The 115,343-nt window shown below is 65.9% G+C and carries 92 protein-coding genes, 2 tRNA genes, 1 other RNA gene and 1 riboswitch (2 of these 96 only partly in view); of the genes, 48 read left to right on the forward strand and 47 right to left on the reverse strand.

All coding sequences use genetic code 11. The features are described 5' to 3' along the window. Positions 1–493, forward strand: partial view of an ATP-binding protein gene (locus QPK31_RS19485; protein WP_290424545.1) — the final stretch only. 1,973 nt of this gene lie to the left of the window's left edge; 493 of the gene's 2,466 nt are visible here — the last part of the coding sequence; its start codon lies off the left edge, out of view; it ends in the stop codon at positions 491–493. Between the two features lie 198 nt (positions 494–691). Here the strand turns inward: QPK31_RS19485 and QPK31_RS19490 are convergent, their stop codons facing one another. Both QPK31_RS19490 and QPK31_RS19495 read right to left on the reverse strand, forming a co-directional pair. Further along, complete coding sequence (locus QPK31_RS19490) at positions 692–1,645, reverse strand: MBL fold metallo-hydrolase (protein WP_290424546.1); 954 nt, start codon at positions 1,643–1,645, stop codon at positions 692–694. 109 nt (positions 1,646–1,754) lie between these two features. Further along, positions 1,755–2,789, reverse strand: a complete 1,035-nt coding sequence (locus QPK31_RS19495) for an alpha/beta hydrolase (RefSeq protein WP_290424547.1) — start codon at positions 2,787–2,789, stop codon at positions 1,755–1,757. A 232-nt stretch (positions 2,790–3,021) separates the two neighbouring features. Between QPK31_RS19495 and QPK31_RS19500 the strand changes: the two genes are divergently transcribed. Both QPK31_RS19500 and QPK31_RS19505 read left to right on the forward strand, forming a co-directional pair. Next, positions 3,022–4,149 carry an HPP family protein gene (locus QPK31_RS19500; protein WP_290424548.1) on the forward strand — a complete coding sequence of 376 codons (1,128 nt, stop codon included), beginning with the start codon at positions 3,022–3,024 and terminating at the stop codon, positions 4,147–4,149. 97 nt (positions 4,150–4,246) lie between these two features. After that, positions 4,247–5,407, forward strand: a complete 1,161-nt coding sequence (locus QPK31_RS19505; RefSeq protein ID WP_290424549.1) for a HAMP domain-containing sensor histidine kinase — start codon at positions 4,247–4,249, stop codon at positions 5,405–5,407. A 139-nt stretch (positions 5,408–5,546) separates the two neighbouring features. Here QPK31_RS19505 and QPK31_RS19510 read toward each other — a convergent pair whose 3' ends face one another. Beyond that, positions 5,547–6,239, reverse strand: coding sequence for a UPF0149 family protein (locus QPK31_RS19510; protein WP_290424550.1), 693 nt, complete (start codon positions 6,237–6,239; stop codon positions 5,547–5,549). Positions 6,240–6,328: 89 nt separating this feature from the next. On the opposite strand from QPK31_RS19510, the gene QPK31_RS19515 reads away from it, so the two are divergent. Continuing rightward, on the forward strand, positions 6,329–7,339 hold the full coding sequence (locus QPK31_RS19515) for a serine/threonine protein kinase (RefSeq protein WP_290424551.1): 1,011 nt from the start codon (positions 6,329–6,331) through the stop codon (positions 7,337–7,339). 141 nt (positions 7,340–7,480) lie between these two features. Next, positions 7,481–9,829, forward strand: coding sequence for a hypothetical protein (locus QPK31_RS19520; protein WP_290424552.1), 2,349 nt, complete (start codon positions 7,481–7,483; stop codon positions 9,827–9,829). A gap of 242 nt (positions 9,830–10,071) precedes the next feature. Here the strand turns inward: QPK31_RS19520 and QPK31_RS19525 are convergent, their stop codons facing one another. Further along, positions 10,072–10,485 carry a hypothetical protein gene (locus QPK31_RS19525; protein WP_290424553.1) on the reverse strand — a complete coding sequence of 138 codons (414 nt, stop codon included), beginning with the start codon at positions 10,483–10,485 and terminating at the stop codon, positions 10,072–10,074. 116 nt (positions 10,486–10,601) lie between these two features. Continuing rightward, positions 10,602–11,663: a DUF475 domain-containing protein gene (locus tag QPK31_RS19530; protein WP_290424554.1), complete on the reverse strand. Its 1,062-nt coding sequence runs from the start codon at positions 11,661–11,663 to the stop codon at positions 10,602–10,604. Positions 11,664–11,822: 159 nt separating this feature from the next. Between QPK31_RS19530 and QPK31_RS19535 the strand changes: the two genes are divergently transcribed. The 3 genes from QPK31_RS19535 to QPK31_RS19545 all read left to right on the forward strand — a co-directional run bounded on the left by QPK31_RS19535 (position 11,823) and on the right by QPK31_RS19545 (position 16,885). After that, positions 11,823–12,242, forward strand: a complete 420-nt coding sequence (locus tag QPK31_RS19535) for a divergent PAP2 family protein (protein ID WP_290424555.1) — start codon at positions 11,823–11,825, stop codon at positions 12,240–12,242. Positions 12,243–12,469: 227 nt separating this feature from the next. Next, complete coding sequence (locus QPK31_RS19540; RefSeq protein ID WP_290424556.1) at positions 12,470–13,624, forward strand: efflux RND transporter periplasmic adaptor subunit; 1,155 nt, start codon at positions 12,470–12,472, stop codon at positions 13,622–13,624. Between the two features lie 3 nt (positions 13,625–13,627). Then, positions 13,628–16,885: an efflux RND transporter permease subunit gene (locus tag QPK31_RS19545; protein ID WP_290424557.1), complete on the forward strand. Its 3,258-nt coding sequence runs from the start codon at positions 13,628–13,630 to the stop codon at positions 16,883–16,885. Between the two features lie 138 nt (positions 16,886–17,023). Here QPK31_RS19545 and QPK31_RS19550 read toward each other — a convergent pair whose 3' ends face one another. The 6 genes from QPK31_RS19550 to QPK31_RS19575 all read right to left on the reverse strand — a co-directional run bounded on the left by QPK31_RS19550 (position 17,024) and on the right by QPK31_RS19575 (position 22,603). Continuing rightward, positions 17,024–17,512 carry a hypothetical protein gene (locus QPK31_RS19550; protein ID WP_290424558.1) on the reverse strand — a complete coding sequence of 163 codons (489 nt, stop codon included), beginning with the start codon at positions 17,510–17,512 and terminating at the stop codon, positions 17,024–17,026. 97 nt (positions 17,513–17,609) lie between these two features. Continuing rightward, positions 17,610–18,083 carry a hypothetical protein gene (locus tag QPK31_RS19555; protein WP_290424559.1) on the reverse strand — a complete coding sequence of 158 codons (474 nt, stop codon included), beginning with the start codon at positions 18,081–18,083 and terminating at the stop codon, positions 17,610–17,612. Between the two features lie 557 nt (positions 18,084–18,640). Further along, positions 18,641–19,066 (reverse strand): hypothetical protein, encoded by a 426-nt coding sequence (locus QPK31_RS19560; protein ID WP_290424560.1) that lies wholly within the window; start codon positions 19,064–19,066, stop codon positions 18,641–18,643. A 257-nt stretch (positions 19,067–19,323) separates the two neighbouring features. Continuing rightward, the gene (locus QPK31_RS19565; protein WP_290424561.1) at positions 19,324–20,316 is read right to left on the reverse strand and encodes an NAD(P)H-hydrate dehydratase; all 993 of its coding nucleotides are present in this window, start codon (positions 20,314–20,316) and stop codon (positions 19,324–19,326) included. A gap of 10 nt (positions 20,317–20,326) precedes the next feature. After that, entirely contained in the window at positions 20,327–21,091 is a 765-nt protein-coding gene (locus QPK31_RS19570; protein ID WP_290424562.1) for a histidine phosphatase family protein, read from the reverse strand. A 111-nt stretch (positions 21,092–21,202) separates the two neighbouring features. After that, positions 21,203–22,603: an L-cystine transporter gene (locus QPK31_RS19575; RefSeq protein ID WP_290424563.1), complete on the reverse strand. Its 1,401-nt coding sequence runs from the start codon at positions 22,601–22,603 to the stop codon at positions 21,203–21,205. 255 nt (positions 22,604–22,858) lie between these two features. On the opposite strand from QPK31_RS19575, the gene QPK31_RS19580 reads away from it, so the two are divergent. From QPK31_RS19580 to pbpC, 4 genes are all read left to right on the forward strand, one after another. Further along, the gene (locus QPK31_RS19580) at positions 22,859–24,553 is read left to right on the forward strand and encodes a methyl-accepting chemotaxis protein (RefSeq protein WP_290424564.1); all 1,695 of its coding nucleotides are present in this window, start codon (positions 22,859–22,861) and stop codon (positions 24,551–24,553) included. Between the two features lie 315 nt (positions 24,554–24,868). Further along, on the forward strand, positions 24,869–25,945 hold the full coding sequence (locus tag QPK31_RS19585; protein ID WP_290424565.1) for a DUF3466 family protein: 1,077 nt from the start codon (positions 24,869–24,871) through the stop codon (positions 25,943–25,945). Positions 25,946–26,049: 104 nt separating this feature from the next. Then, positions 26,050–31,947, forward strand: coding sequence for an alpha-2-macroglobulin (locus tag QPK31_RS19590; RefSeq protein ID WP_290424566.1), 5,898 nt, complete (start codon positions 26,050–26,052; stop codon positions 31,945–31,947). Further along, positions 31,947–34,058, forward strand: coding sequence for a penicillin-binding protein 1C (gene pbpC / locus QPK31_RS19595; protein ID WP_290424567.1), 2,112 nt, complete (start codon positions 31,947–31,949; stop codon positions 34,056–34,058). The genes QPK31_RS19590 and pbpC overlap by 1 nt, the downstream gene beginning before the upstream one ends. A 46-nt stretch (positions 34,059–34,104) precedes the next feature. Here pbpC and QPK31_RS19600 read toward each other — a convergent pair whose 3' ends face one another. Beyond that, positions 34,105–34,464 (reverse strand): hypothetical protein, encoded by a 360-nt coding sequence (locus QPK31_RS19600; RefSeq protein ID WP_290424568.1) that lies wholly within the window; start codon positions 34,462–34,464, stop codon positions 34,105–34,107. A 418-nt stretch (positions 34,465–34,882) separates the two neighbouring features. On the opposite strand from QPK31_RS19600, the gene QPK31_RS19605 reads away from it, so the two are divergent. Genes QPK31_RS19605 through QPK31_RS19620 form a run of 4 tightly spaced genes read left to right on the forward strand, consistent with a single transcriptional unit; the run spans position 34,883 to position 41,439 of the window. Then, the gene (locus QPK31_RS19605; protein WP_290424569.1) at positions 34,883–37,747 is read left to right on the forward strand and encodes a type VI secretion system Vgr family protein; all 2,865 of its coding nucleotides are present in this window, start codon (positions 34,883–34,885) and stop codon (positions 37,745–37,747) included. Between the two features lies 1 nt (position 37,748). Beyond that, entirely contained in the window at positions 37,749–38,561 is an 813-nt protein-coding gene (locus QPK31_RS19610) for a DUF4123 domain-containing protein (RefSeq protein ID WP_290424570.1), read from the forward strand. A gap of 2 nt (positions 38,562–38,563) precedes the next feature. Then, positions 38,564–39,316: a DUF3304 domain-containing protein gene (locus QPK31_RS19615; protein ID WP_290424571.1), complete on the forward strand. Its 753-nt coding sequence runs from the start codon at positions 38,564–38,566 to the stop codon at positions 39,314–39,316. Next, positions 39,313–41,439 carry a phospholipase effector Tle1 domain-containing protein gene (locus QPK31_RS19620; RefSeq protein WP_290424572.1) on the forward strand — a complete coding sequence of 709 codons (2,127 nt, stop codon included), beginning with the start codon at positions 39,313–39,315 and terminating at the stop codon, positions 41,437–41,439. The genes QPK31_RS19615 and QPK31_RS19620 overlap by 4 nt, the downstream gene beginning before the upstream one ends. A gap of 71 nt (positions 41,440–41,510) precedes the next feature. On the opposite strand, the gene QPK31_RS19625 is transcribed toward QPK31_RS19620, so the two are convergent. From QPK31_RS19625 to QPK31_RS19665, 9 genes are all read right to left on the reverse strand, one after another. After that, positions 41,511–41,586: transfer RNA gene (locus tag QPK31_RS19625), tRNA-Lys, on the reverse strand. 71 nt (positions 41,587–41,657) lie between these two features. Next, positions 41,658–42,413 (reverse strand): tol-pal system protein YbgF, encoded by a 756-nt coding sequence (gene ybgF, locus QPK31_RS19630; RefSeq protein ID WP_290424573.1) that lies wholly within the window; start codon positions 42,411–42,413, stop codon positions 41,658–41,660. Positions 42,414–42,528: 115 nt separating this feature from the next. Further along, complete coding sequence (gene pal / locus QPK31_RS19635) at positions 42,529–43,053, reverse strand: peptidoglycan-associated lipoprotein Pal (RefSeq protein ID WP_290424574.1); 525 nt, start codon at positions 43,051–43,053, stop codon at positions 42,529–42,531. Between the two features lie 37 nt (positions 43,054–43,090). Then, the gene (gene tolB / locus QPK31_RS19640; protein ID WP_290424575.1) at positions 43,091–44,356 is read right to left on the reverse strand and encodes a Tol-Pal system beta propeller repeat protein TolB; all 1,266 of its coding nucleotides are present in this window, start codon (positions 44,354–44,356) and stop codon (positions 43,091–43,093) included. A gap of 37 nt (positions 44,357–44,393) precedes the next feature. Continuing rightward, positions 44,394–45,407 carry a cell envelope integrity protein TolA gene (gene tolA / locus QPK31_RS19645; RefSeq protein WP_290424576.1) on the reverse strand — a complete coding sequence of 338 codons (1,014 nt, stop codon included), beginning with the start codon at positions 45,405–45,407 and terminating at the stop codon, positions 44,394–44,396. A 12-nt stretch (positions 45,408–45,419) separates the two neighbouring features. Further along, a complete protein-coding gene (locus QPK31_RS19650; protein ID WP_290424577.1) occupies positions 45,420–45,854 on the reverse strand; it encodes a biopolymer transporter ExbD in 435 nt (144 codons plus the stop codon). A gap of 18 nt (positions 45,855–45,872) precedes the next feature. Continuing rightward, the gene (tolQ, locus tag QPK31_RS19655; protein ID WP_229439366.1) at positions 45,873–46,556 is read right to left on the reverse strand and encodes a protein TolQ; all 684 of its coding nucleotides are present in this window, start codon (positions 46,554–46,556) and stop codon (positions 45,873–45,875) included. A gap of 25 nt (positions 46,557–46,581) precedes the next feature. After that, positions 46,582–46,986, reverse strand: coding sequence for a tol-pal system-associated acyl-CoA thioesterase (gene ybgC, locus QPK31_RS19660; RefSeq protein WP_290424578.1), 405 nt, complete (start codon positions 46,984–46,986; stop codon positions 46,582–46,584). 250 nt (positions 46,987–47,236) lie between these two features. Continuing rightward, positions 47,237–47,983, reverse strand: coding sequence for an SDR family oxidoreductase (locus tag QPK31_RS19665; RefSeq protein WP_290424579.1), 747 nt, complete (start codon positions 47,981–47,983; stop codon positions 47,237–47,239). A gap of 138 nt (positions 47,984–48,121) precedes the next feature. Beyond that, positions 48,122–48,225: riboswitch (ZMP/ZTP riboswitch) on the forward strand. A 104-nt stretch (positions 48,226–48,329) separates the two neighbouring features. Between QPK31_RS19665 and glyA the strand changes: the two genes are divergently transcribed. The 9 genes from glyA (at position 48,330) to QPK31_RS19710 (ending at position 55,193) form a co-directional block, all read left to right on the forward strand. Next, positions 48,330–49,577 (forward strand): serine hydroxymethyltransferase, encoded by a 1,248-nt coding sequence (glyA, locus tag QPK31_RS19670; protein ID WP_290424580.1) that lies wholly within the window; start codon positions 48,330–48,332, stop codon positions 49,575–49,577. Between the two features lie 79 nt (positions 49,578–49,656). Continuing rightward, positions 49,657–50,115 (forward strand): transcriptional regulator NrdR, encoded by a 459-nt coding sequence (nrdR, locus tag QPK31_RS19675; protein WP_229439362.1) that lies wholly within the window; start codon positions 49,657–49,659, stop codon positions 50,113–50,115. A gap of 139 nt (positions 50,116–50,254) precedes the next feature. Next, positions 50,255–50,806, forward strand: coding sequence for a type IV pilus modification protein PilV (pilV, locus tag QPK31_RS19680; protein ID WP_290424581.1), 552 nt, complete (start codon positions 50,255–50,257; stop codon positions 50,804–50,806). After that, positions 50,803–51,744 (forward strand): PilW family protein, encoded by a 942-nt coding sequence (locus QPK31_RS19685; protein WP_290424582.1) that lies wholly within the window; start codon positions 50,803–50,805, stop codon positions 51,742–51,744. The genes pilV and QPK31_RS19685 overlap by 4 nt, the downstream gene beginning before the upstream one ends. Before the next feature lie 7 nt (positions 51,745–51,751). Next, a complete protein-coding gene (locus QPK31_RS19690) occupies positions 51,752–52,387 on the forward strand; it encodes a PilX N-terminal domain-containing pilus assembly protein (protein ID WP_290424583.1) in 636 nt (211 codons plus the stop codon). 30 nt (positions 52,388–52,417) lie between these two features. Continuing rightward, positions 52,418–52,858 carry a type IV pilin protein gene (locus tag QPK31_RS19695; RefSeq protein ID WP_290424584.1) on the forward strand — a complete coding sequence of 147 codons (441 nt, stop codon included), beginning with the start codon at positions 52,418–52,420 and terminating at the stop codon, positions 52,856–52,858. Beyond that, positions 52,855–53,412: a GspH/FimT family pseudopilin gene (locus QPK31_RS19700; protein WP_290424585.1), complete on the forward strand. Its 558-nt coding sequence runs from the start codon at positions 52,855–52,857 to the stop codon at positions 53,410–53,412. The genes QPK31_RS19695 and QPK31_RS19700 overlap by 4 nt, the downstream gene beginning before the upstream one ends. Before the next feature lie 19 nt (positions 53,413–53,431). After that, a complete protein-coding gene (gene ribD, locus QPK31_RS19705; protein ID WP_290424586.1) occupies positions 53,432–54,550 on the forward strand; it encodes a bifunctional diaminohydroxyphosphoribosylaminopyrimidine deaminase/5-amino-6-(5-phosphoribosylamino)uracil reductase RibD in 1,119 nt (372 codons plus the stop codon). A gap of 13 nt (positions 54,551–54,563) precedes the next feature. Beyond that, positions 54,564–55,193, forward strand: a complete 630-nt coding sequence (locus QPK31_RS19710) for a riboflavin synthase (RefSeq protein ID WP_290424587.1) — start codon at positions 54,564–54,566, stop codon at positions 55,191–55,193. Between the two features lie 21 nt (positions 55,194–55,214). Here QPK31_RS19710 and QPK31_RS19715 read toward each other — a convergent pair whose 3' ends face one another. Beyond that, the gene (locus QPK31_RS19715) at positions 55,215–56,414 is read right to left on the reverse strand and encodes a nuclease-related domain-containing protein (RefSeq protein ID WP_290424588.1); all 1,200 of its coding nucleotides are present in this window, start codon (positions 56,412–56,414) and stop codon (positions 55,215–55,217) included. Positions 56,415–56,728: 314 nt separating this feature from the next. Here QPK31_RS19715 and QPK31_RS19720 point away from each other — a divergent pair, with 314 nt between their 5' ends. After that, on the forward strand, positions 56,729–58,672 hold the full coding sequence (locus QPK31_RS19720) for a S9 family peptidase (RefSeq protein WP_290424589.1): 1,944 nt from the start codon (positions 56,729–56,731) through the stop codon (positions 58,670–58,672). A 274-nt stretch (positions 58,673–58,946) separates the two neighbouring features. Here QPK31_RS19720 and QPK31_RS19725 read toward each other — a convergent pair whose 3' ends face one another. Both QPK31_RS19725 and QPK31_RS19730 read right to left on the reverse strand, forming a co-directional pair. Beyond that, complete coding sequence (locus QPK31_RS19725; protein WP_290424590.1) at positions 58,947–61,883, reverse strand: pitrilysin family protein; 2,937 nt, start codon at positions 61,881–61,883, stop codon at positions 58,947–58,949. 64 nt (positions 61,884–61,947) lie between these two features. Next, positions 61,948–64,665 (reverse strand): EAL domain-containing protein, encoded by a 2,718-nt coding sequence (locus QPK31_RS19730; protein WP_290424591.1) that lies wholly within the window; start codon positions 64,663–64,665, stop codon positions 61,948–61,950. Between the two features lie 379 nt (positions 64,666–65,044). Between QPK31_RS19730 and ribBA the strand changes: the two genes are divergently transcribed. Genes ribBA through nusB form a run of 3 tightly spaced genes read left to right on the forward strand, consistent with a single transcriptional unit; the run spans position 65,045 to position 67,175 of the window. Continuing rightward, positions 65,045–66,157, forward strand: a complete 1,113-nt coding sequence (gene ribBA / locus QPK31_RS19735) for a bifunctional 3,4-dihydroxy-2-butanone-4-phosphate synthase/GTP cyclohydrolase II (protein WP_290424592.1) — start codon at positions 65,045–65,047, stop codon at positions 66,155–66,157. Between the two features lie 51 nt (positions 66,158–66,208). Beyond that, positions 66,209–66,691: a 6,7-dimethyl-8-ribityllumazine synthase gene (ribH, locus tag QPK31_RS19740; protein ID WP_290424593.1), complete on the forward strand. Its 483-nt coding sequence runs from the start codon at positions 66,209–66,211 to the stop codon at positions 66,689–66,691. 13 nt (positions 66,692–66,704) lie between these two features. Continuing rightward, entirely contained in the window at positions 66,705–67,175 is a 471-nt protein-coding gene (nusB, locus tag QPK31_RS19745) for a transcription antitermination factor NusB (RefSeq protein WP_290424594.1), read from the forward strand. A gap of 337 nt (positions 67,176–67,512) precedes the next feature. Here nusB and QPK31_RS19750 read toward each other — a convergent pair whose 3' ends face one another. Next, a complete protein-coding gene (locus QPK31_RS19750) occupies positions 67,513–68,334 on the reverse strand; it encodes a transglycosylase SLT domain-containing protein (RefSeq protein WP_290424595.1) in 822 nt (273 codons plus the stop codon). A gap of 590 nt (positions 68,335–68,924) precedes the next feature. Here QPK31_RS19750 and ubiD point away from each other — a divergent pair. The 7 genes from ubiD (at position 68,925) to QPK31_RS19785 (ending at position 76,418) form a co-directional block, all read left to right on the forward strand. Next, positions 68,925–70,409 carry a 4-hydroxy-3-polyprenylbenzoate decarboxylase gene (ubiD, locus tag QPK31_RS19755; RefSeq protein WP_290424596.1) on the forward strand — a complete coding sequence of 495 codons (1,485 nt, stop codon included), beginning with the start codon at positions 68,925–68,927 and terminating at the stop codon, positions 70,407–70,409. Between the two features lie 324 nt (positions 70,410–70,733). Then, positions 70,734–70,832: signal recognition particle sRNA small type (gene ffs / locus QPK31_RS19760), an RNA gene on the forward strand. A 191-nt stretch (positions 70,833–71,023) separates the two neighbouring features. Continuing rightward, positions 71,024–73,246: a DNA polymerase III subunit gamma/tau gene (locus QPK31_RS19765; RefSeq protein WP_290424597.1), complete on the forward strand. Its 2,223-nt coding sequence runs from the start codon at positions 71,024–71,026 to the stop codon at positions 73,244–73,246. A 45-nt stretch (positions 73,247–73,291) separates the two neighbouring features. Beyond that, the gene (locus tag QPK31_RS19770; protein WP_229439345.1) at positions 73,292–73,621 is read left to right on the forward strand and encodes a YbaB/EbfC family nucleoid-associated protein; all 330 of its coding nucleotides are present in this window, start codon (positions 73,292–73,294) and stop codon (positions 73,619–73,621) included. Between the two features lie 19 nt (positions 73,622–73,640). After that, on the forward strand, positions 73,641–74,231 hold the full coding sequence (gene recR, locus QPK31_RS19775) for a recombination mediator RecR (RefSeq protein ID WP_290424598.1): 591 nt from the start codon (positions 73,641–73,643) through the stop codon (positions 74,229–74,231). A gap of 107 nt (positions 74,232–74,338) precedes the next feature. Beyond that, the gene (locus tag QPK31_RS19780; RefSeq protein ID WP_290424599.1) at positions 74,339–75,475 is read left to right on the forward strand and encodes a glycosyltransferase family 1 protein; all 1,137 of its coding nucleotides are present in this window, start codon (positions 74,339–74,341) and stop codon (positions 75,473–75,475) included. Beyond that, positions 75,462–76,418 carry a polysaccharide deacetylase family protein gene (locus QPK31_RS19785; protein WP_290424600.1) on the forward strand — a complete coding sequence of 319 codons (957 nt, stop codon included), beginning with the start codon at positions 75,462–75,464 and terminating at the stop codon, positions 76,416–76,418. The genes QPK31_RS19780 and QPK31_RS19785 overlap by 14 nt, the downstream gene beginning before the upstream one ends. On the opposite strand, the gene QPK31_RS19790 is transcribed toward QPK31_RS19785, so the two are convergent. Then, on the reverse strand, positions 76,355–76,630 hold the full coding sequence (locus tag QPK31_RS19790; protein ID WP_290424601.1) for a hypothetical protein: 276 nt from the start codon (positions 76,628–76,630) through the stop codon (positions 76,355–76,357). The two genes, QPK31_RS19785 and QPK31_RS19790, sit on opposite strands and share 64 nt — an antisense overlap. 197 nt (positions 76,631–76,827) lie before the next feature. Here QPK31_RS19790 and QPK31_RS19795 point away from each other — a divergent pair, with 197 nt between their 5' ends. Continuing rightward, the gene (locus QPK31_RS19795) at positions 76,828–79,239 is read left to right on the forward strand and encodes a penicillin acylase family protein (protein ID WP_290424602.1); all 2,412 of its coding nucleotides are present in this window, start codon (positions 76,828–76,830) and stop codon (positions 79,237–79,239) included. Between the two features lie 54 nt (positions 79,240–79,293). On the opposite strand, the gene QPK31_RS19800 is transcribed toward QPK31_RS19795, so the two are convergent. The 5 genes from QPK31_RS19800 to QPK31_RS19820 all read right to left on the reverse strand — a co-directional run bounded on the left by QPK31_RS19800 (position 79,294) and on the right by QPK31_RS19820 (position 87,850). Further along, positions 79,294–80,094: a hypothetical protein gene (locus tag QPK31_RS19800; RefSeq protein WP_290424603.1), complete on the reverse strand. Its 801-nt coding sequence runs from the start codon at positions 80,092–80,094 to the stop codon at positions 79,294–79,296. A 48-nt stretch (positions 80,095–80,142) separates the two neighbouring features. Further along, positions 80,143–82,326 carry a bifunctional diguanylate cyclase/phosphodiesterase gene (locus tag QPK31_RS19805; protein WP_290424604.1) on the reverse strand — a complete coding sequence of 728 codons (2,184 nt, stop codon included), beginning with the start codon at positions 82,324–82,326 and terminating at the stop codon, positions 80,143–80,145. Position 82,327: 1 nt separating this feature from the next. Beyond that, a complete protein-coding gene (locus QPK31_RS19810; protein WP_290424605.1) occupies positions 82,328–85,156 on the reverse strand; it encodes a response regulator in 2,829 nt (942 codons plus the stop codon). Positions 85,157–85,586: 430 nt separating this feature from the next. Then, complete coding sequence (locus QPK31_RS19815; protein WP_229439574.1) at positions 85,587–85,784, reverse strand: YbdD/YjiX family protein; 198 nt, start codon at positions 85,782–85,784, stop codon at positions 85,587–85,589. Beyond that, positions 85,784–87,850, reverse strand: a complete 2,067-nt coding sequence (locus QPK31_RS19820) for a carbon starvation CstA family protein (RefSeq protein ID WP_290424606.1) — start codon at positions 87,848–87,850, stop codon at positions 85,784–85,786. The genes QPK31_RS19815 and QPK31_RS19820 overlap by 1 nt, the downstream gene beginning before the upstream one ends. A gap of 309 nt (positions 87,851–88,159) precedes the next feature. Between QPK31_RS19820 and QPK31_RS19825 the strand changes: the two genes are divergently transcribed. The 3 genes from QPK31_RS19825 (at position 88,160) to QPK31_RS19835 (ending at position 91,545) form a co-directional block, all read left to right on the forward strand. Beyond that, positions 88,160–89,332 (forward strand): HDOD domain-containing protein, encoded by a 1,173-nt coding sequence (locus QPK31_RS19825; protein ID WP_290424607.1) that lies wholly within the window; start codon positions 88,160–88,162, stop codon positions 89,330–89,332. Beyond that, the gene (locus QPK31_RS19830) at positions 89,325–91,382 is read left to right on the forward strand and encodes a bifunctional diguanylate cyclase/phosphodiesterase (protein WP_290424608.1); all 2,058 of its coding nucleotides are present in this window, start codon (positions 89,325–89,327) and stop codon (positions 91,380–91,382) included. Before QPK31_RS19825 ends, QPK31_RS19830 begins: the two co-directional genes overlap by 8 nt. A gap of 73 nt (positions 91,383–91,455) precedes the next feature. Next, positions 91,456–91,545, forward strand: a tRNA-Ser gene (locus QPK31_RS19835). A gap of 85 nt (positions 91,546–91,630) precedes the next feature. On the opposite strand, the gene QPK31_RS19840 is transcribed toward QPK31_RS19835, so the two are convergent. From QPK31_RS19840 to QPK31_RS19850, 3 genes are all read right to left on the reverse strand, one after another. Continuing rightward, positions 91,631–92,122 (reverse strand): hypothetical protein, encoded by a 492-nt coding sequence (locus QPK31_RS19840; protein ID WP_290424609.1) that lies wholly within the window; start codon positions 92,120–92,122, stop codon positions 91,631–91,633. A gap of 84 nt (positions 92,123–92,206) precedes the next feature. After that, complete coding sequence (locus QPK31_RS19845; protein WP_290424610.1) at positions 92,207–92,758, reverse strand: hypothetical protein; 552 nt, start codon at positions 92,756–92,758, stop codon at positions 92,207–92,209. Between the two features lie 67 nt (positions 92,759–92,825). Beyond that, positions 92,826–93,668, reverse strand: a complete 843-nt coding sequence (locus tag QPK31_RS19850) for a hypothetical protein (protein ID WP_290424611.1) — start codon at positions 93,666–93,668, stop codon at positions 92,826–92,828. Between the two features lie 218 nt (positions 93,669–93,886). Here QPK31_RS19850 and QPK31_RS19855 point away from each other — a divergent pair, with 218 nt between their 5' ends. The 3 genes from QPK31_RS19855 (at position 93,887) to QPK31_RS19865 (ending at position 97,374) form a co-directional block, all read left to right on the forward strand. Beyond that, the gene (locus QPK31_RS19855; RefSeq protein WP_308634039.1) at positions 93,887–95,623 is read left to right on the forward strand and encodes a sensor domain-containing diguanylate cyclase; all 1,737 of its coding nucleotides are present in this window, start codon (positions 93,887–93,889) and stop codon (positions 95,621–95,623) included. Positions 95,624–95,747: 124 nt separating this feature from the next. Beyond that, positions 95,748–96,839, forward strand: a complete 1,092-nt coding sequence (locus tag QPK31_RS19860) for a porin (RefSeq protein WP_290424612.1) — start codon at positions 95,748–95,750, stop codon at positions 96,837–96,839. A gap of 97 nt (positions 96,840–96,936) precedes the next feature. Beyond that, positions 96,937–97,374 (forward strand): hypothetical protein, encoded by a 438-nt coding sequence (locus tag QPK31_RS19865; protein WP_290424613.1) that lies wholly within the window; start codon positions 96,937–96,939, stop codon positions 97,372–97,374. Here QPK31_RS19865 and QPK31_RS19870 read toward each other — a convergent pair. After that, entirely contained in the window at positions 97,333–98,370 is a 1,038-nt protein-coding gene (locus QPK31_RS19870; RefSeq protein ID WP_290424614.1) for an SDR family oxidoreductase, read from the reverse strand. The genes QPK31_RS19865 and QPK31_RS19870 overlap by 42 nt on opposite strands. Positions 98,371–98,797: 427 nt before the next feature. Continuing rightward, on the reverse strand, positions 98,798–99,010 hold the full coding sequence (locus tag QPK31_RS19875; RefSeq protein ID WP_290424615.1) for a hypothetical protein: 213 nt from the start codon (positions 99,008–99,010) through the stop codon (positions 98,798–98,800). Between the two features lie 142 nt (positions 99,011–99,152). On the opposite strand from QPK31_RS19875, the gene QPK31_RS19880 reads away from it, so the two are divergent. The 4 genes from QPK31_RS19880 (at position 99,153) to QPK31_RS19895 (ending at position 101,887) form a co-directional block, all read left to right on the forward strand. After that, positions 99,153–99,902 carry a phosphatase PAP2 family protein gene (locus QPK31_RS19880; protein ID WP_290424616.1) on the forward strand — a complete coding sequence of 250 codons (750 nt, stop codon included), beginning with the start codon at positions 99,153–99,155 and terminating at the stop codon, positions 99,900–99,902. Beyond that, entirely contained in the window at positions 99,902–100,837 is a 936-nt protein-coding gene (locus QPK31_RS19885; RefSeq protein WP_290424617.1) for a metallophosphoesterase, read from the forward strand. Before QPK31_RS19880 ends, QPK31_RS19885 begins: the two co-directional genes overlap by 1 nt. An 81-nt stretch (positions 100,838–100,918) precedes the next feature. Continuing rightward, positions 100,919–101,407, forward strand: a complete 489-nt coding sequence (locus QPK31_RS19890; protein ID WP_290424618.1) for a hypothetical protein — start codon at positions 100,919–100,921, stop codon at positions 101,405–101,407. 123 nt (positions 101,408–101,530) lie between these two features. Continuing rightward, the gene (locus QPK31_RS19895; RefSeq protein ID WP_290424619.1) at positions 101,531–101,887 is read left to right on the forward strand and encodes a translation initiation factor Sui1; all 357 of its coding nucleotides are present in this window, start codon (positions 101,531–101,533) and stop codon (positions 101,885–101,887) included. 6 nt (positions 101,888–101,893) lie between these two features. On the opposite strand, the gene cls is transcribed toward QPK31_RS19895, so the two are convergent. The 8 genes from cls to QPK31_RS19935 form a co-directional block, all read right to left on the reverse strand. Beyond that, on the reverse strand, positions 101,894–103,282 hold the full coding sequence (gene cls / locus QPK31_RS19900; RefSeq protein ID WP_290424620.1) for a cardiolipin synthase: 1,389 nt from the start codon (positions 103,280–103,282) through the stop codon (positions 101,894–101,896). Next, positions 103,279–105,414, reverse strand: coding sequence for a site-specific recombinase (locus tag QPK31_RS19905; RefSeq protein ID WP_290424621.1), 2,136 nt, complete (start codon positions 105,412–105,414; stop codon positions 103,279–103,281). Before QPK31_RS19905 ends, cls begins: the two co-directional genes overlap by 4 nt. A 165-nt stretch (positions 105,415–105,579) precedes the next feature. Then, the gene (locus tag QPK31_RS19910) at positions 105,580–106,041 is read right to left on the reverse strand and encodes a hypothetical protein (protein WP_290424622.1); all 462 of its coding nucleotides are present in this window, start codon (positions 106,039–106,041) and stop codon (positions 105,580–105,582) included. 192 nt (positions 106,042–106,233) lie between these two features. Then, entirely contained in the window at positions 106,234–109,095 is a 2,862-nt protein-coding gene (locus tag QPK31_RS19915; protein WP_290424623.1) for a TonB-dependent receptor, read from the reverse strand. A gap of 318 nt (positions 109,096–109,413) precedes the next feature. After that, on the reverse strand, positions 109,414–110,082 hold the full coding sequence (locus tag QPK31_RS19920; protein ID WP_290424624.1) for an OmpA family protein: 669 nt from the start codon (positions 110,080–110,082) through the stop codon (positions 109,414–109,416). A gap of 160 nt (positions 110,083–110,242) precedes the next feature. Continuing rightward, positions 110,243–110,389 (reverse strand): lmo0937 family membrane protein, encoded by a 147-nt coding sequence (locus QPK31_RS19925; RefSeq protein ID WP_136223041.1) that lies wholly within the window; start codon positions 110,387–110,389, stop codon positions 110,243–110,245. An 89-nt stretch (positions 110,390–110,478) separates the two neighbouring features. Further along, on the reverse strand, positions 110,479–110,721 hold the full coding sequence (locus tag QPK31_RS19930) for a hypothetical protein (protein WP_290424625.1): 243 nt from the start codon (positions 110,719–110,721) through the stop codon (positions 110,479–110,481). Positions 110,722–110,908: 187 nt separating this feature from the next. Then, positions 110,909–111,673 carry a glycine zipper 2TM domain-containing protein gene (locus QPK31_RS19935; protein ID WP_290424626.1) on the reverse strand — a complete coding sequence of 255 codons (765 nt, stop codon included), beginning with the start codon at positions 111,671–111,673 and terminating at the stop codon, positions 110,909–110,911. 234 nt (positions 111,674–111,907) lie between these two features. On the opposite strand from QPK31_RS19935, the gene QPK31_RS19940 reads away from it, so the two are divergent. Next, positions 111,908–112,639, forward strand: coding sequence for a Crp/Fnr family transcriptional regulator (locus QPK31_RS19940; protein ID WP_290424627.1), 732 nt, complete (start codon positions 111,908–111,910; stop codon positions 112,637–112,639). Positions 112,640–112,909: 270 nt separating this feature from the next. On the opposite strand, the gene QPK31_RS19945 is transcribed toward QPK31_RS19940, so the two are convergent. The 3 genes from QPK31_RS19945 to QPK31_RS19955 all read right to left on the reverse strand — a co-directional run. Beyond that, positions 112,910–113,131 (reverse strand): glycine zipper 2TM domain-containing protein, encoded by a 222-nt coding sequence (locus QPK31_RS19945; RefSeq protein ID WP_290424628.1) that lies wholly within the window; start codon positions 113,129–113,131, stop codon positions 112,910–112,912. Between the two features lie 22 nt (positions 113,132–113,153). Next, positions 113,154–113,474 carry a BON domain-containing protein gene (locus QPK31_RS19950; RefSeq protein WP_290424629.1) on the reverse strand — a complete coding sequence of 107 codons (321 nt, stop codon included), beginning with the start codon at positions 113,472–113,474 and terminating at the stop codon, positions 113,154–113,156. A 132-nt stretch (positions 113,475–113,606) separates the two neighbouring features. Continuing rightward, on the reverse strand, positions 113,607–115,343 hold the 3' portion of the coding sequence (locus QPK31_RS19955; protein ID WP_290424630.1) for an AsmA family protein. Its footprint extends 327 nt past the window's final position; 1,737 of the gene's 2,064 nt are visible here — the last part of the coding sequence; its start codon lies off the right edge, out of view; its stop codon occupies positions 113,607–113,609.

Below are 115,343 nucleotides of genomic sequence, written 5' to 3' on the forward strand. Positions count from 1 at the left end.
GACGGTCGGCTGCGCCAGTCCGGGGCCGGGGCGGGGCAGTACCTTTACGGTGAGGCTGCCGCTGGTCGCGCCGGCGGCGCCGGTCGAACCGCTTGCTGCTGACAAGGCTGTATCGGGCGGGCGCCTGAAAGTGATGGTGGTGGACGACAACGTCGACGCCGCCGAAACGCTGTCGATGCTGCTCGACGCGGCCGGGCACGAGGTGGAAGTCGAGCACGATTCGCGGCGCGCCCTGGAGCGCGCCCGCACCGCGCCGCCCGACGTCTTCCTGCTCGACATCGGCCTGCCCGAGATCGACGGCAACGAACTGGCGCGGCGCCTGCATGCCCAGCCCGAAACGGCTGGCAGCGTGCTGATTGCGGTGTCGGGTTACGGGCAGGAGCAGGACAAGCGCGCCGCGCGCGAGGCGGGCTTCCGGCACCACCTGGTCAAGCCGGTGGATTTCGACCAGCTGGCGGAGTTGCTGGCCGGCGTGCATGGCGCGCTGGCTTAATCACCGTTTGCGGCCCTGGTCCGGCTAACAAGCACCGCGTGGGCACGCAAATGATGCCCCCAGCATCATTTGCCCCACCCTACGTATGTATGGGCCAACAACTTCTGATACCGTAGGGTGGGCGCCCCGTGCCCACGCGTCGGTCGATAGCGGCTAACTAGCCACGCACGCGCCGCTATCGGTCAACGCATCGACACATCAACGCATCTGCGTGTAATTCACCGGCACAAACCGATACCCCTTGCCCTCGGTACGCACATGCCCCAGCCCCGGGAACTGCAAATGCGCGCCGCCGATCAGCGAACCCTCCCTGGCCGCCATGTCGAACAGCTTCTTGCGCGCCGCCGAGGCCGCCTTCTGGTCGCCATCGAAGCCGATCGTCACCGCCGGGTTCTCGAACTGCACCGCCGCCACGTGGATCAGGTCGCCGATCAGCATCATCTTTTGCCCGCCGCTCTCGACGACGAAGGTGGTGTGCCCCGGCGTGTGCCCATGCCCGCCCAGCGAACGGAAACCCTGCGACACCTCGACATCGCCCTCGAAGGTCTTGAATTTGCCCGCCTTGATATAGGGATCGAGCGCCGCCATCGCATTCTTGAACGTGTCCTTGCCGTCGGCCGGCGCCTTGTCCATGTTGGCCTGGCTCAGCCAGTGGTCCGCCTCAAGCTTCGATGCGCGCACGATGGCGTTCGGGAAGGCCGGTTTTGCCGAGCTCGTCAAGCCGCCCAGGTGGTCGCTGTGGAAGTGGGTCAGGTAGACCTCGTCGACCTGTTCCGGCGTGTAGCCGGCCGCCTTCATGTTGGCCAGCAGTTTGCCCAGCGTCGGCCCGAACAGCACGCCGGCGCCGGTGTCGACCAGGATCAGCTTCTTGCCGGTGTTGACCAGGAAGGCGTTGTCCGAGGTTTCGAGCGGGGCTTTCAGGAAGGACTTCGCCAGCGTGGCTTGGGTCTTCTCGGCCTTGTCGCTCAGCAGCTTGTCGACCGGCAGGTCGACGGTGCCGTCGGACAGCGGCGTGATCTCGAACTGGCCCAGCATGACGCGGAAATAGCCGGGGGCAGGGGTCTTCGCCATCGGGGCGGCGGCGAAGGAAGGGGCGGCGATGCAGGCGGCAGCGCAGGCAGCGGCCAGCGCGCGCAGGACGGTCTTGTTCATGGGTTCTCCGGAGTGAGGCGGTTTGCGCAAAAAAACAACATTGCGCATCGTACATCAAGCACTGGAGAACCGCTGGGCGACCCCACGGTCGCCCAAAGACGTGCAGCGCTTACTTCTTCGCCGCGAACGCCTTCTTCAGCTCGTCGGCCGCGAACTGTTCCGCTTCCTTGGCCTTCGGCACCACGGCGCCCATGCCGAAGAATTCGTGGGTCACGCCGCTGTATTCCTTGTAGCTGACGGCCACGCCATCCTTCTTCAGCTTGTCCGCATAGGCTTTACCCTCGGACAGCAGCGGGTCGATCTCGGCCGCGACGATCGTCGCCGGCGGCAGGCCTTTCAGCGAAGTGGCCTTCATCGGCAGCGCGTACGGGTTCTTCGGATCGCCGCCGTAGTGCTTGAAGAACCATTCCATCATCGGCTTGTTGAGCGGCTTGGCGTTCGCGTTCTGCTTGTACGAAGGCGTGTTCATGTCGTCGTTGACGACCGGGTAGACCAGCAATTGGTGCACCGGCATCTGGACTTTCTTGTCGCGCGCCATCATCGAGACCACGGTCGCCAGGTTGCCGCCGGCGCTTTCGCCGCCGACCGCCACCCGCATCGGGTCGCCGTTGATTTCCTTGGCGTGGGCCAGCACCCATTGGTAGGCGGCGAAGGCATCGTTCGGGGCAGCCGGGAACTTGTGTTCAGGCGCGCGGCGGTAGTCCACCGAGACCATGATCGCGTTCGCCATCTTGGCCAGCGCGCGCGGGGTGGCGTCGTAGACCTTGGTGTCGGCGATCACGAAGCCGCCGCCGTGATAGTACACCATCACCGGGAACGGGCCCTTGCCTTCCGGCGTGTACACATGGATCGGGAAGCTGGCGTCGCCGCTGCCGATCGTCATGTCCTTGACCGTCACGCCGGCTTCCGGTGCGGTCGATTTCTTCATGTCGGCCAGGACCTTCTTGACGCCGTCGGCGGGCGTCGGCTGCTTGCGCGCTTCTTCCGGGGTGAGGGTCTCGATCGGCTTCGGTTTCAGCGAGGCTTGTGCGTCGAGCACCTTCTGCATCGCCGCTTCGGCCTTCGGCGGCTGGGATTGGGCAAAGGCGGAGGTGGCGACCAGGGCTGCGCCGGCCAGCAGTGTCAATGGAAGTGCTTTTTTCATCTTCGATACTCCCTTTTTTTCGTCAAATTTGGAATCACGCAGCGCGGCGCGCCGCTCGTGCTACCTGCGTCCAGCATCGCCCTGCACGTTTGACCTGTCAGTGCGCTAACACGCTTTGACGGATTTGAGCATGAGACCGCTGGCCGGCGCACCGGCCAAGCTGCCGGCGCCCGGCGCGGGCGCCGTCCCTGTGGTGTAATAGCGGTCTTTGCCTGTTCCAACTCGTTCCGCCATGCAAGCAAGTTTCAAGCAATGGCTGCACGGCTTCCTGCCGCAGCCGCTTGCCGCCAGCCGCACCGAACGCCTGCGCGCCACCGTCGGCGCCTGCGTCGGCCTGTTCGTCACCGCACTCCTGAGCCACATGCTGGCGCCTGGCCTGGCTGCGTGGCTGATCGCGCCCATGGGCGCCTCGGCCGTGCTGCTGTTCTGCGTGCCGGCCAGTCCGCTGGCCCAGCCGTGGCCGGTGGTCGGCGGGAACACCCTGTCGGCCCTGGTCGGCGTCGCTTGCTGGCACCTGGTACCCGATCCGCTGCTGGCCGCGCCGCTGGCCGGCTGCCTGGCGATCGCCGCCATGTTCGCGCTGCGCTGCCTGCATCCGCCCGGCGGCGCCGTGGCCCTGACCGCGGTGCTGGGCGGCGCGGCGGTGCATACGGCCAGCTGGCACTTTGCCCTGCTGCCGGTGGCGCTGAACTCGGCCGTGATCGTCGGCGCCGCGCTCCTCTACAACAACCTCACGGGCCGGCGCTACCCGCATGCACCGCACGCGGCCGACCGCAACCTGCACGCCACCGGCGACCCGGCCCCGGCCGCGCGCCTCGGCATCACCGAGGACGACCTGGAAGCGGCCATGCTGCGCTACGGCGAAGTGCTCGACGTCAGCCGCGACGACCTGCTGGCCATCGTCGACGATGCCCGCCAGCTGGCGCTGCGCCGCCACTTCCGCGAACGCCGCTGCGCCGAGCTGATGTCGCGCCACGTCATTGCTGTCGGCCCGCGCGACACCCTGGAGCATGCGCGCGAACTGCTGCTGCGCCACCGCCTGCAAGGAGTGCCGGTGCTGGACGAAGGCAAGCGCCTGCTCGGCTTCCTGTCGCAGGAAGACCTGCTGCGCCAGAGCGGATGGGGCGCGCGCCTTCGGGCGCTGGTGCCGGGCGCCGCGCCGCGCGTGGCCGACGCCATGCACCGCATCGTTGCCGTGCTCGACGCCGATGAACCGCTGGCCCGGCTGGTGCCGCTGCTGGGCGACGAAGGCCACCACCAGGTGGCGATCACCGGGGAAGGCGGCGCCGTGGTCGGCCTGGTCGGCCGTTCCGACCTGCTGGCGGCGTTGTGCGAACGGCAGCTGGAAACGGCGGCCTGAGGAGTCATCAGCGCGCGCCGTTCTTACTGCTGAGCGCCGCCCGGGCGCTATCCGGCGTACCATGCAGGCTGGATAAGCAGCGGACCAGGGAGGACGCGTGACCAACGCCAGCGACCAGAAACACGATGTCGCCGATCTGTCGGCCACTTCGCAGCGCATGCTCGCCCTGCGCGAGGAGGTGTTCGCCGACTGGGAACGCGCCGTGCGCGCGCAGATCGAGGAAGCGGCCCAGCTGCGCCACCCGGTGCTGATCGACACACTGCCTGTCTTCTACGACAACATCGCCGAAAGCCTGACGCCGGGCTATGGCCGCCAGAATGGGGCGGACGGCACCACGGTGGCGGCCGAGCACGGCGGCGAGCGCGCCCGCATCACCAGCTACGACCATGTCGCCCTGATCGACGAATACCAGATCCTGCGCCGCTGCATCCTGGAAGCGCTGGCGCGCGACGGCATCTCGCTCAGCCACGCCGAGGTGCTGGTGGTCGACAGCTCGATCGACGCCGGCATCAAGCAAGCCGTGAACGCTTTCACCCTTGTGCACCAGGGCCTGCGCGAACGCTTCACGGCCGCGCTGACCCACGATTTGCGCGGGCCGCTGCACGCCACCTCGATGGCGCTCGAAATCATCCTCATGACGGACGACCCGGCGCGCATCCGCACCGTGGCCGCCAAGGCGCTGTCGAGCGTGCAGCGCATGGGCGGCATGGTCAGCGAATTGCTCGACTCGATGGCCTTCCATGGCGGCCAGAAGGTGCCGCTGGAATTGAGCGCATTCGACATCTGCGAGCTGGTGCGCGAAGTCCAGCTCGACGCGGTGGCGCACCACGGCCTGCCGGTGCACATGACGCCGCATTCGGTGCAGGGCTGGTGGGACCGCAAGGCGCTCTGGCGCGCGATCGAGAACATGCTGTCGAACGCGGCCAAGTACGGCACGCCCGGCACGCCGATCACCATCAAGATCGACGAGGTGCACGAGCGCCTGCTGCTCACCGTCCATAACCACGGCGAGCCGATCCCGCTAGAGGAGCAGGAAAGCATTTTCCAGATGTACCGCCGCGCGGAAGCGGCGCGCCAGGGCGTGAAAGCCGGCTGGGGCATCGGCCTGCCCTACGTGCGCGCGGTGGCCGAGAGCCATGGCGGCAGCGTTGGCGTCGACAGCGCGGTCGAGCGCGGTACCACCTTCGTCATCGACATCCCGGTCGATTGCCGGCCGTTCGGCGAGGCGCCGACGCTGGCCGCGCCGCCGGGGCAATAAAAATTGGGGCCAGGCCCCGGTTGATTGTTGCAGCGATGCGCGTGCCGCAGGAGTAGGATGGACGGGTCCCCCGTCCACGCGTCCAGCAGGCGAAAAAAAACCGGAGACGCGCCCCGGTTCGTATGCAAGCAACACCAGTTTACGCCTGCTCGGCCCCGCAGCACTTCTTGAACTTCTTGCCGCTGCCGCAAGGGCAGTCGTCGTTGCGGCCGGTTTTCGGTCCTTCGTTGCGGATGGTCTCCACGGCCGGTTTGCGCAGCGGCAGCCAGTAGCGGTAGATGGCCGGCAGGTTCGCTTCGATCTCCAGCGCCAGGTGATGGGCCTTGACCGGGTCTTCGACCAGCGGCAGTTCTTCTTCCTCGATCTCGTCGGCGCCGAGCAGGTACAGCGGACGCATCAGATCGGCGACTTCCGATTCCCAGACCGGGTCCCAGGAACCCGGACGCAGTTCCATGCCTTCCCAGAAGCCCCAGCACCAGGCTTCGGCGTCGATCAGGGTCTGGCCGTTGTGCTCGTGCTCGCAGTACAGCGGCTCGAATTCCTTGGGCGCGACCTCGAAGGTGATCAGCACTTCGTTCATGAAGCGCATGATCAGGTTGATGATGCGCTCTTCCTCGCGCGGGTTCTTCCATTTCGGCGCCTGCTTGCCGTCCTGGCCCCAGACGCGCGGCAGCCACTCGGCCGGCATGATGGTTTCCGGGCCGATCGCAATCGCGGTCAGGTAACCGTGGAGGGTGTCCATCGTCATCGCGTCTTCCGGGCTGCGCTCGGAGAGGAGGAACTGGTCGAGTTCGTCGAATTCTTTTTCGGTGAGGGGCTGTTCGAGTTGCATGGGGTGCCTTGTTGCGGTGAAGCCGCCAGTTTAACGCGTGGCGGGCGCCCAGCACACGAAAATCTGCGCGCCGCCTTACAATGGTGGCTATGGATAATCTGTCTAGTTTGCCGGACGCATCAGGTTCGCACCCGTTTTCCCGGCTCGGCCCCGAGCGCGTGCTCGACGCCCTGGAAAGCCTCGGCCTGTACGGCGACGGCCGTCTGCTGGCCCTGAACAGCTACGAAAACCGTGTTTATCAAGTGGGCCGGGAGGAGGGGCCGCCAGTGGTGGTCAAGTTCTACCGCCCCGAGCGCTGGAGCGATGAGGCCATCCTCGAAGAGCACGCCTTTGTGGCCCAACTGGACGCGCAGGAAGTGCCGGTGGTGCCGGCCATGACGATCAACGGCCGCACCCTGCACACTTTTGATCACTTCCGCTTCGCCGTCTTCCCGCGCCGCGGCGGACGGGCGCCGGAGCTGGGCGACCCGGCCACGCTGGAGTGGATCGGGCGCTTCATCGGCCGCATCCATGCCGTGGGCGGCGCCCAATCCTATGCGCTGCGACCGGCACTCGACCAGCACACCTTCGGCCGCGAACCCTTCGACTGGCTGATGCGCCACGATTTCCTGCCGCCCGAACTGCGCGCGACCTATGCGAGCGTGGTCGAGCAGGCCTTGCAGGGCGTGGCGCGCTGCTACGAGCGGGCAGGGGAGCTTCCCCTGCTGCGCCTGCACGGCGATTGCCACGTCGGCAACGTGCTCTGGACCGACGACGGCCCGCACTTCGTCGACTTCGACGACAGTCGCATGGGCCCGGCGGTGCAGGACCTGTGGATGCTGCTCTCGGGCGAGCGCCAGGACATGGTGCGCCAGATGAGCGACGTGCTGGCCGGCTACGAGGATTTCTGCGACTTCGATCCGCGCCAGCTGTACCTGGTCGAGGCGCTGCGCACCCTGCGCCTGATCCATTACTCGGCCTGGCTGGCGATGCGCTGGAACGACCCGGCCTTCCCGGCGGCTTTCCCCTGGTTTAACACCCAGCGCTACTGGCAGGACCGCATCCTCGAGCTGCGCGAGCAAGTCTCCCTGATGGACGAAGCGCCGCTCTGGCCCGTATAAAAGCGGCTTTCAAACCGACAGTCGGTTGTCATTCTTGAAGGCCGGAATTGCAAGGGTTTTGCCGCGCAGCTCGGCGTGACACGATTCGCGTCTTTCGCAGATAATGATCTGGCACGCCCGATTTCCAGACCGAGAAATAGCATGGAACACCAACCCGCTCCCCACGACGATACCGATTTCACGATCGACCTGCCGCCGCCCGCCAGCAAGCACGTGCCCTCCGCGGGCACGCCAGCGCCCGCGGCCGCGCCGGCCCTGGAGCGTGGCGAGCTGGAAAAGACCGCGATCAAGGAAGCCATCGCCCGCGTCGAGGCCGAAGCCAAGGCGAACGTCGCCGCCGAAAGCCGCGCCGCCGCCGAAGCCCATGCGCGCGCGCTGGCCGAGGAACGCGCCGCCTCGGATGCCGCCACCGCCGCCGCCGCGCTGGCGAATGCCCAGGCGTCCGAGCAGGCCATCGAAGCCAACCGCGACCGCCTGGAAACCCTGCGCGCTGCGGCCCAGGCCTCCACCGAGCGCCTGGAGGCGATGCGCCAGGAAACCGCCGAGCTGCGCGCCCGCGTCCAGGCCGACACCGAAAGCCGCCTGGCCGCCGAAACGCGCGCCCGCGCCGCCGAGGAAGCGCGCCGCCGCGCCGCCGAACAGATCGAAGCGGAAGCGGCGATGGCGATGGAAGCCGCGCGCGCCGCCGAGGAATTGCTGGCCCAGACCGAGGAAGCGCGGCGCCAGGCCGCCGAGCGCGTGGCCGCCGTGCATGCGGCGCGCGAAGAGGTGCTGCACAGCGCCAGCGCCGATGCGCGCGTGGCGGTGCTGGCGCGCGAGCGCGAGCGCGCCGAGAAAGCGGCGCGCGCCACCGCCGAAAAGCTGGCCAAGCTCGAGGCCGAAGCGCTGGAGCTGGCGGTGCAGCGCGAGCGCGCCGACCAGATCGCGCTGGCCTCGGCCTTTGCCCGCGCCGCCGCCGAAGCGCGCATGCTGGAAGAAGCGCGCGCCCTGGCCCACGTCGAACACGAACGGGAAAGCATCGCCCAGGCCCAGGCCGACTCGCAGCGGGTGGCGGCCGACACCGTGCGCTCGCGCCTGGAGCTGGAAAAGGAATTGCGCGACGCCGCCCTGCACCGCGAGCGCCTGGAGCAGATGGCCTCGGCCACCGCCGAAGCGCGGCGCGAAGCCGAAGCGAAGATCGTCGCCGCCACCGAGGCCCGCATCGAAGCCGACCGCAAGCTGCGCGAAGCGGCGCTGCTGCGCGCCCAGGCCGAGGAAGACGCCGGGATGCAGGTCGACGCCCGCCTGCAGGCCGAACTGACGGCGGCCGAACACGCCCGGCAGCGCGCCGAGGCCGACCGCATCGCGGCCGAAGCGGCCGGGCGCGACGCCGAACAGCAGGCCCGTGCCCGCCAGCTGTCCGAGGAACGTGCGGCCCAGGCCACTGCCGCGGCCGAAGCGCGCGCGGCCGAGAACGCGGCGGCCGAGGCGGCGCTGGCGCTGGCCGCCGAACAAACGACGCTGCAGCGCGAAGCGGCGCAACTTGCCGCGCGCCGCGAAGCCGAGGCCGAGCAGCTCGCCGCGGCGGAACGCGAACGCGTGCGCTCCGAACAGGCGGCCTTGTCGCGCCTGCAGGAAAAACTCGACAACGAGCGCGCGCTGGCCGCCGCCGCCCAGGCCCGGGTCGAGGCGGAAGAGGGACAGGCCGCGCTGATGCGCGACGAATTCGAGGCCGAGCGCCGCATCGCCGAGGCCCAGCAGGCCGCGCTGGCGGCCAGGCGCGAGGCGGCGGCCCGGGTGTTCGAGGAAGCGGCGAGCGAGGAGGCGGCGGCCGCCGCCGCCCAGGCCGAAGCTGCCGCGGCGGCGCAGCTGGCCCAGGTCCAGGCCGAGCGCGCCCGGGCCGAACAGGCGCGCCTGGAAGCAACCGAGGCCGCGCTGCAGGCCGAGCGCGCGGCGGCCGAGGCGGCGCGTGACGCGCTGTCGCTGGTCGAGCAGAAACTGGCGGCCCAGCGTTTGCAGGCCGAGTCCGAAGCGCGCGCCAACGAGGCCGCCGCGGCGCGGCTGGCGTCGGAGCAGGCCGCGGCGGAAGCGGCGCGGGTGCGTGCCGAGGCCGAGGCCGAAGCGGCGCGCCTGGCCGCGGTGCGCGAAGCGGCCGAGCAGGAAGCGGCGCAGGCCGCAGTGGAGAAGCGCGACGCCCAGCGCGCGCTGCTCGAACGCGCCCAGGCCCACGCCGAGATGCAGCGCCGCACGGCGGCCACCACGCTGCAGATGGCCGATGCACGGCGCGAGTTGCTGGAGCTGGAAACGAAGCGGCTGGAAGAGCAGGCGGCGGAGTTGTCGGCGACGGAAGATGCGATCAATGAGCGCAAGGCCGAAGCGCGTCAGCGTGCGGCGTCGGAAAACATCACCCGCGAGGTGCTGGGACGCCTGAAAAAGCAGCCGTCGGCGCAGCAGGCGGCGGCGCGCTTGGCTGAGGTCATCATGAACCAGCGGCGTACGAACGGCGAGTAGGGTGGTCGGCTACACCCTGGCGTGTGCGTGCTGACGGCGTTTGCGCCGCCCACGCGTTCAGCGACCGCCCGATTTGCCGCGCGATATCACGGCGCCAGGTTCCTTCGTTCCTTCGTTTGCGTTTCGCGCCATGGGGCCGTGCGTTGGACGCGTGGACGGCGCGCGCGGCGCGTCAATGCATATAAACGGGTGGAGCCGTCCACCCTACGTCTCAATCAACCATTATCGATATCTGAAGCGTATCACTGCGCCGGCGCGTCGCTTGGCGCCACCGGATTCACCGGTCCGGTGTTCACCGTTGTGACGAAATACTCGGTCTCGCCAAAGCAGCTGGTCGGCACGCCGCGGTGCTGTTCGTAGCTGATTTCCACGCGCTGGCCCATGGTCGACTGCAGCTTCTGCACCAGGCTTTCGTCGCGCACGGTAAACGCAAACCGTTCGGGAATCGCCCCCGGCATGCTCGACAGCAGGATCTCGCCTTCCCAGGTCTTGCACAGCCAGCCCTTGTTCGAGAACTTCTGCAGGTAGCCGGCGCGCGTGCCTTCGGAATACGACCAGCTCAAGGTGAACCAGGTGTATAGCCCGAACACCATCACGAGGGCGACGAGCAGGGAGAGCAGGACGGCGAGGGCGCGCTTGGGCAGGGCTTTCGGCATGATCGGTTCAGTTCAGAAGTGGATGCGGTGGTGGATGAGCTGGCGCGGCGGTTCCGCGCGGCGCCCATTCTGCCATGGCCGCGCGGATTGTCAAAAGGTCCAGGCTTAAGCCAGGCTTATGAAGAGACGCTCAGGCTGTCGCGCGCTTCTTCCGCCTCGACCCGCTTGCGGTAGCGGATCGACGACCACAGCGACACCAGGATGAAGGCCAACCCGGACAAGCCCGTGAACCACTCCGGAATATGGAAGTGCACGCTGGCAAACATGATCAGGGCCAAAATGCCGATCGCGTAGTGGGCGCCGTGTTCGAGGAAGACGAATTCCTGCAGCGTGCCCTTGTAGACCAGGAACACCGTCATCGAGCGCACGAACATCGCGCCGATGGCCAGGCCCAGCATGATCACGACCACGTCGTTGGTAATCGCAAAGGCGCCGATCACGCCGTCGAAGGAGAACGACGCATCCAATACCTCCAGGTACAGGAAGCCGCCGATACTGCCCTGGGAAATCATCTTGCCGACCGTCGGGTCATGCTCTTCTTCTTCCAGCAAGCCGCTGATCCAGTTCACGCCGATGTACACGGCGACCCCGACCACACCCGAGATCAGCACGGCCAGCTTGCGCTGCTCCGGCATCAGCGACATGGCGAAGAACACCGCCAGCAGGGTCAGCAGCACAGCCAGGCCTTCGCTGCCGTACTTGCCCACTTTTTCCTCGATCCAGCCGAGCCAATGCAGTTCCTTTTCCTCGTCGAACAGGAAGTTCAGGAAGACCAGCATCAGGAAGGCGCCGCCGAAGGCCGAGACTTCCGCGTGGTGCTCGGTCAGGTGGCGCGAATATTCTTGCGGGGTGTCGATCGCCATGTTCCAGACGTCGAGCAGCCCGAGGCCGGTGGCCACCGAGACGATCACCAGCGGGAACAGCAGGCGCATGCCGAACACGGCCACCAGGATACCGACGGTGAGGAAGAGCTTGCGCCAGAATTCGTTCCAGTGGCGCAGCACCGACGCATTCACGACGGCGTTGTCGAAGGAGAGCGAGACTTCGAGCACGCCCAGGATCGCCGTGATCCACAGCGCCGACAGCAGGCCGGCCATGCCGCCATGCTCATAGCCCCACCAGCCCGACAATGCCATGAGCACGGCAGTGACGATGAACGATAAACGGAAGTGTTGCATTGTGTTCCTCTTCTTATTCGAATATTGGTTGAAATGACACAGTTTTCAGGCATCTTACCTGTTTCACACCGGGGAAGGTCGCAGCGCAGGTCGCTCGCGTGCATGCCTTCTGCCATAATTCCGGCCGGCACTTATTTACTAGTTAATTTCGGATAATACATGGACCTTTCCTATCTCATCACGCCTTTTCTGACCTGGCTCGTCGTCGGCCCCATCAAGTTCCTGATCAATAGTGCGCGCCAGCGGCGCTGGGCCTTCAACCTGGTCGGCAACGGCGGCTTCCCGAGCAACCACAGCTCGGTGGTCACCAGCATGGCGACCCTGATCGCCCTGCGCGAGGGAATGGGACATCCGGCCTTCGGCGTGGCCGTGACCCTGGCCTTCATCGTGATGATCGACGCCAACAGCCTGCGCCAGCACGTCGGCCGCCAGGCCGCCGCCATCAATCGCCTGGCGGTCGAGGTCACCGGCCACATCACGCTGCGCGAACGCATGGGCCATACCCTGGTCGAAATCTGCGGCGGCATCGTCACCGGCATCGGCATGGGCTTCCTGGTCTACCACCTGTTCGTGGCCTGAACCGGATAGCGCGTCACGGGCGGACGGGTGTCCGCCCACTGTCCGCCCCTCGTCCGCTTGTCCGTTCCACATGCAGTTCATCGCACCAGAACGCAGTTCATCCATCGAAAACCACAGTGCGCAGGACCGTCGATTGACGGGTGGGTCCGGCTCCCGGATACTGCGCGCTGGTGAAATCCCCCTCTAAAAATAACTACGTCATCAGCGTCCATCTGGAGAGACTCAACATGCTGCGCAACACTCTACTCGTCCTTGCCATCGCGTCGGCCCTGGCCGCCTGCAGCAAGGAGGGCAAGGACCCGGCCAAGGCCGGTCCGAACGCCACCGCCCAGGCCAACCAGAAGGACAACAAGCCGAGTCAACTGCTGGTTGCTCCCGAAGACCTGCTGACGGTGCAGAGCGATGCGCTGGCCTCCGGCCCGGTGGTCACCGGCTCGATCCAGCCGGAACGCCGCGCCGACCTGCGTGCGGAAGTCTCGGCCGTGGTGCTGCAGGTGTTGAAGGAGAACGGCGAGCCGGTCAAGCGCGGCGATTTGCTGGTGAAGCTCGACGAAACCGCGATCCGCGATTCGCTGCTGTCGGCCGACGAAGCCGTGCGCGCGGCCAGCCAGGCGCTGGACCAGTCGAACCGCCAGCTCGAGCGCCTGAAAACCCTGCGCGCCTCGGGCATGACCTCGGCCGCCGCGTTCGACGAAGCCGAAGTGCGCAAGAACAGCGCCCTGAGCGAATTGTCGGCCGCGAAGAGCCGCGCCGCCCTGGCGCGCCAGCAGACCAGCCGCACCCAGGTGCGCGCGCCCTTCGACGGCATCGTCAGCGACCGCAAGGTATCAAGCGGCGACACCGCCACCGTCGGCAAGGAACTGGTGAAGGTCATCGATCCGAACAGCATGCGCTTCGAAGGCCGCGTCTCGACCGACAAGATCGCCACCGTGAAGCTGGGCCAGCCGGTCAAGTTCCACATCAACGGCTACGGCAACCAGCAGTTCACCGGCGTGGTGAAACGCATCGACCCATCGGCCAACGACGTCACGCGCCAGGTCGAGGTACTGGTTGGTTTGACCGGCGAGCAGCCGCGCGTGGCCGGCCTGTATGCGGAAGGGCGGATCGACGCCGAGACCTCGAACGCGCTGATGCTGCCGGAAAGCGCCATTGTCCGTAACGGCGACGAGGTGTATACCTGGCGCGTGAAGGGCGGCGCGCTGTCGAAAGTCAACCTGGAAGTCGGCATGCGCGACCAGCGCACCGGCGCCTGGGAAATCAAGACCGGCCTGGCCGCCGGCGACACCGTGCTGCGCAGCCCGAGCTCGAACCTGAAGGATGGCCAGAAGGTCGAAATGGCCAACGCCCGCGTGGCCTCGGCTCCCCAGCCCAAAGGGAAATAAGCCATGTTCCTTTCCAATTTCAGTGTCAAGAAGCCGGTCGCCACGATCGTGCTGATTCTCGGCATGATGTGCATCGGCTTGCTGGCCTTGTCCAAGCTGCGCGTCAACCAGAATCCCGACGTCGATATCCCGGTGATCGTGGTCAACGTGCCGTACCCGGGCGCCTCGCCCGAGACGGCCGAGCGCGAGATCATCGACCGCCTGGAAAAGCAGATGCAGAGCGTGCAGGGCGTGACCGAAGTCACGTCCTACGCGAATGAGGGCAGCGCCACCCTGGTGCTGGAATTCGACTTCAAGCGCAACCTGATCGAAGCCTCGGACGACGTGCGCAACGCCATCTCGGCGGTGCGCTACAAACTGCCGACCGAGATGCGCGAACCGATCCTGCGCCGCGTCGATCCGTCGGCCCAGCCGATCATGCAGCTGGCGCTGTCATCGAGCAGCCAGAGCCACGCGACGATCTCGCGCCTGGCCGAGGACGTGCTGGCCGACCGCTTCCGCGCCATCGATGGCGTGTCCACCGTCAACGTCAACGGTTCGCTGCGGCGCGAATTGTCGGTGCTGCTGCGCGCCGACCAGCTGCGCGAATACAACGTTTCGGTCACCGAGGTGACGAATGCGCTGCAAAGGCAGAACACGAATGCGCCGGTGGGCAAGGTGCGCGGCGTGCTCGACGAAAAGGGCATCCGCCTGATCGGGCGCATCGAGCGTCCGGAAGATTTTTCGCAGATCGTGGTCAAGCGTAGCGGCGACACCATCGTGCGCCTGAACCAGGTGGCCACCATCGAGGATGGCTTCGCCGACATCGACAGCGCCTCGATCCACAGCGGCGCGCCGAACGTCGGCATCTCGATCGTGCGCACCCGCGATGCCTCGACCGTGTCGATCGCCAAGCGCGTGCACGCACTGGTCGCCGAGATCAACAAGGAACTGCCGAAGGGCACCACGCTGACCATCACCCGCGACGGCGGCGAGGAAGCGCAGAGCAGCCTGAACAACGTAATCGAGTCGCTGGTGTTCGGCGCCATGCTGACCATCTTCGTGGTCTATGCCTTCCTGAACTCCTGGCGCTCGACGCTGATCACGGCGCTGTCGCTGCCGACCTCGGTGCTGGCCGCCTTCATCGCGGTCTGGCTGTGCGGCTTCACGCTGAACTTCATGACCCTGCTCGGCCTGTCGCTGGCGATCGGCGTGCTGATCGACGACGCCATCGTGGTGCGCGAAAACATCGTGCGCCACATGGAAAACGGCGCCGACCGCCGCACCGCGGCCCTGGTCGGCACTTCCGAGATTGGCATGGCCGTGGCCGCCACCACCTTCTCGATCATGGCCGTGTTCATCCCGGTCGCCTTCATGCCGGGCGTGGCCGGCGAATGGTTCCGTCCGTTCGCGCTGACCGTGACCTGCTCGGTGGCGGTGTCGCTGTTCATTTCCTTCACGCTCGACCCGATGCTGTCGGCCTACTGGGGCGACCCGCCGGGGCACCACCTGGAGCCGAAGAGAGGCCTGTCGAAGGTCCTGGGCCGCTTCAATGCCTGGTTCGACCGCCTGGCCGGCCGCTACAGCGGCGTGATCGCCTGGGCGCTGCACCACCGCCGCTGGATGGGCGTGATCGCCTTCCTGACCTTCGTGCTGGCGATCGTGCTGCAAAGCACCCTGGGCGGCACCAGTTTCCTGCCGAAAGGCGACGGCAACAAGATCATGATCGAAGTGCGTACCCCGGCCTCGTCCAGCCTGGCCTTTGCGCGCCTGAAGATGGAGCAGGCGGCCCAACTGGCCCACACGCTGCCGGAAACGCGCGCCACCGACATCGTCGCGCGCCCGAGCGGCGGCTCGATCTACGTCGAGATCGGCAAACGCAATACCCGTACCCGCAGCGCGGCCGCGATCGGCGCCGAGCTGCGCCAGAAGGTGGGGCAACTGGTAGGCGCCGAGTACACCGTGCTCGACGACCTGTCGGGCGGCGGCAAGCCGGTGCAGATCGAATTCACCGGCAACGATTCGCGCAAGCTCATGGAGCTGACCACGGCCTACATGGAGAAGCTGCGCCAGGTGCCGGGCGCGGTCGACGTGACATTGTCGCAGCAGGACCCGAAGGACGAGCTGCAGATCGAACTCGACCGCGGCCTGGCGAACTCGATGGGCGTGTCGGTGGGCGACGCCGCCACCGCGCTGCGCGTGGCCTTTGCCGGCATCGAGGTCGGCGACTGGGTCGACCCGACCGGCGAAACCCGCGACGTGGCCGTGCGCCTGCATCCGGAAGACCGCGTCAGCATCGAGAACATCGAGCGCCTGCCGATCGCGATTGCCGGCACCAACACCATGGTGCCGCTCGAGCAGATCGCCCGCATCAGCATGGGCAAGGGTCCGTCGGAAATCGTGCACAAGGACGGCAAGCGCGTGATCACGGTCTCGGCGAATGCGCAAGGCCGCTCGAACGGCGAAGTCACGGCCGATGCGATGGCGCTGGCCAAGAGCTTCGACTTCCCGCCGGGCTATGGCCTGGCGCTGGGCGGCGCCGGCAAGGACCAGGCCGAGCTGTTCCGCGAAATGACGATCGCCCTGTTCGGCGGCATCGGCTTGATGTACCTGATCCTGGTGATGCAGTTCGGATCGTTCACGGCGCCGCTGGGTGTGATGCTGTCGCTGCCGCTGTCCCTGATCGGCGTGGTGGTGGCCTTGCTGGTGACCGGCGGCACCCTGAACCTGATGAGCTTTATCGGCATCATCATGCTGATGGGCCTGGTGGCGAAGAATGCGATCCTGCTGCTGGAAGCGGCGCGTGCACTCGAACACGAGGGTTACGACCGCGAAGAGGCACTGATGAAGGCCGGCCGCGTGCGTCTGCGTCCGATCCTGATGACGACGTTTGCGCTGATCGCCGGCATGCTGCCGGTGGCGCTGGCCCTCGGCCCGGATGGCAAGTTCTACCAGCCGCTGGCGGTGGCCATCATCGGCGGCACCATCACCTCGACACTGCTGACCCTGCTGGTGGTGCCGACCTTCTACGACAGCATCGAGATCTCGCGCGAGCGCATGGCCGCCAAGTTCGGCCGCCGCGCCGAACGCTGGCACGTGCTGCCGGCCTTCCTGGTCACCTTCGTCGAGGCGCTGCTGACCATCGTGCTGGTGCGCTTCGTGTTCCGCATGATCCTGAAGATCGTCGGCTTCATCACCGGCCGCGGCCGTGGACCGGGCGCTGGCAGCGGCAAGCGCGTGCCGCTGGCCAAGGCGCCGCCGAAGGTCACCGAAGGCGTGTAAGGTCTTCGCCGTTCCTGGCAGACGGAATGGAAAGAGCCCGCACATGTGCGGGCTCTTTTTTATTGCGGCGTCCTGTCTGGCCCGGGAGCTGAAATCGGATTCAGCGGCCGGATTCAGCGGCCGGTGCCTGGGGCTGGATCAGCGGCCGGATTCGCCGGCGCCGGCGCGGGTCGATGCTGGACCGGTGCCGGTGCTGTTGCCAGTGGAACCGGTGGTGCCGCTGCCGTCGCTGCCCGCGGCCGGTGCCGGGGCCATCGGTGCGCCGCCCGGGTTGGCGCCGCCGGTGGTGCTGCCGTTCGGGCCGACCTCTACCGCGCCGCTCACGCCGCTGGCGCCGCCGACCGCGCCTGGCGTGTTCTCGCGCGAGCCGCCTTCGTTTTCGCCGACGGTGCGCGGGTTATTGTTGGTGTTGTACTCGACGCCGCCCAGTCCGGTGTCGCCGGCGTTGCCGGATGCGCCGACAGTGCCGGCGGCGCCGCTGTTGCCTGCGCCTTCAGTGCGGCTGGAGACTGCTGCTGCGTCGCCGTCGCCGCCGATGCCGTTGTCTTCTTTCTTGCAGCCGCCGAGGACGGCGGCGAGCAGGGCGGTGGTCATAATGATGGCTGGAATTTTACGGGTCGTTTTCATGGTCTGTCCTTTGTCCTGTTGATCGGTTTGCCGCCGGCCATGCCCCGGGCATGGCGGCAGCGATGCCGGCGGACTGTGCCGCCGGGCTTGTCTGGTCTTACTGGCCGGTGGTGGTGCTGCCGGTACCGGTATCGCGGTTGTTCGCGCCGGTGCCGGTGCCCGTGCCGGTGGTGTTCGCCGTGGTGCCGTCGGCATTGGCCGGGGTCATGCTGTTGGCGCCGGGGCCGCCCGAGACCGTGCTGCCGGGCGCGCCCGAGCTGGTGCCGCCGTTGTTGCCTGCCGCACCTTCATTGTCGCCCTGCACGCCGATGTTCGTGGTTTCGCCGTTCGTCGGATTCACGCCGGCAGTCGGGTTGGCGGTTGCCGGGTCGGTGCCGCCAGCCGTGGTGCCTGCCGCGCCGCTGGTGCCGACCGCGGTGCTGGTGCTCAGGCCGCTGCCTGCGACCGGGCCGCCATCAGCGCCCTGGGCCACCGGATCGGCAGCCGGCTCGTCCTTGCGGCAGCCGCCGAGCATGGCCGCGACAACGGCCGTGGCCAGGATGATTTTCGGGAAGGTGGTCGAACGGTTCATGGTGAACCTCCTTGAAATATGGGAAAAGAGTCGCAGCAATGCCGCGTTGGTTCCCATTCTGGCGATCTGTCAGCGCGCAGTCCGTGCGCGGGCCAACGTAAGGCGCAAAGTGGCGCACATCAGGTAAATGCTGCAAGGTAAGAAAGTGGGGTGACAGCCCGAGGAAGGTTCGTTGAAGGCGAGATGACGGCGAGGACGAGGCGGAACGACAGGGAAAGCAGAGGGAGGAAGGGAGGAAGGGCGGCGCCGATTGCCTGCAGCTGAGCAAAACGGAAACGTGCAATACGACAGGCAAAGCCGGACAAGCGACACTGGGCAGTCGTTACCGGGCAAGCAGAACCGGACAGGCAGAACCGGACAGGCGAAACCGGGTTAGCGACATCGAACAAGCGGAACCGGACAAGCAGAACCGGACAAGCGAAACCGAAAACGCTTAACCAGAAATGCTAAACCACGCCACACCGGCAGATTCTCCGGTGGCGTGATGCATTACTGCCATGCGCCACACCGCAGAGCCTGCGCAAGCAGGCCCTGCCGGGTGGTCATGCGCGGCCCGATTAGCGGCCGGTGGTGCCGGTTGGCGGCGCCGTGGTGCCGGCGGCAGTACCCGAATCGGTATTGCCGGTCGTGCCCGAGGCGCCGGTGGTGCCAGTGGTGCCGGCTGGCGGCGTGGTGGTGTCGCCGGTAGCGCCCGTGCCGGTGGTGCCGGTGCCGGTTGCGCCAGTACCCGTGGTGTCGCCGGTGGTGCCGGTTGCGCCGGTGCCGGTGGTGTCGCCGGTGGTGCCGGTGCCGGTGGCGCCGGTGCCGGTGTCACCCATGGTGCCGGTGGTGCCGCTCGTGCCCGACGTCGAGCTCGGCGAGGTTGCCGAGGTGTCGCCGGCGCCAGTGGTGTTGGCGGTGTCGTTCTTTTTGCATGCGCCCAGCATGGTGGCCAGGAGGGCTGCGGTCAGCAGGATTTTTGGTGCTTTGGTCATTGCGTTCATTGTTTATACTCCTCGTTCACGTCTATCTTGTGCCGTTGACTCCAGGTGAGGCGCTGGAGGGCTAACGGCGCCAGTTCAGTTTCGACATGGAACCTCGCTGGGTCCATTGCCGAAACACTCAGGGAACCGACGCAACACGCGGCCCCGTTCGGTGCACGAATCCGACTATTGATTAGACTGACATCGCTACCGTCAGTTCGTCGGATTGTGCACATCTTGCTTTGTTCCGCGATACGACATGCGGATTTTGATACCAGTCAAACGGCTTCCCGTCCGACCGTTTCCCCCGGCGCAGGCCGGATGGTCTTGCCGTCGCCGGCACGCGTGCCGGCAACCGATTCGAGCAGGGCGGGGATCTCGTCCGGGATCTCCCGCGCCAGGTAACCAAGTACGCCCATGCGCTCGGCCAGGCGTTCGCCGGCGCGCGCATGCAGGGCCACGCCCCAGCAGGCAGCCTGTTCGAGCGAGGCGCCGCGCGCCGCCAGCCCGGTGATGATGCCCGACAGGGTGTCGCCCGAGCCGGAAATGCCGAGGCCGACGTTGCCGCCTTCGTGCTGCCACAGTTCGCCGCCGGGCGAGGCGATCACGGTGCGCGCGCCCTTCAGCGCCACCACGGCGTTCCATTCGGCGGCCGAGGCCAGCGCGCGTGCATCGGGGCCGGACACGATGTCGGGCTTGGCGATGCCGGTCAGGTGCGCCATTTCCCCGCAGTGCGGAGTGACGATGACGGGCTGCTCGAAGCGGTAGCATGCGTTCGGGTCCCAACCCGGCGGTGCGTGCAGCAGCGTGCCCATGGCGCAGGCGTCGAGCACGACGGCGGTGTCGCCGCCCTGCAGGCGTTCGAGCAGGCCGTGCACCAGTTCGGCCGCGGCCGCCTCGTCCTGCATGCCGGGGCCGATCAGCACGGCGCTGACGCGGTCGGCCAGCGGATCGAGCCGGGCAATCGCCTCGGGCGTGAAGCCGCCGGCTTCGGTTTCCATCAGGCCGATCACGCGCGCCTCGGGCATGGCCATGGCCACCAGCTGGGCCACGCTGGCGCCGGTGGCGATGGTCAGCTTGCCGGCGCCGGCGCGCAGGGCGGCGGTGGCGGCCAGGATGACGGCGCCCGGCATTTCGCGCGAGCCGCCCAGCACCAGCACGTGGCCGCGCACTTCCTTGTCGCTGTCTTCGCCGGGCATCGGCAGCGGCCACGCGCGCAGCAGCTCGGTGGTGACGTCGTGCACGGCAGGTGCGCTCTGGATGGCGTTCATGATGTCGAGATCAAGCCTTGGGCGCCGTCGGCACGTCTTTGCTGACCGTGACCGGGGTGCCGGTCGCTTCGAGCGGGGCCACGAAATTCACGAGGCGCACCACCAGCTTGCCGCGCTTGCCGGCCTCGGGATCGAAGGCATACGAGGTGACCGAGCAGTTCGGCACGTCGCCGGCGCGGTCGAAGGCCAGGATGCTGGCTTCGTCGAGGCGCTCGATCAGGTAGCGGAAGCAATTCACGATGACCTGGTGCGCGACGATCAGTACGCGCTCGCCGCAGTATTCGCGCGAGATGGTGTCGAGCAGGCTGCGCAGGCGCAGGACGACGTCGCACCAGCTTTCGCCGCCGGGCGGGCGGAAATAGAACTTGCCGACGTGCTGGCGCTGTTCGTACAGCTCGGGATATTTATGGGCGATGCCGTGCGTGGTAAGGCGGTCGAGGATGCCGAATTCCTTTTCGCGCAGGCGCTCGTCGGAATGGATGGCCAGCATCGCCTCGCGGTCGAGGCGGCGCATCAGGAGCTTGGCGGTTTCGGCGGCGCGCACGTAGGGCGAATGCAGCACGACATTCGGGCGCTCGGCCTCGGGCAGGGCGGCAAACCATGCACCCAGGGCCTGGGACTGGCGGATGCCGAGCTCGGACAGGGGCACGTCGACGTCGCGCTCGGCGATGTCGATCATGTGCCCGGCCGCCGCCTCGGCCACGTCACGCGCGACATTGCCCGCGCTTTGACCGTGCCTGACCAGCCAGATTTCCTGAGGCCACTTCTGTTCCATTCGCTGCCCGCCATGATTATTGACATGACGTCATCTTAGACGGATTCGGCAGCGGGTCAGCGCACGATACTTTTTGCTAACAAATCACGAAAAAACCAGATGCGGTAGCAGTCAGGCGGCCTGCTCTTCGCCGTCCAGATTGGTTTCCGCGTCACTGTTAAACACGGCCATGTTGCTGGCGCCGAGGGCGCGCGCGGTCAGGGTGCCGGCGGTGATCGAGCCGCTCACGTTGAGGGCGGTGCGGCCCATGTCGATCAGCGGTTCGATCGAAATCAGCAGGCCCGCCAGCGCCACCGGCAAGTCCAGCGCCGACAGCACGATCAGGGCGGCAAAGGTGGCGCCGCCACCCACGCCGGCCACGCCGATCGAGCCGAACACGACGATGGCCACCAGCGGCAGCAGGAAGCCGATGTTCCACGGGTCGATGCCGACCGTGGGCGCGATCATCACCGCCAGCATGGCCGGATAAATGCCGGCGCAGCCGTTCTGGCCGATGGTGGCGCCGAAGGAAGCGGCGAAGTTGGCGATGCCCTCTGGCACACCGAGACGGCGCGTCTGGGTCGCCACGTTCATCGGAATCGCGCCGGCGCTGGTACGCGAGGTAAACGCGAACACCAGCACGGGCAGGATCTTCTTCACGTAGCGCAGCGGGTTGTAGCCCGCCAGGCCAACCAGCAGCAAATGCACGCCGAACATCAGGAACAGCGCGCTGTACGAGGCCAGCACGAAGTTCAGCAGATTCAGGATGTCCTGCAGGCTGGAGCCGGCCACCACCTTGGTCATCAGGGCGAACACGCCGAACGGGGTCAGGCGCAGCACCAGGGTCACCATGCGCATCACGATTGTGTGGGCGACGTGCACAAAGTGGCTGAACGAAGCGAATTCGGTCGGCTTCTTGGCCGCGATGCCGGTGGCGGCAATGCCGATGAAGACCGAGAACAGGACCACGGCGATGGTCGAGGTCTTGCGCGCGCCGGTCATGTCGAGGAAGGGATTGGCCGGGATGAACGACAGGATCATCGAGGGCAGCGAGATTTCCTTGGCCGTCGAGAGCGAACCCTGCAGGTATTCGCCGCGCGCCACTTCGGCCGCCGAGGCGGTCAGGCCCACCGCCGACAGGCCGAACACCTTGGCCATGGCGATGCCGATCAGGGCCGCCACGGCGGTGGTGGCGATCAGGATGCCGATGGTGAGCGCGCTGATCTTGCCGAGCGAGGCGGCGTCGCGCAACTTCAGGATGGCCCCGATGATCGAGACCATGATCAGCGGAATCACGATCATTTGCAGCAGTTTCACATAGCCGCTGCCGACCACGTCGAGCCAGGCATTCGTGCCCGCCACTTCGGCCGAGGCGGCGCCGTAGATGGCTTGCAGGGCGGCGCCCAGCACCACACCCAGGCCCAGGCCGGTGAACACGCGCCGTGTGAACGACTGGTGGCTCGCCTGCATGCGGTACAGCAGGACGCAGACGGCAAGGGCGACGGCCAGGTTGAGAAGGATGGGAAGGGTCATGGGTGCCTCTTGTTTTGAGCAGCAATTGAATCGCAGCATTCTATAGGCAAACCGGGCGCCCCGCAGCGTGCCGGCCCGTTCACCGGTCATGCCGCTCTGTCAACGCTTGTTGTGCAAGGGCGACGATAAACCCATGAAAGCAGTAAGGTATTAGCCAGAAAGTTTCCGTATGGATTCACTTGTTCCTATAATCGAGGAAGCCGGCCGGTCCCGAACCTGCTGCCGACCAACTTGTCACCCCATGCGGGCTTTTACATGTTCAAGAATCTCACCATCAAGACGCGCCTGATTGTCGTGCTCGGCTTCCTCGTCTTCGAGCTGATCGTCGGCTTTGCCATCGGCATCCTCAACCTGAGCAAGGCCAACGGCACGCTCGAGCAGATGTACAGCGACCGCCTGCTGGCGCTGGCCGAGCTCGACGAAGTCGGGCGCCTGATGACGCTGAACCAGCTCAACCTGGCCAAGGCCAGCCTGCCGAACGCCCAGAACACCGACGCGACGATGGACCTGGTCGAAGCGAACGCCAAGCGCGTGGCGGCCCGCTGGTCCGAATACGCGGCCACGGAAATGGACCCGGCGGAGAAAGTGCTGGCCGACCGCTATGTCGTCGAGCGCAAGACCTTCGTCGAGCAGGGCCTGAACCCGGCGATCGCGGCGATTCGCGCGCATGACGCCGCACGCGCCGCCGAGATCGTGAACGGCGACATGGCGCGCCTGTTCACGCCGATGAACAAGACCATCACCGAGCTGGTGGAAGCGCAGCAGACCGCGGCCAAGGACGACTACGCCCGCTCGCAGGAAATCTACCAGCTGGTGCTGGCGGTCTGCGTGGCCGGCCTGGCCTTTGGCGTGATCGTCGCGGTCGTGCTCGGCTGGACCCTGGTGCGCGCCATCGTCGGCCCGCTGCAGATGGCCGTGAAGATCGCCGGCGGCGTGGCCCAGGGCGACCTGACACAGAAGATCGAGGTACGTTCGAACGACGAAACCGGCCGCCTGATGGCCGCGCTGAAGGACATGAACGATTCCCTGGTCGAGATCGTGACGCGCGTGCGCGCCGGCACCGATACCATTTCCACGGCATCGAGCGAAATCGCCGACGGCAACCTCGACCTGTCGTCGCGCACCGAGCAGCAGGCCGGCTCGCTGGAGGAAACCGCATCCTCGATGGAAGAACTGACCTCGACCGTGAAGCAGAACGCCGACAATGCACGCCAGGCCAACATGCTGGCCGGCTCGGCCTCGGACGTGGCGGGCAAGGGCGGTGTGGTGGTGGCGCAGGTGGTCGAGACCATGGGCGCGATCAACACCTCGGCCGGCAAGATCGTCGAGATCATTTCCGTCATCGACGGCATTGCCTTCCAGACGAATATCCTGGCGCTGAACGCCGCGGTCGAAGCGGCCCGTGCCGGCGAGCAGGGCCGCGGCTTCGCGGTCGTCGCCGGCGAAGTGCGCAGCCTGGCCCAGCGCAGCGCCGCCGCCGCCAAGGAAATCAAGCTCCTGATCGACGACTCGGTCGACAAGGTGCACCACGGCGCGGCCCTGGTCGACCAGGCCGGCGCGACGATGAACGAGATCGTGCAGAGCGTCGGCCGCGTGACCGACATCATGGCCGAGATCACCGCCGCCAGCCAGGAACAGACCGCCGGCATCGAGGGGGTGAACGCGGCGATCGCCCAGATGGACCAGACCACCCAGCAGAACGCGGCGCTGGTCGAGCAGGCCTCGGCGGCGGCCCAGTCGCTGCAGCAGGAAGCCTCGACCCTGGCACGCACCGTGGGCGCCTTCCGTATCGAAGAACGCGCCGTGCGCGCCGCCGCTCCGGCCGCCAAGCCCGCGCCACGCGCCCAGCTGGCGAAACCGGCAGCCGCCAAGCCTGCCGCCCCGGTGAAAGCCGCGGCCGCACCGTCGAAAACCCCGGTCACGGCCGGAGACGGCTGGGAAGAGTTCTAAAGCAGCGGACACGCTCGTGTCTGAAGCCGCGATACGTAGGGTGGGGTTATAAGGCCGGGGGCCTTATAACCGAAGTGCCCACGCGGAACTGTGAACATTGTTGGCCGCACAAACGATATGTGTTAACGCCAGCAGCACTGCGAACCCAGGCACACATGCATTTCAAAAAGGCGACACCCCATGTCGCCTTTTTCTTTACCGCAAACAAATTCTTTGAGAAAAATCGATCTCCACTACGGCTGCGTTTACGCAAACCGGCAGTAAGCGCGGCAGTTACGCTGACTGCACAGACCGATTTCTTTCATGGAGAACGTCATGCGCCCCCCGTTCCTGGCACGCCGTTTCGTTGCTTTCGCCGCCAGTCTGCTGCTGGCCATGCCCCTGCTGTGCACCGCAGCCCCCCAATACACCGTCACGGTCCTCGCCGGCCCCGGCAGCCAGGCCTGGGACATCAACCTCTCCGGCCAGGTCGTCGGCGCCAACGGCAGCAACGCCTGGCTGCACGACGGCAATGCCTACATCGACCTCGGCAGCGGCCTAGCGTTTGGCATCAACGACTCCGGCCAGATCGCGGGGCATTCGGGCAGCAACGGCTTCTTCTACAGCGGCGGCGTGATGACCACGATCACCGGCTGGGGCTTCACCACCGCCCGCGGCCTGAACAACGACGGCGTCGTGGTCGGCATGGCCGAATTCGAGGATGCCGAAAACGGCTTCGTGCGCCACGCCATCAGCTGGCAAAACGGCGTCACCACCGACCTCGGCACCGTGTACGGCTTCCAGAGCCGCGCCTATGGCGTCAACAGCCAGGGCCACGTGGTCGGCGGCAGCGACATCGGCGGCGCACCGAACTACCCGCTCACGCCCTTCCTGTACCGCGACGGCAGCATGACCGAGATCGCCCAGTTCCCGGGACCGTGGAGCGAGGCGACGGCCATCAACGACCACGACCAGATCGTCGGCTTCGGCAACCTCATGCCGAACGGCCCCGAACTGTATCCGCGCACCGCCTTCATGTGGGACAACGGCGTGCTCACCGATATCGGTGCGCTGAGCGGCGGCGCCACCAGTTTTGCCTTCGGGATCAATAATGCGAGCCAGGTGGTCGGCTGGTTCGGCGACTATGGCAATCCGCACGCCTTCCTGTTCGACGCCGGCAGCTTCCTCGACGTGAACGACCTGATCGACCCGGCCTCCGGCTGGGTGATTTCCGAAGCAAATGCCATCAACGACCTGGGCCAGATCGCCGGCACCGCCTGCCGCGACGGCAGCTGTTATGCAGTACGGTTGGACCTGGTGCCTGCCGTGCCCGAGCCGGCTACCTGGGGCATGTTGCTGGCCGGCTGCACCCTGGTCGGCTGGCGCCGTCGCAGCAGGGGAGCCCGGCGTTAATCCGTTGACACTTTCATACCTTTTTGCAACACTCGGGTGACTGTTGAGTCAGGGCACGCATGGTGCGCGCCGTCGGCCGGCAGCCATTACCAGTCGGAGAACCGATGCGCGCTTTGCCCGGAGTGTTGTTGCTGATGGCTTTCTCGTTCTGCGCCCAGGCGGCGCAGGCGCCGGTTTCGGCGTCGGCTGCTGCGCCGGCGCAGCAGCCGACGCAAGGACCGTCCCAGGCGCAGGCACACGCCGCAACCGGCGCGCCGGCCACGGCCACGGCCAAGGTCCCGGCCACGGCCCCGGTGCAGACCGTCGTCGAATCCTTCTCGCCGGAAGGGCAGGTGCGCAAGGTCAGGCAGGTCAATGCGCGCTTCAGCCAGCCGATGGTGGCCTTTGGCGACCCGCGCGGCGCCGATCCCTTCGCCATCGACTGCATGGCGGAAGGCAAGGGCCGCTGGATCGACGGCAGCACCTGGAGCTACGACTTCGACGCCGATTTGCCGGGCGCCGTTGCCTGCCGCTTCACGCTGCACGAGAACAGCCGCGATCTCGCCGGCCGGCCGCTGGGTGGGCAGCGCGTCTTCAGCTTCAGCACCGGCGGTCCGGCCGTATCCCGCACCCAGCCCTACGAGGGGTCAGGCAGCGTCGACGAAAACCAGGTCTTCCTGCTGGCCCTCGACGCCCAGGTGGCGCGGGGCAGCGTCGAGCGCCATGCCTGGTGCCGCGCCGACGGCATCAACGAGAAAATCCCGGTGCGCGTGCTGGAAGGCGAGGAACGCGAACGTATCCGCGCCGTGCAGCGCGGTTTCATCGACGGCCACATCGGCCGCTGGTTCAAGGCGCGCAAGCTGCCCTGGAGCGACAAGAAGCCGCTGGCAGGCGACCTGCCGCTGGCCGTGCTGCAGTGCCGCCGCACGCTGCCGGCCGACAAGAAAATCGCGATCATGTGGGGCAAGGGCATGGCGGCGCCGAACGGTATCGCCACCACCGAGGACCAGCAGCTCGACTTCGAAACCCGCCCCGACTTCACCATGAGCATGGGCTGCGACCGGGTCAATGCGCGCGCCGGCTGCGTGCCTTTCCTGCCGGTGCGCGTCGGCTTCAGCGCGCCGGTGCCGCTGAAGGATGCCCAGGCCATCGCCCTCGAAGGCCCGGGCGGCAAGCGCTTCCCCGCCAAGTTCGACGGGGAGGATCGCGGGTTCGTCAGCGCCATCTCGTTTGCCGGCCCGTTCCCGGAACGCGCCGACCTGCGCCTGCTGCTGCCGCCCGACCTGAAGGACGACGCCGGCCGCCGCCTGGTGCTGCGCGCGAAGAACAAGCTGGTGCTGCGCACCGACCGCCAGCCGCCGCTGGTGAAGTTCGCCGCGCCCTTCGGCATCATCGAAGCGAAGGGCGACCGCATGCTGCCGGTCACGGTACGCAATGTCGAACCCGCGCTCGCCACGGCCGTGCGCAGCAGCGGCGCCAGTGTACGCGTGAGCCAGGAAGCGGACATCATCGCCTGGATGCGGCGCCTGAACGGTTCGCCGGCCGCTGACTGGGAACCGCGCGAGCAGTATGGCAGCAGCCTGGAGCGGTCCGTGCTGGGCAAGACTGCCAGCGGCAGCATCGAGCGCTTCGCCCTGCCCAAGCCGAACGGCCGCCGCGCCTTCGAGGTCATCGGCATCCCGCTGCGCAAGCCCGGCTTCCATATCGTCGAACTCAGCAGCCCGCAGCTGGGTGCGGCCATCAACGACAAGGGCAAGACGGCCTACGTGCATACCGGCGCCCTGGTCACCAACATGGCGGCCCACTTCAAGCACGGCGCGGCCTCGTCGCTGGTCTGGGTGACTTCGCTCGACAAGGGCCGTCCGGTACCGGGCGCCGAGGTCGCCGTGCGCGACTGCGCCGGTAAGCCGCTCTGGAACGGCACGGCCGACGCCAACGGTGTCGCCCGCATCCGCCAGGAACTGCGCGCCGCGCAATGCAAGGGCGGCGGCGGCTTTTTTGTGAGCGCACGCAGCGGCGACGACTTCACCTTCACCCTGTCGGACTGGCAGCGCGGCATCGAGTCATGGCGCTTCAACTTCTCCACCGCCAGCGTCGACGCCGACAGCCGCCTGGTCGCCACCGTGTTCGACCGCACCCTGCTGCGCGCCGGCGAAACCGTGCACATGAAACATTTCCTGCGCCGCCGCGTGGCGGCGGGCTTCGCACTGGTGCGCCCCGGCGACAAGGCGCCAACCGGGGAGAGCGAATGGTCGGGCGAGGACGCCGCCGAGGAAGGCGCCGGGGAGGCTGCGAAGGACACGGGGCCGCTGCCCGCCAGGGCCTGGCTGGTGCACAGCGGCAGCGGCGAGAAGGTCAGCTTCCCGCTGCGCTGGTCGGCAGGCGCCGCGCATGGCGAATGGAAGATCCCTCAAGAGGCCAAGCTCGGCCAGTACCAGGTCGTGATCGGCGGCCAGGTGGCGGGCGAGTTCCGGGTCGAGCAGTTCCGCGTGCCGACCATGAAGGCGATCCTGAAAGGGCCAAGCGAGCCGGTCGTGGCCGCGCGCGGCGTGCACATCGACGCCCAGGTGAATTACCTGAACGGCGGCCCCGCCTCGCGCGCGCCGGTCAAGCTGCGTACCGTAATCGAGGGCGGCAGCGCATCGGTCAAGGACTTCCCGGGCTTCACGTTCGCCGCCGGCGACGTCAAGGAAGGCGTCGAACGCGAGGGAAGCGGCTACGGCGGAGACGACTATGAAGCGGAAGAGGAGGGCGGGGCCGAGGAGGAAGGCGACGCCGCCCACGGCGCGGCCAGCGGCACCACGGGTGCGCACACCCAGAGCGCCACGCTCGACCGTAACGGCGGCGCCCGCATCGCGGTACGCGACCTCCCGCCGATCGACGGTCCGAGCACCCTTGTGGCCGAGCTGAGCTACCAGGACGCGAACGGCGAAACCCTGACCACGTCGACCCGGGTCGCGCTGCTGGCGTCGGAACTGACGGTCGGCATCAAGCCCGGCAACTGGCTGAACAATCAACCGGTCAAGCTGCAGGTCGCCGTCGTCGATGCGCACGGCAAGCCGGTGGCCGGCAGGCAGGTCGAGGTCGACGCCTTCGAGCGCGTCAGCTACGCGCACCGGCGGCGCCTGGTGGGCGGCTTCTACGCCTACGAGAACAGCAGCGAGGTCAAGCGCATCGGCCTGGTCTGCAGCGCCACGACGGGCGCCGACGGCCTGGTGGCCTGCGCAATGCCGGCGCGGGTGCAAGGCAACCTGATCCTGCGTGCGCGCACGGCTGACCTCGACGGCAAGGTCCTGGCCACCCACACCGACGTCTGGGCCGGCGAGCGCGAGGACAACTGGTTCGAGGCCTCCGACAACGACCGAATCGATTTGCTGCCGGTCAAGCCGCGCTTCGAGCCGGGCGAGGAAGCGCGCTTCCAGGTGCGTGCCCCGTTCCGCTCTGCCACCGTGCTGGTGACGGTGGAACGCGAGGGCATCCTCGAGACCTATGTGCGGCGTTTCTCCGCGAAGAACCCGGTCATCTCGGTGCCTATCAAGGGCAGCTACGCGCCGAATGTCTACGTCTCGGCAATGCTTGTGCGCGGGCGCGTGGCCGGCGTGCAGCCGACCGCGCTGGTCGACCTCGGCAAGCCCGCCTACAAGCTCGGCATGGCCGACATCCAGGTCGGCTGGGCCGCGCACGAACTGAAGGTGCAGGTCGCCGCCGACAAGGAAGTCTATAAAGTGCGCGAGCGCGCCCAGGTCCGCGTGAAGGTCACGCGCGCCGACGGCAAGGCGCCGCCGGCCGGGGCCGAGGTGGCGCTCGCCGCGGTCGACATCGGCCTGCTCGAACTGATGCCGAACGAGAGCTGGAAGCTGCTCGAAGCCATGATGCGCGAACGCAGCCTGCAGGTGCAGACCTCGACCGCGCAGATGCAGGTGGTCGGCAAGCGCCACTTCGGCCGCAAGGCGGTGGCGCATGGCGGCGGCGGCGGGCGCGGCGCCAGCCGCGAGCTGTTCGAGACCCTGCTGCTGTGGCAGGGCAAGGTGAAGCTCGACGCGAAGGGCGAGGCCAGGCTGCCGGTACCGCTCAACGATTCGCTGACGAGCTTCCGCATCGTCGCCGTGGCGAACGCCGGCACCGGCATGTTCGGCACCGGCTCCACGGACATTCGCAGCACCCAGGACCTGATGCTGATGTCGGGCCTGCCGCCGCTGGTGCGCGAGGGCGACCGGCTGCGCGCCGGCTTCACGCTCAGGAACGCGTCCGAGCGCAGCCTGCAGGTGGGGCTGACTGCGAGCGTCAGCGCCGACGGCGCTGCCGCCAGGGCCCAGGCGCCGCAGAACGTGACCCTGGAACCGGGCGAGTCGCGCGAAGTCGGCTGGGACTACGCCGTGCCGCAGGCGCAGGCCCTGCGCTGGCAGGTCGACGCCCGCACCGAGGGCTTCAGCGACAGCATCCGTATCGAACAGAAGGTGACCGCCGCGGTGCCGGTGCGCACCCTGCAGGCCACCTTGCTCCAGCTCGACGCGCCGAAGACCATCCCGGTGGCACGTCCGCAGGACGCCTTGCGCGGCTATGGCGGCGTGCGCACTACCTTCACGCCGCGCCTGGCGGGCAGCATGCCGGGCGTGCGCGACTACATGGCTGCCTATCCCTACACCTGCTTCGAGCAGAACACCTCGCGCGCCGTGGCCCTGCGCGACGATAAAATGTGGAGCAATCTCGCCGCCACGCTGCCGGCCCACCTCGATGGCGACGGCCTGCTCAAGTATTTCGCCAACATGCAGCAGGGCAGCGACAGCCTGACCGCCTACGTGCTGTCGGTCACGCACGAAGCCGGCTACGAGATCGAACCCGAGCAGCGCGAACGCATGGAAGCGGGCCTGGTCGCATTCGTCCAGGGCGCGATCACGCGCGGCTATTCGGTGCGCAGCGGCGACCTCGGGGTGCGCAAGCTGGCTGCCCTGGAAGCGCTGTCGCGCACCCGGGAAGTGCGCGACGAGTGGCTGCAATCGATCCGCATCGAGCCCAATTTGTGGCCGACCTCGGCGGTGCTCGACTGGTACCTGGTGCTGCAGCGTTCGTCCGGTCTGGCCGAGCGCAATACCCGCCTGACCCAGGCCGAGCGCATCCTGCGCGCGCGCCTGACCCTGGCCGGCACCACCATGGGCTTTTCCACCGAGGCCAGCGACGACTGGTGGTGGCTGATGGCCTCGCCGGACGTGAACGCCAACCGCCTGCTGCTGGCGATGCTCGACAATCCATCCTGGCAAACCGACATGGGCCGCCTCGCGCGCGGCGCCCTCGGCCGCCAGCAGCGCGGCCGCTGGAACACCACGCTGGCGAATGCCTGGGGCGTGCTGGCGATGGAAAAATTCTCGGATAAATTCGAGGCGGCGCCGGTGACGGGCAAGAGCAGCGCGACACTGGCCGGGGCAGGCAACGCTGCGGATGGCGCCAAGCCCGCCACCTGGAGCGGCAACGTGCCCGGCACCGTGCTGCAATCCTGGCCGCAGGCCGGCGGCGGCCAGCTGACCCTGCGCCATGAAGGTGGCGGCAAGCCCTGGGCCACGGTACAAAGCCTGGCCGCAGTGCCTTTGAGGGCACCCTTGAACGCCGGCTACCGCATCACGCGCAGCGTGACGCCGGTCGAGCAGGCGAAGAAGGGCGCCTGGAGCCGCGGCGACGTCTACCGCGTGACGCTGACTGTCGATGCCCAGTCCGACATGAGCTGGGTGGTGGTGGATGACCCGATCCCGGCCAGCGCCACCATCCTCGGCAGCGGCCTGGGCGGCGATTCGGTGCTGGCCGGCGGCAGCGGTGGCGGCGGCCGCGCCTGGCCGGAGTACCAGGAGCGTACCCACGGCGCCTTCCGCAGCTATTATTCGTGGGTGCCGAAAGGCCAGTTCAGCATCGAGTACACCGTGCGTCTGAACAATGCCGGCAACTTCAGCCTGCCGGCGACGCGCGTCGAGGCCATGTACAACCCCGAAACCTTCGGCGAGCTGCCGAATGCGGCGATGGCCGTGGGGCCGTGATGCGGCGCTGCCTGACCCTGTCGCTGGCGCTGCTGCACCTGGGTGCATTGGCCGCCGTGCCGACCCCGCAGCAGGTGCGCGCCGCCTTCAAGCCGTCGAACGCGCAACTGTTCGACCGCCACGGCGTGCCGGTCGAATCGGTGCGCATCGACATGCGTGCGCGCAGGCTGGCGTGGACGCCGCTGGCCGATATGTCGCCGGCCCTGGGCGTGGCCGTGCTCCAGGCCGAGGACGCGCGCTTCATGGAGCACGGCGGCGTCGATTTGCGCGCCATCGGCCAGGCCGCCTGGGACAACCTGTTCCGCGAGCGCCCGCGCGGCGCCTCGACCATCACCATGCAGCTGGCCGGCCTGCTCGACGCCGAGCTGAAGGCCAGCGCCGCCGGCCGCAACTGGACCCAGAAGTTCAACCAGGCCCTGGCCGCGCGCGAGATCGAAAGCGGCTGGAGCAAGGCGCAGATCCTGGAGGCCTACCTGAACCTGGCCAGCTATCGCGGCGAACTGCAGGGCATCGCGGCCGCCTCGCAGGCCCTGTTCGGCAAGGCGCCCTCCGGCCTGGACCTGGCCGAATCGACAATCCTGGCGGCACTGCTGCGTGCGCCCGGCGCCGCGCCGAAAGCGGTGGCGCGGCGCGCCTGCGCACTGGCCGGCGAACTGAAGCTGCGCGCACCTTGCAGCAGCATCGAATGGCAGACCGAGGTCGCGCTCGGCCGGCCCGCCGGGGCGGCACTCAAAGCCCAACCGCCGCAAGTGGCGCGCAAGCTGCTCGGCCAGGACGGGCAGGGTGGCCAAGACGTGCGCAGCACCCTCGACGCCGGCCTGCAGCGCTTCGCCCTGGAGTCGCTGCGCCGCCACCTGCGCGAACTGAACGACCGGAATGTGGCAGACGGCGCCGCGGTCGTCATCGACAATGCCAGCGGCGAACTGCTGGCCTATGTCGGGAATGCCGGCCGCGGCGAGGTCGACGGCGTTGCCGCCCTGCGCCAGGCCGGCTCGACCCTGAAGCCCTTCCTGTACGAACTGGCGATCGAGCGGCGCCTGCTCACCGCCGCCTCGCTGCTCGACGACAGTCCGATCGACGTCGCCGGCGAGGCTGGCCTGTACGTGCCGCAGAACTACGACCGCCAGTTCAAGGGCTATGCCAGCGTGCGCACCAGCCTGGCCAGTTCGCTGAACATCCCGGCGGTGCGCACGCTGCTGCTGCTCGGTCCCGAGCGCTTCCATGGCCGCCTGCAGGACCTCGGTCTCAGCTCGCTGAAGGAGGACGCGTCGTTCTATGGTCCCTCGCTGGCACTGGGCTCGGCCGACGTCTCGTTGCTGGAACTGAGCAACGCCTACCGTACGCTGGCCAACGGCGGCCTGTACGGCACGGTGACGCTGCGCCCGCGCCCGCCCGAGCAGAAACGGCGCGTGCTGGACGCGGGCGCGGCCTGGATCGTGGGCGACATCCTGTCCGACCGCGGCGCACGCAGCCCGACCTTCGGACTGCGCAACGATCTGGCCACGCCCTACTGGAGCGCGGTCAAGACCGGCACCAGCAAGGACATGCGCGACAACTGGTGCGTGGGCTATTCGAGCCGCTATACGGTCGGCGTCTGGGTTGGGAATTTCGATGGCCAGCCGATGTGGGACGTGTCCGGCGTATCCGGCGCGGCGCCGGTCTGGCGCGACCTGATGGACGCTCTGCACCGCGACCAGCCATCGCGCCAAGGCGCTGCACCCGATGGCGTGGTCGGGCGCCAGGTGCGCTATGCGCCGGCGCACGAGTCTGCGCGCCAGGAGTGGTTCCTGCGCGGCACCGAGACTGCCCTGATCGAAGCCGTGGCGCCGGAGCGCCGCGCGTCGAAAATCATCTATCCGGTCGACGGCAGCATCCTGGCAGTCGATCCCGACATCCCGGCGGCACGCGAACGCGTGCTGTTCCAGGCCCAGGCAGGGCAGGGCTTGCACTGGCGCCTGGACGACGCCGCGTTCGGCGCCGCCGATGCCGCCCTGGCCTGGCGTCCAGCCGTCGGCAGCCACCGTCTCGATCTGCTCGATGCAAATGGCAAGGTCATCGCCACCAGCCGCTTCGAAGTGCGTGGCAACCGCGCGTCCGTGGCGGATCAGTAGCTGGGCTTATAGATGAGCTCGTGCAATCGGATTATCCGATAGATCCTCATTTCCCCAGCCAGCTGCGTTCGCCGAGCCGCTGGTTCGCGGGAAAGCGGGCATGCTGGATCACGATGCGTTCGACCGGCCCTTCGGGCAGGTACTGCACCGTCAGGTCGCCGTCACGCGAACTGAGCAGGTTTTCCGACACCGGGAATACCTGCTTGCGGTAGTACCGGTTCAGGTCCACATACAGCTGCTGGTCGACCAGCCGCAGACGTACGTCGAGGCCGCTGGGCAGGCGATACAAGCCGGCGACTGCATATTTCAGGTCCGCCTCGTCGCCGCTGTCCATCGGAACGGCGGCAAGGGTGGACGAAAAAAATGCGGTAGATGAAACGAAGGCAAGGCAAAGCAGGGCTCGCATGGCTGTCTCCTTCATCGAAAGGTAAATGAGCGTCCTTCCGACGATTGGACAGGCCAGCGTTTAACGCGACTGCACGTATGTATCAAATTTGTTTTGGCAAACAAACCGTAAACGAGCGATTCCACACGCACCTTTCGATTTTGAGAGCAGTGTGGGTAACCGGGCGTTAAGGCAAGGCTAACGCAGAAGTGCAATCAGCAGGATGGAGCGGTTCACCGTTCCGCGCATATTGTTACAAGTTGCTGTTGCTACTTCGCTCCAATGCAATTGATGTTCCGCAAATGCGATGGCGAGTCAAACGATTCATTTGGCGCTTGGGCTATCTTGTTCGAGGCGCGCTTTCCCGTGTCACGACAACGTCCATCTATTAATGTGACGAGGCGCATTTGTCATCGAATGACTCAGCGGAGCTTGACCAATGAGCAGAACCATCGTCGATCAACTGTCTTGCGCCTTGAGGCAGTTTGCCAGCGATACCAGGTTGTATGAATTGACAGTCGGAGACGGCCGAAACAGCCTCGACCGTCAGCAATGGCTTGTCGAGGCGTTCTGCGCGAATGACTCTTTACAGGAATTGGGCGCGCGCGATGTCATCGTATTGTCGACAAGCATCTACATTGACCTTGCGTCCTTGCTCGGTGAACTAGCCAATTTGCAAGTATGCCTTGCGGACGGGACGCGAGCGTCCTTCGCCGGTGAGATTAGTGAAGCAGTCATGTTGGGATGTGATGGTGGTTTCGCTCGTTACCGCCTGCGGATTTCTCCTTGGGCCTGGCGACTTGGACAAGTGCGCAGCAGCCGCGTATGGCAAGACAAAAGCGTGCTCGAAATCATCGACTCTGTGTTCGCCGCATATCGTCCATCGGCAAAATGGCGCTGGAGCGACGATACGTCCTTGTTCATGGCCCAAGCCGTGCCACGAAGTTACTGTTGCCAGTATCGAGAATCCGATCTCGATTTCGTGCGGCGGCTATTAGGCGAGGAAGGCCTGGGCTGGCGCTTTGAGCACACTGAGCAGGGACCAGGGATGGTGCTGTTTTCCGACAGCCGCCGTCTTTGCGCTGTTCCTCATGATGCAACCACCACAGCAGGCCGCGGTGTCCGCTTCCACGCCGCAAGCGCAGTCGAGCGCCAGGATACGGTCCAGGCATTGACCACGCATCGCCGGCTGCAGGTATCCCTGACGACCTTGCTTAGCACGAACTACAAATCGAAGCAGACCGTGGCAGCGAGCTCACCTTCGCTCATTCCCGTGCCTGCGCGACTACCTGTGCTCGAATCGTTCGATACGCCAGGTCAGTATGCCTACACGAACGGGGAACAGGCCAGGCGCTATGCGAATCTGCAGATGGAGGGCAGGGAAGCGAAAGTGCAATTGTGGCGCGGGCGCTCCACGGTGCGTACGCTGCGTGGAGGGACAAGGCTTACGATAAGCGGCATGCCAAGACGGGAACTGGGAGACAGCGCGGCGTTCACGCTACTGCGTGTAATGAGCGTTGGCGTGAACAACCTTCCGCCACCGGCACAACAGGCCCTGGCGGAGCTTTTTGGTCCGATCCCGGAAATGCTCGACGAGTGCGTTGGCGCCGAATTGCCCGATGGTTTTGCCTTGGTCCTCGAAGAGGCAATGCGTTCAGGCTACGCCAACTGTTTTGAAGCAATCCCGGCCGCCATTCCCTGTCGTCCGGAGCTGCCCGGCAGCGATGGACGCAGTCATCCGAAGCCTACTGCACATGGTTCGCAGAGCGCGATCGTCATTGGCCCCGGCGGAAACGACAGACCCAATGGCGCCAATGAGCTCTATTGCGACCGGCTGGGCCGGGTGCGTATTCGCTTCCATTGGCAGGAGGAGTCGGCAGGCTGTTGGGTGCGCGTCGCCCAGCGCATGGCCGGAGGCGGCATGGGCGCCCAGTTCCTGCCCCGCATCGGACAAGAAGTGTTGGTGCAGTTTCTGGAGAACGACATCGATCGCCCGATTATCGTGGGCGCCTTGTACAACGGGCAGGGTGAAGGCGGCATTCGGCCTACGCCGGGTGGGCGCATCGATGGCCAGAGCCGGCGCCAGGGCTTCGAGCATGCACACGACCATGCGCCATCGGCTCAAGGTAATCTTGCTGGCGGCAACAGCCCGGTGTGGCACGGTGCTTCTCCTGACGGCACCGGGCATCGTAACGCTTCCGCCCAGTGGGGGATTCGCAGTAAGGAGTTCGGCGGCACTGGTTACAACCAGCTTTTGTTCGATGACACCGACGGCCAGGGGCGGGTCCAGTTACGCTGTACGCATGCTTCGAGCGAACTGAACCTGGGGCACCTGATTCATGCCGCCGATAATTTTCGCGGCAGTTTCCGTGGACTTGGTGCGGAACTGCGTACCGATGCCTATGGCGCGGTCAGGGCAGGTGCGGGACTGCTAATCTCCAGCTACAGCATCATGCACAGCGCCACAGTGCGCGACCCGGTCGGAGGAAACGCCGCCGGTGTTGCCATGCTCTCGCAAGCAGTGCAACTGGCGAAGCGATTCAGCGAGGCGGCATCGACACACCAGACAGTGGCATTGGCGAGCCATATCGGCGCCATCAAGGCTAGCGCCAGCGACATCGATGATGATGCCGCGCCGCTTGAGGGCCTGTGGAAAGCATTGTCGGGCATGGTTGGCATGCAAAGCCTGGATGCTGCCAGGAGCGACGCCGCCGCGAAGAACATCAGCTCCGATGAGGGGCGCTTGCCTTACCCGACTGATCCGCTCATCGCCATTACGGCACAAGATGGTTTCGGTGCCAGCGTCGGACAGAGTCTGCAGCTGTCCAATGGCGAGACTGTGACGCTGATGAGTGGCAAGGATACGCAATTCGTCAGCGGTGGCCAGATGCGGATGCACGCGGGACAGGCAATCGGTGTGCTTGCCGGTGCGGTCGCGGCCGGCGCGGGCGAGGTCGGACTGCAGCTGATTACGGCGAAAAACGACATCGACATCCAGGCGCAGGCGGACACGTTGGCCGTGCAGGCGCGCGACGAGGTCAACGTGATCAGTGCGAATGCGCACATCGACTGGGCTGCGGCCAAGCGTATCAGCATGTCGACTGCTGGCGGGGCGAACATCACGATCGAGGGCGGGAACATCACGGTGCAGTGCCCGGGCAAGATCACCGTGCATGCGGGGAAGAAGAGTTTTCTTGGGCCGGCGAGATTGCCGTACGAACTGCCTGCGTTACCAAACAGTATCTGTGTCGCCTGTCTCAAGAAGTCGCTCGAGGCTGGGCCGGCATTTACCATGGTGGAGTGATATGCTGATCGATGCTTTTGCCGTCGACCTGTTCGACCGACTTGACGCGCGCGCCCGCAAGCTGGATGCGGGCAGACAGCTTCATGTTCTTGTGGATGGCGCCTTCCATCCAGGACTGCATCGGTTCATCGAAGACGATGACAAGGCACTTCTTTTTTCGCTTCGGCCTGGCTGCAGTGACGAGGCGAAGGCGGTCTCGCCTTTTGTGACGCCGTATGTTCCGAACTGTCAGCGCCTGAAAGCGCTGCTCCAGCGTTGCAGCGAATGGCCGATGTTAAGCGTAATCGAGACGTCGGAATCATTCGGCGAGCTTGCCGCGCGCCTGGCCGCGTGGTGTGTCGTTGAAGCGGACAGCCAACGGTTCAACTTCAGGTTCGCCGATACCCGGCGCTTGCCCGGCATGTACACGGTATTGAATCCCGAACAGCGCGCCGGATTCGCAGGGCCGGCAACGAGTTGGCTGTACGTCAATCGACACGGGCAATGGGAGGCATTCGAGTGCCGCGGCAACGGTGCGGAGCAAATGATCGATCCGCAGTTGGATGACCGGCAGTTTGCCCAGCTTGTGGACGACAGCAAAGCCGATGAACTTCTGGTTCTGCTTCGGGACCGCGGTCATGATGTATTCGACACGCCTTCGAAAAGTCACGCTCTGTTGAGTACTGCCCTGCGCGCTGCCGATAGGGAAAAGCTGGCAGATGACGACGTGCTCGCATGGTGCGAAACGTTCTGGAAAGCTGGCAAGCTGCACGACGACACAGCCGCCGCAAGCTTGCTTGCCGGATGGCGAACGACTTCTGATTCGAGGAGCTGACAATGCATCGATTCATTGTGGCGTTATCGCGCCTGTTGCTGGCGTGCGTGCTAGTCCTGCCCGTGTTGACGGCTTGTGAAAAGCCGACCTTGGGTGTCAGCCTGCACGGTGTGAACTACAGTGCGGATACTGTCAGCTTCATGATTTCTCCCCTCGGTGCTACGGAACACGCAAGCGGGAGTGGAACGATCGATCCCTTTGGTGGGGGCGGCATGACGTGCTGCGTGACGCTACCCAGGCAATGGCGGCCGGGGATCAAGCTGCAAATCCGGGCCACGCATTGGGTAGACAAGCGTGCCGAGAACAGCATCGAAGAAATCACCAGCGAACACATTGCCGAGGTCCCGCGATATGCCGACGGCAAGCCCGGCGAGCTGTGGGTGCTGCGCGAGGCTGATGGAAAAATCAGCGTTGTTTCGAGCGACTATCAGCCGGATCATCCGAAATGGCCAGGGAGGATCAAGGGGTGGCCTGTGCCTTCACTTGAGTATCGGCGTGAGCGGTGGGATCTTTTGAGAGCCCATGAGCAAGGATATGTCGATACTTTTACAAAGCTCTTGGACGAGTTGGAACAGGATCCGAGCGCTCGAGGAAAGGAAGCATGGGCGCACGATATGGAATACGACCCAAAATCGCTAGGTGAATTTACAGGTCCTGAGGATCCCCGCTACCTCGCCGTTCTCAAGCAAGAGTACATGGGTGGCTTGATATCGAGCCGCGGGCGGTTGGCAACATTGATGGAACAAAAGCCATGAGCGCTGTCCTTTCCCCCCAACTTAGCGAAAAGTATTTAGTAGCCTCGAACCGAGAGGCATTTTTCGATAAGGACTTTACAAAGCAGCTCGATAAATTTGAACAGCGCGAGCAGCCTCCAATCTGCAAACCTGGTATCTCATGCACGACAAACCTGTTTTTCGGTTTCTTCTTCGACGGCACAAAGAACAATTACATCCAGGCAGAAAGTTCCAAGACTCATTCCAACGTCGCCCGCCTTTACGACTGTTACCCAGGCAGAAGCGTGCCCAGGGTATTGCCGCCCGAGACAGACTGGAAACATAACCCAGCACGTTACACACATTTCTTCAAGGTCTATATTCCCGGTGTCAGTTCGCCATTCGAGCAGGTCGGCGACAGTGGTACAGGCCTGGCTGAAACGGCAGGAGGTGCAGGTGGGAAAATGGGCGAGCATCGGATCATCTGGGCGCTGATCCAGGCCATCAACAATCTACACCGCTACTTCTTGGGAACACCGCTGGTAACGGATGAAGAAACGACCAAACTTCTGAAACGAATTATGCTGAATAAGCGAGCACGGTCGATGATGGTCGGTCCGAATCCAGCAGAAGGGGTATTGTTTCAGTCGCTGGTATTCGGCGATACCGCTGCGCGCGTATGTTTCGAAAACATCCTCAAGAAGCTTCATGGCGCCATTGCCCTGCACCGGCCGGATAAACGTAGTGGCCGGCCAGCCCGGCTAGATCCCGCCATCGTCAAGACGATATATGTTTCCGCATTTGGCTATTCGCGTGGCGCAACCCAGGCGCGTGCATTCACGAACTGGTTTTTGTCGCTCTGCGAACTGGATGCGCAACTGCTGGGAACCGGGAGCAAGCGCTCTCTGGGCGGCTTTCCGGTCGAATTCGATTTCCTGGGTGTCTTCGATACGGTGGCGTCAGTCGGCATGGGCAATACGCTTGGTGGCACGACCGGGCATGGCGCCTGGGCAGACAGCGAAGACAGCCTGCGTATTCAATCCGGCATCAAGTGCACGCATCTGGTCGCAGCCCATGAATTGCGGCAGAGTTTTCCTGTCGACTCGATCTCGGTACAAGGCGTACTGCCAGACGGTTGCCAGGAGATAGTTCTTCCAGGAGTCCACTCGGATGTCGGCTGCGGCTACGCGCCGACCGAGCAGGGCAAGGGGACCCATCCGGATGGCGACGACATGCTCGCTCGCATTCCTCTTCTACTGATGTACAAAGCGGCGCGGCTGAACGGCGTACCGTTGAAGCTCGAACTTGCCAACCCGCCTGCGCGCCGGCGCTTTGCATTGAAACCGGACACGATTACCGCATTCAATGCCTACATTGCAACTTGCGAAGAAAAGCAAGGGCCGCTTCACCGCATTATGCGCGAGCAGGCACGCAAGCAGATGGAGTGGCGGATTTTTCGCCGCGCATCCGGCAAAAATGCAATCCAGAACAGCCAGAGCTTCATGCGCGCAACCACGTTCGATAAAAATGATCTCTATAGCGCGGCCCGGGAATTCGAAGAGGAAATCTTAAAGTTCCTGAAATGGCGAGAGAAAAAAGGACGGGCCTTCGTGGCGTCAACCCAGGTCCCTGGATTCAGGAATGAACATCAGGCCGAATGGGAGGAAATTGCTACCTGGTGGGATAAAGTCGCTGCGCCACCTACAGCGGTTGTGGATTTCTTTGATAACTATGTTCATGATTCGCGCGCGTGGTTCAAACTATTCAGCGTAGGGCCGATTAATTTCAATCCAGATAGCGAAGCAGGAGCACATAAGCAACTCAAGGCTTGGGTCACAAAACGCAAACACGGCCAGGCCAAGGTGGTGTCGCCAATGCTGATTGGAAAAGCAGACTATGCGACTGTTTCCGACCTGCTGAGCCCTGATCAACAGGCTGCAGCGGATGAATATGCGAAAACCGGGCAAATCCCCAGGATGATCACGGCAGGCAGGGAGCCATGGGAGTCGTCATTCGGATGGCTCGCTGGAGCAGGTTACCTGCGATTCCGTAAGATCTACGCAGGAAGCGACGCCCATTTGCTGTCGTCGCTTGCTCCGCAGGATGACCCGGAGGGTCTTCCGACAATGGGTGACGAAGGCAGGACAGAGACCAGAAGCGCCTGACCACCATCTATAGACGAAACAAAAAAGGCCCCATGATGTCTCATGGAGCCTTCATTGCTACTGCGCATTCGTGGTAGGCCGTGCGGGATTCGAACCTGCGACCAACGGATTAAAAGTCCGCTGCTCTACCAGCTGAGCTAACGACCCGAAAGAAGCAAGATTATAGGGGCAGGACGGCGACCTGTCAAACGTTCAGCCCAAAATCTTGCCGTAGAGCTTTACTTCAGCACCGCCAGCCGATCTTTGGCCGATTGCGCCGCCTGCGTACCCGGGAACTTGGTCACCAGCTGCTGCAGCGTCTTCTTCGCCTTCGGCAAATCCTTCAGTTCGGCATAGCTGGTCGCCATGTTCAGCATGGCGTCGGCCGCCTTCGGGCTGGTGCCGTACGTGGTGGTCACGATTTCCTGGGCCGCGATCGCCTTCTTGTAGTCGCGCTGGGCGTAATAGGCGTTGCCCAGCCAGTACTGCGCATTCGCGGCATAGGCCGAATCCGGATAACGCTTCACGAAATCCTGCAGCGCGGCGGCGGCGGCCTTGTAGTCGCCGCCCTTGAAGGTTTCCATGGCCGCGTCGTAGGCCTGCTTTTCCGACGGCAGCACTTCGGCGGTCTGGCCGTCGATGGTTTCCTGGCGCGGCTCGAGTTTCTTGATGCGGGCGTCGAGGTCGGCGTACAGGGTGCGCTGGCCGTTCTGGGCCTTGGCGATTTCGTTGGCCAGCACTTCGATCTGGCCGCGCAGCTTGGCGATCTCGGACATGGTGCGCTCGTTCTGGTTCAGCATGTCGAGCGTCGCGGTCTTGTCGGCCTTGTTGTCGAGGCGGCCGTTCAGGTCGCGGGCGATGTTGTCGACTTTGGCGCGCAGGTCGAGGATGGCCTTGCGGGCTTCATCGTCGTCGAGCAGGCCGGCGTTGGCCTGCAGCGGCAGCCAGGCGGCGATCAGCAGGCAGGCAAGACGGGACGGAACCAGTTTCATCATGTCGTAGTTCTTTCTAAACCAGTGGGGCAAAGGAAAACGGGGCGGGTTGCAGTCTGCACTGCACCCGCCCCGCTGTCAATTAACCGGGTCTTAATCCGACCCGGACGCGACAGGATTACTGATAAACGATGTCGGCGCGACGGTTTTCAGCCCAGGCGGCTTCGCCCGAACCGCTTGCCTTCGGCTTTTCTTCGCCCAGCGAGACGGCTTCCATCTGGTTCTCGGCAACGCCCAGCGATGCCATCGAGCGGCGGACGGCTTCGGCGCGCTTCTGGCCCAGGGCCAGGTTGTATTCGGTGCCGCCGCGATCATCGGTGTTGCCCTGGATCAGGACTTTGCGGCCCTGGTTCTTGGTCAGGTAGCCCGAATGGTTGGCGACGACCGGCTTGCCGTCTTCGCGCACGACGTAGCTGTCGAAGTCGAAGTAGACGCTGCGGTTGGCCAGCACGCCTTTCGGATCGTCCAGCGGGTCGACGGCTGGGGTCTCGATCGGACGCACGTCACGTGGGTCGGCGGCGGCGGCGACTGGCTCAGGCGACTTTTCGACGACTGGCGCTGGTGCGTCCGGCACTGGGGTTTTGCACGCTGCCAGCAGGGCAGCGGAGGCGATGATGAATGCGAGGCTCTTGGTATTGCGCATGGGTTCTCTCCTGGTCTTGGTTAGTGATGTGCTGCTATTACTTCATGAAGGGACCCCAGCTGGGCTCCCGAATGTTTCCCGCTTTGGTGGTCAAACGTTGCTTGACCCGTCCATCCACCGAAACCACGGCCAGCGCAGTACGCCCGCCGCCTTTGTTCGCATACATGATGTACTTGCCGTTAGGCGAAAAACTCGGTTCGGTGGCCCCATCGGCCAGGCGCAGTTCCTGGCCGCTGGCCAGGTCCATCGCAAAGAGGGAATATCCGCCGTCGCGCTGCGAGATCCAGGCCAGGGTCTTGCCGTCCGGAGCCACGCGCGGGCTGATGTTATAGCTGCCGTTGAAGGTGACGCGGGTGGCATTGCCGCCATTCACGCTCATCTTGTAGATTTGCGGACCGCCGCTGCGGTCGCTCGTGAAATAAATGGTCTGGCCGTCGGCCGAGAATTGCGGCTCGGTGTCGATGCCATTGCTGGTCGACAGGCGGCGCAGGCCGGAACCGTCGGCATTCACGATGTACACCTGGTAGCTGCCCGATTTCGACAGGGCGATGGCCAGCTTGCTGCCGTCCGGCGACCAGCTCGGCGCCGAATTGCTGCCTTTTTCGTTGGCGATCACGCGGCGCTTGCCGGTCACCAGGTCCTGCATGTAGATGACAGGCTTGCGGTCTTCGAAGGAAACGTAGGCGACCTTGCCGCCGTCCGGCGACCACGATGGCGAAATGATGGGCTCGCGGCCTTGTACCGCGATGATTTCGTTTTCGCCGTCGGAATCGGCCACGGCCAGCGCGTAATTGCGGCCGGCGCGGTTTTCTTTCACATACGCGATGCGGGTCGAGAAAATGCCGCGCACGCCGGTGAGTTTTTCATACACGTCGTCGGCAATGCGGTGCGCTTGCAGGCGGGTATAGCGCGGCTGCACTTCGCCGCCCAGGGCCGACAACTGGCCGCCCTTGACGGTATCGAGCAGTTTATAGCGTACGGCGAAACGGCCGTCCGGCTGGCGCGAGACGCTGCCGACCACCAGGGCGTCGGCGCCGCGTGCCTTCCAGGCGCCGGCGTCGATGTTCGCGCTGTCGCTGATCACCTGGCCGGCGTCGATCACCTTGAACACGCCGCTGCGTTCGAGGTCGGCGCGGATGATGGCCGATACCTGGTCGGGCGCCACGCCTTCGTCGGCAAAGGCGGCGACGGCAACCGGAATCTGGGTGCTGCTGACGCCCGCGATCTCGACGCGGAATTGTGCATGCGCGGCGCTGCCCATCAGGAGCGATACGCTGAACAGAATGGTATGTAGTTTCTTCATGGGCCTCTCAATACTTGAATACTGGTTGGTGACGAGGTCACTGCAAATCTTTTAACTTGAAGACAAGTGGGAAAGTTCGTTCTACCGTACCATCTTTTTTCTTTGGTAGTGGTGACGATTTGATAATGCCCCTTTCCACGGCTTCGTCGAAGGCCGGCACGCCGCTGCTCTTGGTCTTGCGCACCGACAGGATTTCGCCGGTCGGCAGCTGCTCGATACGGAATTCCACCGTTGGATTACCCGGTTCGTCTCCGTTGTAGACCGTATTGCTCTTGACCTTGGCCGCAATCGCTGCCTGGTAGCCGCTGTCGAGTTTCGGTGCGCTCGATTTCTGCGCATTTCCGGTCGAACCGGCGGCGCCGGCAATGCGCTTGAGTTCCAGGTCGCGCAGTTTATCCAGCTGGGCCTTTTCGGCGGCTTCGGCTTTTGCCTTCGCGGCCTTTTCGGCAGCGAGTTTCTTCTTCTTGTCGGCTTCGGCTTTTTCCGCTTTCTCGGCAGCCAGCTTTTTCTCGTCCTCTTTCTTTTTCTCTTCTTCTTTTTTCTTTTGCTCGGCCAGTTCGCGTTTCTTCTGCTCTTCGCGTTCCTTCGCTTCCTCGCGGCGCTTTTCCTCGGCCAGCTCCTTGCGCTTCTGTTCTTCGCGTTCTTTCTTTTCCGCGATCTCGCGCTCGCGTTCCTTCTTCGCCTGCTCCAGCTTGCGTTCCTTCTCGCGCTGCAGGGCGATGTCCGGTGCGGCCGGCTTCACCGGTTCCGGCTCGACCACCTTCGGCACCGGTGGCGGTGGCGGTGGCGGCGCAGGCGTCGGCTCGGGTTCCGGCTCGGGTTCCGGCTCAGGTTCGACCACCGGCGCCGGCAGCGGCGGTGCGGCCGCGGTCTCGACCTTCATGTCCCATACTTCGGCCTCGACCGAAATCGGGGTCTTGCTCTGCCAGCTGATGCCGAAGTACAGGAAGGCCAGCAGCAGGACGTGCACCGCCACCGCCAGCAGGATCGCTGGCGTGCGGCTTGGTTCGGGCGGCACCGTGTACGGGGCGCCGGGGGAAGCTGGCTTCACAGGCATGACTCTTTACTGGGTGGCTAGGCCAACGCGGGCGATGCCCATCTTCTTCGCTTCCGAGATCATCTCGATCACTTCTTCGTACTTGCTTTCGCGGTCGCCGGCGATCAGGACCGGATAGTCCGGATTCTCCTCGTGCAGGGCGCGCAGGCGGGCGAGCAGGGCGGCGCGGTTGTCCATGTTTTCCGCCGGCGTCGATGCCTTGCCGTGCACGCCGATCGACAGTTCCGCGTTCGGCTTGATCGAGATCTGGATGTAGGTGTCCGGCGGCAGCGTCGATTTCTCGGCGCGCGGCAGGTTGACCACGTTCGGCGTTTCGTTGGCCGGGACTGCCATGAAAATGATGAGCAGCACCAGCATCACGTCGATGTAGGGCACGACGTTGATCTCGGATTTCAGTTTGCTGCGGCGCCCGCTGCGCATGCTGCTGCCGGAATAGGCCATGTCGGTTCCTCCTGCCGATCAGCGCGACTGGCGCTGCAGGATGTTCGAGAATTCCTCGACGAAGCTTTCGAAGCGGATCGCCAGGCGGTCGATGTCGTGGGTGAAGCGGTTGTAGGCGACGACGGCCGGGATCGCGGCGAACAGGCCGATGGCGGTGGCGATCAGGGCTTCGGCAATGCCGGGCGCAACGACGGCCAGCGTCGCTTGCTGGACATTCGCCAGGCCGCGGAAGGCGTTCATGATGCCCCACACGGTGCCGAGCAGGCCGATGTAAGGCGAGACCGAACCGACCGAGGCCAGGAAGTTCAGGTGCAGGTCGAGGGCGTCGAGTTCGCGCTGGAAGGCGGCGCGCATGGCGCGGCGGGCGCCGTCGAGCACCGCGCCCATGTCGAGGGCGTCGCGCGAGGCTTGCTTGCCCTTGATGAACTCGCCCATGCCGGCTTCGAAGATGCGGGCCAGAGCGCCGCTCTGGTCGCGCTGGGCGCTGGCGCTCTGGTGCAGGGTGTGCAGGTTGCCGCCGGCCCAGAAGCTGCGCTCGAACTGTTCGGTCTGGCGACGCGCCGCACGGATCGCGAACAGCTTGCGGAAGATATAGGACCACGAGAAGACCGACAGCAGCAACAGCAACAGCATGATGAGCTGCACCAGGATGTGCGCGTTACTGATCAGGGCGATAAAGGAAAGGTCGTGGGTCGGGGTCATCGGTTGAGCAATATTGTCGGTTTATTCAAGCGGCACGCATTTTATCAGCCACGTGGTCGGGGAGCGAGCGCGGACGTACAGACGCGAGGTCGACGCAGCCAACCTTGACGCTGGCTTCGACCAGCAACTGGTCGCCTTTGTAGGCCTTTTGCGCGAACTGCACCGAGGCGCGGCCAAGCTTTTCGATGGCCAGGGTCAGCGTGATCTCGTCGTCCAGGCGCGCCGGAGCGTGGTAGTCGATGGTCGCGCTTTTCACCACGAAGCCGGCGTTGTCCGACTCGATCAGGTCTTGTTGGCCAATACCCGCCGCGCGCAGCCATTCGGTGCGCGCGCGTTCGAAGAACTTCAGGTAATTCGCGTAAAACACGATGCCGCCGGCGTCGGTGTCTTCGTAATAGACCCGGACAGGCCAGGTGAAAACGGAGGGCATGCTACAAGCCATAAATGATAATAGGAAACATTTTACGCTATTCAACTCCGCATATGTACTCTAGCGCACATGACGGATCGGAAAGCGCACCATGGCGCATGCTGCTGACTTGTCAGGATGATTGCCAGGATTTCAGTGGTAGTAGACGAGATGCAACCCTGTCAAGACAACAACTGTAACACTTTCTCACAATTATCGAAGGTGGGGCGCACGGCGTGCATATGTAGGGTGGATGGCAAAGCCATCCACCCTACGCGCGCTTGATGTTGAACGGCGAGAATCCCTGGCAAGTCGGCATCAATTCGATCAGGTTCACATTGATGTGCGGCGGCAGGGTGGCGATCCAGTAGGCGGTCTCGGCGATATCCTGGGCCGTCAGCGGGGTCGTGCCTTCGTACACTTTCGCGGCCGCCGCGTCGTCGCCCTTGAAGCGCACGTTCGAGAATTCGGTGCCGCCGCACAGGCCCGGCGCCAGGTTGGTGGCGCGTACGCCGGTGCCCACCAGATCGGCGCGCAAATTCAGGGTGAACTGTTCCACGAAGGCCTTGGTGGCGCCGTACACGTTGCCGCCCGGGTAAGGGTAATGGCCGGCCACCGAGCCCAGGTTGATGACCAGGCCGCTGCCGCGCTCGACCATCGCCGGCAAAATCGCGCGGGTCATCGTCACCAGGCCCTGGCAATTGGTGGCGATCATGGTTTCCCAGTCTTCGAGCGGCGCTTCATGGGCCGGCGAGGTGCCGAGCGCCAGGCCGGCGTTGTTGATCAGCACGTCGATCGGGCGCCAGGATTGCGGCAGCAGGGCCAGCGCTTCCTCGATCGAGGCCTTGTCGGTCACGTCCATTTCCACCGGCAGCGCCGATTCGCCCAGCTCGGCAGCGAGGGCGTCGAGGCGGTCCTTGCGGCGCGCCGCCATCACGACCTGGTGGCCGTTGCGGACGAAAGTGCGCGCCATATCGGCGCCGAAGCCGGCCGATGCGCCGGTGATGAAAACGATCATGATGGGGTTCCTCGGGTTGGCTGAACCCGGTGATTGTAGCCGAAACGACCATGTTGCCCGGCCTTTAAGGCCAGTTGGGGCCAGGTCGGCGGTTTCCTTGCCCTAAAAGGGCGCATCACATACAATCCGAGCTCCATTTGCGTCTCACGTGACTGGCGAAAACCATGTGTTCCGATACATGGCAAGGTGGATACCCACCGTGGAGCGTGAGACCTCATCCGCCGTTCGCCTGGGCAGCCGACAATGTGCACGCGCCGCAGCATGCTGCCGCGCGGCCGGTTGCGTCCGGGCTTCCCGCCGATCCGGCTCTGCCTGTCTGGTTCTCTTATCGATTGGAGTTTTGTTCATGTTTGCAAAAGATCACACGCTGGCCAATGTTGACCCGGAACTGTGGGATGCGATTCAGAAGGAAAACACCCGACAGCAGGATCACATCGAGCTGATCGCGTCGGAAAACTACACCTCGCCGGCCGTGATGCAGGCGCAAGGTTCGCAGCTGACCAACAAGTACGCCGAAGGCTATCCGGGCAAGCGCTACTATGGCGGCTGCGAATACGTCGACGTCGCCGAGCAGCTGGCGATCGACCGCGTCAAGCAACTGTTCGGCGCGGAAGCCGCCAACGTCCAGCCGAACTCGGGCTCGCAGGCAAACCAGGGCGTGTTCTTCGCCATGCTGAAACCCGGCGACACCATCATGGGCATGTCGCTGGCCGAAGGCGGCCACCTGACCCACGGCATGGCGCTGAACATGTCGGGTAAATGGTTCAACGTCATCTCCTACGGCCTGACCGAGCAGGAAGACATCGACTACGAGGCCATGGAGCGCCTGGCGCGCGAGCACAAGCCGAAGATGATCATCGCCGGCGCATCCGCTTTCGCCCTGCGCATCGACTTCGAGCGCTTCGCGAAGATCGCCAAGGAAGTCGGCGCCTGGTTCATGGTCGACATGGCCCACTACGCCGGCCTGATCGCCGCGGGCGAGTACCCGAACCCGGTGCCGTTCGCCGACTTCGTCACCTCGACCACGCACAAATCGCTGCGCGGCCCGCGCGGCGGCATCATCCTGATGAAGGCCGAGCACGAAAAGGCCATCAACTCGGCGATCTTCCCTGGCATCCAGGGCGGTCCGCTGATGCACGTGATCGCCGGTAAAGCGGTGGCGTTCAAGGAAGCGCTGTCGCCGGAATTCAAGGCTTACCAGCAGCAAGTCGTGAAGAACGCCAAGGCCCTGGCCAACGCGCTGATCGAACGCGGCCTGCGCATCGTGTCGGGCCGTACCGAGTCGCACGTGATGCTGGTCGACCTGCGCGCCAAGGGCCTGACCGGCAAGGAAGCCGAAGCAATCCTGGGCCAGGCACACATGACCTGCAACAAGAACGGCATCCCGAACGACCCGCAGAAGCCGTTCGTGACCTCAGGCATCCGCCTGGGCAGCCCGGCCTTTACCACCCGCGGCTTCAAGGAAGAAGACGCGACGAAAGTGGGCCACCTGATCGCCGACGTGCTGGACAACCCGCACGACGCCGCCACCATCGAGCGCGTGAAGGCGGAAGTGAAGGTCCTGACCGACAAGTATCCGGTCTACGCAGCGTAAAGAAGTAGTAGTAGAGTATGAGGGAAGGGCGGCGCCGGCTTGCGCCGCCTTTCTCGGTCAAGTTTCACATCGGCGCCCCATGAAATGTCCGTTCTGCCAGCATGAAGATACCCAGGTCCTCGATACGCGCGTATCCGAGGAAGGCGACGCCATCCGCCGCCGCCGCCGCTGCGTGCAATGCGACAAGCGCTTCACCACCTACGAACGCATCGAACTGTCGATGCCGATCATCGTCAAGAAAAACGGCAGCCGCACCGAATTCGCTTCCAGCAAGCTGCGCGGCAGTTTGATGCTGGCCCTGCGCAAGCGGCCCGTGTCGGCCGAGGCCATCGACGCCGCCGTCGCCTCGATCGAGGAAAAGCTGCTGACCAGCGGCCGGCGCGAAGTCGATACCGGTTACGTCGGTGAACTGGTGATGCAGGAACTCAAGCGGCTCGACGAGATCGCCTACATCCGCTTCGCCTCCGTCTATAAAGACTTCAAGGACCTCGCCGAGTTCCAGCAGGCGCTGGCCGAAGTCGGGCATCCACGCAAATAACATCTTCGGTCCTTCGGGACCCTGGTGTACGCATCTTTGGCAAGCGCACACGCTTGAGCGACCGCATGGGCGCACCTTGACCCCCTGATAACTTCACAGCTCGCGCGAATTCCCGCGTGTCGAACCTGTGGAGGTGGCCGTGCAACGCTGTGGTGCCAAGGGCTTTACGCTGGCCGAAGTACTGGTCGCGATGTTCCTCCTCGCCGTCGGCGCCATCGGTGCGGCGGCAACGCAATCGACCGTGGCGCGCCTGCGCGAACAGGCGGCGCTCGAATCCGAAGCCGTGCAACTGGCCGCCTCGCTGTCGGCGCGCATGCTCGCCAATCCTGCGCAAATGGCGCTGCCCGACAGTGCCAATCCCTACCTCCAGCTCGACTACGACGCGGACGACGGCGACCCCGACGCGCCGCCCGTGCAGTGCTTCGGCGGCGCCGACTGCGACGCCGCCAGCCTGGCCTGGTTCGACCTGTATGAGACAGTGCGTCTTGTGCGCGAGGCTTTCCCCGGCGGCCGTATCGCGGTCTGCCGCGACGCCACGGTCTGGAACCCGGCCTTGCAGGCGCCCGACTGGGATTGCGTAAGCTCGGCCTCGGCGCCCATCGTCATCAAGCTGGGCTGGCGCATGCATGCCCGGCAGGGCCAGCCGACAAGCGGCGCGCAGGCGTTTGTCACGATGGTGGTGCCGGGATGAGCGCCCGACGGCATCAGCACGGCATGAGCCTGGCCGAGCTGCTGGTGGCGATGTCGCTCGGCCTGGGCGTGCTGCTGGCCGGCTCCACCTTGCTGGTCGGGTCGAACGCGTCCTATGTCGGCCATGCCGATGCCGCCGCGATCGACGACAGCGGCCGCTATGCCCTCGAGGTCATCGGCCGCGCGGTGCGCCAGGGCGCCTTTGCCGACTGGGAGCGCCTGGGGGCGGCGGGGCCGGCGCCTGCTACGCCGGCGGCGCTGCTCGGTCTCGACAGCCAGACGATCAACAAGACCAGCTTCGGCATCGACAGCCCGCTGCCCGCCAGCGTGAACCACAGCGACGTGCTGGCCGTGCGCTACAGCGGCGCCGGCGCGGGGCCGGACGGTGATGGCAGTGTGCTCAACTGCGCGGGCTTTCCGGTGCACGAACTGGAAGACGGCTGGAGCATCTTCTATGTCGCGCGCAATGGCGATGGCCAGAGCGAACTGCGCTGCAAGTACCGCGGCACCACCAGCTGGGGCGCGGATGCGGTGGTGGCCGGCGTGGATGGCTTCCAGGTCCTGTACGGCATCGACACCGACACCCCGCGCGACGGCGTCGCCAACCGCTACCTGAACGCCAGCGCCCTGAATGCGCTGGATGCGGCGCTGTCCCTGAGCGGCGCCACGCCGGCCGACCTGGAGGCGGACCGGCATGCCAAGACCTGGTGGAAGCGGATAACGAGCGTGAGAGTCGCCTTGTTGCTGCATGGCGAGCGGCCATCCACCGGCGTCATGGCGCCGGCCAGCCATGAACTGTTCGGGCAGGAGTACAGCGATGCGCATGGGAGCACCGACCTCGGTGTCAGCCTGCCCGAAACCGCGCTGTCCGGCCGCGAAGGTCCGCGTATCCGGCGCCTCTTCACGGCCGTCTATGCGGCGGGCACGGTCCTTCCCTGAGCCTGCCATGCGCAACCCCCGATCCACACGCGAGCAGGGCGCGGCGCTCGTCACGGTGCTGTTCCTGATGCTGGCCGTGCTGATGATGTCCGCCTCGAGTACCCGGGCGTCGCTGGCCGCCGTCAAGTCGGCACGCTACGAGCGCGACCGCCATATCGCACACCAGTCGGCAGAGGTGGCGCTGTATGACGCCGAGCGCGATATCGCCGGTGCGGCAGGGCCGGCGTCGCCGCGTACCGCGATCTTCGTCGCGGCGGATACCGGCGCCTTCATCACCGGGTGCGCGGGAGCGGGCGAGCATGCGGGACTGTGCCGTCTCGTTCCCGCGCCCGGCGTTCCGGCCTGGCAGGCGCTTGATCTTGCGGGGCCGCTGTCCGTCGAATACGGCCGCTTCACCGGCGCTACGCTGCCCACCGGCGCCGGCCTGCTGCCGTCCCGGCCGCCGCGCTACATCGTCGAGCTGCTGGAACACCCGGGCGCCGACCCGGTCTACCGCATCACCGCCATCGGCTTCGGCGCCAGCGACGCCACACGCGTGGTCCTGCAAAGCTATTACCGGCGCGCGAACGCGACTGCGCCCGCAAAACGCCTGGGCTGGCGCGAAGTCGCCAACTGGCCCGAGTTGCATGCCGCGACCTTCTGACATCCATCCATCAACCCAAGGAGAACGACGATGTACCGCAGTCCCGGCTTCACCCTGATCGAAACGATGGTCGTGCTGCTGATCCTGTCCATCCTGGCAGCGGTCGCCTATCCCGGCTATACGGACCACCTGGCGAAGATGCGCCGGATCGAAGGGCAGGTGGCGCTGATCGACGCCATGCAGCAGCAGGAGCGCCATCATTCGCTGCACCATACCTATGTCGCTTTCTCGGCCGCCGAGCCGGTCGAGGGCCAGCGCTGGTGGTCGGGCAGCCGTGCTGTCGAGAGCGCCTACGAACTCGAGGCCCAGGCTTGTGCGGGCAATGCGCTGCGCGACTGCGTCGAGATCGTGGCCAGGCCCGGAACGGCGAATGTCGACGCCAGCTACAGCGACAGCGAATGCGGCACGCTCAGCATGCGCAGCAGCGGCGAGCAGGGCGCCAGCGGCACCTCGGCACGCTGCTGGCCATGAAGGGGTTGCCACAGCGCGGCATGACGCTGCCCGAACTCATCATCGTGACGGCGATCGCGGCGACCCTGCTGGCGCTCGGCCTGCCCAACCTGCAGTCCCTGGTGCATGCCCAGCAGGTGCGCAGCGCCACCAACGATTTGTTCGGTGCGATCAATCTCGCGCGCGCGCAGGCGATGGCGCGCAACGAGCGCGTGACGGTGGTGCCGCGCGACCCCGAGGGCACGCAATGGGCGCAGGGCTGGACCGTGTTCGCCGACCGCGACGGCGATGGCGCGCCCAGCGCGCCGGACGACATCATCGCCGTGCATGGGCCGCTGCCGAGCGGCGTTGCTTCCGTGTTTGCCTTCACGAGTCCTGCAGCGCCGTATTACATCGCCTACAATGGCGCCGGACGCAGTTGCAGCGACACCAGTAGCGCCTCGGCGCGCTGGGGCACGCTGTCGCTGTTCTACGGCAGCGCGATCCGGCGTATTAAAATCAACATGCTGGGCCGCGCCCGCGTGTGCGACCCGCGGCGCGACGACAACTGCGAAGGAGCGGAAGCGCCTTCGTGAACGACTTTCATTGAATACAGTGCAGATCAAGACCGATACCGAAGGCATGGCGCTGGCCCTGGAATGGGCCGCGAAAGGCATGACCATCACCGCGCCGAACCCGCGTATCGGCTGCGTGATCGTGCGTGACGGCGAGGTGATCGGCGCCGGCCACACCCAGCCGGCCGGCCAGGCCCATGCCGAGATCCAGGCCCTGCGCGACGCCGCCGCGCGCGGCAATGACGTACGCGGCGCCACCGCCTACGTCACGCTCGAACCCTGCAGCCATTATGGCCGCACGCCGCCGTGCTCGAACGCGCTGGTGCAGGCCGGATTGGGACGCGTGGTGGCGGCGATGGGCGACCCGAATCCGCTGGTGGCGGGGCGCGGCATGGCCCAGCTGGAAGCGGCCGGCATCGCGGTGGCGATGGGCGAACTGGCGAACGAAGCCCATGAACTGAACATCGGCTTCTTCAAGCGCATGCGCCAGGGCCTGCCCTGGGTGCGCCTGAAGACGGCGGCCAGCCTGGACGGCGTCACGGCGCTCGACAACGGCGAAAGCCAGTGGATCACCGGGCCGCAAGCGCGTGCCGACGGCCATGCCTGGCGCGCACGCGCCTGCGTGATGTTGACCGGCATCGGCACGGTCAAGGCGGACGATCCGCAACTCACGGTGCGCGGAATAGACACGCCGCGCCAGCCGCGCCGCGTGATCGTCGACAGCCGGCTCGACATCGACCTCGATGCGCGCATCCTGCAGGGCGAGCCTTGCTGGATCGTCGCGGCCGTCGACGATGGCGACAAGGCGCAGAAGCTGCGTGATGCCGGGCACGAGATCATCCTGCTGCCCAACGCTTCCGGCAAGGTCGACCTGCCGGCCTTGATGCGCGAACTCGGCCGGCGCGAGATCAACGAAGTCCACGTCGAAGCCGGCTCGAAACTGAACGCCTCGCTGGTGCGCGAAGGCTGCGTCGACGAGCTGCTGGTCTACCTGGCCCCGAGCCTGATCGGCGCCGGGCAGGGCATGTTCGCACTGCCCGCCCTGGCGCGCCTGGCCGACAAATATGCATTGCGTTTTCATGGCGTCAGCCAGGTCGGCGCCGACCTGCGCATCCTGGCGCGCTTCGAACAACAAGAACAACCCCAAGAATCAACCTGAGGAATCAAGCCGTATGTTTACTGGAATCGTCGCCGCTGTCGGCAACATCACTTCGGTCTCGCCGTTGGCGGGTGGACATGACGCGGGCGTGCGCCTGGAAATCGACGCCGGCAGCCTGCCGCTGGGCGATGTCATCCTGGGCGACTCGATCGCCATCAACGGCGCCTGCATGACGGTCGTCGCCAAGACCGGCAGCAGCTTCGCCGTCGACGTCTCGCGCGAAAGCCTGAACAAGACCGCCGGCCTGGACGCCGCCGGCGAAGTCAACCTGGAAAAAGCCCTGACCCTGGCCGAGCGCCTGGGCGGCCACCTGGTGTCGGGCCACGTCGACGGCCTGGGCACGGTGCACAGCTTCGCGCCGGTCGGCGAATCGCACGAACTGGTGATCGACGCGCCGCAGGAACTGGCCAAGTTCCTGGCCTACAAGGGCTCGGTGGTGGTGAACGGCGTCTCGCTGACCGTCAACCGCGTGGAAGACCTGGAAGCGAACGGCGCCAAGGTGTGCCGCTTCTCGATCAACCTGATCCCGCACACCATCGAGGTCACGACACTGAAGCACCTGCGCGCAGGCAGCCAGGTCAACCTCGAGATCGACCTGATCGCGCGCTACGTCGAGCGCATGCTGTCGGCTTCGAAGGTCTGAAGCCGCTTGCGCGAACCCGTGTTATTGCGGGTTGGTGAAGTAGAGCGCGCTGGTACCGCAGTCCGCGCACTCGCGGTAGAAATGGCGGCCATCCTTGCGGATGCGTTCCTTGTGGTCGGCGCCGCCGCAGCCCACGCTGAAAGGCGTGTTGCCGCTGCAGTCGCCGCACTTGAAGTAGTAGCCGTATTTTCCCCAGACGATGGACAGGGCCGCGCTGCCGCAGCTGCGGCAGGCGTGAGGCTGCGCTGCTGTATCGATGCTCGCCGCCGCATGCGTGGAGGCGGTGCCCTGGACCGAAGGCGCGGCGGCGCTGCCTTTCGGCAGGATCACGACCCGCGGCCCGCTTCGTGACGGGGCTGCGGTGGCCAGCGCCGGTTCCGGCTGCGCGGGCGCCGACCGCGACTGAGCACGTGGCGGCGCAGCGGGTGCAGGGGCCGCCGAAGCCGACGCCGCGGGGGCCGAGGCAGTAGAAGCCGACCCTGCCGCGGCCGGCGCCGCCCGCACCAGCGCCTCGCGCTGCACGCCGAAGCGCGCCATGTAGTCCGAGGTCGAGGGCCGGTGCAGCGCCACCAGCTTCTTCGCGATGTCGCCGATCGAATCCGACACCGTGTTCTTCAGCAGGCCGCTGAGTGCCGTCAACACCGGCGCGCCTTCCAGCGACTTGCCCAGGCGTTCCATGAACTGGTCGGCCTTGACCACCTGCGAGGTATCGAATTTGCGCGGGCGGTCGATACGCGCGTCCGGCGCGACCAGCACCAGGGTCTCGATCGGCGACTCGCCCAGGCCCAGCGATTCCAGCACCTTGCGCAGTACCAGCGCATGGCGCTCGTTCTGGGCCAGCGGCGAGGGCATGCCCTCATAGGTTTTCTTCCAGTCGTTCCAGCGCAGGAATTCGCCCTGTTCGGTGATCTTCACGCCGTGCGCGAAATGCTTGGTTTCGAGGATGTAGATGCGCCGCGTGCGGTGGATCAGCAGGTGGTCGATCTGGGCCACGCGGCCATCGTCGAGCACCAGGCGCAGGTCGTGGACCACGGCCGTGCGCGTCGAATCCTTCAGGTGGAAGTCGATCAGGTAGGCCGATTCGCGTTCGCCCTTCACGCCGGCGCGCATGATGCGCAGCTCGCGTTCGATCAGCGCCTTTTTATCCGCGCCGGCCAGCGTCAGCATCTTTTCCAGGATCGCGATGACCGCGTCCTTGTTGTCGGTATCTTTGTAGATCATGCGCGTCTCCCGCTCGGTTCACCCGCGAAGTGTAGCGGCGGCGCGGGCGGCCATCATGATATTTCCTTGCTTCAAGGCAAAATCATGCGGCTTGCATGGAAAATGTTGCGCGGCGAACTCAGACGATGTCGCGTAGACTGCGCCAGGTCAACAAAGACGAGCCAGTCCGCGCATATCCCGTGCACAGAGCGTGTGAATACATCGCCAGGGCAAGGCGCAGAGTCGAAGACAGTACGAGCGTACGGCGAGACGATGCAACGCAGCCATGGCGATGTATTCACACGCTCGCAGGGCGGCCAACGAGGAGGAGAACAATGAAATTATCGAAGTCCCTTGCCGTGGCGATGGGCGCCGGCGCCGTACTCGGCGCCAGCCTGGCCGGCGCGGCCCCTTTACGCGACTATCGCTCGGTCGCGATCACGGCGGGCGGCGAACGCATCGCCGCCATCGAATCCGATGCCGGCGGCCCTGGCCAGCGTCCGCATGCGCGCATCGTCGTGCGCGACGCCAGCAATGGCAAGGTGACGGCCGAGTACGACCCTTGCGCCAGCTGTTCCTACGATTTCCCCAGCTGGTCGCCGGACCGCCAGAGCCTGGCCTTCATCGGCGCCGACGCGCAGGCCGGCAGCGCCACTTTGTGGGTGGTGCGCGGCGGCCGGCCGGCGCTTGCGGCCACGATCCAGGGCGTGGCCAACACGGCGCGCTGGTCGCCGGACGGCAGCCGCATCGCCTTCCTGGCCACCGTCGGCGCGAAGAAGCAGACCGGCGCCGTCGAAGCCGGCGAGCGCCTGGTCGGCGAAATCGGCGTCAACGAGGATGCCCAGCGCATCGCCATCGTCCCGGCAGGCGGCGGCGAGGCGCGCATGGTCTCGCCCGACGGCGCCTATGTCTACGAATACGACTGGACGCCCGACAGCAAGGGTTTCATCGCCACCAGCGCGCAGGGCAACGGCGACAACAACTGGTGGGTGGCCACGCTCGGCCACGTGGATGCCGCCAGCGGCGCGCTGCGCATCGTTGCCGCGCCGAAGATGCAGGTCAGCCTGCCGCATGTGTCGCCGGACGGGCGCACGGTGGCCTTTGTCGGCGGGCTGATGAGCGACTTCGGCTCGGTCGGCGGCGACATCTTTACGGTGCCATTTGCCGGTGGCGAGCCGGTCGACGTCACGCCCAACTACGCCGGCTCGTTCAACGGCCTGGCATGGAAAGGGAGCGGCCTGGTCGCCTCCAGCCTGCAGGGCGACCGGATGGCAATCGTCGCCGTCGATCCGCAGGCGCGCAGCACGCGCAGCCTGTGGTCCGGCGCGGTCACGGCCAGCGGCTCGCGCGACGGCCGCATCGTATTCAGCGCGGATGGCGGCGCGGCGGTGTCGGTGTTCGAGACGTATGAGAAGGCGCCCTGGATCGCCACCGGCCGCATCCACGAACTGGCCCAGGTCACGCGCGACAACGACGGCGCCGCACCCCAGGTAGCGGCGCGCAGCATCGATTGGAGCAACGAGGGTTACCGCAGCCAGGGCTGGCTGGTCGGCCCGCGCCAGCCGCAGGCCGGGCGCAAGCATCCGATGGTGGTGATCGTGCACGGCGGCCCGGCCTCGGCCGCCACGCCGCGCTATGTCGGCGCCGGCGAAACCGCCAATCCGCTGGTGCGCGAACTGGTCGAGCGCGGCTACTACGTGTTCATGCCGAACCCGCGCGGCAGCTATGGCCAGGGCCTGGCGTTCACCTCGGCCAACCGGCGCGACTTCGGCGGCGGCGACTGGCGCGACATCCTGGCCGGCGTCGACGCGGCCATCGCGCAGGCGCCGATCGACGGCCAGCGCCTGGGGCTGATGGGGCACTCCTACGGCGGCTTCATGACCATGTGGGGCGTCACCCACAGCACGCGCTTCAAGGCGGCGGTGGCGGGTGCGGGCATCGCCAACTGGATCAGCTACTACGGCCAGAACGGCATCGACCAGTGGATGGTGCCCTTCTTCGGCGCCACCATGTACGAGGACCCGGCGGTGTACCGCAAGGCCTCGCCGATCGAGTCGATCAAGGATGCCAGGACGCCGACCCTGATCTACGTGGGCGAGCGCGACGTCGAGACGCCGGCGGTGCAGTCGATGGAGTTCTGGCACGGCCTGCGCGCGATGAAGGTGCCGACCGCGCTGGTGATCTACGAAGGGGAGGGGCATGCGATCCGCAAGCCGGAGCATCAGCTGGATCAGCGCAGGAGGACGGTGGCGTGGTTCGAGAAGTATTTGAAGCCGTGATCCGATTGGTGGGGCGTTGATCTCGCGCCTGCGTGTGATGGGGCAGCGGCGGTAACCGTACGGTGGGCACTCCGTGCCCACGCGGTTACGTGCGTTTGATGTTGGCTACGTGCGGTGATGGTTCGCTCGCTGACGTTACCGAAAACCGTATCGGTAACGTTGCGGATTTTTGCGGGCGCTACGGGGCGATTCGTTACCGCCAACGCAAAAAGGATACGCACGTAACCGCGTGGGCACGGAGTGCCCACCGTACGGGTGAAGCCGCAGGCCTTGATCAGTTTGCGGCTGGTGCCGGCGCTTCTACCTTCGCCGACGCTTCCTTCGCCGCCGGCGCCGCAACCCCCTTCTCAGGATACAGCACCACCTGCACGTAATTCCCCGTATTCAGGTAACGCTTCGCCGCATCCCGTACCTCGTCCGCGCCCAGCGCCTGCACGCGCGCCTCGTGTGTCAGGATCGCCGCCGGATCGGTCCCGTCCAGCAGCGCCGATTGCAGGCGGCCCAGCCAGTAGCCGTTCTCGCGCAGCGCGCGGCGGTGGTTCTGGATCCAGTTCTGCTTCACCTTCGCCAAATCCGCCGCGCTCGGGCCCTCGCGTTTCAGGCGCTCGAATTCCTCGAAGGTGGCGGCAATCACCTTGTCGACATTCTCCGGCCCGGTCGGCAGGGTCACCGACAGCGAATAGCTCTCATACGGAATCCGGCCCAGCGACGCGCTGGCGCTGCCGCCGTAGATCAGCGACAGCTTTTCGCGCAGGACTTCGATGATGCGGATGTTCAGCACCTCGACCAGGGCCTGGATGCGCATCTGTTCCGCTTCCGAGAAGCTGGCGTCGCCGGTGAAGGTGAGCGAGATCGTGCTCTTCGGTTCGCTGCCGCTGTGGACTTCGCGCTTGACCACGCCCTTCACCGGGCGCAGGCCGACGTCGCGGTAGGCGGTCGGGATATCCGGCGTCGGCAGGCTGCCCAGGTAAGTCGCCAGCAGTGGCTTCACTTTTTCGATGTCGAAGCTGCCGACCATGATGAAGGTGAGGTCCTTGGCGCTGGAGAAGCGTTCGCGGTAGATGGCGATGCTGCGGTCCAGGCTGATCTGCGAGAACTCTTCCGGGCGCAGCTGGCGCGGCGCGCGCGGGTGGTTGTTGTACAGCGTGGCGATCAGGGTGTCGCCGAAGCGTGCGCCCGGCTGGGCCAGGCGGTTGCGCGCCGCTTCCACCTGCTTGCCGATGAACGACTTGAACAGGTCTTCGTCGCGGCGCACGGCGTCGAAGCGCAGCCACAGCATCTGCAGCATGGTCTCGATGTCGGTCGCACCCGAGGAGGCGCCGACGATTTCGCTGTAGCCGGCCAGGCCCATGGTCACGGCCGCCGCCTTGCCGGCCAACACGCGCGACAGATCGAGCGGCGAATAATCCTTCAGGCCCATGCTGGCGACGATCGCATTCGCATAGCGCGCGTTCAGGATATCGGCGTCGCCGTACAGGCTCTGGCCGCCGAAGCGCGCGGCGCTCATCACCACCTGGTCGTTGCGGAAGTCGGTCGATTTCAGGATCGCCTTGACGCCGTTCGAGAAGGTGAGTTCGGTCAGGCCGAGCGCCTTGTCCTGGGTCTCCTTGACGATGCTGCCGGCTTGCGGCGGCTGCGCCATCAGGGTCGAGCCGAGCGCCTTTTCCTCGCGCGGCGCGACCTGCTGCTTCTCGGCCGTGGCCAGGGCGGCGAGCAGGGCGTCGCCTTCGGGCGGCGGCATGTCCGCACGCGCAATCCCCGTGTACACCACCAGCTTGCCCGAATCGGCCGGGATGGTGCGGCGCGCGTAGGCGTTCATTTCGTCGAGCGTCACGCCGGGCAGCAGCTCGGTCGCATAGCCGTATTCGGCGGCGATGCCGGGAATCGGTTCCTGCTGCAGGAAGTTGCGCATGTACTCGCCGACGTAGGAGCCGGAGTCGGTCTTGTCGCGCTCGTTGTAGCTGCGCTCGAAGCTGCGCATCATGTCCTTCTTGGCGCGATCGAGTTCGGCGGCGGAAAAACCATACTGGCGCGCACGCTCGTTCTCGCGCACCAGGGCGTCGATGGCTTTCGGCGCGCCGCCCGGGCCGACCGCCGCGCTCGAACTGTAGGCCTTATAGAAGGGCGTCAGCTTGCCCAGGGCGCTGCCGCCGCGCAGGAAGGGGGGCTCGGCCTGCTGCGACAGTTCCGCCAGGCGCAGGTTCAGCACGCCGGTGAACAGGCTTTCGACCAGCTGCTCGCGGTAGCCGCGCACGGTGTCGGGTTCGCGCACCGGCATCACCGGATAGCGGATCAGGATACTGTTGCCGCTGGCTTCCTTGTCGGTGACCACCACCGCCTCGGTATCGTCGCGGCGCGGGATCTGTGCGTACTCGCGCTTGCGCACCGGGCTCGGGTTCTTCAGCTTGCCGAAGTGGGCGCGGATCAGCTTTTCGGCCGCGGCAGGCTCGATATCGCCGACCGCCACCACCGCCATCAGATCGGGACGGTACCAGTCGCGGTAGAAGCGGCGCAGGGTCTCGGGCTGGAAGGTGCGCAGCACGTTCTCCTTGCCGATCGGCAGGCGTTCGGCGTAGCGCGAGCCGTTGAACATCTTCGGGTACAGCTTCTTGCCGATGCGGTCGCCGGCGCCCTTGCCGAGCCTGAGCTCTTCGAGCACGATGCCGCGTTCCTTCTCGATCTCGGCATCCTCGAAGCTCAGGCCGTGGGCCCAGTCCTCGAGCACCTGGAAGGCGCGCGTGAGGTTCTCCGGCTTGTCGGTCGGGATCGGCAGGATATACACGGTTTCGTCGAACGAGGTATAGGCATTCAGGTCGGCCCCGAACTTCACGCCGATCGACTGCAGGTAGTCGACCAGTTCGTGCTTCTTGAAGTTGGCGGTGCCGTTGAAGGCCATGTGCTCGACAAAATGCGCCAGGCCTTGCTGGTCGTCGTCCTCGAGGATCGAGCCGGCCTTCACCACCAGGCGCAGTTCCACGCGGCGCTCGGGGCGCGCGTTCTTCTGGATGTACCAGGTCAGGCCGTTCGCCAGCTTGCCGACCTTGACCTGCGGACCGACCGGGATCGGTGCATCCAGCTGGATGGGTTTGACGGGTTTGGCGGCCTGGGGCGCCTTGGCCGCTTTCGCGGCGGCAGGGGCGGCGTCGGCAACGAAGGGATAGGCGAGAAAGACAGCGGCGAGACAGGTGCTACGGACGAATTGGGTGAGCATCGGGATTCCGTGACGGGGTTCTGTAAATGAGCGTCGAAGGTCTATTGTAAAGCCTGGTGACCCGTCAGAGCGCCACCCGGCCCGCCTGCAACAGCTCCTGCATCTCGCGCGCCGGCAGCGGTGGGCTGTACAGGTAGCCCTGCAGGACGTCGCAGCCGATGCGGCCGAGGAAGTCGCGCTGGGCCAGGGTCTCGACGCCTTCCGCCACCACGCGCAGCGCCAGGCCTTCGGCCAGCGCGATGGTGGCCTGGGCGATCGCCGCGCTGCGCTGGTCGAGGGTGATGTTGCGCACGAAGGCCTGGTCGATCTTCAGCTTGTCGAGCGAGAAGCGCGACAGGTAGCCGAGCGAGGAGTAGCCGGTGCCGAAGTCGTCGAGCGAGAGCGAGACGCCCATCGCGCGCAGTTCGGCCAGCTGGGCCTCGGCGGCCGTGGTATCGCCCATCATCACGCTCTCGGTCAGCTCGACCTCGAGATAGCGCGCCTCCAGTCCGGATTCCTGCAGCGCCGCGCGCACCACGGCGGGCACGGTGCCGGCCTTGAACTGGTGCGCCGAGACGTTCACCGCCACCGGCACGCGTGCCAGGCCGGCGTCCTGCCAGGCCTTGTTCTGCAGGCAGGCCTGGCGGATCACCCAGTCGCCGATCGGCAGGATCAGGCCCGTGTCCTCGGCCAGCGGAATGAAGTCGGAAGGCGGGATGCGCCCCAGTTCCGGGCTGTGCCAGCGCAGCAGGGCTTCCATGCCGAGCACGCGGCCGTCGCCGCGCGCCACCTGCGGCTGGAAGTGCAGGGCCAGTTCGTTGCGCCCGATGGCGCGGCGCAGCTGGGTTTCCAGGGCCAGCCAGCGCAGCGCCTGGTCGTTCATCTCGCCCTTGAAGAAGCGGAAGCCGTTGCGTCCGGCCTCCTTCTGGTGCGCCAGCGCGGCGTCGGCCGCCTTCAGCAAATCGCCCGGGGCGTCGCCATCGCGCGGGAACACGCTGATGCCGACGCTGCCGGTGACCACCACGTCGTGTCCGCCCACCGGCAGCGGCTGGGCGATGGCGTCGATCAGGCGCCGCGCACTGAAGATGATGTCCTCGGTGTCGTCGCAGCCCGAGAGCAGCAGCACGAACTCGTCGCCCGACAGGCGCGCCACCGTGTCGAGCGGGCCGGCGATGTCCTTCGCGCGGCGCGCCACTTCGCGCAGCAGGGCGTCGCCGGCGGCGTGGCCCAGGCTGTCGTTGATGCGCGAGAGGCGGTCGACGTTCACCATCAGCAGCGCCAGCTGGCGCCCGCTGCGCCGCGCCGCCGCGATCGACTGCTGCAGGCGGTCCTGGAACAGCGAGCGGTTCGGCAGCTGGGTCAGGGCGTCGTGGTTCGACAGGAAGTCGAGCTGGTTGTGGGCCGCCTTCAGGGCCGACAAATCGCTCGACACGGAAACGTAGGCGGTGAGCTTGCCTTCATCGTCGCGCACCGCGCTGATGCTGGTGTGCTCGGGGAAGATCTCGCCGTTCTTGCGCCGGTTCCAGAGTTCGCCGCGCCACTGGCCGCGCTGTTCCAGGCTGTCCCACATGGCGCGGTAGAACGCGGCGTCCTGGCGCCCCGAGCGCAGGAAGCGCGGGTTCTGGCCCATCGCCTCGGCCTCGCTGTAGCCGGTGATGCGCTCGAAGGCGGGGTTCACGGCCACGATGTTGGCGCAGGCGTCGGTCATCATGATCGCTTCCTGCGTGCTGTCGAAGACCTGGCGGGCCAGCTCCAGCCGGTGTTCGCTCTCGCGCAGGGCGGCGTCGGCCCGGGCGCGCGCGGTCGCTTCCAGCTGCAGCTGGGCGGCGTGGCGCTGCACCACCCCGTACAGGTTCAGGTTTTCATAGGCCACCGCGAGGTGGGCGCCGAGGGCCGCGGCCCAGCGCCGGTCTTCTTCGCCGAAGGGGGCGGCGCCGGGCGCGCGCACGAAGTACATCCAGCCGTGCAGGTGCTGCAGGTCGCGCACCGCCAGGCCGAGGAAGGCGCCGGGGCGCGGATGCTGCGCCGGCAGGGTCGCCAGCAGCGGCTCGCCCGCGTTCAGGAGCAGGGCTTCGCGCGCGTGTACCAGGGCGCCGGGCAGGCGCAGGTCGTTGGCGGCGTGCGGCGCGACCAGGGCACTGTCGAGGCCTTGCGCGCTCAGGTGGCGCACGCTGCGCTCGTCGCGCTCGAACAGGCACAGGGCCAGGCCGTCGGCGCAGAGGATACGGCCGGCCGCTTTCAGGAAGCAGGCGGCCAGGCCGTCGACTTCGCGCTCGCCGACCAGTTGCAGGCACAAGGCTTCGAGCGCGGCCAGGCGCGCGTTCAGCTGGCCTTCAGGCGCGGCGCAGGTGTCCGGCGTGTCGGCGGGCGCCGCCGCGGCAGGAACAGGGGACGGCGCCTCGGCCGCCGCCGGCGCTGCGCTGGGCAGCGCGCCCGCCAGCATCAGCTCGGCGTTCACCGCCTCCATGATGGCGTCGGCATCGGACGGCTTGCTCAGCACGCGCTCGACGCCGCAGCTGCGCGCCATGGCCAGGGTCTCGCGCTCGGCGTAGACGGCGGAATAGAAGATGACGCGGGTGGCGGCCAGGTCGCGGTCGGCGCGCAGGCGCTGCACGAACTCGTAGCCGTCCATCTTCGGCATCAGGATGTCGGTGATGATCAGGTCGGGACGGTGGGCGCGCACCATGTCGAGTGCGGTGGCGCCGTCGTCGGCTTCGAGCAGGCGGTGGGCGGTGAAGCCGAGCAGGGCCAGCAGGTAGGCGCGGTTGCTGGGGCGGTCGTCGACGATGAGAATAGTGGCCATCAATCGTTCTCCCGGGCTGCGGCGGCGAACGGACGAGGGATTGGCGGAACAGGCATGACTACTCCAAAAATGCGACGGCGGCAGCTCGCCGGCGCGTTAGACCGGATCATCATAATCCAGCCGATGGCGCAAACACCACAACGTTGCATTCTAAGACATAACGTTTAACAATTGTATTTGAACAAATGCCAACTTGTTGCGATAGTGCAACGAGATGATGCGGGGCGCATTGCTCCTTCACGACATTGTCGAGCAGCGAACATGGCGATGGGAGGCCGGAAGCCCGCAAATCCTTTAAAATAGCGGATTGCGCACGAGGCGTCACCCGCATCTGCATCTGCCGCATCTCTATTTATTACCCGCACCCGAGGAATCCCACATGTCTATCTCCAGTACCCAGGAAATCGTTGCCGAACTGCGCGCCGGGCGCATGGTCATTCTGGTGGACGAAGAAGACCGCGAGAACGAGGGCGACCTGGTGCTGGCGGCCGATTTCGTGACCCCGGAAGCGATCAATTTCATGATCCGCCACGCCCGCGGCCTGGTCTGCCTGACCCTGGCGGAAGAAATCTGCGACCGCCTGGCCCTGCCGATGATGACCAGCCGTAACGGCACTTCCTTCGGCACCAATTTCACGGTCTCGATCGAGGCGGCCGAAGGCGTGACCACCGGCATCTCGGCGGCCGACCGCGCCCGCACCATCCAGGTGGCCGTCGCCAAGAACGCCACCCCGGACGACCTGGTGCAGCCCGGCCACATCTTCCCGCTGCGCGCGGTCAAGGGCGGGGTGCTGATGCGCGCCGGCCATACCGAAGCCGGCTGCGACCTGACCGAAATGGCGGGCCTGACCCCGGCCTCGGTGATCTGCGAGATCATCAAGGAAGACGGCACCATGTCGCGCCTGCCGGACCTGATCGAGTTCGCGAAGGAACACAACCTGAAGATCGGCACCATCGCCGACCTGATCCACTACCGCAGCCAGAACGAAAGCCTGGTCGAGCGCGTTGCCGAGCGCACCCTGAACACCGCCCACGGCGAGTTCAAGCTGATGGCCTGGCGCGACAAGCCGAGCGGCTGCGCCCACCTGGCGATGGTCCACGGCGACATCGACCGCGACGTCGAGACGCTGGTGCGCGTGCACCAGCCGGTGTCGATCCTGGATATCCTGGAGCACAAGGCCACCACCCACTCCTGGACCATGGCCTCGGCGATGGAAGCGATCAAGAAGAGCGAGAGCGGCGTGCTGGTGCTGCTGAACTGCGGCGAAACCGCCGAGCAATTGTTCTCGCAATTCGCCTCGATCGACGCCCCGGGCGCGCGCCCGAGCGGCCGCGCCGCCACGATGGACCTGCGCACCTACGGCATCGGCGCCCAGATCCTGAAGGAACTTGGCGTGGGCAAGATGAAGCTGCTGGCGAATCCGCGCAAGATGCCGTCGATGACCGGTTTCGACCTGGAAGTCACGGGTTATATTGCCAGCCCCGCGGCTTGAAGCGGTACACTTTCACTATCTATTAATACGACCAACAAGAAGAGGGCAGCCATGACCGTAGGAACTTATGAAAGCAACATGACGGGCGAAGACCTGCGCATCGGGATCGTGCAGGCGCGCTTCAACGCCGACGTCGGACACGGCCTGCTGTCGTCCTGCCTGGCGGAACTGAAGCGCCTGGGCGTGGCCGACGAAGACATCCTGCACGTGACCGTGCCGGGCGCGCTGGAAGTGCCGCTGGCGCTGCAGAAGATGGCCGAGACCCAGCAGTTCGACGCCCTGGTCGCACTGGGCGCCGTGATCCGCGGCGAAACCTACCACTTCGAGCTGGTCTCGAACGAATCGGGCGCCGGCATCACCCGCATCGGCCTGGACTACGGCATCCCGATCGCCAACGCCATCCTCACCACCGAAAACGATGCGCAAGCCGAAGCGCGCATGGCCGAGAAGGGCGCCGACGCCGCCAAGGTGGCCGTCGAGATGGCCAACCTCCTGATGGCGCTCGAAGAGCTGCATCCGGAAGAAGAAGAGTAATCCAAGGAAAACAATGAACGACAAGACCACCCACGCCAACCCGAGCAAGAACCGCACCCCGCGCCACCGCGCGCGCGAGTTCGCGCTGCAGGGCCTGTACCAATGGCTGCTGAACAATGAGCCGTCGAGCACGGTGGCGAAGAACATCCGCCAGGCGCATGGTTTCGACAAGGCCGACGGCGACTACTTCGCCGGCCTGCTCAACGGCACCATCAGCACCTCGCTCGAACTGCGCGACACGATCACCCCGCTGATCGACCGCGGCATCGCCGAACTGTCGCCGATCGAACACGGCGTGCTGCTGCTGGGCGCCTACGAGCTGAAGAACCACCCGGAAATTCCTTACCGCGTCGTGATCAACGAGGCGGTCGAGCTGACCAAGTCGTTTGGCGGTATCGACGGACACAAGTATGTGAACGGCGTGCTCGACAAGCTGGCCGGCCAGCTGCGTCCGGACGAAGTCGCGGCTGACGCGCGGCGTTAAAACGTACTGCTACTATATATATTAGTAGCACCGGCCAGAAAGCCACCGTTGCCTCGCGGCACGGTGGTTTTTTGTTTTTGGTTTGGCTGTTGTAGGGTGGGCACTTGTGCCCACGCGGTCGTGCCTCGGCAGACCACCACGGCTACGCGAAGCCTCGGCAGGCAGATGCACGCGGTCTCTCGGCGAAGCAATTTGCTGCATTCGTCGTGCCGCGTGGGCACAAGTGCCCACCCTACAAACCCCATACCTTCGCCAACGTGAGCAACGTGCCTGGCACCTTCGCGAATAAAAAAAGCCACCGCAAGGGTGGCCATGAGGAGTATCTATAGAGAGACGCTTACAGGTTCGCCGCCAGCGTCTCGGTATGCCCCTCGGCAGGCGCAGCCGCTTCGGCCTTCGGCGCCGGCGCTGGAGCCGGTGCTTCCGGCTGGACACGCTTGACGACCATCTGCGTCGGCGCTGCCGGGGTGCGGGTCGGCACCTTCTTGCCGTTCGCTACCTGCTTCAGGCGGTTCCACTCGGCCAGCACGCGGGCGCCATAGCCCGAGTCGGATTCGAAGTCGGCCGCGCCCACGTAGGTCTTCAGGCCGCCTTCGACCGAACCGGTGCGCTTGACGTAGTCCTTCAGGATCTGGGAGCCGACCCGGATGTTGGCGACCGGGTTCAGCGCGGCCTGGGCGCCGCCGACTTGCTGGAACTTGTCGTGGTGGACCTTGGCCATCACCTGCATCAGGCCCTTGGCGCCCATCGGGCTTTCCGCGAAGGGGTTCAGGCCCGATTCGATCGCCATCACGGCCAGGATCAGCAGCGGGTCGAGCTTGACCTCGTGCGCCGTCATGTAGGCGGTCGAGACCAGCATGTTGGCGGCATCGCCGGCCACGCGGTAACGCTTGGCGAGCCAGGAGGTCACGTTTTGCTGCTGCTTTGCGTTGCCCAGCATTTTCGCGTCGTGGGCCGCCACGACCGGTTCAGGCGCCACGGCAGGTGCGGGTGCTGCCTGCGCCACCACGACCGGGGTGGGTGCGGAAGCGAGTGCGGCGGCTTCCGGGTGCAGGAATTCGGACACTTTCTTGGCGGCGTCCGGGTTGCTGTAGAGCAGGGCCAGTACCGCCACTGCCGAGAGACCGAACACGGTCAGGGTGTGCTGCATGGTGGTCATCAGACCACGCGCCGTTTTGCCCATGGAAGACCATGAGACTGGCTGGCTGGCCAGATGGACGAGCCTTGCGCTCGTGCCGAACAAACGATTGATCATCGAAGTCCCCTTTGTCGCGGCAAAAAGCATCCCGTCGCGGCGCTCCAGGCGCTGCGGTGGTGACCAATGCCGTGCATCAGAAAAATCGTCAGGCCACCCATCGTGGGCTGGCCAAAACGCCGTCATTGCTTTGCTACAGCTGGCCGCATGACCCAAGGGTGGGTGGCGTTGCCAGTGGCTCAACAACTGTCTCGGGGGATAGAACCCGAAGGTTCTTGAGGCAGACGCCTCTTGAAAACACTCCTTAAAATGTCATTGGGGCCCCGACCCCGTGAAGTTATGAGAACAGCTACAATCACTGCAAAATGTGGCCGCCTCATCAAGTAGGGGGGATTCTAAGAGGTGGTTTATACCAAGTCAATACTAGCACGAACGCGCTTAATAACTTTTAAATCTAAATACTGTCACGCCAGCTCAGCAATACCGTGGCAAATCAATCACTTGGCCGCTGTATTTGATTAACCTCAAGCAATCGAAAAAACAAGTAAAAGTTGATGAAATATTCGGATCTCCGGGATTTTATGTCCCAACTGCAACAAATAGGCGAATTAAAGCGGGTAACCATCCCGGTATCGCCCCATCTCGAGATGACCGAGGTCTGCGATCGCACCCTGCGCGCCGCCGGACCGGCGCTCTTGTTCGAAAAACCGACCGGCCACACCATCCCGGTGCTCGGCAACCTGTTCGGCACGCCGCAGCGCGTGGCGCTCGGCATGGGCGCCGAGAACGTGGATGAGCTGCGCCGCATCGGCCACGTGCTGGCGCGTCTGAAGGAGCCGGAGCCGCCGCGCGGTTTCAAGGACATCATGGACATGGGCTCGCTCGTGAAAGCCGTGTGGGACATGGCGCCGAAAGAAGTAAAGGGTGCGCCTTGCCAGGAAATCGTCTGGGAGGGTAACGATGTCGACCTCGGCCGCCTGCCGATCCAGCACTGCTGGCCGGGCGACATCGCGCCATTGATTACCTGGGGCCTGGTGATTACCAAGGGCCCGAACAAGAAGCGCCAGAACCTGGGTATCTATCGCCAGCAGGTGCTGGGGCCGAACAAGGTGATCATGCGCTGGCTGGCCCACCGCGGCGGCGCGCTCGATTTCCGCGAACATGCGCTTGCCAACCCGGGCCAGCCGTATCCGGTGGCCGTGGCCCTGGGCGCCGACCCGGCCACCATCCTGGGCGCAGTGACGCCGGTGCCGGACAGTCTGTCGGAATACCAGTTCGCCGGCCTGCTGCGCGGCCAGCGCACGGTGCTGACGAAAGCCATCGGCAGCGAACTGCGCGTGCCGGCATCCGCCGAGATCGTGCTGGAAGGGCATATCTACCCGGATGCGAACCACGAGTCGGGGTTCGAGCATGCGCTCGAAGGTCCGTACGGCGACCACACCGGCTATTACAACGAGCAGGACAGCTTCCCGGTGTTCACGATCGACCGTATCACCATGCGGCGCGACCCGATCTACCACTCGACCTACACCGGCAAACCGCCGGACGAACCGGCCGTGCTGGGAGTGGCGTTGAACGAAGTCTTCATTCCGCTGCTGCAGAAGCAGTTCAGCGAGATCACCGACTTTTACCTGCCGCCGGAAGGCTGCAGCTACCGCATGGCCGTGGTGCAGATGAAGAAGCAGTACGCCGGCCACGCCAAGCGCGTGATGTTCGGGGTCTGGAGCTTCCTGCGCCAGTTCATGTACACCAAGTTCATCGTGGTGGTGGATGAAGATGTGAACGTGCGCGACTGGAAGGAAGTGATCTGGGCGATCACGACCCGGGTCGATCCGACGCGCGACACGGTGCTGGTCGATAACACGCCGATCGACTATCTCGACTTCGCGTCGCCGATTAGCGGGCTGGGCAGCAAGATGGGGATCGATGCCACCAACAAGTGGCCAGGCGAAACGAATCGCGAGTGGGGTACGCCGATCGTGATGGCGCCGGAGGTCAAGACGCGCGTCGATGAGATTTGGCAGCAGTTGGGGATTTGACCCAGAGGCGCCGAGCTTGACCGCCGGCGCCGACCGTAAGGTGGGCACTCCGTGCCCACGCGGTTACGTGCGTATCCTGTTGGCCTGCGGCCGAGGGACGTCGCCCGCGATGTGTCTCTAGGACAGAATTTCCAGGAATCGTATCGTGACTAGCGGAAGCGTCACGAGCGACAATTCACCGTTGCAGGTGCAAGGTGACGTACGTACCCGCGTGGGCACGGAGTGCCCACCGTACGATCACGCGCCGGCAGGGACATACATGTACCATGCCCCGGCAATAAATTCGACGCCACAACCCTGGCGGCGTCGGTTATAATGAGTGCTGGCGGGCCCCTGCGCATTGTGGCATGGTTTACCTGGTCAGGTCGGGAACGAAGCAGCCACAGCCGTTCACCGCAAGTGCCGCAGATCAGGCTCGCCTCCTTCGTTTCTCCTCGCATCGCTTCCCTCTCTCAGCTTCCCCTCTCGTTCCAGCCCGCAGTCCGCACCGGCATGCCCCGTCGTTGAACAATTGTTTGCCGGATAAAACTATTGTTGCAGCCTTGGCCGGGAAGAAGGGCGCCACCTCAGCCGCGAATGTTCGCGGCAAGCCTCAACTGCGGTAAAATCGCGGCATGTCCTATCAAGTCCTCGCCCGCAAATACCGTCCCAAGAACTTCGAAACGCTGGTCGGCCAGGAGCACGTGGTGCGCGCGCTCACGCATGCGCTGCACACGGGCCGCCTGCACCACGCCTATCTGTTCACGGGTACCCGCGGCGTCGGCAAGACCACGCTGTCGCGTATTCTTGCCAAGTCGCTCAACTGCACCGGCCCCGACGGGCAGGGCGGGATCACGGCCAATCCCTGCGGCCAGTGCGAAGCCTGCCGCGCCATCGATGCCGGCCGCTTCGTCGACTATATAGAGATGGACGCCGCCTCGAACCGCGGCGTCGACGAAATGGCCCAGCTGCTCGAGCAGGCGATCTACGCGCCGAGCAATGCGCGCTTCAAGGTCTACATGATCGACGAAGTGCACATGCTGACCAACCACGCGTTCAACGCGATGCTCAAAACGCTCGAGGAACCGCCCGAGCACGTGAAATTCATCCTGGCGACCACCGATCCGCAAAAGATCCCGGTCACGGTGCTGTCGCGCTGCCTGCAGTTCAACCTGAAGCAGATGCCGCCGGGCCATATCGTCGGCCACCTCGAGAACATTCTCGGCCAGGAAGGCGTGAGCTTCGAACAGCCGGCCCTGCGCCTGCTGGCGCAAGGCGCCCACGGCTCGATGCGCGATGCGCTGTCGCTGACCGACCAGGCGATCGCCTACGCCGCCGGCGCGGTGACGCTGGATGCGGTGCAGGGCATGCTCGGCGCCCTCGACCAATCCTACCTGGTGCGCCTGCTCGATGCATTGGCGCTTGAGAACGGCGCCGACCTGCTGGCCGTGGCCGACGAAATGGCCAGCCGCAGCCTGTCCTACAATGGCGCCCTGCAAGACCTGGGCACGCTGCTGCACCGGATCGCGCTGGCGCAGTCGGTGCCGGCCGCCGTGCCGCAGGACTTGCCGGAGCTCGGCGACATCCTGCGCCTGGCCGAGGCCTTCGATCCGCAGGAAGTCCAGCTGTACTACCAGATCGCCGTGCACGGCCGTAACGAGATCGGCCTGGCGCCGGACGAATACGCCGGCTTCACGATGACCCTGTTGCGCATGCTGGCTTTCCGTCCGGGGCAGGGCGGGGCCGAGCGCCTGTCCGCACCGGCGGCCAGCGCCGCGCCGCGCATGGCTGCGCCGGCCGGGCGCGCTGCCGCAGCGGCTGCTGCCGCTGCGCCGGCCCCGGCCCAGTCTCCGGCAGCACCAGCCGCCGCCGCACCGGCACGCCCGAGCGCGCCGCCGCCAGCCGCCGCCAATCCGGCGCCGGCCATGAATTCCGCGCGCGCCGCGATCAACGCCGCGCTGGAAGCGGCGCGCGCCGCCTCGGGCCAGCGCGTGGCGCCGAAGCGTCCGGGCGCCGATGCCGCGCCGCCAGCCGCAGCTGCCGCCGCGCCGGCGCCGGCCGCCGATCCTGGGCGCCCGATCAATGTCGGCCCGGCAGGCATGGCGCCGGGCGCACCCGCTGCGCGCATGGCGCCGCCAGCTTCTCCATCCGGCCCGTCGGCCAGCATGGCCGCATCTGCCCCTGCGGTTGACACGCGTCCGGGCGCATCGTCGCCACCCTGGGACCGTCCGCAGGCGCAGGCACAAGCCCCGGCGCAAGCCGAGGTGCGCCAGCAGCCGCAAGCGCGCGCCGCTTACCAAGAAGCCGACGAAGACGGCCCGCCATCCTGGGTCACCGAATTTTCCGACGACACCGCCGTTGCCGCCGAAGCACAGACCGTGGTCGCACCGGCCCCGGCCGTGCCGGCTGTCCGCGCGCCGGCCGCGCCGCCGCACGCCTATGTCATCACCCCGGTGCCGGCCATAGCCTGGGACGGCAACTGGCCGGCCCTGGCCGCCAGCCTGGCCTTGCGCGGTGTATCGCAGCAGCTGGCCCTGCAGACCGAACTGGTCAAATGCCACGCCGACGCCGGTTCGGCCACCTTCCACCTGCGCGTGCCGGTCGACACCCTGCGCGCCAGCGGCAACAGCGAAAAACTCCAGGCGGCATTGCAGGAACGTTTTCCGTCCGTGCGCGTCAACCTGGAAACCGAACTCGGTCCGACCTGGTACACCGCCAGCGCCGAAGCCAAGGCCGCGCGCGAAGAACGCCAGCGCCAGGCCGAAGCGATTGTCGCCGGCGACGCCTTCGTGCAGGACATGGAGCGCACCTTCAACGCGTTCGTCGTGCCCGGCTCGGTCAAGCCGAACGTGGCCTGAACCGCCATTTATTCCTCACCATCCGACTTATTGGAGAACCGCATCATGATGAAAAACCAGCTCGCAGGCTTGATGAAACAGGCGCAAGCCATGCAGGACAACATGAAGAAGGCGCAGGAGCAGCTGGCCCAGATCGAAGTCGAAGGCCAGTCCGGCGCCGGCCTGGTGAAGGTCACCATGACCTGTAAGAACGACGTCAAGCGCGTCCAGATCGACCCGTCGCTGCTGGCCGACGACAAGGACATGCTGGAAGACCTGGTCGCCGCCGCCTTCAACGACGCCGTGCGCAAGGCCGAGGCCACCGCCGCCGAAAAGATGAGCGGCCTGACCGCCGGCATGCCAGGCCTGCCGCCCGGCTTCAAGATGCCGTTCTAAGCAGGAACCAGCCGCGCCCATGTCCAAGTCGCTCGACTTCCTGACCGAGGCGCTGCGCCGCCTGCCCGGCATCGGGCCGAAATCGGCCCAGCGCATGGCGTTCCACCTGTTGCAGCACGACCGCGAGGGTGCCGCGATGCTGTCGCGCGCGCTCTACCAGGCCGTCGACACGGTGCACCACTGCGCCATGTGCAATACCTTCGCCGACACCGAGGTCTGCGAGATGTGCGCCGACCCGGAGCGCGACCACACGATGCTGTGCGTGGTCGAGACCCCGGCCGACCAGATGATGATCGAGCAGACCCTGACCTACAAGGGCCTGTACTTCGTGCTGATGGGCAGGCTGTCGCCGCTGGACGGCATCGGCCCGAAAGACCTGCACCTGGAAAAGCTGGTCGGCCGCGCGGCCGACGGCGTGGTCGGCGAAGTGGTGCTTGCCACCAATTTCACCAACGAGGGCGAAGCCACCGCCCACTACATCAGCGAAATGCTGAAGGCGCGCGGGCTGAAGGTCAGCCGCCTGGCGCGCGGCGTGCCCGTGGGCGGCGAACTCGAGTACGTCGACGCCGGCACCATCGCGCGCGCCATGCTGGATCGCCGTAACGCATAATCGGTCTCATCCAGTAGCCCCGCGGCGGTACTCGTCGCGTTTGCGTGTGCGCAATCGATGTTGAAACGCCACTGCTATCGTGGGCTCACTTCAAGCGGACCGCGTTTATGCATCTCGTCGACATCACCATGTTCTACGCCAGCGAAGGCAACGGCGTGAGCACCTACCTGAACGCCAAGGCGCGCTGGCTGGCGCGCCAGCACCGCTACCGCCATACCATCCTCAGTCCGAACGTCGACAGCGGCGGCGATGCGCCGGCCCTGGTGCGGGTGCCGGCCATGTCGCTGCCGGGTATAAACGGTTTTCGCATGCCGACCTCGGTGCGCGCCCCGCTGCGCCTGCTGCACCAGGCGCGGCCCGACCTGATCGAGGCCGGCGACGCCGGCCACAGCGCCTGGGCTGCCTTGCGCCTGCGGCGCCGCCTCGGCGTGCCGGCCATCGCCTTTTATCATTCCGATTTGCCGCGCCTGGTGCGCCCGCGCTTCGGCCAGACAATCGAGGGCGTCACCTGCAAATACCTGGCCCATTTGTACCGCCAGTTCGACCTGGTGCTGGCGCCCAGCCGCGTGATGGTCGAGCAGTTGCAGGACATCGGCGTACACGGGGTGCGCCACCAGCCGCTCGGCATCGACAGCAATGTGTTCCACCCGGCGCGCCGCGTCGAGACCCTGCGCGCCCACCTGCGCCTGCCGCAGAATGCGCGCCTGCTGGTGTATGCCGGGCGCTTCACGCCGGAAAAGAAACTGCCCCTGCTGATCGATGCCGTGCGCAAGCTGGGCCGGCCCTATCACCTGGTGCTGATCGGCGGCGGCGCCGAGCTGCCGCGCTACCCGCAAATCACGTATATCCCGTTCAAGCGCAACCAGCGCCAGCTGGCCCGGCTGCTGGCCAGCTGCGACGTGCTGGTGCATCCGGGCGACTGCGAAACCTTTGGCCTGATCGTGCTCGAAGCCATGGCCTGCGGCTTGCCGGTGGTGGCGACCACCGGCGGCGGCATCGCGGAACTGGTGGACGAGCAGACCGGCGTGCTGGCGGCGCCGAACAAGGTCGACAGCCTGGCCGGCGCCATCGAAGCCATCTACGACCGCGACCTGAAGGCGCTGGGCGCCAATGCACGCCACAAGGCCGCCGCCTACTACGACTGGGAGCAGATCCTGCCGCAGGTAATGCGGCGCTACCAGGCGGTGCTGGGCCAGCGCGAACGCGGCGAACCCGGCGCCGAACAAGTCTGTGTGTCGGACTGAGCCGGTGACCGTGCGCAACGACCCGGCCCAGGGGCCGCCACCGCTGCTGTGCGTCTCGATCCACGACGTCGCGCCGTCCACCTGGGACGATTGCGCACGCCTGGCCGCGGCCCTGCGCACGGTGGCCGACATTCCCCTGAGCTGGCTGGTGGTGCCGCGCTATCACGACCGTCCCGACGACGATGCGGCGCTGCGCGCCGGGCTGGATGCGGCGCTGGCTCGCGGCGACGAACTGGTGTTGCACGGTTATACCCACCTGGATACCGCAGCGCGCGCGCGGAGCATGCGCCAGCGTTTCCTGCGCGGGGTGTACACGCAGCGCGAAGGCGAGTTCGCTGCCTTGCCGGCCGGCGAGGCGCGGCGCCGGATCGAACTGGGCCTGGCATGGTTCCGCGCGCGCGGATGGACGGCCACCGGCTTCGTGCCGCCGGCCTGGCTGATGGGAGAGGGCGCCTGGGAGGCGTTGAGCGGTTTCGGCTTCGCCTATACGACGACGTTCGCGCGCTTTCACTTGCTGGACGGGGCGGGCGACCGGAGCGAGGGGGCCTTGCCGGAACATGGCGGCCTTGCCGGGCGCCAGGGCTTGCCTGAGAAGAACCGGCGGAATCAGCCGAACCTGCCGAGCTTGAGAATCACGCCCGACGGTCCGGCGCTGTTTGCGCCGTCGCTGGTCTACGCCGCCCGCAACCGCAGCGGGCGATGGTTGTCACCGATCGCCGCCGGCCTGGCCGCGCGCTGGCAGGGCGGGGCGCCGCTGGTGCGCCTGAGCCTGCATCCGCCGGACGTGCGTCATCCACGCTTGCTCGCGCATGCCCAGCGCTTGGTGGAAAGCTTGCTCACGGCGCGCGAGGCAGTGACCAAGGAACATTGCGCCCGGCTTTACCAGCCGCGGCCCCAGAACCCGCCGCGCCAGCCCGGACCCCAGCCGCCATACGGCCCATAGTTGCCCGACCGCTGGACTTCGTCGCGCGTGCTCAGGCTGATGATGCAGTTACGCCATTGATCCGACTGCTGGGCATAACCGAGCCGGTCGCAGGCCGGTCCATATACCTGCATGAGTTCGGCCATCTCGGCTTGCTTGCGTGCGGCCTTTTCTTGCGGGGTAGCGCAGGCGCTCAATACGAGCGCTGCGGATAGTACGATGAGGGTACGCATCATTGACTCCTCGTTGTTGGTTGTCCCGAATCCAGACCTGGATTCGAGCTTAGCGCAATCGCCATGACACTGCTCGATCGCCGCCAATCGCGCGGCGCCCGAGTCTGCTTACCGGTAGATGGGAGCGGGTAACGCTTTCTCAAGGGTGGTTTTTCTGGCAAGATGCGAGGCTTAACAAATAGAAACATGGAGAGCAGATGGCCAAGCGAAGCTGGAAGGTCTGGACCGGGTGGATGGCCGGAACCCTGTTCCTGGTCCTGCTGCTCGCCGCCCTCGGCATCTGGCTGTTCCTGCGCGCCAGCCTGGCCCAGCTCGATGGCGAGCGCGCCGGCGCCGGGCTGCAGGCGGCGGTCAGCATCGAGCGCGACGACATGGGCGTGCCGCTGATCCGCGGCCGGAATCGCCTCGACCTGGCCTATGCCACCGGCTTCGTGCACGCGCAGGAGCGCTACTTCCAGATGGACCTGCTGCGCCGCACCGCCGCCGGCGAACTGGCCGAGCTGTTCGGCCCGCGCGCCTTGCCGCTCGACCGGGCGCGCCGCCTGCACCGTTTCCGCGCCCGCGCGCAAGCCTCGCTCGCCCTGCTGGCGCCGCAGGAACGCGCCTTCGTCGACCGGTATGTCGCCGGCGTCAACGCCGGACTGAACGCGCTGAAGGCGCGGCCCTTCGAGTACCTGCTGGCCGGCGCCGCGCCGCAGGCCTGGCGCGCCGAGGATTCGCTGCTCGCCGTGTGGGCGATGTACATCGACTTGCAGGGCAACCAGGAAGGGCGCGAACTGGCGCGCGGCTGGCTGCGCGACCACAGCGACGCCAGCCAGCTGGCCTTCCTGCTGCCCCAGGCTTCGCGCTGGGATGCGCCGCTCGACGCCACCCTGCACGCCGGCCCGCCCGATGCGCCTCTGCCGCCGTCGGCCCCGGCCTGGTGGGGCCGCACGCCGCAGGCGCCGCTGCAGCTGGCCTCGAACGCGTTCGTCGATGCGGTCGGCAGCAACAACTACGCGATCGCCGGCAGCCGCAGCACGAATGGCGCGGCGATCGTCGCCGACGACATGCACCTCGGCCTGCAACTGCCGAACATCTGGTACCGGCTGGCGCTGCTGTACACGGATGCGCGCGGCATGCAGCGGCGCCTGGTCGGCGTCACGCTGCCCGGCGCGCCGCCGCTGGTCATCGCCGGCAGCAACGGCCACGTGGCCTGGGGCTTCACCAACAGCTATGGCGATACCCTCGACCTGGTCGAAGTCGGCATCGATGCCGCGCGCCCGGACGAAGTGCGCACGCCGGCGGGCTGGGAGCGCCTGAGCGACCACCCGGAAACGATCACGGTGAAAGGCGCGCCGGCCGAGCGCTTGCTGGTGCGCGAGAGTTCGCTTGGCCCGCTGCGCGCCGCCGGCGGCAGGCAGTACGCGGTGCACTGGGTGGCGCACCAGCCGCAGGCGGTGAACCTGAACCACCTGAAGCTGGAAGAGGCCGAGTCGCTGGACGCGGCGCTCGCCATTGCCAACACCGACGGCATCCCGGCCCAGAACTTCGTCGGCGGCGACCGCGCCGGGAACATCGGCTGGACCATCGCCGGCATGCTGCCGCGCCGCGCCCAAGCCGGTACCGGCAACAGCTTCCCGCTGGACGCTGGCGCCGCGGCGCCGGGCTGGCAGGGACTGCTGGCGCCGCAGGATTACCCGCGTGTGGTGAATCCGCCCGAGGGCCAGATCACCACCGCCAACAGCCGCCAGCTGGCGGGGCCGGGGAGCGCGCTGCTGGGCGACGGCGGCTACGACCTGGGCATGCGCAATGCGCAGCTGGCCGACCGCGTGCACCGCCTCGGCCAGCGCACCGACGTCGCCAGCGCCTTCCAGGCCGCGCTCGACGACCGCGCGCGCTTCATGGCCCTGTGGCGCGAGCGCGTGCTTGGCGTGCTGGACCCGGCCGCCACCGCCGGCAAGCCGCGGCGCGCCGAGTTCCGGCGCCTGCTGGAGACCAGCTGGAACGGCCGCGCCGACGTCGATTCGGTGGGCTACCGCCTGGCGCGCAACGCCATGTGGGCGCTGCACGACATCCTGTTCGCCGGCGTCAACGAGGAACTGGCGAAGCTCGATCCGAAGGCGAGCCTGGGCAGCGCCAATCCGCGCTGGCCGGCGGTACTGGTGCGCCTGCTCGATACCCAGCCGCCCGGCTGGCTGCCCGCAGGTCGGCAGAGCTGGCGCGACCTGCAGCTGGCCGCGGTCGACCGCGTCATCGCCGACCTCGACAAGGAAGGCCTGCCGCTGGCCAAGGCCACCTGGGGCCAGCGCAATACGGCCGCGATCACGCACCCGATCGCGCTGGCAGCGCCAGCCCTGGCCGGCTGGCTCGGCATGCCGCCCGACCAGTTGCCGGGCGACGCCCACATGCCGCGCGTGGCCGGGCCGAAGTTCGGCCAGTCCGAGCGCATGACGGTGTCGCCGGGCCGCGAGGAAGAGGGGCTGTACAACATGCCCGGCGGGCAGAGCGGGCATCCGCTGTCGCCCTGGTTCCGGCGCGGCCACGCGGAGTGGGTGAAGGGCACGCCGCTGCCGCTGCTGCCGGGCGTGGCGCGGCATACGCTGACCTTGACGCCGGCCACACGGTGATTGCTGGCGGCACGATCGCCCGGCACGAACACGAAGCGGTCTTCCTGGCGACCGCTAGCAGCCGTATTGTGCCGGGTCCCAGAAATGGAAGGCAGCGGCCGGCTTCCACGGTCTTCCCGGCACCAGCTCGCTCGACAGGTACAGCGCCATTTCCAGTCCCCGGTTCAGGTCCTGCGGCCGGACGACCATGTCCGGCTTGCCGTCCCCATCGAGGTCGCCGACCCAGACCAGGAAGTCCTCGATCGGAATTGGCGACTGCAGCTCGTTTTCTCCACCTAGCACCGCGAGCGTGCGCTTGGTATCGCCAAAACGGACAGTCCAGGTAATCCTGGGATAGCGTTCGCACTGCCCGTATGCGGCGCAGGCTTTGTCCACGATTTGTTCGACCCTGCCTTCCACGTGGAGAGGTGCGCCGTCGATATCGATCGTGCGGCGTTGAGATCCTTTCAACGGGTCGCCAGGCACCTGGTCAGGCCTATGCTGGAAGCGCATGTTGGCGTACCAGGTCTTGACCGGCCCTTCGCGCAGGCCAGGGTGGCCTCGCACAAGGAACAGCGAGGGAATGAAAGGATGGCTACGCACGAACAGTCCACGTTCCGGGCCCTCAACAGTCTTGATCGTCGCAGATGGCAGCGAGACGCGGGTCTTCTTCAGCGCGCACGCCTGCGCGCAATGCAGGGCGAAGTAGTCGCCTGGCTGCACGGTCGCTTCGTCCTGGTAATAGGGATAGCCGCCGGCACGAGCATGCGCCAGGTCGATGCCGGCCGCAGCGATCGACATGGGGGGCGTGCTGCCTGCGAGCATGGCGCAAGCAAGGGCGCGCGCCGGCAAGCGGGTCGAGCTGTGAAAAGGCATGGCGTGAACCTCCGCGCGTGGATGGTAGCGTCGATTCTAACGCCCCGCTCAACCCGAGGGCAGCACCAGGCGCAGCTTGCCCAGCATCTGCGTGATGGTGTCGGCCGTCGACGGATGGCCCAGGAAGTAGCCCTGTACCATGTCGCAGCCATACTCTTCGAGCAGCACCAGCTGTTCGTCGGTCTCGACGCCCTCGGCCACCACCGCCATCTTCAAGCCGTGGGCCATGGCGATGATCGCGCGCGTGATCGCCGCGTTCTCCGAGTCCTGGGGCAGGCCGTTGATGAAGCTGCGGTCGATTTTGAGGGCGCGGACGTCGAAGCGCTTCAGGTAGTTCATCGACGAGTAGCCGGTGCCGAAGTCGTCGATCGACAGGTAGACGCCGATGCGGCGCAGCTGCTCGAGCGTGGCCAGCGTGGCGAGGGCGTCGTCCATCAGCGTGCCCTCGGTGAGTTCGAGTTCCAGCAGCTTCGGATCGAGCCCGGTGTCGATCAGGGCCGAGAGCACGATCTGCGACAGGTTCTCGTCCTTGAACTGCTTGGCCGAGAGGTTGACCGCCATGCGCAGCGCGCGGCGGCCGTGGCGCTGCCAGGCGCGCGCCTGGTTGCAGGCGGTACGCAGCACCCATTCGCCGATCGGCACGATCAGGCCGGTCTCCTCGGCCAGCGGGATGAACTCGGTCGGCGAGATGATGCCGCGCTCCGGATGGCGCCAGCGCACCAGCGCTTCCACGCCGACGACTTCCTGCGAGCGCACGTCGAGCTGGGGCTGGTACAGCAGGTAGAGTTCGTCGTTCTGCAGCGCCTTGCGCAAGCCCACTTCGAGCTTCACGTGGCTCATGATCTGCATCGTCAGCGAAGAGCTGTACAGCTTGGCGTTGTTCTTGCCGCAGTTCTTGGCGTGGTACATGGCGGTGTCGGCGTACTTCAGCAGCGAATTGCAGTCGTCGCCGTCTTCCGGGAACAGCGAGATGCCGATGCTGGCCGTCACGAAAATCTCGTTGCCGTCGATGAGGAAGGGGCGGCGCATCGCTTCCTTCACGCGGTGCGCCACGTTCAGCGCGTGCTCGACCCGTTCCAGGTCGGGGATCAGGATGGTGAATTCGTCGCCGCCCAGGCGCGCCAGGTTGCTGGCCGAATCCTCGGCAGCGGTATCCGGCGCGATATCGCCGGATACCGCCTCTCCTCTCGACAGCAGGTCGCTCGGGCGGATGGTGTCGCGCAGGCGCTCCGAGACGATTTTCAGCAGGTGGTCGCCGACGTTGTGGCCGAGGGTGTCGTTGATGCGCTTGAAGGCGTCCAGGTCCATGAACAGCACGGCGAACTTCTTGTTGCCGATCTTCGAGCGCTGCAGCTCGCGTTCCAGGTTTTCCAGAAAGGCCTGGCGGTTCGGGATGCCGGTCAGGCTGTCGCAGTAGGCCAGGCGCCGGATCTGCTCCTCGGTGCGCTTGCGTTCGCTGATGTCGCGCACGAGTCCCAGCACCTCGGAGGGGCTGGTGGCGACCAGGCGCGCCTCGAAATGCTGGGCCGCGCCGAAGCGGATCAATTCGTATTCGACCGAGCGGATTTCCTGGGTGCGCAGGACTTCGCCGAGCTGCTCCAGCATGCGCGCCGCAATCGGGCGCGGCAGCACGTCGCTGATGTGGCGGCCGATGCAGCGGTCGCTCGAGAACGGCGCCTGCTCGTGGTCGGCGGCGCGTACGCTGCGTTCGCGATGCGGCCGTTCATGGCCCGGCTCGTAATCCAGGTAGAAGCCGTCGCGGTTCATGCGGAAGAAGGTGTCCGGAATCGCCGCCAGCACCGCGCGGTTCTGGGCGTCGGCGATGCGCAGGCGCGCAATCGCGTCGCTGGCGCGCAGCACGTACAGCACGCGGTGCCCGAGGATGGGCCAGTTGATCGGCTTGGAGACGAAGTCGGTGGCGCCGGCTTCATAGGCGCTGGTGACGGCCTCGATGTCGTCGCCGCCGGTGACCATCACGATCGGCACCAGGGCGCCGCCGGCTTCGTCGCGGCGGATCGCACGGCAGGCCGCGAAGCCGTCCATGTGCGGCATCTCGACGTCCATCAAAATCAGGTCGGGCCGGCGCTCGCGCGCCAGCTGCACGGCCTGGGCGCCGTCGGCGGCCTCGATCGCATCCAGGCCGACTTGCGCCAGCATCTCCAGCATCAGCATGCGCATCACCGGATCGTCGTCGGCCACCAGCACGACACCGCGTTGGGAAGAGCTTGGCATCTCAGGTTTCCTTCTCTAGCATGGCATTGAGCGAATGCCGGACCGCCTGGAATTCGTGTTCCATGTCGGTGAGGAGCGCGTCGGCGCCCTCGATGGTGTCGGCGCGGCCGAGCTGTTCCAGGTCCTTGCACAGGCCGGCCAGCGCCTCGGCGCCGACGTTCGCGCTGGCCGACTTCAAACTGTGGGCGATGCGCTTGACGGTGACGGCGTCGAAGCCGCCGATCGCCTGGCGCAGCGTGCGCAGGTGCTGGGGCACGTCGCCGACATAGGCGTTGATCACCTTCTGCACCAGGACGTCGCCGCCGTCGCGGCTGAGGGCCCGGATCTTGTCGAGCGCGGCGCCGTTGATGACCTCGCGCTGGATCGCTTCGCGCGCCTCCGCCGGCAGCGTGGGTGCAGCGTCGCCGTGGTGGACGCTGCCGGCCAGGGGCAGGGCGATCCAGCGTCCGATCACGGCGGCCAGCTGCTGCTGGGTGAAGGGTTTCGAGAGGTAGTCGTCCATGCCGGCGGCGAGGCAGGCTTCGCGGTCGCCCTGCAAGGCGTTCGCGGTGATGGCGATGATCGGCAGCGTGCGCGGCAGGCCTGCTTCACGTTCCGCGCGGCGGATCGCGGCGGTGGCGGCAAAACCGTCCATGACCGGCATCTGGCAATCCATCAGCACCGCCTCGACGTCGCCCGCGCGTACCGCCTGCAATGCTTCCGCGCCGTTCTGCGCCACCTGCGCCTGCAGTCCCAGGCTTTCCAGCATCGCCTTTGCGACTTCGACGTTCACCGGATTGTCCTCAGCCAGCAGCACCCGCCGCACCCGCGTCACACCGCCCGGCTGCGGCAGGGCGGGTGGCGGCATGAACTGCGGCGCCGGGGCGGTGGCGCCGCGCGGGCGCGTGGCCATGCAGGCGAACAGGTCGGCCGCGCGCGCCGGCTTGATCAACTGGTAGGCCACGCCGGCCTCGCGCCGCTGCACCGGGTCGGCCGCCAGGCGCTCGGCGCTGAGCAGGACCAGGCGCGTCGGGCGCGTCACCGGGCTGGCCTTGATGGTGGCGGCCAGCAGCAGGCCGCTCGCATGCTGCAGTTCCATGTCGAGCACGGCCGCGTCGAAGGGCTGGCCGGCGCGCGCGGCGCTGTCGAGTTTGTCGAGGGCGTCGGCGGCGCAGGTGGCGCTGGCGCAGGCCACCTTCCAGGCGGCCAGGTGGCGCTCGAGGCCGACGCGGCTGTCGTGCGCTTCGTCGACCACCAGCACACGCAGGCCGTCGAGCGTATGCTGCTGGCTGCCTGGGGCATCCGGGTCGACGCGGCGCTTGTCGAAGCCGACCGTGAACCAGAACACCGAACCCTGCGGCTTGCCGCGCTCGACGCCGATGGTGCCGCCCATCAGTTCCACCAGCTCCTTCGAGATCGCCAGCCCGAGGCCGGTGCCGCCGTACTTGCGGGTGGTCGAATCGTCGGCCTGGGAAAAGGCCTCGAAGATGCGGCTGCTGGCTTCGCGCGCAATGCCGATGCCGGTATCGCGCACCTCGAAGCGCAGCATCACGGCCTGGGTGTCTTCGCTGGCCACGCGCACCGTGGCCTGGATCCGTCCCTGCTCGGTGAACTTGATGGCGTTGCCGAGCAAATTCGCCATGATCTGGCGCAGCCGGTTCGGATCGCCGCAGATCGCCACCGGGATGTCGTTGGCGATGTCGAAGTCGAGCGCGATGCCCTTGCTCTGCGCCTGCGGCGTGTAGACGGTGTGGATGTCTTCCAGCAGGTCCCAGAGGTTGAAGTTGATGTACTCGATGGTCAGCTTGCCGGCCTCGATTTTCGAAAAGTCGAGGATGTCGTTGATGATCACCAGCAGGTGCTCGCCCGAGCGTTTCACCAGGCGCGTGTAGTTGCGCTGGTTATCGGTGAGTTCGGTCCCGAGCAGCATCTCGGCCATGCCGAGCACGCCGTTCATCGGGGTACGGATCTCGTGGCTCATGGTGGCGAGGAAGGCGCTCTTCGCGCGGCTGGCCGCTTCGGCGGCGTTCTTGGCGCGTTCCAGCTGCTCGGTGCGCACCGAGACTTGCCGTTCCAGTTCGTCTCGGTGGTTGGTGAGCGCCGTGCCGCGGCCCTCGATCTGGGCCAGCATGGTGTTGAAGCTGTCGATCAGGGCGCCCAGTTCGTCGTTGCGCCTGTTCGGCACGCGCAGGGTGTAGTTCTGGCTGCTTGAAACCTCGCGCGCCGTTCCAATCAGCTTGGTGACCGGGTCGGCGATCGAGCGCGTGAAGCGCCGCGCCAGCACCAGCGACACCAGCAGCGACACCAGCAGCGACACGCACATCGCGGCGCCGATCACGCCCACGCTCCGGGCGATGGCCAGCCACATGGCCAGCAAGTCGGCTTCGATGACGATCACGCCGACCTGGGCCTGGGCGCTGGTGACGGGCCGGTACAGGCGCATGCGCGGCGACCAGATGCGCGAGCCGGCCAGGCTGGCCTCGTTCAGGGCGGCTTCGTCAAAGGCGTCCAGGCTTGGGGCCGGCGCGGCGGCGGCATGGCCGGGCGACTGCCAGGACGCGAACAACCGGCCCTTGCGGTCGTACAGCGCGGCGCTGGAAATTTCTTCCTTGGCGGTCAGAGCCGCGAGCAGGGCGCCGGCCAGGCTGCGGTCGTTGAAGACCAGGGCGTCGGCGCTGTTGGCGGCCACCACGCCGGCCAGCGAGGAAAGCTGCATGCTTTCGTCCTTGCGTCCGTTCAGCACCGAGGCGACGGCAAAGGCGACAAACACGAAGGCCAGCGCGCTGCCGGTGGACAGCAGCGACATCATCGTCAGTTTGCGGTTCAGGCTGGAACGCTGGAAATTGGGCATGGGTCGGGTCCGGCATTGAGATGCGGACCGGCGCAGGGACGCGGCGCAAGCCCTCCATGCAGAAATGCAAATTCCTGCAAGAAAAAATATACGTTGCCAGTGGAGGGGCGACTTTGCGTAATCGCAAAGTGGGGGGAGGGGGGCGGCACGCGATGATCGGTGGGTTCGAGAACCCACCCTACCTGCATCGATGCACTGTTCGATTACCCCGCATTGCGTGGGCGGGTTCGAGAACCCACCCTACCTGCATCGATGCATTGTTCGATCACCCCGCATTCCGTAGGGTGGGTTCTCGAACCCACCGGATGCCAGGAAGCCCGTAGCGTTACCGGCTGCCTGCATGGCGTAGGGTGGGTTCTCGAACCCACCATTTAAAAAAGCCCGCGTCATCACTGACACGGGCTTTGTTCAGGCTACCAGGCAAGGCGCCTCAGCAGCAACCGCCGCTGCGCCCCGACCCATACCGCGCTTCCTGACGCTCGCGGAAAAACTCCTCGTAGGTCATCGGCGTTTTATCCGGATGCTCGCGCTCCATGTGCGCGAGGTAGGTGTCGTACTCGGGCAGGCCGACCATCAGGCGCATGCTTTGCCCGAGGTAGCGGCCGGCCTGGGCCAGGGCGCCGAGCATCACTGCACCTGCGCGGCCGGGGTGGCCACGAACGGCGATTCCTTCACCGTCGGGCTGCCGTTGTTGCGCGCCGCGATCACGGTCTTGATGCCGTAGAACAGCACGGCCAGGACCACGACCATGAAGAAGCCGGCCAGCGTGGCGTCGACATAATCGTTGAAGATGATGCGGCGCATTTCGTCGAGCGACTTGGCCGGGGCCAGCACTTCGCCGGCGTCGAGCGCGGCCTGGAACTTCTGGGCGTGGGCGACGAAGCCGACCTTCACGTTCTCGTGGAAGATCTTCTGCCAGCCGGCGGCCAGGGTGCAGATCAGCAGCCAGATGGTCGGCACGATGGTGACCCAGGCGTACTGGCCGCGCTTCATCTTGAACAGCACCACGGTGCCCAGCATCAGCGCGATACCGGCCAGCATCTGGTTGGCGATGCCGAACAGCGGCCACAGGGTGTTGATGCCGCCCAGCGGATCGACCACGCCCTGGTACAGGAAGTAACCCCAGGCCGCGACGCACAGGCCGGTGGCCAGCAGGTTGGCCGGCAGCGACTCGGTGCGCTTCAGCGATGGGACAAAGGCGCCCAGCAAATCCTGCAGCATGAAGCGGCCGGCGCGGGTGCCCGCATCCACTGCGGTCAGGATGAACAGGGCTTCGAACAGGATCGCGAAGTGGTACCAGAAGGCCATCATGGCCTTGCCGCCGACCACGTTCGAGAGGATGTTGGCCATGCCCACCGCCAGCGTCGGCGCGCCGCCGGCACGCGAGATGATGGTGTGCTCGCCGACGTCCTTGGCCATTTGCGTCAGGGTGTCGGGGGTGATCACGAAGCCCCAGTTCGACACGGCGGCCGCTGCAGACTGCGCGGTGGTGCCCAGCACGGCGGCCGGCGCGTTCATCGCGAAGTAGATGCCCGGGTCGATGGTCGACGCGGCCACCAGCGCCATGATGGCGACGAAGGATTCCATCAGCATCGCGCCATAGCCGATGAAGCGGGCGTGGCTTTCGTTCTCGATCATCTTCGGCGTGGTGCCCGAGGAGATCAGCGCGTGGAAGCCGGAGACGGCGCCGCAGGCGATGGTAATGAACAGGAAGGGGAACAGATTACCCGACCACACCGGGCCGGTGCCGTCGACGAAGCGGGTCACGGCCGGCATCTGCATGTGCGGGGCGACCAGCACGATGCCGATGGCCAGGGCGACGATGGTGCCGATCTTGAGGAAGGTCGACAGGTAGTCGCGCGGCGCCAGCAGCAGCCACACGGGGATCACGGAGGCCACGAAGCCGTAGCCGATCAGCATCCAGGTCAGTTCGACCCCGGTGAAGGTGAACATCGGGCCGAGAGTCGGCGAATCGTGGACCCACTGGCCGCCGACGATGGCCAGCATCAGCAGCACGAAGCCGATGGCCGAGATTTCGCCGATGCGGCCGACGCGGATATAGCGCGAATAGATGCCCATGAAGAGCGCGATCGGGATCGTCGCCATCACGGTAAAGGTGCCCCACGGCGAGCCGGTCAGGGCTTTCACGACGATCAGCGCCAGCACCGCGAGGATGATGACCATGATCATGAAGGTGCCGAACAGCGCGATGACGCCCGGGATTTCGCCCATCTCGGATTTGATGAGGTCGCCCAGCGAGCGGCCGTCGCGGCGCATCGACATGAACAGGACGATGAAATCCTGCACCGCGCCGGCGAACACGACACCGGCGAGAATCCACATCATGCCCGGCAGATAGCCCATCTGGGCAGCCAGGACCGGACCCACGAGCGGCCCCGCGCCGGCAATCGCGGCGAAGTGGTGGCCGAACAGCACGTATTTGTTGGTGGGGACGTAATCGAGGCCGTCGTTGTATTTATAGGCCGGCGTCTGGCGGCGTGCATCCAGCCCCATCACCTTGGTGGCGATATACAGGCTGTAGAATCGGTAGGCGATGAGGTAAACACAGACGGCCGCCGCGACCACCCAGACGGCATTGATCGACTCGCCGCGGCGTACAGCCACGTAAGCGAGCGACACAGCGCCGAGGAGTGAGAGCGCCGCCCAGCCGAGCTTGTTTCCGAGGCTTTTCATGGTGGCTCCTTCAGTTTTTTATTCGTCAGGGTAGGGCGCGTCCAGCACCCCGCCGCGCGCGGCGACACGGTCGTTAGCGTAACGGGCGAATCGCCGGCGAAAAACCGACGAGCCGCCCACGGCCGACCCCAGCGTCCGATACATATCTTGCACCATTATAGAAATGGCAAGCGCATGATTCTACTCCGCGGCTCAGCCATATTCGCTACGTATTATCACGTATGAAATGTATCCCTCAGGAAACAAATTTAGTTGCCTTTAGCTAATTGCTCGACTAATATGAGCTGATTGCCTACTCAGAGGATGCCGATGGCCGCCTTGGACTTGACCCCTTTCCCGCTGGTGCAGATGCACCCGATCGCCAATGGGCGAAACGAGTGGGTGGCCCTGGGTCTGGACCTGCGCACGGCGTCCGGCAACGCATCCTCGCTGCCGCTGCTGTTCGGCTCGCCCGACCTGCTGGCCGCCATTGCCCCGCTCGACTGCGTGCTGCGGCTCGACGGCCCGGCCCAACTGCCCCTGCCTTTGCTGTCCCAACTGCCGCCGCAGCGCGTGGTGCTGGTGTTCGACGGCGCCTGCCTGGCGCAGGACGGCGCCGCGCGCCAGCTGGCCGCGCTGCAGGAAGAGGGCTACCGCATCCTGCTCGACGGCGCCCTGCCGCCGGGCGTCGCCCGTCCCTCTACCTTGCGCGGCGTGGCCCTCGATTGCAGCGCGGGCATGCCGGCGCCGGGCAGCCTGCTGGCGCTGTTCGGCCCGCACCTGGCGTATGGGATCGGGGACGAGCGCGGCCTGCGCGCCTGCGAAAAAGCCGGCTTCGCCTGGTTCAGCGGCGCGCACCTGGCGCGCTCCTGCGCCGGCGCCGGCGCGAACGACCTGCCGACGCGGCGCCGCCTGCTTGGCCTGCTGGCCCTGCTGGCGCGCGACGCCGATTCGCGCGAACTGGAGAACGTGCTGAAGCAGGACCCGGTGCTCTCCTACCATTTGCTCAAGCTGGTCAATTCGGCGGCCTTTGCGGTCAACACCCGTATCACCGGCTTCGCCCAGGCGATCGCGCTGCTGGGCCGGCGCCAGCTGCAGCGCTGGCTGCAACTGCTGCTCTACGCGCGCACCGAGGCCGAGGGGCCGCTGAATCCCTTGCTGCCGCTGGCGGCGCTGCGCGCGGCGCGCCTGGAAGTGCTGTGCAAGCGCGATGGCGGCGACCGCGACGAGCAGGACCTGGCCTTCATGGCCGGCGCCTTTTCGCTGCTCGACCGCCTGCTCGGCATGCACATGGCCGAGATCGTCGGCGAGCTCTGCCTGCCCGAACACGTGGAAGCCGCGCTGCTGCGGCGCGCAGGCCTGCTCGGCGCGCGCCTGCGCCTGATGGAAGGCGGCGCGACGCATGCGGCGGCGCTGGCCGCCGCCGGCGTCGACCCGGCCTCGTGGTGGAGCAGCCAGCTGCACGCCTATCACTGGGCAATCCAGGTGGGCCGCAATGTCTGAGCTGCTGGCGCTGCGCAGCCACGATTTCGCGGCCTGCAGCGCCGCACTCGGCGAGGCCGTCGTGCGCCTGCGCTGCGCCGCCCTGCACGAAGAACTGGGCCGCATCGCGCGCGCCCTGCTGGCCAGTCCGCAAGGCAGCTTCACGGCGGCCGACCCGCTGGCCCTGCAGGTTCCCGCGGCGCGCGCTGCCGCCCCCGATACCCTGCACCAGGAGATCCGCGTCGAGGGCCACTACTATGGCTGCTACCAGGTGGCCGGCCGCAGCGACTACGACATCGACGACCGGCGCCACCTGGCCAGCCTGGCCGCGCTCACCGGCACCCTGCTGCAAGTGCACTCGCTGGCCCAGCGCGCCACCCACGCCTATGCCCAGGTCGAGGCCCAGCTGGCGCACCAGTCGCAGATCCTCGACCAGATCCACGAATCGGTGCTCACGCTCGACCCGATGGGCTACATCACCAGCTGGAACGGCGGCGCCGAGCGCCTATTCGGCTATACCGCGCTGGAAGCGGTGGGCCGCAACATCCTGTTCCTGTATGCCGACGAAGACGACAGCCAGCCCGACCTCTTCGCCGAGCAGGGCGGGCGCATGATGGAAGTACGGCGCCGCAAAAAATCGGGCGAGATCTTCTGGGCCAGCCTGTCGCTGTCGCCGCTGCGCGACCTGGAAGACCGCCGGGTCGGCCTGATCGCCTACCTCACCGACATCACCGAACGCAAGCTGGCCGAGGAGCGCCTGCACCACCTGGCCTATTACAACGAACTCACCGGCCTGCCGAACCGCACCCTGTTCACGCGCCTGGTCGACCAGGCCCTGATGGTCGCCCAGCGCAACGAGCTGTCGGGCTGCGTGCTGTTCATTGACCTGAACCGCTTCAAGCTGGTGAACGACACCCTGGGCCGGCGCATCGGCGACGAGCTGCTGCGCCAGGTGGCAGGGCGCTTCCGCGCCGCGCTGCGCGAAGAAGACGTGGTGGCGCACCTGTCGGGCGACGAATTCGCCGTCGGCCTGTTCGACGTCCGCCAGCACTTCGAGGCCACCACGGTGGCGCAAAAACTCCAGGCCGCGCTCGACGCGCCCTTCCTGATCGAAGGGCACGATTTGCGCGTCGGCGCCAGCGTCGGCATCAGCGTCTATCCGCAGGATGGGAACGAGGCCGACACCCTGCTGCGCATGGCCGACATCGCGATGGCGCGCGCCAAGGAAGGGCATGCGAACCCGGACCACAGCGTGGCCTTCTACAGCTTCGACATGAACCAGGGCATGCATGACCGCATGCGCATCGAGTCCGGCCTGCGCCACGCGCTCGGACATGGCGAACTGATGCTGGTCTACCAGCCGAAGTTTGAAATTGGCACCGACAAGATTGTCGGTGCTGAAGCTTTGGTGCGCTGGGTGCATCCGGAACGCGGCGTGGTGCCGCCGTCCGAATTCATCCCGCTGGCCGAGACCACCGGTTTGATCGTGCAGGTGGGCGAGTGGGTGCTGGAGCAGGCCTGCGCCCAGGCGGCCGTGTGGCAGCGCGCCGGCATGCGCCCGTTCCGCCTGGCCGTCAACGTATCGGCGCGCGAATTCACCGAGTCGCTGCCGAACCGCGTGGCCGATACGCTGGCGCGCTATGCGCTCGACCCGGATTGGCTGGAGCTTGAGATCACCGAGAGCACGCTGATGCACGACATCGACCGCGTGATCGGCATCATGGACCGCATCAATGCGCTCGGCGTGGCCTTGTCGCTGGACGATTTCGGCACCGGCTACTCCAGCCTGTCCTACCTGAAGCGCTTCCCGATCCATACGCTGAAGATCGACCGCTCGTTCACCACCGGAATTCCGAACGACGCCAGCGACTGCGCGATCGCCAGCACCATCATCAGCATCGGGCGCCAGCTCGGGCACCGGGTGATTGCGGAAGGGGTGGAGACGCCGGACCAGCTGGCCTTCCTGCGCGACAGCGGCTGCGACGAGGTGCAGGGGTATTTGTATGCGAAGCCGCTGCCGGCGGCGGGGTTCGAGCAGGGGCTGCGCGAGAACTGGCTGCTGGTGGGGTAGGGCGCTTTTCCGTCTCCTGCGCCGCGCCACTGCCCGGGCCGCGATGATTTATGTATAATGCCGGTTCCTCAAAGGAAGCGTGGCCGAGTGGTTGAAGGCAGCAGTCTTGAAAACTGCCGACGGTGTGAGCCGTTCGTGAGTTCGAATCTCACCGCTTCCGCCAAGATACTGAAAAGCCCTGAGTCAGGGCTTTTTTTTCGTCTGCTCCGCCTGCACCGACAAACGCCTCGAGAGGCATGCGTTCGATCCTAAGCCCCCGCGTCGGCTAGCTTGCTGCGTTTGGCAACGCGATTGCCCTCACTGACCATACTCGACAGCTCGCGCAGACGTGCATTCGGAAACGATAACAAGGTCGTACCGATGCCGCGGCGGTGTGCGAATGTGTCGTACACCAGCAATCCCGGTCCGTTATAAATCTCTTCATAGCTGCCGTCCCGGTAGAGCTTGATCCCCAGGAGATAATCAGGCGTGGTTTTGAAGGTCAGGCTGTTGCCGAAAGTCGCCTTGACCTGCACCCGTCTCCCATTGCTGGTCGTCCCGTCATGAATGGCTTGCGATACCTCATCGAGGCGCAGGTCGTAATCCAGTTCGGCGATGACTTCACCGATATCGCCGACGAGTCTCCCATCCACGGTGAAACGACGATGAGGAAAAGCGGCGTTCAGCCTTTCGATGCCTTGAAAGACCAGCGCAAGTCCATCTTTCAAGGTGTGGCGTTCAGTCATCACGCTGTCTTTCATGTAGTCGGAATGAAAAGGCCTGGCCCGGTATGATCGTGAGCACGGCACAGGCCGGCTCGCATCCGGGCAAGCCGGCTTCGCTCGTCACGGTGCAATCGGCCGTGCCGCTTCCTTGGCGGCCTGCTGCTCGGCTTCGCGTTTCTGCGCAGCGGCATAGGCCGGCGAGGTGAACTCGATGCTGCAGCCGTAACGCCGGGTGCACAGCATGAAAATGTCCGCATCTGGATGTTTCCAGGTGGCGGTTGGCTCCGCGCCGGTCGAGCGCGCAAGAACAGGTGCGCCGAAGCGGCTCGATACCGAGCTGACGATTTCCGCATAATCCTCGATGCGGTGGCTGTTCGCAGCCAGTCTTTGCAAGACACCGGCCTTGCTGATCGTGGCGTCGAACCTGGCATATGCCGCCCATTTCGGCCGCGTTGCACTGCCCGGTATCTGCAGCGTTCCCTTGCGCACGCCCTTGTCGAGCGCAGGAGTTTCGATCCAGCACAGCGGCGTGCTGTCGAGCCGGCCGATTTCGTTCATGGTGCAGGCGCGGATGGATTTGACCTGGCCGCCGAGCGGCATGCCAAGGATGGTGGTTGGGGCGGCGGCGCTCGCCGACAGCGCGAGGCCGGAAATCAGTGTTGCAAGGATCATGTGCTTGTTCATGGAACAGGATGACAACGGCAAGCGGGCGTGCCGGGGCGCCGGGCGATATCCAACTTCAGATATCGATCTTTTTATACACGTGGCCGGTTTTTCGATTGAATAGCCAGACCTGCTGCAATTCGATGGTCAGGTTATCGCCCTCCCAGTTCTTTTCCCGCGGATCCTTGATGGTCGGGCGGGTAAAGTCGAAATAGCCGGACAGGTAGGGAGGGGCGAGTTTGCCGACGAACATGATCTGGATATTGTAGATGGCGAGCCGAGCCTGTTCGGGGCTGAGTTCCAGGGACACGTCGAGTTGCCGGATATTCGGTTGCAGCAGCTTGAGTGGAATGTTGGTGAACAGCAGGCCGCATCCGCGCGTAGTCGTGCTGGTGACCTGCGCGGTTCGTCCATATGCATTGGCCGCCGTGTAGCTGCGCGTCGACAGCTGTGTCGAGTCCAGCAGTTCGGCAACGAAGAAGGCATCGCCAATCCGCTGCATCTTGGCTCCCCATATTCCGCGCACATGCAATGTTCCCCGGTCGGCATCGTAGTCCTCCGAAAAAGAACGGTATGCGTCGACGAAGCCGAACGTGTCTCCTAGTAAGGTACTGCCGACGATTTTTTCCTTGCCCAGCGCGCCCATGCGGTCGGCATGGGCGGCCGTCGTTTCGAATGCGTCTTTGTCGACCTTGAGCGAATGAAGTCGCTTGGCAATCGGGATGCATGCATGCCCCTTGTAGCCTGGCCCCAGTTCATCGGTCCAGGTTTCAAGCGGTTCCAGCGCATACGCCGGGCGCTTTTTCGCTGCGGAAGAGGCTGTCTTCGGTTTCACCGCGCCTTGGGCATTGGCAGCCTGCATGCTGCCCAGGGAAGCGTGAAGGAAGATCGCGGCCAGCAAGGCAGTCAATGGCTTCAATTTGTCTCCCGTTGCCTGTTCTGTTCGAACACCAAGTATAGCTTGCCGGAAATTCTCTGAATCTCACCAACTATTGCGTTTTGGTAGCGCAATCTGGCCTTATCGCAGGGAGCGATACAATTTCACTGAATAAAAGTGTTGCAATTAAGCATCTGCCTGACTCTTGGTTAACGCTCTGGCGCTATCATGCTGCTTACACGAAAAAGATCATATGCCGATTGAATAAGCACATCGCTCCTGCCCGGGACGCCAACCGTCGTTCGCCCCGCCTGGCCACGATCACCATGCTCGTCGTCAGCGCCGCCGTCGTCCTGACCATGCTGCTGCACCTGGCCCTGGTCAGCCACTTCGCCCACCAGCAGGCGCGCAAGGAGGCGCAGGTGCGCCTGCAGCAGCTGTCGTGGCAGATGCGCGACTCGCTGAACCGCGCGATCGGTAACGCCGCCGCCAACGTCAAGCTGCTGTCCGAATTGCCGCAGATCCGCTCGGCGCACGATGTCGATGCGGCCCGCAATGCCCTCGAATCGCTGCAGCGCTCGGTGCCGGAATATGCCTGGATCGGCGTCACCGATGCCGAAGGGCGGCTGATGGCGTCCACCGGGCGCCTGCTGGAAGGGGCCAAGGTCGATGCCCGTCCCTGGTTCCAGGCCGGGCGCCAGGGCTTGCATGCCTCCGATTACCATCCCGCCGTGATGCTCGGCAAGCTGCTGCCGAAGACGCCCGACCCCTGGCGCTTCGTCGACGTGTCGGCGCCGCTGAAGAACGGCAAGGGCGAATTCGTCGGCGTGGTCGGCGTGCACATGAGCTGGCAATGGGCGCGCAACCGTGCGCGCGAGCTGCTCACGCCGGCCTTGCGCGAATACGGCGCCGAGGTGCTGGTGGTACGCGACGACGGCACCGTCCTGCTCGGGCCGCAAGAGCTGATCGAAACGCGCATCGATACGGCCAGCTTGCGCCTGGCGGCCGCCGGCGAGACCGGTTCCATGCGCGAAACCGGCCCCGACGGCAAGACCTATCTCACCGGCTACAGCCGCACCGGCGCCGAGGGCGATCCCGCGTCCCTGAAATGGTCGGTGCTGGTACGCCATACCGAGGATGCGGCGCTGGCCGAGGCGCGCGAACTGGAACACCGCATGATCTGGCTTAGCATCCTGATGGCGGCCGTGCTGGCCGGCTGCGCGGCGCTGCTGGCGCGGCGCCTGACGCGGCCGATGGATGCGCTCAGCAATGCGATCGAACTGGCGGCCCAGGAAACCGACGCCGGCCGCCCGGCGCCCGCCATTCCGGTGGTGGCCGGCTTCCACGAGGCCCAGGTGCTGTCGCAGGCGATGCGCGATTTGGTGCGCAGCGAGGAAACCCACCGCCATGCCCTGGAAACCATGAATCTGCAGCTGGAATCGACGGTGGCGCTGCGCACCGCGGAGCTGCAGGCCTTGCTGCTGCGCGATGTGCTGACCGGCCTGCCGAACCGGCGCGCGCTGATGGAGACCCTGCCGGCCGCGATGGAGCGTTCGGCGCGCAGCGGCAAGCCCTGCGCCCTGCTGTTCCTCGACATGGACGGCTTCAAGGCCGTCAACGATACCCATGGCCACGAAGAGGGCGACGAGCTGCTGCGCCAGTTCGGCTCGCGCATCGCCGAGGCGGTCAGGCGCACCGATACAGTGGCGCGCCTGGCCGGCGACGAGTTCGTGGTCATCCTCGAGAACCTGGCCAACGTTGGCGATGCCGCGGACAAGGCGCACAGCCTGCTGGCAGCACTGCGCCGGCCGTATGTCCTGAAGAGCGCAACCGTCGGCGTGGGCGCGAGTATCGGCGTGGCCCTGCATCTGCCGCATGAGGCGGCCGACCTGAACGCCTGGCTGGCGCGTGCCGACGGGGCGATGTACGCCGCCAAGCGCGGCGGGAAAAACGCGGTGGCGCTGGCAAATCCCGCCAAAGAAATTTCTGCTGCGTAATATTTCATCGGCAGTCAGAATGTACCTACATAAAGACAAGCCATTCTGGTGAGCCGTATGTGGGGTAATCGACAGATGAACCCGCTTAGAGAGGCGTAATGTAGAGGCGTAGAGGGGATACGCCATGCTGAAGTCGCTTTTCACATTTGCTTTGCTGGGAGGAAGTGCCGCTGCCGCTTGTGCGCAGAGCGGTGTGACGACCTACGGTGTGCTGGACGCCGGCGTGGTCGGCGAGAGCGGTTGCGCCAACGGTTGCACGACCAAGGTCGGCAGCGGTGTGGCGTCGACCTCGCGCATCGGCATCCAGGGCAGCGAATCCATCGGCGACACCACCTCGGCCGTGTTCGGCCTGGAAACCGAGCTGAAACTCGACACCGGCCGCGCCGCCGACCGCCAGGAACGCGAACAGGGGCGCGAGCGTCTCGAACACCAGGCCTGGGTCGGTTTGTCAGGCGAATTCGGCGCCATTACCATCGGACGCCAATACAACCTGCAATACCTGGCATTGACCGACGTGGCCGATCCATTCAAGGGCGGCACCGCCGGCAGCGCGACCAATCTCATCGGCGGACCGCGCCGCACCGACAACAGCGTGCAGTACTACAAGACGCTGGCGAACGGCTTCTCGGCCGGCGCATCCTGGGCCGCGCGCGACCTCGACACCTCGGCAGCCGGGCGCGCCTGGGGCATGACGGTGGGCTTGAGCAGCGGTCCGCTCACCGTGCGTGCGGCGCACCGCAACCAGGGCGCGGTGCGCGCCAACCTGAACTACAAGACCAGCAACGACATGACGTCGAAGAACTCGCTGCTGGCCGCCAACCTGCGCCTCGGCTGGGGCACCGCCTACGCGGCCTACAGCATGAGCCGCGGCATCGCCAGCTCGCCGCTGTTCAATCCCGACAATCCGTACAGCGTCGGCATGGCGCGCACGCCCTCGACCCGCAGCCGCGACGTGCTGTTCGGCATGGCGGTGCCGGTCAGCAATTCAGTCACCTTGCTGGGTTCGTACATCCGCAAGGACGACCGCGACCTGGCCAACCAGGACGCCAACCAGGCGGCCTTCGGCGCCAGCTATTCGGTGTCGCGCCGCACCGATTTCTATGCGGCGTACTCGCACATCCGCAACCGCAACGGCGCCGGCTATACGGTCGGCAATGCCAGCGCCCCGGGCAGCGGCAACAAGGCCTTCAACGTCGGCATGCGCCACGCGTTTTGAAACGATTTCCACGCCAGGCGCCCCGCCATCCGCTGCGACGCGCGGGCGGGAAACTCTGTAGCCTGACACCATCCACCCACACTTTATGGAGGCATTCATGACTGGAGCCAGCACCCTCGATCCGGACAACTTTCCGGAAGCCCCGGACCGCAGCCTTGGCAAGGGCCACGGCACCGACGCCCTCGGGCCGAGCGATATTTCCGATACCGGCAGCGATGTCGTCGGCGGCCCCGGCTTTGCCGGCAACCTCGATGACGATCAATTGATTCACCTGGATGAAGGCACGACCTCGGACCTCGAGGCCAGCCATGCCGGCGACACCGCCGGCCCCGACGTCGGCGACGCCGATTTCTCTGGCGACTCCGACATGGGCGGCACCGGCGAGCGCGCCGCTGCCGGCCGCGACACGGTGGCCAAGGATGGCGCCGATATCGATACCGACCGTATCGAATCCATCCCCGACCTGCCGCTCACGGAAGACGATACCGACTTCCTAGCGAGCCAGCCGCCGCGAGAGCCCACGGGCCGCGAATAAGGCCCCGAACAGCGCGCCACCGGCCAGCAGGGCGGTGGTGACGGGTTTCGAACGCAGGGCCAGCGCCGTGTAGGCCGAGCTTTCGGCCACATGGCGCTCGGTCATGCCCTGGCGCTCGCGCAGCGCCTGCGTTGGATCGGGTGCATGCAGGGCGTCGGTGCGGCCCGGCTGCTTGTCGAATTTCGACTTCGACTGCTTGAACATCGAGGCGTTCATGTACTTGTCGAGCAGGCGCGGCATGTAGGCGTTGCCCGAGGAAACCAGCTTCGAGGCGCCGCCGACGAAGATGTCGCGCTTCGGATGCTGGGCGCAGTACAGGATGGCCTTGGCCACGATCTCCGGCGCGTACACGGGCGCCGGCAGCGCCGCTTCCTTCTCCATGTAGTTTTTCGCGTGGAGCGCGAACATGGTGTCGATCGCCGCCGGTTTCACCAGCGTCACCGAGATCGGCGCTTCTTCTTTTTCCAGCTCCATGCGCAGGGCCTCGGTGAAGCCTTTCACGGCGTGCTTCGAGGCGGCATACATGCCTTGCAGCGGCGCGGCGCGGTCCGAGACCTCGCTGCCCACGTTGATCAGGGCGCCGCCGCCACGCGTCTTCATGCGCTTGACCGCTTCCAGCGAACCGTTCACCACGCCCCAGAAGTTGGTCTGGAACAGGCGCATGTGGTCTTCCAGCGCCACTTCTTCCAGGCGGCCGAAGGTGCCGACGCCGGCATTGTTGACCCAGGTATCGATACGGCCGAAGCGTTCCATGGCGGTGGCGCCGATGCGTTCGACGTCGTTGGCATTGCCGACGTCGGCGGCGACGGTGGCCACCTGGCAGCCCTGGCGCCGCAGTTCGCTGGCCAGCTGGTCGAGGGCGTCGCCGTTGCGCGAGGCGAGCACCAGTTTGGCGCCTTGTTCGGCGGCCATGCGGGCGGTGGTGAGACCGATGCCGCTGCTGGCGCCGGTGATGACGATCACCTGTTCGTTGATCTTGCGGAGTTTTACGGACATGACGTCTTCCTTTCCTGTTGGGTACTACGGAAAGACTGCGTCTTGCGCGATTGCGCACAGACGGCAGCCGCGAATTGTCGAATTATCACAGTCGTGATCACGCCGTGTATTTCAAGGCATTTTTTGATGGGCTGGCGCGCCGTAGACGAGCGGGAAGGAAAGCGAAGCGGGCTTGCGGAGAGCGCGGACGCTGTTGTGCGCGATGGGCTTGCGTTCGCTGTTAGCATCAACGCAACAGTACACAAAGGATTGCGGCAGGGCGGGAGGACTGATTGATCGCCCGATGCGCCGCCGCCAGAAACAGGTCGGGCGGCGCACCGGGCGTGCTTGCACTGTATGAGCGCTGGCCGTATGGCGCAGCGTCAGGAGCAAGCCCCGCCGGCACGGAAATGGCGCGCGCCGGTCGGGGTGGGGAAAGGAATGAAGCTTAGTGCGCCTTGGAGAGGATCAGCAGCCAGCGGCCGAACAACAAGACCTCGACGTGGCCCGCCTCGATGCCGGTGTCGCATTCGATGACCGGGTTGACCGCATAGAAGCGCTTGCGGAAATCGCGCGTAACGGTGAGTTCGCGGCGGCCGAAGCGCATCATGAATGGAGCAGGAGCGTATTCCAGGCCGAAGGAGTTGTTCAGAGTGGTCATTGACGGTTCCCTATCGTTTTGTTGTGTTGGTCAAGTGAGTACAGAATAGCATAACCACTGTATAAATCTACAGGTACTGTACAAACAACCAGTAAAATTTTTTAATTGTGGTTTTTTTGCCATGCACCTCCATGTGATACCGATGGACAAATCGCTGACTACCCGCCTGCACCGTTTTGCAGCCGCGCGCTTCTCGCCCGGAGAGGCATTCGGCCTGCACCTGACGGTCGGCGTGCTGGCGCTGCTGCTGGCGATGGCCGGGTTTGCCCGCATCGCCGGCGCCGTGGTGGCCGGCGCGCCGATCACCCAGCTCGACGTCGAGCTGGCCAACTGGCTGCATGCGCATGCCCACGGCAACGCCGTCCTGCGCAGCTTCCTGATGGCGGTTACCCAGCTCCACAGCACGCCGGGCGTGCTGGCGCTGACGGCCCTGGCCGGCTGGTGGCTGGTGCGGCGCGGCGCGCGCCACTGGATGCTGACCCTGCTGGTCACGGTACCGGGCGGCATGGTCCTGAATGTACTCATGAAACACACCTTCGAACGCGCCCGTCCGCACTTCGACGAGCCCATCCTCACCCTCACGACCTACAGTTTCCCGAGCGGCCACACGGTGGCGGCAACCCTGCTGTACGGCTTGCTGGCCTGCTACCTGACGCGCCATGCGCAGCGCTGGAGCGCACGCGCCGGCTGGATCCTGCTGGCCTGCCTGATGGTGGCGCTGGTGGCCGGATCGCGCCTGTATCTCGGCGCCCATTACCTGTCCGACGTGCTGGCGGCCATGGCCGAAGGCTGTGCCTGGCTTTCGATCTGCGTGACCGGCGTGGCCACGCTGCGCCGGCGCCAGGCCGCGCGTGCGCGCCGCGCAACAATCAACCTGAGCGAGAAATCCTGATGCGTAGACTTGTGCATTTGTCCGACCTGCATTTCGGCCGTGTCGACCCGGCCCTGCTGGAACCGCTGCGCAACCTGGTCCACGAGATCGCCCCCGACGTGCTGGTGGTCTCGGGCGACCTGACCCAGCGCGCGCGCAGCGAGGAATTCGAGGAAGCCAAGGCTTTCCTCGACACCTTGCCTGGTCCGCAGATCGTGGTGCCCGGCAACCACGATATTTCCCTGTACAACGTGTTCCGCCGCTTCGCCAAGCCGCTCGACCGTTATAAACGCTACATCACCGACGACCTCTGCCCGGTCTTCCTCGACGACGAGATCGCCGTGGTCGGCGTCAATACCGCGCGTTCGCTGACCATCAAGGATGGCCGCGTGAACAAGGAGCAGGTGACGCGCATCCAAGAACGCCTGGGCGGGCTCGACCCGAGCATCACCCGCATCGTCGTCACCCATCACCCCTTCGACCTGCCCGAGAGTTTCGAGGAGCGCGACCTGGTGAACCGGGCGCCGATGGCGATGGAGGTGTTCGCCCAGTGCGGCGTCGACGTGCTGCTGGCCGGCCACATGCACGTCAGCCATGCGGCCAGCACGGCCACGCGCTACCAGATCGATTCCTATGCCGCGCTCGTGGTGCAGGCCGGCACCGCGACGTCCACGCGCGGACGCGGCGAAACCAATTCCTTCAACGTGCTGCGGGTCGAGCCCGAGCGCGTCGAGGTCGACCGCTATGGCTGGGATGTGGTCGGCGGCGCNACGCGCGGACGCGGCGAAACCAATTCCTTCAACGTGCTGCGGGTCGAGCCCGAGCGCGTCGAGGTCGACCGCTATGGCTGGGATGTGGTCGGCGGCGCCTACCGTGTCGTGCTCACCGAGAAGTTCGTGCGCGCCGGGAACGTCTGGGCGCCGGCCACCGAAGGCATGCTCGCGGCCGGGCTGTAGCCCCGGGCGCAGGAAAGCTTTTTGCCGGGTGCGGGCTGCCCGGCTGTTTCAACACCACTCACCTATAAGGAGTAAGACCACATGACATTTCGCAGCCTGCTTTCTTCCGCTTTGATCGGCGCCGTTGCGAGCGCCCGTTCGATGACGCCAATGGCCACCATCGCCACCGCGCGGCTTGCCGGCCGCCATACCAGCGGCGACTTGTTCCTGCTCGACCGTCCGGTCTTCAAGTATGGCGCACTCGCCATGGGCGTCGGTGAACTGTTCGGCGACAAGATGAAATCCGCACCCGACCGTACGGTCTTCCTCGGCCTGCTGGCGCGCGTGATGAGCGCCGGCATCGCCGGCGCCGCGCTGGCGCCGAAGGGTAGGGAAAAGGAAGGCGCCGCCGTCGCGGTGGCCACCGCCGTGCCGCTGGCCTACCTGACGCTTGCCGGCCGCAAGCAGGCCATGGCGCGCATCGGCCAGACCAAGAGCGGGCTGATCGAGGATGCGCTGATCGTCGCCGCCGGCACCGCGATCGTGGCCCTGTCGACGCGTCCGGAACGCGGGATCGGCAACGACGAATAAGGCAGGCACCGCCGGGCGACCGCGGAAGGAGGGGCGCGGCCTGGGAGGGCTGCGCCCCTTTGTTTGCCCGGCGCCATGCTGCTACACTCGCGTGTTTTCCATCTCAACACTGTCGAGTCACGCATGAAAAGCAGTTCGAACGGCGGCCTGGTCTATTCCACCGAAAGCGGGCGCATGTGTCCGGCATGCCGGCAGGCGGTCGGCGCCTGCCAGTGCAAGGCGCAGGCGGTGGTCAAGGGCGATGGCGTGGTGCGCGTCTCGCGCCAGTCGAAAGGGCGGGGCGGCAAGACCGTCACCCTGGTCAAGGGCCTGGCGCTCGACGCCGCCGCACTGGCCGCGCTCGGAAAAACCTTGCGCAGCGCCTGCGGCTCGGGCGGCACCGTCAAGGATGGCGTGATCGAAATCCAGGGCGACCATTGCGACCGCGTGATCGACACCCTGAAGCAGCAGGGCCACGACCCGAAGCGCGCCGGCGGCTGACCGCGTTCAGATCCAGTATTCGGTCAGGCGCGAAGCCCATTCCTTGATGCGGTCCGACCAGGGGCGGTCGCGCCATTGTTCGAGGGTCACTTCTTTCGAGGAACGCAGGTCTTCGTTGAAGGCCGCTTCCATGTCGCGCCCGAAGGCCGGGTCGATGATCACCACGTTCAGTTCGTAGTTGTGGATGAAGCTGCGGCGGTCGATGTTCGCCGAGCCGATGGTCGACCAGGCGCCATCGACCACCACGGTCTTGGCGTGCAGCACCGCCACCTGCAGCTGGTAGATCCTGACGCCGCCTTCCAGCAACTGCTCGTAGAAGGCGCGGCCGGCCTGCATCACCAGGCCGTGGTCCGACACGCCCGGCAGCACCAGCTTCACGTCCACGCCGCGTTTCGCCGCGGCGATCAGGGCGTCGACGATCTGCTGGTCCGGCACGAAATAGGCCGAGGTGACGTGCACTGATTTCTTGGCCTCGTTGATCGCCACCATCAGCGATTTGTAGATTTCCGAGTGGCCGTTCGGCTCGGTGGCCAGCACGCGCACGAACTTGTCGCCGGCCGGGGCCAGGCGCGGGAAGTATTCCGCCTGCAGCAGCTCGCCGGCTTCCTGGCGCACCCAGTTGTTCACGAAGGCATATTGCAGCGTGGCGACGGCCGGGCCTTCGATGCGGACGTGGGTGTCGCGCCAGCCGACCTTGTCCTTGTCGACCTTGTCGCTTTTGCGGCCCGAGCGGAACAGCGAGCTGTTGGCATAGTCGGCGCTGATGTTGATGCCGCCCGTGAAACCGACGCTGCCGTCGACCACCAGGATCTTGCGGTGGTCGCGGTTGTTGATCGACCAGTTGCCCTTGGCCTTGGCCGGGTTGATCGGATTAAAGGCCAGCATGTTGACGCCGGCGGCGCGCATGTTGTCGAAGAAGGCTTGCGGGGTGCCGATGGTCCCGACGCTGTCGTACATCACGTTCACCACCACGCCCTGGCGCCGCTTTTCCATCAGCAGCTCGGCGAACTGCAGGCCGATCGGGTCCTGGTCGAAGATATAGGTTTCCAGATTGATCGTGGATTTGGCCGCGCGCACCGCCTCGATCATCGCGCGCAGCGTGGCCGGGCCGTCGAACAGCAGCTGCACGTTGTTGCCGGCGATCAGCGGCACCCCGGTGGCCTGTTCCTCCAGCACGGCCAGCGACTTCAGGTCGGGCGTGGCGTTGGCCCAGCGCCGCGAGAGCAGCTTCGACGATTGCGCCTGGCTCAAGGTGCCCTTGGCGGTGGCCACCGTCGGCACCGGCTTGGCCGGGGTCTCGGGCAGGTGCTCGGCATTGGGCAGGGTCTTGCAGGAGGCGACCACGCCCAGGAAGGCGAGCGCGGCGATCCACATCGAAGTGCGGTGCTTGTTCATTTGGCGTGTCCCCGTTGAGCCTCGGGCGCGGCGTCGACGACGTCGATGTCCCGTGGGCCGAATAAGAAGTCGAGCGGCGCGTGCAGGAAGCGCCGGCCGAGTGCGCGCATCAGGAGGATGCTGCGCGTGAAGCGGATATTGCGTGCGCGCAGCGCCACCCACAATGCGAGATTGAAGCTGACCAGTAGATTCACCGCGCCGATCAGGGCCACGCCGGCGGTGGCGTTCGCGATCATCTGCCAGCTCATCTGGTAGTCGAGGGCGACCAGGGCGGTGGCGAAATTCGCGGTCGAGAAAGTGACGTGGCGGATGTCGAGCGGCAGGCCGAGCAGGTAGCCGACAGTGCCGGTGGTGCCGAGCAAAATACCGAAGAAGAAGTTACCCATCAGGCCGCCCAGGTTGTTCTCGATATACACGGACAGGCGGGCCCGGCGCTCCGTGCCGAGCAGCCAGCGCAGCCAGCGCAACTGGCGCACGCGCTGGCCCATGCGGGTATACAAGGCCTTGTTGTCGTAATAGCCGGAAATCAGCCCGGCGACGAACAGCCAGACCCCGGCAATCGCGGCATAGAACAGAGCCGGCGTATGGAAGGGATCGATGTCGTGCAGCAGGTGGTGCGCCTTGTCCACGTTCACCAGATGGCGACCCATCATCTGCTGGAAGGCAATCGCGATCAGCAGCGCCGTCGGGAAGGCGACCACGACGTTGCCCAGCACCGAGACGATCTGGGTGCGGAACACCTTGTTCACCAGCTCGGCCATGCTGTCGAAATCGATGCCGCGCCCGTCGCGGCTGTGCAGGCCGGCGGCGATGCGCTGGGCCGTCATCGCCGGCTGCTTGGTGGCGATGGTCCAGTGCAGCATGTGCACCAGCATGAAGCCGAACGAATAGTTCATGCTGAACAGGAAGGACTCGACCAGGGGCGCGGCGCGCAGGTAGCTCAGCAGGATCTTGAACATCGCCATGAAGCCGACGATGAAGCCGGCCCCGGCCGAGGCGCCGAACATGCCGCGCAGGCCGGCGCGGCTTTCGGCGATGTAGTGCTCGCCGGTGCGGCTGGCGTTCTCGGTGACATTCCGGGCCAGCAGGTGGATGTTCTGGCGGAACAGCCCGCCAACCTGGTACTTGGTGTTGTGCGCCTCGATCAGTTCCTGGGCCAGGGCCAGGGCGGCGGCGCGCCGTTCGCTCACGTGCGGCTGGGCCGGCTGCGGCACGGTGGCCGGCAGCATCGTGCCGCTGTAGCCGGGGCTGTCCGGCGCTTCGAGGGCGATCGGCGCCGTCACGGTGGGCGGCACGGCCGCTTCGCTGGTATCGACCAGGAACAGCAGCTTGCGCAGCCGCGCGATGCTCTGGGTAATGGCCACCAGCACATAGGTCAGGGCCACGCTGGTGCCGACCGACAGCGAGTTGCGGCGGATCTTGGCCACCACCTCGTCGCACTGGTCCAGCATCACCAGCAGGTGGCGCGGATCGTCGGGGCGTTCCATCACGCCATCGAGGTGGCGCGCATAGGCGTCGAGATACTGGTTGACCTCGATGTTCTGCATCAGGAAGGGCGAATCGAAATCCTCGATCTCGCTGTAGCTGTGCACCAGCAGCGGCTCCAGACCGAGCGCGCAGATGCGGCACGACAGGGTGCGGATCGCATCCAGGACACCGGTCAGCGTGACGTAGCGCGCGCGGTCGCTCTTCGCGTCGGTGGGCGGCGGAGCGTAGGCCACCACGTCGAACAGGGCCAGCCAGTCGGCGTCGGGCACGGCGCGGATCCACGCGTGGTCGTCCTCGGCATACAGCACGCCCGCCAGGGCATCGGACAGGTAGATGTCGTCGAGCGCGGGCGGCAGCACGCGGTAGGCGATGCGGCGTTTCAGTTCGGTGAAGAAGCCGTCGTTCGAGAGGATGCCGACGTCGCTGTACAGGCTGGTATGGCGGCGGTTCTCGAGCAGGGTGACGATGTAGCTGCGCAGGGCCCAGGCTTGCTGCGGATTGCCTTTCAGGAGCTGCGTCAGGGTACGCACATTGGCGCGCGCCTGCCCGCCGTCGCCCCGCTTGGGGCGCAGGCTGCACACCAGCTCGACCAGCAGGTCGATGCGGTCGCTGTGCGGGTCGATGCGTTCGAGAATGGCGAGCATAAATAATCCGGTTTTCTTGATTGACAGTGTACGCGTTGAGAACGCCGCACTTGGTACGGCAACGTACACACTGAAGGTGATTGCGAGAAACGACCCGGATATAGGCCACCGGGCCGGGCGGGCACTATACCCGATCGGCGCGCGAGGCGTGGAAAGCGGACGGTTTCAGGTGAAGGAGAGCAGCAGGGCGGTGAACAGGAAGCCGCTCGCCCAGCAAATGCCGCCCAGCACCACCGCCAGGCCGAGGGCGCCGTTCCAGCCGCGCCGCGCATAGCGGCGGCCGTAGCGGCGGCGCACCGCGATCCACTGCGGCCAGGCCGCGCCCAGCAGCCACAGCAGCAGCCAGGCCAGGGCCAGCCAGGCCATCAGCGGCGAGTCGCCGTTCAGGCGCCGGTTGACGGCGCCGGCCAGCAGTTGCAGGGCCAGCATGACGAGGCTGGCCCCGAGCCAGATGCGCGCCCGGCCGGCGGCCCGCGGCTGGCCGAGCGCGCGCCAGTTGTGCATCAGGAGCCAGGAGCCGAAGGCGGGTGTGAACACCAGGCTCCAGGCGGCGACCATCGACGGCCGCCACAAGGCGGCGCCTGGGGTGGCGTGGTCGAACTCGATGGCGTTGGCGGTGTCGCGCATGATGGCGATAGGAAATGTTGCCGAAGTGAAGCAACACTATCGCGCGTGTGGCAGGGAATGTGGTTGTGCTGCGTCGAGCAGGTGCGTGTGCGACATCAAACGTGCGGCAAGCCTATAAAAAAACCGCCCGGGTATGACACCGGGCGGTTTTTGCGCACGCTAGGCTGCGATCAGACGTCGATCAGACGTCGATCAGAAGCGGTAGCCGGCGGTCAGGCGGAAGTAACGACCCATGCCGTTGTGCAGCTGCGGGTTGAAGCCTTCGCTCGGGTAGCGTGGATCGTACGGCGCCGCGCTGTCGAACAGGTTGCGGATGTTGGCCGACAGGGTCCAGTTCTTGAAGCCCGTGTAGGTATAGCCGACGTTGACCGTGGTCCATTCCTTGACCGAGCAGTCGCTCACGTAGTTCGTGAACTTCGGCAGGCCGCCGACTTGCTCGCCGGCCGGCGCCGGGCCGCTGCCGTAGTAGCAGAACGGGGTTTCGAAGCGCACTGCGTCGTCATAACGACGGTACAGCGAGACAGGCGAGACATAATCGATCGAGCCCGTCACCGAGTGCACGCCCATGGTCCAGGCGGTCGACAGGGTGGCGCGGTGACGCGGGATGTCGCCCACCGAGGTTGCCCAGTCGGCCAGGCCGCCGTTGGTGCCGACCAGGTTGTTCTCATGCTCGCCTGGACGTTCCGCGCGCTTGTAGGTCAGCGCGTAGTTGTAATCCAGCTTGGTCGACAGGCGGCCCCACTCGCCCAGCGACAGGCGGTGCGCGACTTCGAAGTCCAGGCCCGATACGACAGTCGAACCCTGGTTCACGTAGTAGCGGTTGACGGCGCTCAGCGGGCCGCTGTTCGGAATCGCATTGCCGTTGGCGTCGCGCAGCAGGTTGGCCGGGTTGTTATCGCGGATTGCCAGGCCTGGGTACAGGTCCGGGTGATCGACGACGAAGCCAGCCGACAGCAGCGCGGTCTCGTCTTCCTTGCGGATCTTGTAGTAGTCGATCAGGATGTCGAGGTTGCGGGTCGGGTTGATGATTGCGCCGAACGAGAAGCTCTTCGAGGTTTCCGGCTTCAGGTTCGGATTTGCACTCGACATGCTCGAGATGCGGCGTGCGCAGTCGGCATCCGAGGCGCCCGGCAGCGGGTCCTTGGCGTTCGGGCAGCGCACGGTATCAGGCACGGTCGAGAACGACTGCACGCCGCCCTCGGCGATCTGCGACAGGGCAGGCGCGCGGAAGCCTTCGGCATAGGTCGAGCGGAAGGTCAGCTGGTCGGTGACGGCCCACTTGGCGCCGACTTTCGGCACGAAGCTCGAATCGTTCGGGTACTTGTCGTAGCGGCCGGCGAAGTCCATCTCGAAGTTCTTGGTGAACGGCGTGCGGATTTCGACGAAAGCCGACTTGACCATGCGCCGGGCTTCGATCAGCGAGTTCGACAGGCCCAGGATCTGACCGGTCTGGGTCAGCTGGTCCGGGGTCATCGACAGCTTTTCCTGGCGGATTTCACCGCCGAAGGCGAGGCCGATGTCGCCGCCGGCCAGGGTGCCGACCGTGGTCGAGGCTTTCGCGTCGAACTGGGCGACTTGTGCATAGCCTTCGTTGACGACGTCACGCACGGCCGATGGATCGGCGGCGGTCTGGGCCAGGGTGCGGCCTTCGGTGACGATGCGGTCGATGGTCGGGCGGTACAGCATGCCGCGCATGGTTTCGGTGCGCTCGCTGCGGTTGACCAGCAGGCCCGATTCCCAGTCGAAGCGGCCGGTGGTGCCCTTCAGGCCGGTCAGCAGGCGGAAGGCCTCGTTGACGTTGCGCGAGCCGCCGTCGGTGCCGACGAAGCGGTAGCCGACTGCCGAGCGGGCATCGGTGAACGGGTTGTCGGGATGGCCGATCGGCAGGATCAGCTGGTAGTCGCTCGGCAAGCCGTCGGTGCGGAACACGGTGGTCGGCGAGGTCGACAGGATGGTCGACGGGTTGCCGGTGTATTCGCGGTCGACGCGGCTGTAGCCGAATTCGGTGAACGAGGTGATGTCCGGGGTGATCTGGACGGTCAGCTTGGCCAGGACGTTGGCATCCTTGCCCTTGCTCTGCGCTTCGGCGTTGTTGTTGGCGTCGTAGTTGCAGAAGGTGCGGCCGTTCAGCATCGAGGTCGCGGTCAGGTTGTTCGCTTCGCGGTTGCCGGTGATCTGCTGCGATGGGTCGCAGCCGAGCTGGTTGACGATGCCCGAGGCGTTGGCCAGGTTGTTGGCGAAGTTGCGGGCGCCCGGGGTGCGCTCGCGGAAGAAGAAGGCCTGGTCCGACAGGTAGCTCGAATACGGGTTCAGGCGCGCGTTAATGTCCGCGTACATGCCCTTCTTGATGTCGTTGACGTCCTTGATGCCGGTGCGGTCGCGCTGCGCCAGGTCGAAGGAAATGAAGGCGTTGTAGCGATCCTGGTCGAGGTCGCCGAAGCCGAACACGCCGTTGACGTTGTTGCGGGCGAACTCGCCGTCATCGTTGGCGCTGGTCGAGACCTTGATCTCGGCGCCCTGGTAGTCGGTCTTGGTGATGAAGTTGATGACGCCGGCGATCGCGTCCGAGCCGTACACGGCCGAAGCGCCATCCTTGAAGATCTCGACGCGGTCGATGGCCGAGACCGGAATGCTGTTCAGGTCGTACACGGCCGACTTGCCCTGGTTCGGGTCGGCGTAGGCCGATGCCGTGATGCGGCGGCCGTTCAGCAGGATCAGGGTCGAGGACGAGCCCAGGCCGCGCAGCGAAGCGGTCGAGGTGCCTTTCGAGAAGGAACCGTCGGTGATGTCGTTCGAGGTACCCGAGCCGAAGGCCGGGATCGAGTGCAGCAGTTCGGCGACGGTGTTGGCGCCGGTCGCTTCGATCTGCTTGGCGTTCAGGACGCCGACCGGCGAGGAGCCTTCCTTGTCCGCGCGCTTGATGTTGGAACCGGTGACGTACACCTTGGTTACCGGGGCGGCAGCTTCCTGCTGCGCGAAAACGACGCTGGTCGAGGCCAGGGTCAGGGCGACAGCGACGACGCTGCGCTTTACTGCGAGATGCTGCTTAGTCAAAAAACTCTCCGATGCTTCTTTTTCACGGTGCGCGGCGCGGTGGCGGTGCCGGCTTGTGGCCGGGCCGGGCGGCGTCGACGCTCCGTTCGTTGCTGTTAGACAGATTGCTCAAGCAGCAAAGCGCGCTTGAGGGCAACATAAAAGCATTTCGGATAAACAAATGTCAAATGCGATCGGATATTTGTTTGATTAACACAACAGGTATACCCTTCGCTCATAGGGCCATAGACAAAGAATTCGTCTGGTCGTCTATACAGAAAAGCCCTGAGCATAAGCGGAACTTATGCTCAGGGCCTGGCAAAACCGAGGCTTAAAAAATCAGCCTTGTGCCGGTTCGGCGACGTAGATCTCGACACGGCGGTTGCGTGCGCGCCCGGCCGCGTCGTTGTTGTTGGCGATCGGCTCGCGGTCGGCGCGGCCTTCGATGGTGATGCGGTTCGGATTCACACCGCGGCCCGCCAGGTAGTCGCGCGTACGCGAGGCGCGGTCGACCGACAGCGGCTGGTTGATCGACACGTTGCCGGTGTTGTCGGTATGGCCGATGATGACCACGTTGGTGTTCGGATTTTCCTGCAGCGTGCTGGCGAAGCGCTGGAGGATAGGCTGGAAGTTCGACTTGATGTCCGAACGGCCTGTGTCGAAGGAAATGTCGCTTGGGATTTCCAGTTTCAGGCGGTTATCCGAGGTCTGCGACACCTGCACGCCGGTGCCCTGCGTGGCCTGTTCCATCGCCTGCTTCTGCTGCTCCATGCGCTTCGACCAGATGTTGCCGATCACGGCGCCGGCAGCGCCGCCGAGGACGGCGCCCTTGGCAGCGCGGCTGCCGCCGCCGCCGCCGGTGGTGCCGCCGATGAGGGCGCCGAGGGCCGCACCGGCGCCGGCGCCGGTGGCGGTGCCGCGCTGGGTGGCGTTCATGTCGGCGCAGCCGCTCACGCCGAGGGCGAGGACGGTGGCTGCGATGGCGGATTTGGTGAGATTGCTAGTCATAATCGCTCTCCTTGAAATGAAAATCCGTTTCGTAGGCGCACCCCTGCGGGGCACGTCCGCGAAACGGATTGGTGGTACAACATCTGTTGGCGCATGCGCCTTGCCGCTTGGGCAAGCGCGTGCGGCAAGGACGCAGGACGCGTCACTCACGCGCTTGCGCCTATATGCCTCGACCGCTGATCAGGCGCACCAGGATCATGATCACGGCGACAACCAGCAGGATGTGGATGAAGCCGCCGATCGTGTACGAGGTGACCAGGCCGAGCAGCCACAGGACGATCAAAACGATGGCAATGGTATAGAGCATGATGAGTCTCCTCAGACATTAGCGCCGTCAGTGGCGCGGTGAGTCCAGTATGCAGCGAGCTGCTCAGCACCACCGTTCGATGGCCCACATTAAGCGCGAGATTTTTGTTCTTTTTGCATCCCTGCGCCGTTCAGACCCGGAATCCACCCCATGAAACCGAGCAGGCCGACGATGCCGATCAGGCAGGTCAGCAGGCCGCCCGCCACCAGCAGGGTCACGTCGTGCGGCGCCACCGCATGCCCGTCCTGCAGCGGCGGCCCCGCCGACACCAGGCCGAAGGCCGTCACGACCAATCCCCAAACGATGATGCCGATCCACGCGAGGCTATTCATGGTAATCCCCTTTTCGATGGTTGGAGTCTTGTACCGGATGTGAGGTTCTGGAGTTTCCGGCGTAGAAACATTCTCGGGCTAGCTCAGCAGTAATTCCGTGCGTTGGCGCACATTGCACTGGAGAAAATATCAAGGCCGGGCATCCTCGCGGATGGCCGGCCTCGAAAAGGAGGTAGGTTGAGCGGGATCAGGCAGCGCGCAGGCGGCCCTTGACGATGCGCACGCGGTCGCCGTTGCGCCATTGCGGCTGGCTGTTTTGGTGGAAGGTGCGCAGGGTGCCGTCGTCGAGGCGCACGCGGATTTCGTAGCTGGTGGTGGCCTTCATGTTGCCTTCGACCTGGTTGCCGACCACGGCGCCGCCGATGGCGCCAGCTACGGTCGCCAGCTGGCGGCCATGGCCGCCGCCGATCTGGTTGCCGAGCAGGCCGCCGACCACGGCACCGCCCGCAGCGCCCAGGCCGCTGCCCTGGGCGCGCTGCTTGATGGCGCGCACCGACTCGACGTTGCCGCAATTGCCGCACCACTTGGGCGTGTCGGCGGCAGCCACCTGCACCGGCTTGTTCGCGGCTTTCGGATGCGTCACGGGGGCCGGCTCGGCTGGCGCCGGGGCAGGAGCGGGCGCATAGCCCTGGGCCACTTGCTGGGCCGGGTAAGCGGGCGCCGCCGCGGCTGCCGGGGCCAGCGCCGCCGCGCCGGCGGCTTGCCCGGCCAGCGGATCGGCGGCCGGGTCAGGCAAGGCCGGGGCCGCCTGGTTGGGCGGCGGCAGGCTGGCGGCCAGCGCGGCGCGGTCGGCCTCGTTCAGCTGGCGGCCGGCATTGCCGCCGATCGACGACGGAATCCAGCCCATGATGGCGGCGGTGCCGACCAGGCAGAACAGGACAACGGCGAGCGCCGCGATCAGGAGGAGCGGATGGTGCTGGGCGCGCGCCGGGGGATTCGGAATATTGTTCATGGCTTGTCCTCGACAGATTGCAGGCCGCTCGTACGGCCCGCACGGCCAGGCAGCGCGCCCGGTCGACGATTAGGATTGTCCTCAGGAACAACAAGCTATTCCGTGCGTCACCGAACATACTTCTCCCTATGGTCGGCTTTACCCTGATCGAAATTGTTTGCAAATGTATCCGCCGCCCGCAGCCCATCCTTTCCATTGAAAGGCGGGACGCGTGCAGCCTACTACGAGGGTCCGATGAACTTTGCCGCTTCCCACGACGTCGCCGAGCACAACGCCAATTTGTTGCTGGCCGCGCTCCCGCCGCAGGAGCTGGCCCAGGTGTTGCCGATGCTCGACCAGGTAAAGGTCGAAGCAGGAGAGGTGCTGTCCGAAGCGGGCGAGCCCTTCCACCACATTTACTTTCCCCACGATTGCCTGATTTCGCTGCTCGGCGTCGCCGGCGGGCGCCTGACGCTCGAGGTCGGCCTGGTCGGACGCGAAGGCATGCTTGGCGCCACTGTCGCGCTCGGCCACCAGACGGCGCAAACACGCGCCGTGGTGCAGCGTCCCGGCAGCGCCAGCCGCATGCGCAGCAGCGACTTCCGCGCCGAGTTCGCACGCAACCCGGCACTGCAGCGCGTGCTCTACCGCTATACCGACACGCTGCTGGCGCAGGCGATCCAGATCGCCGTCTGCAGCCGTTTCCACGTATTGGAAGCGCGCCTGGCGCGCTCGCTGCTGATCACGCGCGACCGCCTGCAGTCCGACAAGTTCCACCTCACGCACGAGTTCCTGGCCCACGCGTTGGGGGTGCGCCGGGTCGGCGTGACGAAGGCGGCCAGCGCGCTGCAGCAGCAGGGGCTGATCATCTACAGCCGCGGCAACATCGAGATCCTCGATCCGGTCGGGCTGGCGGCGGCGGCCTGCACCTGCTACGAGATCGTCAAGGATGCGTCGGTCGGGGCCTTGTCGAGCGCCTTCGTCTAATTTGGCGCGTAGGGTGGGCCGGGCCGCGCTAGGCGCCCCGTGCCCACGCGTGAACGCCGATCATTGTTGGCCTGGTTCGTCTCGATACGACGCCAACAATGATCATGCTTCACGCGTGGGCACAGGAGCGCCCACCCTACCTATTCCACGGTCATCGCCCCCATTGACAAACCTCGCCCCGTCAACAACAACGTCCCCATAAACAAAAACGCCCCCCACAAACAACAACGCCCCGCAAGCGGGGCGTTGTCGCATCGGGCTGAAAACGATTTAGTTCGTTTTACCGGTCTGGTTGCCGATCACGCCGCCGACAGCTGCGCCGCCAACGGTGCCGACTGCCGAGCCACCGGTCAGGACGCCGCCGACCACTGCGCCGGCGCCGGCGCCGATGGCGGTGTTCTTGTCCTGCTGCGACATGCCGGCGCAGCCGGTCAGGCCCAGGGCCAGGGTTGCGATGGTTGCGCTCACTGCCAGTTGTTTGATGGTTTTCATGATGATCTCCTTGGGTGGGGTTTTACTTCAGGCGCAGGTCGTTATGGACCGACTTGACGCCCTTCACGGTGCGCGCAACCGACGCTGCGGTTGCCACATTCTCTGCCGAGCCGACATAACCGCTCAGCCTGACAATGCCTTCGCGGGTCGCGACATCGATGTCCGCTGCCTGCAGCTCCGGCGCCTTGCCGATCGCCGCCTGCACACCGGTGGTGATCGTGGCGTCGTCCACGGCCCGGGCCTCGGTCCTTCCCGGCACGTTGCCGGAAGTGGCACAGCCGCTGGCCATGCCTCCGATGCCCAGGGCCGCACACAGTGCCGCGGCCGCTTTCCAGTGCGTCATGCAGGTTCCTCGAATGCCGTTCTACGGTCCGGCGATGGGTTCAGAATAGGCCATCGCGGCAATGTGGTCTGTTCGGCAACACACACTGTGGCTGGCCCCGTTTCATGGCGCATTGCACCTGTCTCTCATCCATTACTTCTTGGTCTTGCCAGGCGGTGGCGCGGTTGGCTTGGCGTTCGCCAGGGCCACTAGCCTGGCGCAGTCGCTGTTCTCGCCAGGGCCGGTATTGATCAGCGGGAGCAGGGCCGCCACCGGCGCGGCGATGGTCGCCAGGGCTGCCGCGCCGCCCGCCTTCAGGGCCAGCGTCTTCTTGTCGACCGACACGTCGGGGTCGCTGAAGGTGCCGCGCACGTACAGCGGCGCGCGCAGCGTGAACAGGCGCAGGGCCTTGGTCTCGGGTTTCACCGTCAGGTTCATGCCCTCGTTGCCCAGGTTCACGTTGCCGCTGACGTTGATGATCGCCTCTTTCGTATCGACCACGAACACCTGCGACTGCATCACGCCCTTCTTGACATCGAAGTCGGCCGCCAGGCAGTTCAACTCCACCGGCTTGTCGCCGAACAGCTTGGTCAGGACGATGTTGCCGACGTTCAGTCCGGCCATTTCGAGCAGCATCTTGCTGATCGTGCCCTGGTTCACCAGCGCCTTCACCTCGCCGTTCGAGGTGCCGAGCAGGGCGGCGACCGAGGTGCCGGTGGCCGACAGCTGCGCGTCGCCGTTCACCTGGCCGACGGTGGCCTGCATCTGCTCGATGGTCGGGAACAGCTGCTTGATCTGGATGTGGCGCGCCGAGACCTTGGCGGTGGCCGCGATGGTGTTGCCGGCCTTGCCGCTGCCATCTAAACGGATGGTCGAGCGCAGGGTGCCGCCGGCCACGCCGAAGTCGAGCGGGGCCAGGGTGATGACGCCGTCCTTCATGATCAGGTGGGCCGAGAGCTTGCTGATCGGCAGGGTCTTCTCGCGGACAATCCTGTCCGCCGCGTAGCGCACGTCGGCATCGATGGCTTTCCAGCGCTCGGTGCGGAACTCTTCCACCGGCAAGACCTTGCCGCCCGGCTGCACGGCCTCGACGCCGCGCGCCTTCTTGCTCGCGTTCGAGTCGGCGCCGACCAGCGGACCGAGATCCTCGAACACCAGCTTGTTCGACGCCACGTTGCCCGACAGCTTGCCGCGCGGCTTGCCGCCTTCGTAGACCAGTTTGCCGTGGATGTCGCTGCTGCCGACCTTGCCCTTGAAGTCCTCGTAGGTCCAGCGGCCGTATTCACGGTCGAGCTCGCCGCGCAGGCGGCCCGAGGTCGAGAAGGCCGGGGTTTCCGGCAGCGTGATGCCAGTGAAGTTGTACAGGCGCGCCATGCTGCGGCCGGCCAGTTCCAGCTGCAAATCGACCGCCTTCAGCCTGGCCGGGGAGGTGACCGTGCCTTCGATCGCGATGCGGCTGGGGCCGCTGCGCATGTCGGCCTGGACCGGGTAGGGCGTGTTCTGGTCCTTCAGCGACAGCACCTGGCCTACCTTGCCGCCGCCCGTGACCGGGGCGCCGTTGTAGCTGCCGCCGACCTCGAAGCTGACCCCGTATTTCGGATCGTTGGCCAGGGTGCGCACATTCGCCGTGACGTCGGCCTTGGTGACCGCGTCGACGAAGCGCACCACGCCGTCGGTGAGGACGATGCGCTCGAGGTCGAGCTTCCACTTCGATTCCTTTTCCTGCTTCTTGTAGACCCAGTTGTAGTGGCTGGCGTCGGTGCGCACCAGGTCGACGCGCGGCGCGTCGAAGCGCAGTACCGGGATGCCGATCGTGTGGTGCAGCAGGCCGAGCGGGTTCAGCGAGAACGAAAACTGTTTGACAGCCGCCATGTCGGCCTGCTGCATGTG

It is taken from the genome of Massilia sp. YIM B02769 (genome assembly GCF_030411995.1).
Lineage (GTDB): Bacteria > Pseudomonadota > Gammaproteobacteria > Burkholderiales > Burkholderiaceae_D > Telluria.

What these genes read in the sequence shown, in the direction of transcription:
- QPK31_RS19825 (WP_290424607.1), top strand. Translation starts at nt 88,160, where the DNA reads ATGGCCGCCTTGGACTTGACCCCTTTCCCGCTGGTGCAGATGCACCCG.
- QPK31_RS19860 (WP_290424612.1), top strand. Translation starts at nt 95,748, where the DNA reads ATGCTGAAGTCGCTTTTCACATTTGCTTTGCTGGGAGGAAGTGCCGCT.
- QPK31_RS19930 (WP_290424625.1), bottom strand. Translation starts at nt 110,721, where the DNA reads ATGAATAGCCTCGCGTGGATCGGCATCATCGTTTGGGGATTGGTCGTG.
- QPK31_RS19715 (WP_290424588.1), bottom strand. Translation starts at nt 56,414, where the DNA reads ATGATCTACAAAGATACCGACAACAAGGACGCGGTCATCGCGATCCTG.
- QPK31_RS19610 (WP_290424570.1), top strand. Translation starts at nt 37,749, where the DNA reads ATGCTGATCGATGCTTTTGCCGTCGACCTGTTCGACCGACTTGACGCG.
- tolQ (WP_229439366.1), bottom strand. Translation starts at nt 46,556, where the DNA reads ATGACCCCGACCCACGACCTTTCCTTTATCGCCCTGATCAGTAACGCG.
- recR (WP_290424598.1), top strand. Translation starts at nt 73,641, where the DNA reads ATGTCCAAGTCGCTCGACTTCCTGACCGAGGCGCTGCGCCGCCTGCCC.
- QPK31_RS19665 (WP_290424579.1), bottom strand. Translation starts at nt 47,983, where the DNA reads ATGATCGTTTTCATCACCGGCGCATCGGCCGGCTTCGGCGCCGATATG.
- QPK31_RS19560 (WP_290424560.1), bottom strand. Translation starts at nt 19,066, where the DNA reads ATGAACGCAATGACCAAAGCACCAAAAATCCTGCTGACCGCAGCCCTC.
- QPK31_RS19810 (WP_290424605.1), bottom strand. Translation starts at nt 85,156, where the DNA reads ATGCCCAATTTCCAGCGTTCCAGCCTGAACCGCAAACTGACGATGATG.
- nusB (WP_290424594.1), top strand. Translation starts at nt 66,705, where the DNA reads ATGAACGACAAGACCACCCACGCCAACCCGAGCAAGAACCGCACCCCG.
- ribBA (WP_290424592.1), top strand. Translation starts at nt 65,045, where the DNA reads ATGTCTATCTCCAGTACCCAGGAAATCGTTGCCGAACTGCGCGCCGGG.
- QPK31_RS19935 (WP_290424626.1), bottom strand. Translation starts at nt 111,673, where the DNA reads ATGAACAATATTCCGAATCCCCCGGCGCGCGCCCAGCACCATCCGCTC.
- ybgF (WP_290424573.1), bottom strand. Translation starts at nt 42,413, where the DNA reads ATGATGAAACTGGTTCCGTCCCGTCTTGCCTGCCTGCTGATCGCCGCC.
- QPK31_RS19950 (WP_290424629.1), bottom strand. Translation starts at nt 113,474, where the DNA reads ATGACGCACTGGAAAGCGGCCGCGGCACTGTGTGCGGCCCTGGGCATC.
- QPK31_RS19605 (WP_290424569.1), top strand. Translation starts at nt 34,883, where the DNA reads ATGAGCAGAACCATCGTCGATCAACTGTCTTGCGCCTTGAGGCAGTTT.
- QPK31_RS19520 (WP_290424552.1), top strand. Translation starts at nt 7,481, where the DNA reads ATGGAACACCAACCCGCTCCCCACGACGATACCGATTTCACGATCGAC.
- QPK31_RS19800 (WP_290424603.1), bottom strand. Translation starts at nt 80,094, where the DNA reads ATGCCTTTTCACAGCTCGACCCGCTTGCCGGCGCGCGCCCTTGCTTGC.
- QPK31_RS19840 (WP_290424609.1), bottom strand. Translation starts at nt 92,122, where the DNA reads ATGAAAGACAGCGTGATGACTGAACGCCACACCTTGAAAGATGGACTT.
- QPK31_RS19780 (WP_290424599.1), top strand. Translation starts at nt 74,339, where the DNA reads ATGCATCTCGTCGACATCACCATGTTCTACGCCAGCGAAGGCAACGGC.
- QPK31_RS19565 (WP_290424561.1), bottom strand. Translation starts at nt 20,316, where the DNA reads ATGAACGCCATCCAGAGCGCACCTGCCGTGCACGACGTCACCACCGAG.
- QPK31_RS19880 (WP_290424616.1), top strand. Translation starts at nt 99,153, where the DNA reads ATGGACAAATCGCTGACTACCCGCCTGCACCGTTTTGCAGCCGCGCGC.
- QPK31_RS19725 (WP_290424590.1), bottom strand. Translation starts at nt 61,883, where the DNA reads ATGCTCACCCAATTCGTCCGTAGCACCTGTCTCGCCGCTGTCTTTCTC.
- QPK31_RS19620 (WP_290424572.1), top strand. Translation starts at nt 39,313, where the DNA reads ATGAGCGCTGTCCTTTCCCCCCAACTTAGCGAAAAGTATTTAGTAGCC.
- QPK31_RS19555 (WP_290424559.1), bottom strand. Translation starts at nt 18,083, where the DNA reads ATGAACCGTTCGACCACCTTCCCGAAAATCATCCTGGCCACGGCCGTT.
- QPK31_RS19730 (WP_290424591.1), bottom strand. Translation starts at nt 64,665, where the DNA reads ATGGCCACTATTCTCATCGTCGACGACCGCCCCAGCAACCGCGCCTAC.
- QPK31_RS19890 (WP_290424618.1), top strand. Translation starts at nt 100,919, where the DNA reads ATGACATTTCGCAGCCTGCTTTCTTCCGCTTTGATCGGCGCCGTTGCG.
- QPK31_RS19770 (WP_229439345.1), top strand. Translation starts at nt 73,292, where the DNA reads ATGATGAAAAACCAGCTCGCAGGCTTGATGAAACAGGCGCAAGCCATG.
- tolB (WP_290424575.1), bottom strand. Translation starts at nt 44,356, where the DNA reads ATGAAGAAACTACATACCATTCTGTTCAGCGTATCGCTCCTGATGGGC.
- QPK31_RS19695 (WP_290424584.1), top strand. Translation starts at nt 52,418, where the DNA reads ATGTACCGCAGTCCCGGCTTCACCCTGATCGAAACGATGGTCGTGCTG.
- QPK31_RS19720 (WP_290424589.1), top strand. Translation starts at nt 56,729, where the DNA reads ATGAAATTATCGAAGTCCCTTGCCGTGGCGATGGGCGCCGGCGCCGTA.
- QPK31_RS19925 (WP_136223041.1), bottom strand. Translation starts at nt 110,389, where the DNA reads ATGCTCTATACCATTGCCATCGTTTTGATCGTCCTGTGGCTGCTCGGC.
- QPK31_RS19920 (WP_290424624.1), bottom strand. Translation starts at nt 110,082, where the DNA reads ATGACTAGCAATCTCACCAAATCCGCCATCGCAGCCACCGTCCTCGCC.
- glyA (WP_290424580.1), top strand. Translation starts at nt 48,330, where the DNA reads ATGTTTGCAAAAGATCACACGCTGGCCAATGTTGACCCGGAACTGTGG.
- QPK31_RS19530 (WP_290424554.1), bottom strand. Translation starts at nt 11,663, where the DNA reads ATGCAACACTTCCGTTTATCGTTCATCGTCACTGCCGTGCTCATGGCA.
- QPK31_RS19495 (WP_290424547.1), bottom strand. Translation starts at nt 2,789, where the DNA reads ATGAAAAAAGCACTTCCATTGACACTGCTGGCCGGCGCAGCCCTGGTC.
- QPK31_RS19805 (WP_290424604.1), bottom strand. Translation starts at nt 82,326, where the DNA reads ATGCCAAGCTCTTCCCAACGCGGTGTCGTGCTGGTGGCCGACGACGAT.
- QPK31_RS19500 (WP_290424548.1), top strand. Translation starts at nt 3,022, where the DNA reads ATGCAAGCAAGTTTCAAGCAATGGCTGCACGGCTTCCTGCCGCAGCCG.
- QPK31_RS19550 (WP_290424558.1), bottom strand. Translation starts at nt 17,512, where the DNA reads ATGAAAACGACCCGTAAAATTCCAGCCATCATTATGACCACCGCCCTG.
- QPK31_RS19865 (WP_290424613.1), top strand. Translation starts at nt 96,937, where the DNA reads ATGACTGGAGCCAGCACCCTCGATCCGGACAACTTTCCGGAAGCCCCG.
- QPK31_RS19875 (WP_290424615.1), bottom strand. Translation starts at nt 99,010, where the DNA reads ATGACCACTCTGAACAACTCCTTCGGCCTGGAATACGCTCCTGCTCCA.
- QPK31_RS19580 (WP_290424564.1), top strand. Translation starts at nt 22,859, where the DNA reads ATGTTCAAGAATCTCACCATCAAGACGCGCCTGATTGTCGTGCTCGGC.
- QPK31_RS19940 (WP_290424627.1), top strand. Translation starts at nt 111,908, where the DNA reads ATGAACTTTGCCGCTTCCCACGACGTCGCCGAGCACAACGCCAATTTG.
- QPK31_RS19525 (WP_290424553.1), bottom strand. Translation starts at nt 10,485, where the DNA reads ATGCCGAAAGCCCTGCCCAAGCGCGCCCTCGCCGTCCTGCTCTCCCTG.
- QPK31_RS19590 (WP_290424566.1), top strand. Translation starts at nt 26,050, where the DNA reads ATGCGCGCTTTGCCCGGAGTGTTGTTGCTGATGGCTTTCTCGTTCTGC.
- QPK31_RS19870 (WP_290424614.1), bottom strand. Translation starts at nt 98,370, where the DNA reads ATGTCCGTAAAACTCCGCAAGATCAACGAACAGGTGATCGTCATCACC.
- QPK31_RS19540 (WP_290424556.1), top strand. Translation starts at nt 12,470, where the DNA reads ATGCTGCGCAACACTCTACTCGTCCTTGCCATCGCGTCGGCCCTGGCC.
- QPK31_RS19845 (WP_290424610.1), bottom strand. Translation starts at nt 92,758, where the DNA reads ATGATCCTTGCAACACTGATTTCCGGCCTCGCGCTGTCGGCGAGCGCC.
- QPK31_RS19700 (WP_290424585.1), top strand. Translation starts at nt 52,855, where the DNA reads ATGAAGGGGTTGCCACAGCGCGGCATGACGCTGCCCGAACTCATCATC.
- QPK31_RS19575 (WP_290424563.1), bottom strand. Translation starts at nt 22,603, where the DNA reads ATGACCCTTCCCATCCTTCTCAACCTGGCCGTCGCCCTTGCCGTCTGC.
- QPK31_RS19820 (WP_290424606.1), bottom strand. Translation starts at nt 87,850, where the DNA reads ATGAAAAGCCTCGGAAACAAGCTCGGCTGGGCGGCGCTCTCACTCCTC.
- ubiD (WP_290424596.1), top strand. Translation starts at nt 68,925, where the DNA reads ATGAAATATTCGGATCTCCGGGATTTTATGTCCCAACTGCAACAAATA.
- ribH (WP_290424593.1), top strand. Translation starts at nt 66,209, where the DNA reads ATGACCGTAGGAACTTATGAAAGCAACATGACGGGCGAAGACCTGCGC.
- QPK31_RS19490 (WP_290424546.1), bottom strand. Translation starts at nt 1,645, where the DNA reads ATGAACAAGACCGTCCTGCGCGCGCTGGCCGCTGCCTGCGCTGCCGCC.
- QPK31_RS19650 (WP_290424577.1), bottom strand. Translation starts at nt 45,854, where the DNA reads ATGGCCTATTCCGGCAGCAGCATGCGCAGCGGGCGCCGCAGCAAACTG.
- QPK31_RS19545 (WP_290424557.1), top strand. Translation starts at nt 13,628, where the DNA reads ATGTTCCTTTCCAATTTCAGTGTCAAGAAGCCGGTCGCCACGATCGTG.
- QPK31_RS19685 (WP_290424582.1), top strand. Translation starts at nt 50,803, where the DNA reads ATGAGCGCCCGACGGCATCAGCACGGCATGAGCCTGGCCGAGCTGCTG.
- QPK31_RS19600 (WP_290424568.1), bottom strand. Translation starts at nt 34,464, where the DNA reads ATGCGAGCCCTGCTTTGCCTTGCCTTCGTTTCATCTACCGCATTTTTT.
- QPK31_RS19585 (WP_290424565.1), top strand. Translation starts at nt 24,869, where the DNA reads ATGCGCCCCCCGTTCCTGGCACGCCGTTTCGTTGCTTTCGCCGCCAGT.
- QPK31_RS19790 (WP_290424601.1), bottom strand. Translation starts at nt 76,630, where the DNA reads ATGCGTACCCTCATCGTACTATCCGCAGCGCTCGTATTGAGCGCCTGC.
- QPK31_RS19535 (WP_290424555.1), top strand. Translation starts at nt 11,823, where the DNA reads ATGGACCTTTCCTATCTCATCACGCCTTTTCTGACCTGGCTCGTCGTC.
- QPK31_RS19895 (WP_290424619.1), top strand. Translation starts at nt 101,531, where the DNA reads ATGAAAAGCAGTTCGAACGGCGGCCTGGTCTATTCCACCGAAAGCGGG.
- QPK31_RS19615 (WP_290424571.1), top strand. Translation starts at nt 38,564, where the DNA reads ATGCATCGATTCATTGTGGCGTTATCGCGCCTGTTGCTGGCGTGCGTG.
- QPK31_RS19710 (WP_290424587.1), top strand. Translation starts at nt 54,564, where the DNA reads ATGTTTACTGGAATCGTCGCCGCTGTCGGCAACATCACTTCGGTCTCG.
- QPK31_RS19690 (WP_290424583.1), top strand. Translation starts at nt 51,752, where the DNA reads ATGCGCAACCCCCGATCCACACGCGAGCAGGGCGCGGCGCTCGTCACG.
- QPK31_RS19905 (WP_290424621.1), bottom strand. Translation starts at nt 105,414, where the DNA reads ATGCTCGCCATTCTCGAACGCATCGACCCGCACAGCGACCGCATCGAC.
- QPK31_RS19510 (WP_290424550.1), bottom strand. Translation starts at nt 6,239, where the DNA reads ATGCAACTCGAACAGCCCCTCACCGAAAAAGAATTCGACGAACTCGAC.
- QPK31_RS19750 (WP_290424595.1), bottom strand. Translation starts at nt 68,334, where the DNA reads ATGACCACCATGCAGCACACCCTGACCGTGTTCGGTCTCTCGGCAGTG.
- QPK31_RS19815 (WP_229439574.1), bottom strand. Translation starts at nt 85,784, where the DNA reads ATGCTCGGCGCCCTGGCCCAGGCCGGCCGCTACCTCGGGCAAAGCATG.
- QPK31_RS19945 (WP_290424628.1), bottom strand. Translation starts at nt 113,131, where the DNA reads ATGAAAACCATCAAACAACTGGCAGTGAGCGCAACCATCGCAACCCTG.
- pbpC (WP_290424567.1), top strand. Translation starts at nt 31,947, where the DNA reads ATGCGGCGCTGCCTGACCCTGTCGCTGGCGCTGCTGCACCTGGGTGCA.
- QPK31_RS19910 (WP_290424622.1), bottom strand. Translation starts at nt 106,041, where the DNA reads ATGCGCGACACCGCCAACGCCATCGAGTTCGACCACGCCACCCCAGGC.
- QPK31_RS19570 (WP_290424562.1), bottom strand. Translation starts at nt 21,091, where the DNA reads ATGGAACAGAAGTGGCCTCAGGAAATCTGGCTGGTCAGGCACGGTCAA.
- QPK31_RS19765 (WP_290424597.1), top strand. Translation starts at nt 71,024, where the DNA reads ATGTCCTATCAAGTCCTCGCCCGCAAATACCGTCCCAAGAACTTCGAA.
- QPK31_RS19515 (WP_290424551.1), top strand. Translation starts at nt 6,329, where the DNA reads ATGGATAATCTGTCTAGTTTGCCGGACGCATCAGGTTCGCACCCGTTT.
- cls (WP_290424620.1), bottom strand. Translation starts at nt 103,282, where the DNA reads ATGAACAAGCACCGCACTTCGATGTGGATCGCCGCGCTCGCCTTCCTG.
- nrdR (WP_229439362.1), top strand. Translation starts at nt 49,657, where the DNA reads ATGAAATGTCCGTTCTGCCAGCATGAAGATACCCAGGTCCTCGATACG.
- QPK31_RS19795 (WP_290424602.1), top strand. Translation starts at nt 76,828, where the DNA reads ATGGCCAAGCGAAGCTGGAAGGTCTGGACCGGGTGGATGGCCGGAACC.
- pal (WP_290424574.1), bottom strand. Translation starts at nt 43,053, where the DNA reads ATGCGCAATACCAAGAGCCTCGCATTCATCATCGCCTCCGCTGCCCTG.
- QPK31_RS19830 (WP_290424608.1), top strand. Translation starts at nt 89,325, where the DNA reads ATGTCTGAGCTGCTGGCGCTGCGCAGCCACGATTTCGCGGCCTGCAGC.
- ybgC (WP_290424578.1), bottom strand. Translation starts at nt 46,986, where the DNA reads ATGCCCTCCGTTTTCACCTGGCCTGTCCGGGTCTATTACGAAGACACC.